Here is an 88,409-nt window from a genome sequence, read left to right on the forward strand (position 1 = left end):
TCTCAGGGCAAGAAGCCGGAAATTATAGCGTTTGTTAAGCAGATCCTCGGTCAATAAATCGAGACTGGGTATTTTAGTGGCTGGTGACCTTAGGTCGCCAGCCCTAAATCAAGTTGGCCCTAAATCAAGTTGGCCCTAAATCAAGTTGACCCTAAATCAAGTTGACCCCGGCCATTTGAATGCAGTAGGTTATCCCGTTAAAATGGTTTCATATTCTGCATGTGCGAAGGAAAGAGTATGAAGCTGATGTTCGCCTCTGATCTACATGGTTCACTCTCCGCCACTGATAAAATCCTTGAATTGTTCGAGCAAAGCCAGGCCAGCTATCTAATGCTGCTGGGAGATGTGCTCAACCACGGTCCGCGTAACCCCTTACCCGATAATTACCAACCTGCACAGGTCGCTGAATGCTTGAATCGCTATCGCCATAAAATCATCGCGGTTCGTGGCAATTGCGATAGTGAAGTTGACCAGATGTTGTTGTCATTTCCTGTTATGGCGGATTTTCAGCAGGTGTTATTGCCCGAAAGACGACTGTTTTTAACCCACGGGCACCTTTATCATCCCAACAATCTTCCCCCGCTAGCCAATGGTGATGTACTGGTGTATGGCCACACGCATTTGCCGCAGGCAGAAAGGCAAGGGGAGTTTTATTGTTTTAATCCGGGTTCACTCAGTATGCCGAAAGGCGGTTTTGCTGCCAGTTATGGTACCTTGATAGATAATGTTTTGAGCGTGAACGCACTGCATAGTGGCAAGATGGTTGCTGAGGTAGTATTAACACACTAACTTATACGCTTAGTATATTAACACACTGATGGATCAACCCAGGCGCGGCTGGCATCGTGCCCTAAATAGAAGGTTTTAAAGGATGGCGGAACAGGTTCAGGCTAAAGATATCGAGTGGGTCGATATCGTTAATGAGCAAAATGAAGTGATTGCTCAGTCCACTCGCCAACAGATGCGCGCTCAACGTTTACGTCATCGTGCGACTTATATTGTGGTGCATGATGGGATGGGCAAAGTTTTGGTGCAACGCCGCACTGACATTAAAGATTTCTACCCGGGATGGCTGGATGCCACGGCGGGTGGGGTGGTACAAAGCGGCGAAAATATCCTGGATTCTGCCCGCCGTGAGGCCGTTGAAGAACTGGGTATTGCCGGGGTGCCGTTTGCTGAGCATGGCCAGTTTTACTTTGAAGCTGAGCAATGCCGCATTTGGGGCACTTTATTCAGTTGTGTCTCTCATGGTCCTTTTGCGTTACAGGAAGAAGAAGTTGCCGAAGTGAGTTGGCTGACACCGGAAGAGATCACCGCACGTTGTGATGAATTTACGCCAGACTCGTTGAAAGCGCTATCACTGTGGTTAACGCGTAATCAGAGCCAAAGTCATGGCAAGCCATTGCAGCCAGAAGATATCGTCAGTTCTTCTGATGAAGAAAAGGCCTGATAGACTCTTGGTGTGGCTTTGCAGAGCGTGATCTTGCATGGAGCTATCTTGCTGAGTCCGACTTTGTTGCCGAGTGGGGCACGTCCCACGTGATCGTTCCCGGCCCCGCTATCAATTGAGGGGCTATCTATTAACGCCTTTATGGTTCCCGATAGGGCATCATTTGACCATCCTGTTTACCTTCTCCCCCCGCTCAGGCTGTTTTGGTTCCATCACAGTTAGCTAACAAGTTCATTTCAAACCCTTAGCGCTCACGTTACATTTAAATCAAAATAATTTATTTTAAATCAGCAGTTTAAGTTTTTTTTGTTGTCTTTTTTTGTTTTCTTATGTAGGTTTGAAAAAAAACAAAACAGCGTTTTACCTTGATCACACTTTAGCAATTCACTGCATGACGTGGGAGAAAATTGCGATATAATAATTTGAAATTGCGTTTCAGTTTGTTTGGTTTTGCGTTTTGTTTAACAGGGAGAAGCTAACATGGACCTGGTGTACCGTATCAAGATGCTCTTCACGACTCTGTCAATCAACTTATCCAACAGAATGCCTGCAGCGAAACAACCGCCGCTGGAAAGGGAATGTACAGATACGGTGTTGATATGACGAATAGTAAATAAATTTATGTGGTTATACTCAAACTTGTTCGAGTAACAGATAAACGAAGCTCACCGCAGTTCATCTCTGAACTAAGAGGGGTAGCTGGTATATCTATTTCTTGAAGGGGAAAGAGCTTTATATTGATTACATTAGGCTGTGCTTAATCACAGCAGGGCTCATGCTACCTGTTATTGGTAGGTAAAGGATATGGCCGGGTTAATTTTATTTATATCTAATGGACTATTCCTATGAATGAAAACAGAGTGTTGGGGTTGGCCTATATATCACCCTATATAATAGGCTTGATAATATTTACCGCATTTCCTTTTGTGTCATCATTTGTATTGAGTTTTACGCAATATGACTTGATGAGTCCGCCCGTATTCAACGGGATAGAAAACTACCGTTATATGTTTACCGAGGACCATCTTTTCTGGAAGTCCATGGGTGTCACCTTTGCCTATGTGTTTTTGACTATTCCATTAAAACTGGCATTTGCACTCGGCATCGCTTTTGCTCTTAATTTTAAATTGCGTGGTATCGGTTTTTTCCGAACTGCTTACTATATCCCTTCTATTCTTGGCAGTAGCGTCGCCATTGCGGTGTTATGGCGGGCGTTGTTTGCCATTGATGGTTTACTAAACAGCTTTATCGGTGTTTTTGGTCTGGATCCGGTTAACTGGTTAGGTGAACCTTCGTTGGCATTGATGTCAGTTACTTTATTGCGGGTATGGCAGTTTGGTTCCGCGATGGTGATTTTTTTGGCGGCACTGCAGAATGTTCCTCAGTCGCAATATGAAGCGGCAATGATTGATGGTGCTTCTAAGTGGCAAATGTTTATGAAGGTGACGGTACCGTTGATTACCCCGGTGATCTTCTTTAATTTCATTATGCAAACCACGCAGGCGTTTCAAGAATTTACTGCCCCGTATGTGATTACCGGCGGTGGGCCGACGCATTACACCTATCTGTTCTCACTCTATATCTATGATACCGCCTTTAAATATTTTGATATGGGCTATGGTGCGGCACTGGCGTGGATATTGTTCCTGGTCGTCGCTGTGTTTGCCTCGATTGCCTTTAAGTCTTCGAAATATTGGGTCTTTTATTCAGCAGATAAGGGAGGCAAAAATGGCTGATATTCAACCGAACACATTAACGATGACTGATGAACAGCAAATCGCTGAGCGAGAAGTGAAGCGTACCTTACGCAAGGAAAAAATCAGTGCCTCGTTGCGTTACCTTGTGCTGCTGGGGGTCGGGTTATTGATGCTTTATCCATTGGTTTGGATGTTTTCTGCATCGTTTAAACCTAACCATGAAATTTTTACTACCTTGGGGTTGTGGCCTGATAATCCGACTTCAGACGGGTTTGTTAATGGTTGGAAAACGGGTACCGAATATAATTTTGGTCACTATATGCTTAATACCTTTAAATTTGTTATCCCTAAGGTGTTATTGACCATTATCTCTTCGACGATTGTGGCGTATGGTTTTGCCCGTTTTGAGATCCCATGGAAGAAATTTTGGTTTGCGACGTTGATTACCACCATGCTGCTACCGAGCACTGTGTTGCTGATCCCGCAATACATTATGTTTCGTGAAATGGGCATGCTGGATAGTTACTTACCTCTGTATTTACCAATGGCTTTTGCCACCCAGGGATTCTTTGTTTTTATGCTGATCCAGTTTTTGCGTGGGGTTCCGCGTGATATGGAAGAAGCAGCGCAGATCGACGGTTGCAATTCTTTCCAGGTATTGTGGTATGTGGTGGTACCGATTCTAAAACCAGCCATTATTTCTGTCGCACTATTTCAGTTTATGTGGTCAATGAATGATTTTATTGGTCCACTGATTTATGTCTACAGCGTGGATAAATACCCGATTGCACTGGCGTTGAAAATGTCTATCGATGTCACCGAAGGTGCACCGTGGAATGAAATATTGGCGATGGCAAGTATCTCCATTCTGCCTTCTATCATCGTATTCTTCCTGGCTCAACGTTATTTTGTGCAGGGTGTTACCAGTAGCGGAATTAAAGGTTAATTAAGGATTGATCATGGCTGAAGTCGTATTTAATAATCTGCAGAAAGTTTATAGCAACGGTTATAAAGCCGTTCATGGCATTAACCTGACTATTGCTGACGGCGAGTTTATGGTGATTGTCGGTCCTTCTGGTTGCGCCAAATCGACGACATTACGGATGCTGGCTGGGCTTGAAACCATCAGTGGTGGCGAAGTGCGTATTGGGGACCGTGTGGTTAACAACCTCGCCCCTAAATCCCGTGGTATTGCCATGGTATTTCAAAACTATGCGCTATACCCGCATATGACAGTGAAAGAGAATCTGGCGTTTGGACTTAAGCTGAGCAAACTGCCTAAACAACAGATTGAAGAGCAGGTCAATGAAGCCGCCAAGATCCTGGAGCTGGATGAACTGCTTGATCGTCTGCCACGTCAGTTATCGGGTGGGCAGGCGCAGCGTGTGGCGGTTGGCCGGGCCATTGTCAAGAAACCAGATGTGTTTCTGTTTGATGAACCACTTTCCAATCTGGATGCCAAACTGCGGGCATCAATGCGTATTCGTATTTCCGATTTGCACAAGCAACTGAAAAAGAGCGGAAAACCGGCAACTACCGTTTATGTGACCCACGATCAGACCGAAGCGATGACCATGGGGGACCGCATCTGCGTGATGAAGCTAGGGCATATCATGCAGGTGGATACGCCAGATAATCTTTATCATTATCCGAAGAATATGTTTGTCGCCGGATTTATCGGTGCACCAGAAATGAATATCAGGCCGAGTAAGCTGGTGGAAAACGAGGGCAAAATTGGCCTGACCGTTGGTGATTATTTCTTGGCTTTAAATCAACAGCAGCAGGATAAAGTTGCCAGCTTTGTGGGTGAAGAGGTGTTCTTTGGGGTTCGCCCTGAATTTATCACTATCTCAGAATCGCCTTTTGCCGATGGACATTCGCAGGGTGAACTGGTGCGGGTGGAAAATATGGGGCATGAATTCTTTGTCTATCTGAAAGTTAATGACTTCGAATTAACTTGCCGGATTCCATCTGATGAAGTGAAACCCATTTTGGAAAAGGGATTACATCGTCCTATTTACTTTAAGTTTGATATGAACAAATGCCACATATTTGATGCAAAAACGGAAAAGAACATCTCTCTTTAACAGGAGTTTTAACCAATGAAAAAAGTAGCATTAAAAGCGCTGATTACCGCTTCTTTATCGATGTTTGCCTATCAATCAGTGGCGGCGGAACCGGTTGAACTGCGTATGTCCTGGTGGGGAGGAAATGGTCGTCATCAGGTTACGCTGAAAGCCATCGAAGAGTTTCAGAAGCAAAATCCGGATATTAAAGTTAAATCAGAATACACCGGTTGGGATGGTCATCTATCACGTTTGACCACACAGATTGCTGGCGGAACAGAACCCGATGTGATGCAGACCAACTGGAACTGGCTGCCGATCTTTTCAAAGGATGGTAATGGATTTTATGATCTGAACAAGGTGAGTGAATATCTCGATTTGACTCAGTTCGATCCGAAGAATCTGCAACCCACAACGATCAATGGCAAGTTGAATGGTATCCCGGTATCGCTCACAGCACGTATCTTCTATTATAACGATGTCACTTGGAAGAGTGCTGGGCTGGAGTATCCCAAAAATTGGGATGAACTATTAGCGGCAGGGAGAACCTTTAATGAAAAACTGGGTGAAAAATATTACCCAGTGGTCTTAGAGCACCAGGATACCTTTGCGCTGTTACGCTCTTATATGATCCAAAAATATAATGTTGATATTATCAATGAGGCGGACAAAAAGTTTGCTTATACCGAAGAGCAATGGGTAGATTTCTTCCAGATGTATAAGACATTGGTTGAGAACCATGTCATGCCTTCGTCCAAACTTTATGCTTCTTTCGGTAAGAGCAACATGTATGAGATGAAGCCATGGATTGCGGGTGAATGGGCGGGGACCTATATGTGGAACACCACCATCAGCAAATATTCCGACAATCTGAAGCCACCAGCCAAACTGGATCTCGGCCCTTATCCGATGTTACCTGATGCCAAGGATGCGGGATTGTTCTTTAAACCCGCTCAGATGTTCTCCATTGGTAAAAGCAGCAAACACCCACGCGAAGCGGCAATGTTGATTAACTTCCTGTTAAACAGCAAAGAAGGTGTTGATGCTCTGCGATTGGAACGTGGTGTCCCACTGAGCAAAACGGCGGTGACTCAATTACGTGCCAGTGGTGTGATTCAGGATCAGGATAAATCTGTGGCAGGTTTGAATTTGGCACTCTCCTTACCTCATGGCATTACCGCTTCACCGTATTTTGATGACCCACAAATTGTGGTGTTGTTCCAGGATGCCATTCAATCAATCGATTATGGCAAGAAAACGGTAAAAGAAGTGGCTGAAGATTTCCAAAGGCAGGGAGATCGTATTCTGAAACGAGCAATGAGATAACAGACATTAAATCTCAAACGGTTATGTATTAATACTCAATGACCGGGCTGTATGTAAGACTCAGGCCCATGGATGGGCCTAATAGTGAATGGATAGCGAATATCATCATCACGGAATTTTTCTAATATATGATGGCTACCTATCAATAATTTAATTATTCACTGGTAAAGCCTCATCCCGTGCGGATGACAATTTTCAGTATTTATCGTGCCCATTCTTTAGAAAGGGAACGTGACTTTATAATTTAATGGTAAGGATGTGTAATAATGAAAATAAAGTTATTAACTTTAATGGTAGCTTCTGTCGTGAGTGTCCAGGCCATGGCAATGAGTATCGACTTAAGACATGAATGGATGGATACCGGCAAAGGTGATCATAAAGATCGCATGCTAGTTTCGCACCGTTTTGCTAACGGTTTTGGTTTCTCTTTAGAAGGGAAATGGAAACAGGATTCCTCAGATACCACGCCGAATAAACCTTTCAACGAAACAGTGAGTAATGGTACTGAAGCGGTAGTAAGTTATCAGTTTAACGTAAACGATAGCTTGAGTTTGCAACCCGGGTTCTCTATGGACTCTACTAGCAGTAGCAATGGTTATCGCCCTTACTTGCGTGCACAGTATAACTTGACCAAAGAGCTGTATGTTGCAGCCAGATATCGTTATGAATATAAACGTACCCCATCAAAGGGTTCTGACTATGATGCAAAAACCAATCAAGGTGATTTTTGGATAGGTTATACTTTCCTTAATGATTGGCAGGTTGAATATAATTTTCTTTATAAAAGCAGTGACCAAGTTATCTTTGATAATGATAAAAACGATTACGAGCATAATGTAAAATTGGCGTACAAATGGGATAAAAACTGGAAGCCCTATATCGAAGTGGGTAACGTCAAGCAAGATAGCTACAATGATAATCGCCAAACACGTTACCGCGTTGGGGTCTCTTATAGCTGGTAATGTAGTGGAATCGTGACCTCGTCACCCTCCAAGCAGTGGGGGAGTGACATGGTCAATTACGAGCAAGATATGCGGAACGGCAAATTGATCACCGATCAATTTGCCGTTCCGCTATTGGCGTTCCGCATCATTAGCACTGAGCTGAAGTGTAAACTGAAGCAAGATTGAGCATCACTATTTAGCAACTACTGCGGCGGCATAACACCGAAGGAATCGACCCTTCCGGTTGCCACTCTTCTTCATTCAAGCGTGCCAAAAGTGCCTTGCCTGCCTGAATACCAATCTCTTTATGGGGGATGGTCATGGTGGTCAACGGGGGTTGGCAAACCTGGCTGAACTCCTGATTACCAAAACCGACAATGGCCAATTGCTCTGGCACCTTAATTCTACGTCGCTGGCACTCATATAACGCCCCGCAAGCCAATTCATCAGCGGCGCAGACCAAGGCATCCAATTCTGGCCAAGCCAGCAAAAATTCCGGCAATTGTTGAGCACCAGTCTGGAAGGTGGCAGGTTGGGCGGCATTAATCACCCGATGAGGGGAGATATGGTTACGCAGTAATGCCTTATGCCATCCCTGCAAATGCTGTTGGAAAATCCACTGTTCCTGATTGGCACACAGCAAACCGATATTTTGATAGCCGCTGGCAATGACCGTTTGTGTTAACTGATACATGGCAGCGACATAATCTATCCCAATGTTCATGTCGATGGGGTCGGCACGTATGGCACCGATTTCGACCACCGGAATATTGGCGCTTCTCAATGCTTGGCGGGTATTGGGCGAATGTTCAACGCTCAATAGTACCGCTGCCGCCAGATTGTAAGAGAGCAGTGTTTCCAATACTTTTTCTTCACGCTCTAGGTGATGTTGGGACTCCGCCAGCATGATCTGGTAACCCGCTGGTTGCAGCACTTGCTGCAAGCCAGCAAACATATCGGCACAACCGGATTCGGAGAAACTCGGTACCACCATGGCGATGGTATAGGAAGAGGCAGAGGCTAACGAACTGGCCGCCAGATTGGGTAAATAGCCTAACTCATTGACGGCAGCTTCAATTTTTTCTCTTAATTTATCAGAAACTTGCTCTGGAGAGCGTAACGCACGCGAGACCGTCATCGAGCCCACGCCTGCCAATTGTGCTACGTCAGCCAGAGTCACCCGGCCGGTACTACGTCGTTTTCTAACGATCGACATGCATAATCCTGACTGAAATCGGTGTATGGCACATTAATAAACTTATGGGTTGAGACGGCACAAGTCTGATGTGCACTGTTGCAACGTTGGCACACATTCTACTCGGTTCATCGCCGGAACGATAAGAAAACTGTGGCAGAGAACCGGCGTCCGCTATATTTGATAGCGCTATCACAAATTGAGAGAATAGCGCTTTGGTAGCGCTATCTTTGTGAGGAGCATCACTGTTTAACAACCTACGGTTGATTAAGGTTTCACTACTCAGAAGTTTACAGGACAGATAACAAGGAGCGAGTGTGCTTAATCAATGGCTAAATGCCGACCATATTCAATTATGTGATGAGGTTGCCGACTGGCGCGAAGCCGTCACCTTAAGTGCGCAACCGCTGTTGCAGCAAGGCACTATCACTGATGACTACCTGACAGCCATATTCCATCAGTACCAGACGCTGGGGCCCTATTTTGTACTGGCACCAGGTATTGCCATGCCTCATGCCAGACCGGAAGAGGGGGCCAGAGCACTGGGCCTTTCATTACTGAAAATTAATCAGGGTGTCCGTTTTCATTCAAAAGATAACGATCCTGTATTTATAGTGGTTATGCTTTCGGCTCCGGACAGTAGCAGTCATATTGAATTAATTTCATCGTTGGCGGAATTGTTTTCGGACAATGAAGCCATGGCGAAGTTATTTAAGGCGGAAAACAAACAGCAAATTGAGGATATTATTACCAACTATTAATATCTGTATGATGGTTCTTAATTTCAATAGTAATAGGCACATCTTAATCAAGTTGGATGTGGCGGGTTTATATTCTAACTAATTAACTGTGCATTATATCTTGCTAAATAGCTGCGAGTTACAGGTGAGTATGATGCTGGTTAGCCGACCGTGGAGCGCAGGGATGCGCGATACGAGCCCCCAAGGAAGGGTTTACGGCGTGTCGGCGTTCCGCATTATGCCCGCACCAGCCAGATGCTTTACGTGAAGCGGTGTTAGGCAAGGTTGTTTATTATTCATGCATTTTAAATTGTATTCAAATCTAAATTAAATTTAATAGGTGAAAAAATGAAAATTATGGCGATTTGTGGTTCTGGGTTGGGCAGCAGCTTTATGGTGGAAATGAATATCAAAAAGGTGCTGAAAAAGATGAATTTTGAGGCCGAAGTTGAGCACTCCGATCTTTCTTCCGCCACCCCAGGGGCGGCCGATATTTTTGTCATGGCCAAGGATATTGCTGAGAGTGCCAGCGTACCAGCTAGCCAGTTGGTGGTCATCAGCAACATTATCGACATCAATGAGCTTGAAGCCAAGTTACGTGCTTACTTCGAAGCCCATTCTCTTATTTAATTTGACCCATTGGCGAGGTGGATATGTTTATCCAAGAAGCACTTAAATTTGTGGTTGATATATTGAAAGTGCCAGCAATATTAGTGGGCCTTATTGCTCTAATCGGTCTGTTGGCACAGAAAAAATCCTTCTCCGATGTGGTAAAAGGGACGATTAAGACCATTTTGGGTTTTATTGTGCTGGGCGGTGGTGCCGGTGTATTGGTGGGTTCGCTGAACCCGTTGGGGAATATGTTTGAGCATGCCTTCAATATTCAAGGGATTATTCCGAATAATGAAGCCATTGTCTCGATAGCATTAGAAAAATATGGTGCCTCAACCGCGCTGATTATGGCGTTTGGTATGGTGGCCAACATTGTGGTGGCACGTTTTACCCGCTTGAAATATATCTTCCTGACCGGTCACCACACATTCTATATGGCCTGCATGATCGGCATTATTCTGACAGTGGCGGGTTTTGAAGGGGTGCAACTGGTCTTTACCGGGTCGTTGACGTTGGGACTGGTTATGGCGTTTTTCCCGGCGATTGCCCAACGTTATATGCGGCGCATCACCGGTAATGACGATATTGCCTTTGGTCACTTTGGCACCTTGGGCTATGTACTGTCTGGTTGGATCGGTTCACGGGTCGGCAAACACTCTCGCTCTACCGAAGAGATGGATTTGCCGAAGAACCTCAGTTTCCTGCGTGATAGCTCGATCTCTATTTCGATGACCATGATGATTATTTACATGATCCTGGCGGTCAGCGCAGGCCAAGCCTATGTAGAAGGGCAACTGAGTGGCGGGCAGAACTATCTGGTGTATTCGATTATTCAGGCAATTACCTTCGCTGCTGGGGTGTTTATTATCCTGCAAGGGGTGCGGCTGATTCTGGCTGAGATCGTTCCGGCCTTTACCGGTTTCTCTGAAAAACTGGTGCCTAATGCCCGTCCTGCACTGGATTGCCCAGTGGTCTATCCTTACGCACCCAATGCGGTACTGATTGGCTTCCTGTTCAGTTTCCTTGGTGGGTTGGTGGGTTTGTTCCTGCTTGGGCAAATGAAGATGGTACTGATCCTGCCTGGCGTTGTGCCGCACTTCTTTACCGGTGCCACAGCGGGTGTGTTTGGTAATGCGACTGGTGGACGCCGTGGTGCCATGTTAGGGGCCTTTGCAAATGGTCTGCTGATTACCTTCCTGCCAGTACTGCTGTTGCCGGTGCTCGGGGCGTTAGGGTTCGCCAATACCACTTTCTCGGATGCCGACTTTGGGGTCATCGGTATCGTGCTGGGTAATATGGCGCGTTTCTTAAGCAAAGAGATGATTATGGTGGTGATTGTGGCCATCTTTGCCGTACTGGTTGCCCACAATTTCCTGGCTAAGCCAAAAGCGGCGTCAGATACCGAGAGTGCTGATAAGTAACCGCTGACCGCTTGAGGAATAACGCAATGACAGACATTGGAGAATTGCACCGATTAGCTCGGCAGATCCGCCTGGAAACCTTGAAAACGCTTACCGGGCTGGGGTTTGGTCACTACGGTGGCTGTATGTCGATAGTGGAAACGCTGGCGGTGTTGTATGGCGCGGTGATGCGCATTAACCCTACGCAGCCGGATTGGTCTGGGCGTGACTACTTCGTTTTGTCGAAAGGTCATGCCGGTCCCACGTTATATAGCATCTTGGCAATTAAGGGTTACTTTCCGCTGGAGCAACTGAAAACGTTGAATCACAACGGTACCCACTTGCCAAGCCATCCGGATCGCTTATTGACGCACGGGGTAGATGCCACCACCGGTTCGCTCGGGCAAGGTGTTTCTATTGCCACCGGTATGGCTCTGTCGCATCAGTTGGCGGGTCGAGAGAACCGGGTGTTCACTATTCTAGGGGATGGTGAGCTGAATGAAGGGCAGTGCTGGGAAGCATTTCAATTTATTGCCCACCACAACCTGCATAATCTGACGCTATTTATCGATTACAACAAACAACAACTGGATGGCCCACTGGAGGAAGTCATCAAACCCTTTGATCTGGAGGCCAAATTCAGCGCGTTCGGTTTTGATGTCCAGACTGTTCGCGGGGATGATATTGCGGCGATCTATGATGCGGTGATGCCAGCGCGTAGCGGTGAACAGCGGCCGTTGGTGGTGATCCTCGATAGCATCAAGGGGCAGGGTGTCGCTTATCTGGAGCAGTTGAAAAACTCACACCATTTGCGTTTGACTCCCGAGGTTCAGTTGGAGATCGAAAAGGCGATAGCCATCCTGGAGGCCGCTTATGTTTAATGTCGACCCACAACAGGGCAAAGACAACATAGAAATGCGCAAAGTGTATGCGGGGGTGATGCGCGAACAAATGGCCGCGGGCAAGCCGGTGATTGCACTGGAAGCGGATCTGATGAGCTCGATGGCGATGGATGGCGTGCATAACGACTATCCACACCATGTTATCAACTGCGGGATTATGGAGGCCAATGTGATCGGCGTCGCAGCCGGTTTGTCGCTTACCGGGCGAGTGCCTTTTGTCCATACCTTTAGCGCTTTTGCCAGTCGCCGCTGTTTCGACCAGCTGTTTATGGCGCTCGATTATCAGCGCAATAACGTCAAGGTGATCGCTTCTGATGCGGGGATTGCTGCCTGCCATAACGGGGGCACCCATATGTCATTTGAGGATATGGGGACGGTGCGTGGCCTGGCTCATGCGGTGGTGTTGGAAGTGACCGATGCCACCATGTTCCAGGACATTTTACGGCAACTGGTTGAGCTGAAAGGGTTCTACTGGGTACGTACTATCCGTAAACAGGCAACGCGTATCTACCAGGAGGGCTCTCGCTTCACCATCGGCAAAGGCAATCTGCTGCGTGATGGCAATGATATTACTTTGATTGCCAATGGCATCATGGTGGCTGAGGCATTACAGGCGGCGCAGATGCTGGAACGGCAAGGTGTCAGTGCGGCGGTGATAGATATGTTCACGCTTAAACCGATCGACCGTGACATCATCCAAACCTATGCTGCGAAAACGGGTCGCGTAGTCACTTGTGAAAACCACAGTATCCATAATGGCCTGGGCTCGGCAGTCGCCGAAGTCTTGGTGGAAGAGTGCCCAGTGCCAATGCGGCGAGTAGGGGTGAAAGGGCGCTATGGGCAGGTGGGAACACAGGCATTTCTACAACAGGAGTATGGGCTGACGGCGGAGCATATTGTGGCCGCCGCCAGAGAGTTACTGTAAGCAGACCAACCAGGGGTGTCACTAGCTGTGACACCCCCTGGCTTTTTGCACTGATACTCGCCATCAATCACCCACACATTTTGTTCTACAAGGTGAATGAACTCAGCTATCCAAGGCGAAGAAGGTTTCCAACTGCTGATTAAATAGTTCAGGACAAGCCAAGTTGGAGATGTGCGAAGCAGGCAAAATAGCCAGTTGCGCATCGGCGGCGTGGCTGACTAGCCATTTGGCATCGGCTACGGTGGTGACGGGATCCTGCTCCCCGGCAATCACCAGCATAGGTACGCTCATCTGTGGCACTTCAGCACGCAGATCGGCTAATGCCAGCGCTTGGCAACAGGCGGCATAACCCACCGCATTCCCTTGCGCCAAGGCTTGCACCAAGGCAGAACACTGTTGCGGTTGCTGGCGCAGGAAATCTGGTGAAAACCATCGTTCGGCGGCGGTTGCGGCGATCGGTGCCAAACCTTCCTGACGGACTTGTTGCGCCCGTTGTTGCCAGCCTTCCGTGCTGCCGATACGCGCGGCTGTATTCGCCACCACTATTTTTTTGAAACGTAGCGGATGATAGCGGTTGAGCCACAAGCCGGTGAGCCCTCCCATGGAGATCCCGCAGAAATAAGCACGTTCCACATCCAGCTTATCCAGTAGATCAATCACATCCTGCCCGAGAATATCGAGGGTTAATGGGCTAGCAGGGAGTGGGGTGGCACCATGACCACGCTGGTTGTAACTCAGAACGCGGAATGATTGCGCCAACCGCTCGATTTGGGGTTGCCACAGTTCCAGCGTGGTGCCCAGTGAGTTGGAAAACACCAGCATAGGGGCATCCTGTGGGCCCTGCAGACGATAGTCAATATTCATGTCATACCCTCTCGATAATCAAAGCGATCCCTTGGCCGACACCGATGCACATGGCACACAGGCCATAGCGCCCGCCGGTTTTCTGCAGTTGCCGGGCGGCATTCATCACCAGCCGGCCACCGGAAGCCCCCAGAGGGTGACCGAGGGCGATTGCGCCGCCGTTCGGGTTAACGTTGGCAGCATCATCCGCTAACCCGAGGTCACGCATGACGGCCAAGGCTTGGGCAGCAAAGGCTTCATTAAGTTCGAAGACATCTATCTGATCCAGCTGCAATCCAGCGAGATGCAATACCTTACGCACTGCCTGGGCGGGGCCAAAACCCATGATGGTCGGTTCGATACCGGTGACGGCACTGGCAACGATGCGCCCCAGCGGTTGCAGACCATGCTGCCGCAGCCCCTGTTCACTGGCTAAGAGCAGGGCACAGGCCCCGTCGTTAAGGCCAGAGGCGTTACCTGCGGTGATGGTCCCTTGCGCATTGACTACCGGCTTGAGTTTTTCTAATGCCGCTAGGGTGGTAGCTCTCGGGTGTTCATCTTGTGTAAAGCACAATGGCTCCCCTTTTTTCTGCGGCACATTCACTTCGATCAACTGTGAATGGTAGAAGCCACTCTCTTGTGCAGCAGCGGTGCGTTGTTGACTGCGCAACGCAAAGGCATCCTGATCCTGGCGGTTGATGCCAAACTTTAGCGCCACGTTTTCGGCTGTTTGTGGCATAGACTCGACACCATACAAGGCTTTCATCTGTGGATTGATAAAACGCCAACCCATGGTGGTATCTTCTAACTGCATGGTGCGGCTGAAGGCACTCTCCGCTTTGCCCATGACGAAGGGGGCTCGCGACATGCTCTCAACGCCACCGGCAATCACCAGGTGGTTTTCACCGGTCTTGATGGATCGGGCAGCCATTGCCACGGCATCCAGGCTGGAACCACAGAGTCGGTTCAAGGTACAACCGGGAACCGAAGGGGGCAACCCCGCCAGCAGCAGAGCCATACGCGCCACGTTACGGTTATCCTCACCCGCCTGATTGGCGCAACCGAACAGCACATCATCCAATGCACTCCAGTCTAGCGCTGGGTGGCGCTGCATCAGTGCCTTCAGCGGTAGCGCGGCCAAGTCATCGGCACGAATGGTCGCCAAGCTACCGTTCAGCTTGCCGAATGGGGTACGGACGGCATCACACAGATAGGCTGAGTGCATGTGGTTTCTCTCCATGCTGAAGGGCAAAGGTCAGTTCGACTGGGGTAATATCTTGCAGTTGCTGTGGGGTCAAACCGCCAAAAATTTCTCTTACCACCAGCCCTTGTGGTGTGACATCAATCACCGCTAGGTCACTGTAGATACGGTCGATGCAGCCAACCCCCGTCAGCGGATAGGTGCACTGTTTAACGATTTTACATTCGCCTTTTTTAGTCAGGTGCTCGGTCATCACAAATACCTGGCGTGCTCCGATGGCCAAGTCCATCGCCCCGCCTACCGCCGGAATCGCCCCTGCAGCACCGGTACTCCAGTTGGCTAAGTCACCTCGCTCAGAGACTTGATAAGCCCCTAATACGCAGATATCCAAATGGCCGCCGCGCATCATGGCGAAGGAATCACCATGGTGGAAGAAACAGCCACCGGCTAGCAGGGTAACCGGTTGTTTACCGGCATTGATCAGCTCGGGATCTTCCTCCCCGGCTGAAGGGGCGGGCCCCATGCCGAGGATGCCGTTTTCGCTGTGCAGGAAGATCTCTTTATCGGCAGGGAGGTAGTTGGCAATTTGGGTGGGGATGCCAATGCCCAGATTCACGTAGGCCCCTTCTGGGATATCACGCGCAATCCGCTGGGCTAACTGTGGATGAGTGAGTTTTAACATAAAATGCCGCCTTAAGCCGATAGTTGCTGTGGCGTTGCCGGAGTGACAACCACACGTTGTACGAAGATCCCAGGAGTAATGACATTTTCCGGGGCCAGTTCACCCAAAGAGAGCAACTGATTGACTTCTGCGATGGTGCAGGTGGCGGCCATCGCCATGATGGGGCCGAAATTACGCCCGGTCTTGTTGTAGACCAGGTTGCCCCAGCGGTCGGCACTCTCGGCCTTGATCAGCGCAAAATCAGCTTTCAACGGCAGTTCAAACACATATTGGCGACCATTGATCTCGCGGGTTTCCTTGTTTTCCGCCAACAAGGTGCCAAACCCTGTTGGGGTATAGATCCCGCCCAGCCCCGAGCCCCCGGCCTGGATCCGTGCGGCGAGATTACCCTGTGGGATCAGCTCTAACTCCAGTTCTCCACTGCGATAGAGATCATCAAATACCCATGAATCTGATTGGCGTGGGAAGGAACAAATCACCTTGCGGACACAGCCAGCTTTCAGCAGTGCCGCCAGGCCAAAATCACCGTTACCAGCATTGTTGCTAATCAGCGTCAGGTCACGTGGACGCCGGCGGATCAGCGCATCGAGCAGGGCATAAGGCTGCCCGGCAGGGCCAAACCCGCCTACCATCAAAGTGGCTCCATCCGCGATATCGGCTACGGCGCTATCGATGGAAGCTATGCTTTTGTTGATCATCTCTTCTCCTGCATCTGCGGTTGTTTTTACTTGAGGATCTCAACTTAGGGGATTAAAATTTGAGCGACAAGTTCGATTATCGTCTGTTTGTGCGATTATCGGTTTATTTGTTATTTTGATGTTAATTTTGTGATGCAGGTAGATAATTTGATATTTGCCGCTGTACGTCCTGTACTGCTTGCCAACTATCTGCTTAATACGATGATTCATATTAAAAAAGAGAAGCAGTGATGAGTGATGAACCGAAGTTCCCTAGTGACCTGAAGTTACCTAGCGAAGAGCTACAGCGATTGCAGGAAATTGGTGAGTTAACCAACGATAAATATAAGGGCGACCCGAACTTTATGGCCTCGTTGGCCAGAGGGCTGGAGGTGTTACAGGCGTTCAAACCGAACTATTCGGAGATGTCCGTCTCGGAAATTGCACAGATCACCGCCATTCCCCGGGCAGCGGTGCGCCGTTGTCTCTATACCTTGAAAGCGTTGGGCTTTGTCCATTGCCCAGATGGCCGTCACTATCGCCTGTTACCCCGGGTGCTGACCCTGGGGCATGCTTATCTCTCGTCTTCGGAACTGGCGAAAGCGGCACAAAATTCGCTGGATTATCTGAGTAAGCTGCTCAATGAATCCTGTTCCGTGGCAACGTTGGATGGTGACCAGATCCTCTATGTCGCCCGTGCTGGGGTAAAACGCATTATGACCATTGATCTGGGCCGTGGCAGCCGCTTGCCGGCCTATGCGACCTCAATGGGGATGGTATTACTCAGCGCACTTGATACTCAACAGCTAGATAATTACTTATCACGGGTCACGCTCTCGCCACTCACTGAGTTTACCATTACCCAAGCCGAGGTATTACGTGCCGAATTAGCACAAGTTCGCCGCCAGGGATACGCCATCAACGAACAGCAACTGGAAATCGGCCTGCGTTCGATCGCCGTTCCCATGTATTCGCGTAAAGGGGGCGTGGTGGCGGCGATGAATGTGGGGGTTAATGCCTCACAGGTTTCCGCGTCGGAACTGCGGGAACGGGTATTACCCCAGCTACAGCGGGCTGCGATGGAACTGGCGTTATTGCTGTAGTTCCAGCAACGGGCTCAGGGTAATGGCGCGGGTTTAATATAGCTAATGCCTTCTTCTTCATACAGGCTGTAGATCATTTTCAACAGGGTCTTGATATCATCCGATTCATCCAGCAAGCGGGTGCTCATGATAATGGGGGAGACCAGGTATTGCTCATTTAGCGTCTTATAGACCACATCCTGGCGTTTCAAGCTGTGCAGGCACTGGGGAACCAAGGTGATACCTTCCCCGGCGGCGACCAATCCTAAAGCCACCTGCAGCTCACGTACCTCCATGATCCTGGCAGGTTCAAGTGCACGATCACGGAAGGTGGCCAACACCTGGTCGGCAAAACTGGGTCGCGGAGTTTGCGGGTAAACAATCAGGGTTTCTGCTTGCAGGTTGCGTAACGTCAATTGAGCTCTTTGGGCCAGAGGATGGTCGGCAGCCATGGCGGCCATTAAGATTTCATCCCGCAGCACTACGCGGCGCACGTTGGCATCCTCATAGCGGATACGGCCAAACCCGACATCGATCTCGCCCATTTTCAGTGCCTGGATCTGCTCCATGGTGGTCATTTCTTTCAGACTCATGGCGACTTCTGGGTATTGGGTGCGAAAACGACGGATCAGGCGCGGCAAAATGCCATATAGCGTTGAGGCAACAAAACCGATCGACAGCGATCGTTCGAGCTGACCAACACGTTGGGTCATTGACTTGAGTTCAACGCTTTGCGCCAGGAATTGTAATGCATGGCGGTAAAAAAAACGGCCAGCCTCGGTCAGCTTCAGTGGACGGAAACCCCGTTCAAACAGCGAGACCCCCAGATCCTCTTCCAACTGCTGAATCTGCCGACTTAGCGGCGGCTGGCTGATATGTAGCCGTTCTGCCGCACGACTGAAATTCAACTCTTCCGCGACGGCGACAAAATAACGTAAATGGCGCAGTTCCATAACTATCCCTTTCCTAGAATGACATCCGTCCTCGAATTACACCCGCCCTAGAATTATACCTTTAAGGTATCAAGTTGATGCTAAATCGGTGTTAGACGGCCAGCATAAGCTGGTTATATGGTCATATACAACCTGAATATATCTACTTGATACCGTAAAAATATGATTAAAACGATTGAAACCCTATTGTTGGATGTACCCGCCATCCGTCCTCACCGTCTGTCGATGGCCACGGTCAATGTGCAGACCTTGGTCCTGGTCCGGGTGTTGTGTGAAGACGGCATTGAAGGCTGGGGGGAGGCGACCACTATCGGTGGCCTGAGCTACGGCGAAGAGAGCCCGGAAAGTGTCAAGGTGAACATTGATACCTATCTGGCTCCGATGCTGGTGGGGATGGAAGCGAGCCAGGTAGCCAAGGTTATGGCCAGGCTGCGTAAGTCGATTCAAGGGAATCGCTTTGCCAAGTGCGCGTTGGAAACCGCCCTGTTGGATGCACAAGCGCGGCGGTTGAATATTCCACTCAGTGAACTGTTAGGGGGGCGGGTCCGCGATGCCTTGCCAGTCGCCTGGACATTGGCGAGTGGTGATACCCAAAAAGACATCGCTGAAGCAGAGAAAATGTTGGATTTGCGCCGCCACCGTATTTTTAAGCTCAAGATTGGCCTGCGTGCGGTAGAGGATGATGTCAAACATGTGCTGGCTATCAAGCGCGCATTGGGCGATGCGGTGAGTGTGCGTGTTGATGTTAATCAGGCCTGGAGCGAGCGGGATGCGGAACAAGGCATTGCGGCACTGGAAGCGGGGGGCATCGATTTAATAGAACAGCCAATCAAGGCTGAAAACCGTGAAGGTATGGCCCGTTTGGCCCGGCGTTTTACGGTGCCGATCATGGCTGATGAAGTGCTAAAAGGACCACAGGACGCATTTGAATTAGCCTCTCGTGCTGGTGCCGATGTGTTCTCGGTAAAAATCACCCAGTCCGGTGGGTTAACTCAGGCGAGGCAGGTTGCCGATATCGCCAGCCAGGCGGGGATCGACCTCTATGGTGGCACTATGCTGGAGGGGGCAATAGGCACCGCCGCTTCAGCTCATCTATTTGCCACTTTCAGTGAGTTGAAGCTGGGCAGCGAACTGTTTGGCCCATTATTGCTGACGGAAGATATCCTGACAGAACCCCTGGTCTACCGTGATTTCATGTTGCACGTGCCCACTGGTCCAGGCTTGGGCATTGAGATTGACCGTGACAAGCTGGCTGCTCTACGCCGCCCCCGATAGAATCTGCTACCAAGGACACCCGCTATGTTATTTCACGTGAAAATGGATGTGAACTTGCCAGCCACCATGCCGGAGGCAGAGGCCGCGGCACTGAAGGCGACGGAGAAGGCTCAATCACAAGCCCTGCAGGCCAGTGGACAGTGGCGTCACCTGTGGCGTATTGCAGGTCACTATTCCAACATTAGCCTGTTTGATGTCAGCAGTATTGATGAACTGCATCAACTGCTGTCGCAATTACCCCTATTTCCTTACATGACGATTCAGGTAATGCCTTTGTGTCGCCATCCCTCTTCGATCAGAGAGGATGACCGCTAAGCCATTCTAATAGCCATTACCCCAGTTTATGTCGCTGTTCCCTGGCAGGGAAATACTGCCGGGGAGAATAAAAAAGAAAACCGTTAAACCAAAAAAAACAGCCGCAGGAATGTACCCCCTCGGCTCAGTAATTTTTTACTGCCAATATCAATACGGAGCAATGACATGACGCACAATGAAATCGATACCTTGGTCAACAGCTTTATTGTTGACACTGCAAAAGGCGAAGTGGATCCACGTGTTCAACAGGTGACGGTACGTTTAGTCAGTGACCTGTTTAAAGCGATTGAGGATCTGGATCTTCAGCCCAGTGAGATCTGGAAAGGGTTGGAGTATATGGCACAAACCGGTGCCAGCCATGAAATGGGGTTACTGGCCGCTGGGTTGGGACTTGAACGTTTCATTGATATTCGCGCCGATGAGGCTGAAGCGAGAGTCGGCCTGACCGGCGGTACACCACGCACCATCGAAGGGCCGTTGTACGTGGCTGGTGCGCCGGTTTGCCAAGGTTTCGCACGCCTGGATGATGGTAAAGAGAGTGCCGAAGGTGAAGTGCTGTTTATGCAGGGGAAGGTATTGGATGCTAATGGCACACCGTTGCCTGGTGCCACTGTAGAGGTTTGGCATGCCAACCTGATGGGCAATTATTCATTCTTCGACAAGAGCCAATCGGCGTTCAACTTGCGTCGCACCATTATCACCGATAGCGAAGGCAATTATCAGTTCCGCAGTATTGTACCCCGTGGCTATGGCTGTCCACCGGAGGGTACCACTCAGCAGTTGCTGAACTTACTGGGCCGCCACGGTCGCCGCCCTGCGCATATCCACTTTTTCGTCTATGCCGATGGTTATCGCAAACTGACTACCCAGATCAATATCGACGGTGACGAGTATCTGTGGGATGACTTTGCCTTTGCGAGCCGTGAAGGACTGGTACCACAGGTGAAAAAGATCTCTGCAGCGGAGCAGCTAGACCGTAAGCAACTCAGCCAGCCTTTTGCCTCCATCGATTTTAACTTTACGTTGCATAAAGAGCGTGCGGCTGCACCGGAAGCTAACGTTGAGCGCAAACGCGCCAAGGCTTGATCAGGCTGTTCACTGTCTCGCGCTGAGGCAATGGAGCCAGCTTAACATTGCGTTGTTCTCAACCGGGACAACGCCTCTCCTCACCATTTTACGATACCCAGATTCAGATATGTTGCAGGACAAAACGCATGACGTTGTGAACCACGTTTGCGCTGGCTGCAAAGGAGCGAGGCCCAGATGGGCCCGAGTCATGCAGACAACACTGCGACAGCTTGAATGGCGGCGGGTAACTATCAGCTACCTGGGGTGGCAGGGGACCAGTCAGAGGCCAGGTACCCAAGGTATAACAGGAGTATTGATGTGAGCACACCACAAGAATTACAAAACTGGCAACAGGTGATTGAGAATAGCCTCGATTTTCGCCCGCAAGAGGGGGTCTATCGGATTGCTCGATCGATGTTTACCAACCAGGCGTTGTTTGAGTTGGAAATGGAGCTGATTTTTGAGAAGCAGTGGATTTTCGCCTGTCACGAAAGCCAGATCCCCAACCCCCATGATTTTATTACGGTGCAAGCGGGCCGACAGCCGATGCTGGTCACCCGAGATGGCAAAGGGGAGCTGCATGCTCTGGCGAATACCTGCCAGCATCGAGGGGCGACATTGACCCGTGTTTGCCAAGGGAATCAGAGTACATTTACCTGCCCATTTCATGCCTGGTGCTATAAATCCGATGGTGCCTTGGCGAAAGTGAAAGCACCAGCGGAATATGGCAGTGATTTTGATAAAAGCCAGCACGGTTTAAAACAGGCACGTATTGCCAGCTACCGAGGTTTTGTTTTTATCAATCTGGATAATGAGTCCGAACAGAGTTTAGACGAGTTTCTGGGGGATACCCGGCTGTTCTTCGACATGATGCTGGAACAGTCAGACACCGCCGAACTTGAGGTGTTGCCTGGCATGTCAACCTACACCTATCCCGGTAACTGGAAATTACAGAATGAGAATGGGCTGGATGGTTATCACGTCAGCACCGTTCACTATAACTATGTTTCGACGGTCGCCCATCGGCGCGAGTTGAATATCCAGCGCAATGGCGCCAGCGATAACACACTGGATTACAGCAAGTTGGGGGCCGGGGATAAAGACACTGACGATGGCTGGTTCTCGTTCAAACAAGGCCATGGCCTGTTGTTCAGTGATATGCCCAATGCCGCCGATGTGCGCCCCGGTTATCGCCGTATCATGCCGAAACTACTGGATAAATACCCGCAGGAACGTGCTCAGTGGACCATGCATCGTCTGCGTAACCTTAATATTTACCCCAGTCTGTTTTTTATGGATCAGATCAGTTCTCAACTGCGCATTATTCGCCCGGTGAGTTGGAACAAAACCGAAGTGATCAGCTTGTGTCTCGGGGTTAAAGGGGAGTCAGACAGCGATCGCGAAAGCCGTATTCGCCAGTTTGAGGATTTCTTCAACGTTTCAGGCATGGGGACGCCAGACGACCTGGTGGAGTTCCGTGAGCAGCAGCGGGGTTTTGAGGCCCGAAGCACGCTGTGGAACGATATTTCACGTGGTCACCAGCATTGGCAATATGGTCCGACGCGGCACAGTGAGATTTTGCAGATCTCGCCAGCGATCACCGGTGTCGAAATTACCCATGAAGGATTGTATGTCAACCAGCACCGCGCATGGCAGCAGATGATGCTCGCGGGATTAAAGAAAAAAATACAGGCGGCCTGCTGAATCGGCGATTAGCCCGCGATGACGGAGAGACATCATGCAGAATATGACACCTGAGCAACGGCAATATGCCGTCGAGCAATTTTTATACCAGATGGCTGAGGCTTGCGATAATCAGGATTGGGATCGCTACCTCAGTTACTTTGCAGAAAATGTTGAGTTTCATGTTCCTCAGTGGCGCAGTGAGCATGAATATACCCAGGATCCGCGACGGGAAATGTCGTTGATCTATTATGCCAACCGTGCAGGCTTGGAGGATCGGGTATTTCGTATCCGTACGGGTAAGTCCGCCGCCTGTACGCCAATGCCACGCACGTTACATTTGATTAATAACGTCCGATGCCAGCCTGAACAGCAGGGGCAACAGGTTATCCATGTCAACTGGTTGACTCATTATTACCGCTTTGGAGAAAGCCGCCATTTTTTTGGCCGAGCGACTTACCATCTGCTTTGGCAAGACCAACAACTAAAAATCACGCGGAAACACGTCCTGGTGCTGAATGACAAAATTGACTCAGTGCTGGATTTTTACCATCTCTGATTGGCTACAGCGCGGTGGCGATGACCACCGCGACGACTAGCCGTCTTGACGCCAACCGTATTAACATTAACCGTATAAACATCAACCGTATTAAAACAGGAGCAATCATGACTCACAGCGCAGCCATTATTTTTCGCGATGGGCTTACGCAATTTATCCAGGTTGAGCCGAGTGAAACCCTGCTGGATGCCGCTTTTCGTCACGGGATCCAGCTCCCCCTGGATTGCCGTGAAGGGGTGTGCGCCACCTGCCGTGGGGTATGTGAAGCGGGCAGCATCGAAATGGAGTATGTCGATGATGAAGCGCTGAGTGCTCACGAGCTTGAACAAGGGCATATGCTGGCCTGCCAGACAAGGTTGAAGTCATCTGGGACTTTCTATTTTGATATCGACTCCAGCATTTGTCATCTTGCCCAGCAGAGCTACCGTGGGCGAGTGAGCGCGTTAGCGTTGCTCTCGGATACCGTAGCAACGCTGGAAATTACTCTGGAGCCAGGGGAAGCTGAATTGCACTATCTGCCCGGGCAGTACGCACGTATTGAGGTGCCTGGCAGTGGGGAAAGCCGCGCTTACTCTTATGCCAGTGGTAGTGTCCAATCAGGCCGGGTGCGCTTTTTGATCCGCTTGTTGCCGAGCGGATTGATGAGTGACTATCTACGCTCGGGTTGTCAGGTGGGGGAGAGCATTAACTTTACCGCTCCGTTTGGTGCATTTTATCTGCGTGAGGTAACGCGCCCACTGCTGTTTATTGCAGGCGGCACCGGGTTATCCGCGTTTCTCAGCATGCTGGAGAGTCTGGCAGAGAAGGGGGGGAGTTACCCGCCGATCCGGCTTTACTATGGTGTTAATCGCGAGAGTGAAATCAGTGAGTTGCAACGACTCGATGCGCTGGTGGAACAGCTTGATCATTTTAGCTATCAGGTGGTGGTCGCCACTCCGGGCGCCGAGTGGCAAGGTAAAAAGGGCTGGGTGACGGATGCGCTAGAAGAACATCAACTGCAACAACCCTTTGATGCCTATTTATGCGGGCCTCCACCGATGATTGAAGCGGCCAGTAACTGGTTGTCGGCTCACCCCATTGCCGAGCATAAGGTCTATTTCGAGCGCTTTATTTCCAGTTAAGACCTTAGCAGTGCCATTTTTTTGCTTTTGGGCGGGGATTATTTTTGGTGATGGTGATGGTGATGATGCGGGTGCGAAAATACATGGAGCATGAGTAGAAATTAGGGGGAGAACAGCAAACAGTCAGCTCCAGGCTAGGTGTGCCTGGAGCTGACAAGGTGCTTAGGCTTTGGCTGCTTGCGCATCCGCCTGAGCAGACTGAATTGCCGTCAGTGCTACGGTATAGACAATATCGTCAACCAGCGCACCGCGGGACAAGTCGTTTACTGGTTTACGCATCCCTTGCAGCATTGGCCCGATGGACACCAGATCAGCAGAGCGCTGTACCGCTTTGTAAGTGGTGTTACCGGTGTTCAGATCAGGGAAGATAAACACCGTGGCTTGACCCGCAACCGGTGAGTTAGGTGCTTTGGACTGAGCCACATCCGCCATGATCGCCGCATCGTACTGCAGTGGGCCATCAATGATCAGGTCTGGGCGTTTTTCTTGTGCCAAACGCGTGGCTTCACGCACTTTATCCACATCGCTGCCAGCACCGGAGTTACCGGTAGAGTAAGAGATCATCGCTACACGTGGGTCGATACCAAATGCCGCCGCCGAATCAGCAGACTGAATAGCGATTTCTGACAACTGTTCAGCCGTTGGGTCTGGGTTGATGGCACAGTCGCCATAAACCAGTACTTGATCCGGTAACAGCATAAAGAATACTGAAGACACCAGTGAACTGCCCGGTGCAGTTTTGATCAACTGCAAAGGTGGGCGGATGGTATTGGCGGTGGTGTGGACTGCACCGGAAACCAGGCCATCAACCTCACCTTTCTCCAGCATCAGCGTACCCAGAACCACATTATCTTCCAGTTGCTCGCGGGCAACCACTTCGGTCATCCCTTTACTCTTACGCAGTTCAACCAGACGTGGTACGTAGAGTTCGCGCACCGCGACTGGGTCGACAATCTCGATGCCTTTACCCAATTCAACGCCTTGCGCTGCCGCAACGCGCTTAATATCTTCTGGATTACCCAGCAGCACACATTCGGCAATACCACGTTCGGCACAAATAGCAGCGGCTTTCACGGTACGTGGCTCGTCGCCTTCTGGCAGCACGATACGTTTGCCTGCATTGCGTGCCAGTTCAGTCAGTTGGTAACGGAACGCTGGTGGCGACAGGCGACGTGAACGCTCTGACGCTGCGGTCAACGAATCGATCCATTCATTGCTGATGTGGCTTGCCACATAGTTTTGCACTTTTTCGATACGTTGATGGTCATCTGCCGGCACTTCAAGGTTGAAGCTTTGCAGGCTGAGTGACGTTTGCCAGGTGTTGGTATCAACCATAAAGACCGGCAAGCCGGTTTCAAAGGCTCGTTCACACAGTTTGTTAATTGAGGCTTCGATCTGGTAGCCACCGGTGAGCAAAATAGCACCGATTTCCACCCCGTTCATGGCGGCCAGACAAGCGGCAACCAGAACATCAGGACGGTCGGCTGAGGTGACCAGCAGAGAACCCGGGCGGAAGTGCTCCAGCATATGCGGGATACTGCGCGCACAGAAGGTGACGGATTTGACCCGGCGGGTCATGATGTCGCCTTTGTTAACCACACAAGCTTTCAGGTGGTGAGCCATATCGATAGCACGGGTGGCGATCAGATCAAAGCTCCAAGGTACGCAGCCTAAAACCGGCAGGGGGCTGTTGGCAAACAACACCGCAGGGTCAATATTAGCCACACTGGCTTTGCTTGAGTCATCAAAAATTTCAGACAGGTCTGGGCGTGTACGGCCCTGATCATCCACCGGAGCGTTTAATTTGTTAATGATCACACCGGTAATGTTTTTGTTCTTGCTGCCGCCAAAACTGGTACGGGCCAGTTCAATACGCTCGGTCAGTTGTGCCGGGGAGTCATTGCCCAGTGCCAGAACAAAGACGATTTCGGCATTCAGCGTTTTGGCAATTTCATAGTTCAGCGCATTGGCGAACTGATGCTTACGGGTGGGAACCAGGCCTTCGATCAGCACCACTTCTGCATCTTTGGTGTTCGCGTGGTAACGGGCCACGATCTCTTCCATCAACACATCTTGCTGGTTGGAACTCAGTAGACCTTCCACATAACTCATGCGCAGCGGTTCTGCTGCCGGAATGGTGGAGTTACTGCGGATGATCGCCGTCGTCTGGTCAAGAGTGTCGCCGCCGCTGCGTGGCTGGGCAATCGGTTTGAATACGCTCAGACGAACGCCTTTCTGCTCCATGGCGCGGATAACACCCAGGCTGACGCTGGTCAAACCAACGCTGGTGCCGGTTGGGATCAACATAATTGTACGTGACACAGAATAGTCCTCTTCACGGTTTATAGCCTGCAACGGGGCGCAGACAAAATGTGGCTCTAAAACAATATGCGGCTCTAAAACATATTTGGGTCTAAAACCATATATGGGCTCTAAAACAACACCGTCAGCCTAAGCTGACGGTGTGAAGAACCTTAATGGGTTAGACGGAACGCATCTTGCGCGATGACCAACTCTTCGTTGGTTGGGATCACCAGCGCCAAGCGGCTGCCATCTTTAGTGATATTACCCGATTTACCGAAACGAGCAGCCAGGTTGCGATCATGGTCAATCTCAAAACCGAGCAGGCCCAGTTTGTCGAGGGCCATTTCACGGACCATGGCAGCGTTTTCACCGATACCACCAGTGAAGATAACGGCATCCAGGCGGCCATCCATCAGAGCACAATAAGCGCCGATATACTTGGCCAGACGGTGGCAGTAGACATCCATAGCACGTTTGGCATCGGCTTTGGTTTCGTAGTTATCTTCTACATAACGGCAGTCACTGGTGACTTCAGTGAGGCCCAGCAGACCTGACTCTTTGGTCAGCATCTTGTTGATCTCGTCAATGCTCATCCCCATAGCATCGTGCAGATGGAAGATGATGGCCGGGTCGATATCACCACTGCGGGTACCCATGACCAAACCTTCCAGTGGGGTCAAGCCCATAGAGGTATCGACAGATTGACCGTTGCGAACCGCAGTAACAGAACCGCCATTGCCCAGATGACAGGTAATGAGATTCACTTCTTCAACCGGTTTGTTCAGGACTTTTGCCGCTTCTTGTGTGACGTAGAAGTGGCTGGTGCCGTGTGCACCGTAACGGCGAACGCCATGCTCGCGATATAAATTGTACGGCAGGGCATACAGATAGGATTCTTCAGGCATCGTCTGATGGAAAGCGGTGTCGAAGACGGCAACGTTTTTATCCGCCAGATCAGGGAAAGATTTTAACGCTTCTGCAATACCGATCAGATGGGCAGGGTTATGCAGTGGTGCAAAAGGGACGGCATCTTTGATACCCTGTAGCACTTCGTCGTTGATAACGGCAGAGGCGGTGAACTTCTCGCCACCGTGAACAATGCGGTGACCGATGGCGACCAATTGGGCGGAAAGCTCAGGTTTTTGTGCCAGAATAGTATTAACGATGAAGTGCAGCGCTTCGCTGTGCGCAGCCCCAGCACCCAGTGCCGCTTCTTGTTTGCTGCCATCCATTTTCCATTTAATGCGGGCCTCAGGAAGATGGAAACACTCGGCCAGACCAGAGAGGTGTTCTTCACCGTTGATGGCATCAATAATGGCGAATTTCAGAGAAGAACTGCCGCAGTTAAGAACCAGTACTAGCTTACTCGACATGGAAGTACCTACTTAAATTGTTGGTGTTGGTATTAAAAAGTCCAATACACGTGGTGAATAAAATGTCAACTACTCATCAAGCGTAGCGCATAATGGCTTTGACATTTATGATTAACATCATGTCAGTGACAGAAAGGCCATGATGATGAATAAGGTGTTGATTATCCGGTGATTAAATTACCCGGCTCTGCATTCCAATCGCATGCAAGTTGCCGCCAATCAGGAGGCGCCTTGTAAAATGACAGAGAACAGAGCAAAAAGCTGGCGGATCTCATATCATCTATTATTGGCATAAGATACCGATAGCCAGCTATAAATACAAAATAAATTTAAAGCTTCAACTTTTTTGTTGGTGTTTTTATAGGATTATTTTATTTTTTGTACATAAAGTTGAGATTGGCATGACAAGCAAACCCCCCGGTTCGTTAAGCTGGTTCCAGATTTTCCAGCGTGGACAGCATTACATGAAAACCTGGCCATCAGACAAACGTTTGGCGCCGGTATTCCCTGAAAATCGCGTGGCGAAGGCAACGCGTTTTGCGGTGCGTTTTATGCCGCCATTGGCGATATTTTCGCTCACTTGGCAAATTGCCCTGGGTGGTCAACTCGGCCCGGCCATTGCGACTGCGCTGTTTGCCTGTAGCTTGCCAATGCAAGGGCTATGGTGGTTGGGTCGCCGTTCAGTTACGCCTCTGCCGCCCACTTTATTACAGTGGTTCTTTGATCTGCGTAACAAACTGGTGGAGGCCGGGCAAGCTGTGGCCCCAGTGGAGGGGACGCCAACCTATCAGGCATTGGCGGAGGTGCTCAAGCGTGCCTTCAATCAATTGGACCAAACTTTTCTCGATGATCTTTAAACCGTTCAGGGGAGTTGCTCCGGCTTTTCCCCAGGCTACCCTTCGATAACCCCGGTCAAATCAAAAAAAGGCCCGGTTGTGATTCCACACCCTAACTCAGTATGCGATGCTTTCATCAATATGCAGTGTCAATGTGTAGTAATGAGGACTATAAAATGGAAATGACTAACGCCCAACGTTTGATTTTATCAAATCAATACAAGATGATGACTATGCTTGATCCCGATAATGCAGAACGTTATCGCCGCTTGCAGACCATTATTGAGCGCGGTTTTGGCTTGCAAATGCGTGAGCTGGATCGAGACTTCGGTGAAATGAGTGAGGAAGTGTGCCGTACCATCATCAATATTATGGAAATGCACCATGCACTGCAGGTATCGTGGGAAAACCTCAAGGAGCGTCAAGGGATAGATGAACGTCGTCTGGCTTTCCTGGGTTTTGATGCGGCGACCGAAGCACGTTTTCTGAGTTATGTCCGTTTCTTGGTGAATACCGAAGGGCGATATACGCATTTTGATTGCGGCAGTCACGGCTTTAATTCTCAGACTAAAATGTGGGAAAAGTACCAGCGTATGCTGGCAATCTGGTTATCGTGCCCACGTCAGTATCATTTAAGCGCGGTTGAAATTACGCAAATTATCAATGCTTGATCAAACTTAATGGGGTTTGCCGTGGAGTGTAAGGGGTTTCTGTTCGATCTTGATGGAACGTTAGTCGATTCATTGCCAGCAGTGGAGCGGGCTTGGATCCATTGGGCCAAGCGTCATGATATTAATGAGCAACAGGTATTGGATTTTATCCACGGAAAACAAGCGATAACCTCGCTGCGCCATTTTATGCCCAATGCCACGGAAGCCGAACTGGAACATGAGTTTGTCCTGTTGGAGCAGATAGAATCACAGGATACGCAAGGGGTGGTGGCCTTGCCGGGAGCCAAAGTGCTGCTGGAAGGGCTTACCGATATGGGTATTCCTTGGGCGATAGTGACTTCTGGCTCCATTCCGGTGGCCACTGCGCGCCGTATTGCTGGCGGGTTACCGCATCCTGAGGTGTTTATAACCTGTGAACGGGTCCAGCGGGGTAAACCGCAGCCAGATGCCTATCTGTTAGGTGCGGCAAGTTTAGGTTTGGCACCTGAGTCCTGTGTGGTGGTGGAGGATGCTCCCGCAGGGATTTTATCCGGGCTGGCAGCGGGTTGCCAGGTGATAGCCGTCAATGCCCCTGCCGATACGCCCAAATTGGATCAGGTTAATCTAATCCTCTCTTCGTTGACCCAAATCCGGGTGAGCAAGACGCCAGAGGGGGGGCGCATTGAAGTTGTGGCTTAAGCACACTCTTTTTCTTTCTGATGATTAGCCGCAGGGTTACTCATCAACCACGCTTTAAACGACAACGTTTCAAACTTATATAGCGTTCCAAACTATATATCGCGATTCAAACTATATAGCGATTCAAACAATATAGCGTTTCAAACAATAGCGATTCAAACGACAGGTGCGGGCTGCATGATTGGGCCCGTACCTGAGTCTCCCACCTGTTTTTCTGGCCTGTACCACTAACTGGAGAGGTTGTTGTGAACGGCGAATTACTTTGGGTTTTGATGTTACTGCTGGCAGCCATAGTGCTGTTTACTACCAACAAGTTGCGCATGGATGTCGTGGCGTTACTGGTCATTATTGCTTTTGTGCTAAGTGGTACTTTGACCTTGCAGGAAGCAACAACCGGTTTTAGTGATCCCAATGTGATTTTGATTGCAGCCCTGTTTGTAGTGGGGGAGGGTTTGGTACGTACTGGTGTGGTTTACCAAGTGGGTGATTGGCTGGTGAAAGTCGCGGGCAGCAGTGAAACCAAAATGTTGGTTTTGCTGATGCTCTGTGTTGCCGGGCTTGGGGCCATCATGAGTTCGACGGGCGTGGTAGCGATTTTTATTCCTGTGGTGCTCAGTGTCGCTGGGCGTATGAAGATCTCTCCAGGGCGGTTGATGATGCCGTTAAGCTTTGCTGGTTTGATCAGTGGCATGATGACGTTAGTTGCTACACCGCCCAATATGGTGGTCAATAGTGAACTGGTACGTGAGGGAATAGAGGGTTTTGGTTTCTTTGCGGTGACACCGATTGGTGTACTGGTTTTGGTTTTGGGAGTGGGATACATGTTGGTGGCACGGCGCTGGTTAGTGGACAATCGCGGTATTAACGCCAACGTTGACTGGCAGCGCCGGACCTTCCGTGATTTGATCCGCGACTATAAACTGGCTGGTCGGGCACGCCGTTTGGCGATCCGCAGTGGTTCACCGTTGATTGGTTGTTCGCTGGATGAGTTGCACCTCCGTGTTCGCTACAGTGCCAATGTGATTGGCATTGAGCGTTGGCGGCGCTTTCGTCGGGTGATGGTCAGCGCTTTTGCCAACACAGAACTGCGAGAAGGGGATGTCTTGTTGATCGATATATTTGATGACGATATCGATTTACGCCAGTTCTGCCGAGAACAACTATTGGAACCGATGGTATTGCGTGGCGAATATTTCTCTGAGCAGTCACGCAACGTCGGGATGGCAGAGGTTTCCTTAATTCCCAATTCGGCGCTGCTGGGGAAAAGTTTACGTGATGTCGGCTTTCGTCGCCGTTACGACCTCAACGTGGTGGGCATTCGTCGTAACGGTGAAACGTTGAAAGGTCAGTTGGCTAATATCCCGATCGAGTTGGGGGATATTCTGTTGGTCATCGGTGATTGGAAGGCCATTCGTCAGTTACAGGCTGAAAACCATGACTTTATGGTGTTGAATCTACCGGCAGAAGTTGATGAGGTGGCACCAGCAATCAATCAAGCCCCACACGCGTTGTTCTGCCTGGCGCTGATGGTGGCGATGATGCTGACCAAAGAGATCCCGAATCCAATAGCGGCATTGATTGCCTGCCTGTTGTTGGGGGCATTTCGTTGTATCGATATGGAGAGTGCCTATAAGGCCATCCATTGGCCGAGCCTTATTTTAATTGTCGGTATGATGCCCTTTGCCCAAGCATTGCAGAAAACCGGTGGTGTTGATCTGATTGTACGCGGTCTGATGGATATTGCCGGTGATGCCGGGCCCCGCGTGATGCTGGCTTGCCTATTTGTCTTGTGCTCAGTGATTGGGTTATTTATCTCTAACACCGCGACGGCGGTATTGATGGCACCCATTGCGATAGCCGCCGCTCAAAAGATGGGCGTCTCGCCTTATCCATTTGCCTTGGTTATCGCTATTGCCGCTTCTGCCGCTTTTATGACCCCTGTGTCCTCTCCGGTCAATACGCTGGTATTAGGACCAGGGAATTACAAATTTGGTGATTTTGTCAAAATAGGCGTGCCTTTTACCGTACTGGTGATGATGGTCAGTCTGATCGTTATTCCTTGGCTATATGCGTTTTAGACAAAATAGCCCCAGACGCGTAGATGACCAGGCGGCTGGGGCACTTGAGTTGGCGTGGTGACGAAAACAGGTCGGTTATAACGGTGTATCGATGCTGATTTCATCCAGTGACAAGCTGAAACTGGGAATAAACACCGTCATAAAATAGTCCATTTCTGGGCTATGGCGTAGCTGGAGTGTTTTTTCCAGGCGCGCTTTAGCCAGCTTGAATTCATTATTACCGGCCGATAACTCTTCCAGACATTTAACGAAGGCACATAACGCATCTGCCTGCTTGACGATCAGCTTCTCATCTTCGCTGTAATAATTTTCATCAAGGATTGGACGGAAATCGCTTTGTAACTCCGCTGGGATCATCTCAAGCAATTTTTGTTGGGCCACTTTCTCTATTTTTTTGTATTCGTGGGCAATTTGCGGGTTGTAATATTTAATCGGGGTGGGCATATCCCCGGTCAACACTTCGCTGACATCGTGGTACATCGCCAGCAGTGCCACGCGTTCTGCATTCAGGTTGCCATTAAATTTCCGATTCTTGATCACTGCCAGCGCATGGGCGACAAACGCAACCTGCAGGCTGTGTTCAGAAACGTTTTCAGTACGCACGTTGCGCATTAACGGCCAGCGGCTAATCAGTTTCAAACGGGACAGGTGAGCAAAGAAATGACTCTGGTTCATGGTGCTCTCTTTCTACAGCGATATGACAACAACAGGCAGACAGTATGGGTGCACAGCGTGCACCCAACAAGCTGATTACTGACGGTAGTTTTCGAGGAAACGCCCCAATTTACCTACGGCCATTTCCAGTTCATCTACACGGGGTAGGGTGACAATACGTACGTGGTCTGGATGAGGCCAATTGAACGCACTGCCCTGAACCAGCAGGACCTTTTCTTGTAACAGCAGGTCCAGAATCATCTTCTGGTCGTCATGAATATTAAAGCGTTTGGCGTCAATCTTCGGGAACATATAGAGGGCCCCTTGCGGTTTTACGCAGGAAACGCCAGGGATGTTATTCAGCAGTTCCCAAGTGCGATTACGTTGTTCATACAAACGGCCACCAGGCTGGATAAACTCGCTGATACTCTGGTATCCCCCCAGCGCGGTCTGAATGGCATGCTGCATAGGCACGTTGGCGCACAGGCGCATGGAGGCTAGCATTTCCAGCCCTTCAATATAACCTTTGGCATGTTTTTTCGGCCCGTTGAGCACCATCCATCCCTGGCGAAAACCCGCGACACGATAGGTTTTCGACAGGCCATTAAAGGTGATGGTCAGCAGGTCTGGTGCCAGTGCGGCAATCGAGTGATGAACCGCGTCGTCATAGAGGATCTTGTCGTAAATTTCATCAGAAAAAATGATCAGGTTATGCTGGCGGGCGATTTCGACAATCTCTTCCAGCAGGGCTTTACTGTATACCGCACCGGTCGGGTTATTAGGGTTAATAATGACAATGCCACGGGTGCGCGGTGTGATCTTGCGGCGGATATCATCCAGATCCGGAAACCAGCCAGCCTCTTCGTCACAGAGATAGTGCACCGCTTTACCACTGGAAAGCGAAACGGCGGCGGTCCACAGTGGGTAGTCTGGGGCTGGCACCAGCATTTCATCACCAGAATTAAGCAATGCCTGCATGGATTGAACGATGAGCTCGGATACCCCATTGCCAATATAGATATCCTCGACGGTCACATCACGCATATCACGGGCCTGATAGTGCTGCATGATCGCTTTACGCGCAGAGAACAACCCCTTGGAGTCGCAATAACCCTGTGCGGTAGGAAGATTACGGATGACATCCACCAGAATTTCATCTGGGGCATCAAAACCAAACGGTGCCGGATTGCCGATGTTCAGCTTCAGTACTTTGTTGCCTTCTTCCTCAAGACGCTTGGCTTCTTTGAGTACTGGGCCTCGAATGTCGTAACAGACGTTGTCCAGCTTGCTGGATTTATCAATGGGGGACATAAAAAGTTGAGCCTTTTACTTAGATTGAGCTTTTAGAGAGGGGTGTTTCTGCCATGGAACACCACAGTTGGTCCAATGTACTCCTGCAAGCGCCCTTTTTGAAGAGTCTTGTAAAGCTTTGGTGCTAACATTCGACTTGAACGGCATTCTAAGTGATTAAAGGTTTTGGCTGGTTTGTTATTGGTGATAAAATCTTAAAAGATGATTATTAATAGTGTATTGATTTAAGTTTATGCTATTAAAGCAGGAGAACGGTTTTGTTGGTATGGCACACGATGAGCGTTCGGAATGTCAAAATCAGTATAAATGATAACAAAATGTAAAAAACTGTTTGCAGAGTTATTATATGGTGGATGAAAAAGGTAAATGCGGCCACAATTCAGTTATCGGAGATCACATTAAATATATTTCAGTAATTCACTGAAGTTTTTTTTGATTACAACTTTATATATTCTAACTATCTCTAGTTGCTGGATAAAATGCGGTATGGTTTGAACAGCGCAGGCGCTTGCAGTGCGAGGGCGACTAGGGTCGAGTAACACAGTAAGCTCTTGAGTATCTGGGCATTGAGCCGAAATAATTCGGATTGCTTGTCAGCCGCAAGTCTGAGATAAATCGATTCCTGACCGATTAGCTCAATGGCGTTGTTACTCAGTTGGTTGTCTTTGGGGGTTCATTGTGATGTGTGCATTCGCCACTTGGCCGCCGCTCGTATGAACTTGGTTATAGAAAAAGCGATAGAGGTAACGAAATATAAGGAATTTTTTGCCCTCTTCTAATGAGTGGGTTACTGTCATGTCCGGCGCTTGCCATTTTCGGCGGCGTCTTGGAAATACACCAGGGTAGTTTGTAAGTAATAATTTAAAAAGTGAAGAAAACACTATGATAAGTGCAAAACGTCCGTTACTTAATCTCGATCTCGATCTGCTGAGAACATTTGTTGCTGTGGCTGATTTAAAGACGTTTGCGTCGGCGGCAGTTGCCGTCCGTCGTACTCAATCAGCCGTGAGTCAACAAATGCAGCGGTTAGAGCAATTAGTTAACAAAGAGTTGTTTGCTCGCCATGGGCGCAATAAGTTATTAACCGAACATGGTATCCAACTTCTCGGTTATGCCAGGAAAATTCTGCGTTTCAATGATGAAGCCTATGCTTCTTTGGTTTATGACGATGTCGATGGCGTGCTGACTATCGGTGCTTCTGACGATACCGCAGATACTCTTCTGCCTTTTCTGCTTAATCGTGTGACCACGGTTTACCCACGGCTGACCGTCGATGTGCGGGTGAAACGTAGCGCACAAACTATCGATATGCTGGAAAAAGGGGAAGTGGATTTAGCCATTACCACCACCGCTACAGGTGATCATCCGCATGTTGTACTGCGCAACTCCCCAACGTTGTGGTATTGCGCGGCAGATTACTTTTTACAGCCAGGGGAGCCGCTGCCGTTGGTGGTGCTCGACGAACCTAGCCCGTTCCGTGACATGGCGATTAAACATCTGGATGCTGCTGATATTCCTTGGCGTATCGCCTACGTTGCTTCCTCCTTATCTGCGGTGCGTGCTGCATGTAGGGCAGGTTTAGGAATTACTGCCCGGCCTATTGAGATGATGACCCCAGACTTGCGGGTACTGGGTGTAGCAGAGGGGTTACCTCCATTGCCGGATACTCAATATTCACTATGCAAAAATGTGACGTGTGAGAACGAACTGGCCATGACGATTTTTAATGCCGTGAAAAAGGGTAATGAGACTTACCATTTCGATACGGATAGTGTCTTGGTTGCGGAAGATTTCGGCCTCTTGGAGGATGACGAGTAATATCGTCAATTCCCCCCTTGGCGACTTGAGGGGGGTAACCGATTGAAGCGGACATACGATTTGAATGGGGTATCACCGGCGCTGTTTTGCGCCATGGTGAGACTTCGTTAAGTAAAACCTCTGTCTTTTGGGCAGAGGTTTTTTTTATAGCGCGATCCGGCAGGTACGAAAGGCGAATCCTTGTTATTTGCAAGGTTATCCGGCTGATTTGTTGTGCGTTTTTTGAACGAAAGTTGACAAAAATGGTTAAGCCGCCACACTTATTTTTAGTTTTTTCCCCGAAACGTGTCCTGGATCAAAAAAATACCCCGAGCTAGTGAGTGGAACAACAGGGAATTCCTGAGAGAATGGTATAGTAAAACTGAAATGTTGCCATTGGGTTATCTCTGAGTGCAGTTATCTAACGACTAACTGACACGATTTAGCTGAGCTTCTGGTGCGATGATGTTAACAAATTGGTTTGTGTGTAAATTAATGTGTAGATTCTTTTGTTGAAATTGACAAAAGGCTATTGAAAGGAGTAAAAGCTCACAGCAAAATATTGCCTAATTCTCTGTAAAAGCAATGTGTTTGCGTGGCTCTACTCAACCTCTTTCAGGTTATAGCCAGCTGGCACGCGGGTGAATTGTCAACCAGGCAAGAGAGCCGAGTTCTGTAGTCAACTGTTTGTTACTTGAAAGATGATGGGTATATAGACCCAAGTTCATTCCAGTTGCAGGTAAAAGGCAAACGAATGAGTCTCTAGCAGCATAGTCAACTATGTGACTAGGGTGAATCAGCGCAGTCAACAACCCTGCAGTTAGAATGGCGACGGGGATATCTCCTTCCCTTGAATCGATGTGGTTCGCTCACCGCCGGTGATTAGAGCAGGCGTTCGCCACCACTTTTGATGAGTAAGCATAGAGTATGTCAACAACCACTGAAGTTATCGCTCATCACTGGGCATTCGTCGTATTTGTCATCATGGCTATTGGGCTTTGCGGCTTTATGTTGCTGGGCGCATTTTTCTTGGGTGGGAGAGCCCGGGGGCGTGCTAAAAACACACCTTATGAGTCGGGGATCGACTCTGTCGGCTCAGCGCGTATGCGCCTTTCAGCCAAATTTTATCTGGTCGCCATGTTCTTCGTTATCTTCGATGTTGAAGCCTTATATCTGTACGCTTGGTCGGTCTCGATTCGTGAGAGCGGTTGGGTAGGCTTTATCGAAGCCGCCATTTTCATTTTGGTGTTATTGGCAGGGTTGGTTTATCTGGTGCGTATCGGCGCATTGGATTGGGTCCCTGTGCGCTCTCAGCGCCTGAGCAAACCAAGCACAATCAAGAACGCCAGCAACAGTCATCCGCAGTAACAGTGAGGCATTAAGATGGACTATACGCTCACCCGCATAGACCCTAACGGTGAGAACGACCGTTATCCCCTGCAAAAACAGGAAATCGTTGGTGATCCTCTGGACCAGCAGGTTCATCGCACGGTCTACATGGGTAAACTTGAACATGCATTGCATGACATGGTGAACTGGGGGCGTAAAAACTCTCTTTGGCCCTATAACTTCGGCCTTTCATGCTGTTATGTGGAGATGGTGACATCATTTACTGCCATTAACGATGTGGCACGTTTTGGTGCAGAAGTATTGCGTGCATCCCCACGTCAGGCGGACTTTATGGTGGTAGCCGGGACTTGCTTCACTAAAATGGCCCCCGTTATTCAGCGTTTGTATGAACAGATGCTGGAGCCCAAGTGGGTGATCTCCATGGGCGCCTGCGCCAATTCCGGTGGTATGTACGATATCTACTCTGTGGTGCAGGGGGTGGATAAATTCCTGCCTGTTGATGTGTATATTCCAGGCTGCCCACCGCGTCCAGAGGCTTATATGCAGGCGTTACTGCTGCTGCAGGAGTCAATTGGTAAAGAGCGCCGCCCATTGTCGTGGGTTGTGGGCGAGCAGGGGGTTTACCGTGCCAATATGCAGTCAGAAAAAGCGCGAAAGCACGCGGAGCGTATTGCGGTAACCAATCTGCGGACGCCAGACGAGATTTAATCGAACTTGCGGCGAAATGACCCTTTAGTGTGGTGAAAAAATTATGACAGATTTAGCGACGCACGACGCCCTACCTGCCTGGGAAACCAGGGATCATCTGAATGATCCGGTGATTGGTGAACTGCGCAACCGTTTTGGGCCGGAAGCCTTCACTGTTCAGCCTACCCGTACGGGAATGCCGGTGGTATGGGTCAAACCTGATCAGTTACTGGACGTCATGACGTTCTTGAGAAAACAGCCGAAGCCTTATGTGATGCTGTTTGACTTGCATGGTATGGACGAGCGTTTGCGCACTCATCGCCAAGGCTTGCCAGCGGCAGATTTTTCTGTTTTCTACCATCTGATCTCTGTTGAGCGTAACCGCGACATCATGCTGAAAGTGGCACTGTCTGAAAAAGACCTTCATGTGCCCACAGTGACCAAGATATTTCCTAATGCCAACTGGTATGAGCGTGAAACTTGGGAGATGTTCGGTATCACTTTTGATGGTCACCCGCACCTGCGGCGCATCATGATGCCGCAAAGCTGGGAAGGTCATCCCCTACGTAAAGATTATCCGGCGCGCGCAACCGAATTCGATCCCTTTGTGTTGACCAAGCAGAAAGAAGATCTGGAAATGGAGTCGCTGAAATTCAGACCGGAAGAGTGGGGGATGAAGCGCAGTACAGACAATGAAGACTTCATGTTCCTTAACCTGGGCCCGAACCACCCCTCTTCCCATGGTGCGTTCCGTATCATTTTGCAGTTGGATGGTGAAGAAATTGTCGATTGCGTGCCGGATGTGGGTTACCACCACCGTGGCGCTGAGAAAATGGGTGAGCGGCAATCCTGGCATAGCTATATTCCTTACACCGATCGTATCGAATACCTCGGTGGCTGCGTAAACGAAATGCCTTACGTACTGGCGGTTGAAAAACTGGCCGGGATCGTGGTGCCGGATCGTGTCAACACCATTCGTGTGATGCTTTCTGAACTGTTCCGCATCAACAGCCACTTGCTGTACATCAGTACCTTTATTCAGGATGTGGGGGCGATGACCCCGGTGTTCTTCGCCTTTACCGACCGCCAGAAAGTGTATGATCTGGTGGAAGCGATTACCGGGTTCCGTATGCATCCCGCCTGGTTCCGTATTGGTGGTGTCGCCCATGATCTGCCCCGCGGTTGGGACCGTCTGCTGCGTGACTTCCTCAACTGGATGCCTAAGCGCCTCGACTCCTATGTAAAAGCAGCACTGCAAAACTCGATTCTTAAAGGGCGCTCTATTGGTGTCGCTTCCTACAATGCCAAAGAGGCATTGGAGTGGGGCGTGACGGGTGCAGGCTTGCGTGCCACCGGGGTTGAGTTTGATGTGCGCAAATGGCGCCCTTATTCCGGCTATGAGAACTTTGATTTTGAAGTACCGGTGGGTGACGGCAACAGTGACTGCTATACCCGAGTGATGCTCAAGGTAGAAGAGCTGCGCCAGAGTTTGCGTATTCTTGAACAGTGCTTGAACAACATGCCGGAAGGGCCGTTCAAGGCGGATCATCCGCTGACCACGCCGCCACCGAAAGAGCGCACGTTGCAGCATATTGAAACGATGATCACTCACTTCTTGCAGGTTTCCTGGGGCCCGGTGATGCCGGCTAACGAGTCATTCCAGATGGTGGAAGCCACCAAAGGGATCAACAGCTACTATCTGACCAGTGATGGTAGCACCATGAGTTACCGCACTCGAATTCGGACACCCAGCTATGCTCACCTGCAGCAAATTCCAGCGGTGATCCGCGGTAGCCTGGTTTCCGATTTGATCGTCTATCTGGGTAGTATCGATTTTGTAATGTCAGATGTGGACCGCTAACTATGCATGATCATGAAAACAATCACCCGGTGAACCAGGTGCTTGAGTCTGAAGCCGATGTCTTTGTGCTGAGTGCGCACGAACGTCAGGCGATCGAGCACGAGATGCACCATTACGAAGACCCGCGCGCCGCTTCCATTGAAGCCCTGAAAATAGTGCAGAAGCAGCGTGGTTGGGTTCCCGATGGGGCGATTTATGCCATCGCAGAGGTGCTGGGTATTCCTGCCAGCGACGTAGAAGGGGTGGCCACATTCTACAGCCAAATTTTCCGCCAACCCGTAGGGCGCCATGTGATCCGTTATTGTGACAGTGTGGTTTGTCACATCAATGGTTATCAGGGGATTCAAGCCGCTCTGGAGAATAAATTGGCTATCAAGCCAGGTCAAACCACGTTTGATGGCCGTTTTACATTACTGCCTACCTGCTGTTTGGGTAACTGCGACAAGGGGCCGAGTATGATGATTGATGAAGACACCCATGCTCACCTGACGCCGGAAAGCGCGGTCGAATTGTTGGAGCGGTATAAATGATGATGGATATCAAACGTACTGCTGAAATGCATCCGCTCACCTGGCGTTTGCGTGATGATCAACAACCGGTGTGGTTGGATGAGTATCGTAGCCAAAATGGTTATCAGGGGGCAGAAAAAGCCCTGAAAGGAATGGCGCCCGATGAGATAGTCAACCTGGTGAAAGAGGCCGGGTTGAAAGGCCGTGGTGGTGCTGGTTTCTCCACCGGGTTGAAGTGGAGCCTGATGCCGAAAGATGAATCCATGAACATTCGCTACCTATTGTGTAACGCGGATGAAATGGAACCAGGCACCTACAAAGACCGTTTATTGATGGAGCAATTGCCACACCTGTTGGTGGAAGGGATGTTGATTTCAGCTTTTGCGCTGAAGGCCTATCGCGGTTACATCTTCCTGCGTGGTGAATATGTTGAAGCTGCAGAACATTTGCGTCGCGCGATTAGTGAAGCGACGCAAGCGGGTTTGCTGGGCAAAAATATCCTGGGTAGTGGATTCGATTTTGAGCTGTTGGTGCATACCGGAGCTGGCCGTTACATCTGCGGTGAAGAAACGGCGCTGATCAACTCGCTGGAAGGCCGCCGTGCCAACCCACGTTCCAAACCGCCGTTCCCGGCTACCTCTGGGGCCTGGGGTAAACCCACCTGTGTCAACAACGTAGAAACCTTGTGTAACGTGCCTGCCATTCTTGAACACGGTGCGGATTGGTATAAAGGGATCTCGGCAGGTAAGAGTAACGACGCCGGTACCAAATTGATGGGCTTCTCTGGCCGGGTGAAAAACCCGGGTTTGTGGGAGTTGCCGTTTGGTATCACCGCCCGTGAAATTCTGGAAGATTACGCTGGTGGCATGCGTGATGGTTTGCGTTTTAAAGCCTGGCAGCCAGGGGGCGCGGGTACCGATTTCCTCACCGCTGACCACTTGGATCTCCCGATGGATTTTGAAAACATCGCTAAGGCGGGCAGCCGTTTGGGCACTGCGCTGGCGATGGCGGTAGACCATGAGATTGGTATGGTTCCCCTGGTGCGCAACCTGGAAGAGTTTTTTGCGCGCGAGTCCTGCGGTTGGTGTACCCCTTGCCGGGACGGCCTGCCATGGAGCGTGAAGATTCTGCGTGCTCTGGAGCGGGGCGAAGGGCAGCCGGGGGATATTGAAACCCTGGAGCAGTTGTGCCGCGCCTTGGGGCCGGGCAAAACGTTTTGTGCCCATGCACCTGGTGCCGTAGAGCCGCTACAGAGTGCGATTAAATATTTCCGCGATGAGTTTGAAGCCGGTATTGCGCCACAGTATTTGGGCAATGTTCAGGCGATTGGTGGTATTCAGCCAAACAACTTATTGAAGCAACGCTGGTAATCACATCGGTGTCAAGAGACGCAATGGCGGCTCCTGGCCTACCAGCCAAGAAATTTTTTATAATTAACGCTTGAAAAGTAACCGGCAATTTACCTGGCAGCGAGACTGCGAAGTAAAAGCTGACAGTTACCTCAGGCCATTTGGAAGCATGCTGACTATGGCTACGATTCATGTAGACGGCAAAGAATACGAGGTTGATGGAGCAGATAACCTGTTACAGGCATGTCTCTCTCTGGGCCTTGATATTCCCTATTTTTGCTGGCATCCGGCGCTTGGAAGCGTCGGCGCTTGCCGCCAATGTGCGGTAAAGCAATACCAAAATGCGGACGATACCCGTGGCCGTTTGGTGATGTCTTGTATGACACCAGCATCGGATGGAACCTTTATTTCCATTGATGATGCTGAAGCCAAACAGTTTCGTGAGAGTGTGGTCGAATGGTTGATGACCAATCACCCGCACGACTGCCCGGTGTGTGAGGAGGGCGGTAACTGTCACTTGCAGGATATGACGGTGATGACCGGACATAGTTTCCGTCGCTACCGTTTCACCAAGCGTACCCATAACAATCAGGAGTTGGGGCCATTTATCTCTCATGAGATGAACCGTTGCATTGCCTGTTACCGCTGTGTGCGTTACTACAAAGACTACGCGGATGGTACCGACTTTGGCGTCTATGGGGCACACGACAATGTCTATTTCGGCCGCCCGGAAAGTGGCACGCTGGAAAGCGAGTTTTCTGGCAACCTGGTAGAAGTCTGCCCAACTGGCGTATTTACCGACAAAACCCACTCAGAGCGCTATAACCGTAAGTGGGATATGCAGTTTGCGCCAAGCATCTGCCAACAGTGCAGTGTGGGGTGTAATACCAGCCCTGGTGAGCGCTATGGTGAATTGCGTCGCATTGAAAACCGCTATAACGGTAGCGTAAACCACTACTTCCTGTGTGATCGCGGCCGTTTTGGTTATGGTTATGTGAATCTGAAAGATCGTCCTCGGCTGCCACAACAGTTGCGCGGTAGTGACTGGATCACCTTGAATGCCGAACAGGCAATGCAAGGGGCGGCAGATATTCTGCGTCAAGCGAAGAAAACCATCGGTATCGGTTCCCCTCGCGCCAGCCTGGAAAGCAACTTTGCGTTACGTGAACTGGTTGGGGCGGAAAACTTTTATAGCGGCATTAGCCAAGCGGAACAGCAACGTTTGCACCTGATGCTCAACGTGCTGAAAAACAGTGGGGTTTATACCCCGAGCCTGCGTGAGATCGAAAGCTACGACGCGGTACTGGTATTAGGTGAAGACCTGACCCAGACAGCGGCCCGTATTGCGCTGTCGGTTCGTCAGGCGGTGAAAGGTAAAGCACGTGCCATGGCAGCCGCGCAACGGGTGGCTGATTGGCAGATCGCCGCAGTACAGAACATTGGCCAACATGCGAAACATCCGCTGTTTGTCACCAATGTTGATAGCACCCGTCTGGATGATATTGCTGCTTGGAGTTATCACGCGCCGGTTGATGAGCAAGCCCGTCTCGGTTTCGCTATCGCCCATGCACTGGACAACTTAGCGCCAGCGGTAGCCGGGTTGTCTGATGATCTCAACAAGAAGATTGATGTGATCGTGCAGGCCTTGGCGGGTGCACAGAAACCATTAATCGTCACCGGCAGCAATGTGGGCAGCGAAGCGATTATTGCGGCGGCCGCCAACATTGCCAACGCCTTGAAAGCTCGTGGTTCTAACGTGGGCATCACTTTGGTTGCTGCGGATGCCAACAGCCTCGGTTTGTCGATGATCGGTGGTGGTTCCCTTGATGAAGCGCTGCGGGAATTGGAAAGTGGCGCGGCGGATACCGCGATTGTGATGGAGAACGACCTCTATCGTCATGCGCCTGCGGCCAGAGTGGATGCCGCATTGGCACAAGTTCGCAACCTGATCGTTGCTGATCATCAGCGCACTACCCTGATGGATAAGGCTAACCTGATCCTGTCTGCCGCCAGTTTTGCCGAGAGTGATGGCACCGTGGTGAATCAGGAAGGGCGCGCACAGCGTTTCTTCCAGGTATACGATCCGTCTTATTACGATGATGCCAAGAAAGATATTCATAGCATCATATTGGAAAGCTGGCGTTGGATGCATTCATTGCACTCTGCTTATGCCAGCCGCCAGGTGGACTGGACGCAGTTGGATGATGTGATTGCCGCTTGTGTGGCAGCATTACCTCAACTGCAGGGGGTTCAGGAGGCGGCACCGGATGCAACATTCCGTATTCGTGGGCAGAAACTGGCTCGTTCACCGCACCGCTATAGTGGACGTACTGCGATGCGGGCTAACATCAGTGTGCATGAGCCCCGTCAGCCTCAGGATAAAGACAGTATGTTTGCCTTCTCGATGGAAGGGACCAACAGCCCACTGGCTGATCGCCAGCAGATCCCTTTCGCCTGGATGCCGGGTTGGAACTCACCACAGGCCTGGAACAAATTCCAGGCGGAAGTGGGCGGCAAACTGCGCCATGGGGACCCAGGGATACGCCTGATCGAAGCGGGGGAGGGCAACCTGGGTTACTTCTCTTCAATTCCACTGCCATTTATGGCGGAAGGCTGGCGTGTAGCCCCTTATTACCACCTGTTTGGCAGTGACGAAACCTCACAACGTTCAGCGGTGTTCCAACAGCGGATGTCACCCGCTTATGTGATGCTCAACGCTGCAGATGCCGAACAACTGGGTGTTAACGCCGGGGCGATGCTGGAGTTCGACTGTGTGGGTCAAACGTTACGTTTGCCGCTACGTTTGAGTGAAACCTTAAGCCAGGGCCAGATCGGTTTGCCGCTTGGCTTGCCAGGGATCCCGCCGATACTGGTGGGGGAAATGGTTGAAAATCTGCGGGAGGCAGCACGATGAGCTGGTTTACACCTGAGGTAATCGACATTCTGATCGCCATTCTAAAAGCGGTGGTGATCCTGCTCGTGGTGGTCACCTGCGGTGCCTTTATGAGTTTTGGCGAACGCCGCCTGTTGGGGCTGTTCCAGAACCGTTATGGGCCAAACCGTGTTGGTTGGGGGGGATCACTGCAGTTAGTCGCTGACATGATCAAAATGTTCTTCAAGGAAGACTGGGTACCGACCTTTGCTGACCGGGTGATCTTTACCCTGGCACCGATGATCGCCTTTACTTCCCTGTTACTGGCCTTTGCCATTGTCCCGGTCAGCCCGACTTGGGTGGTGGCGGATCTTAACATCGGCATTCTGTTCTTCCTGATGATGGCTGGGTTAGCGGTGTATGCAGTGCTGTTCGCTGGCTGGTCGAGTAACAACAAATACTCGTTGCTGGGGGCGATGCGTGCTTCTGCGCAAACGCTAAGCTATGAAGTGTTTCTCGGCCTGTCGCTGTTGGGCGTCGTCGCCCAGGCGGGCTCGTTCAACATGCAGGCGATTGTCGAGTCGCAAGCCCATGTCTGGAATGTCATCCCGCAATTTTTTGGTTTCCTGACCTTTGCCATTGCCGGGGTTGCGGTGTGTCACCGTCATCCCTTTGACCAACCCGAGGCTGAACAGGAACTGGCGGATGGTTACCATATTGAATACTCCGGCATGAAGTTCGGTCTGTTCTTTGTGGGGGAGTATATCGGCATCGTGACGGTATCAGCCTTGATTGTCACGCTGTTCTTCGGCGGTTGGCATGGGCCGTTTTTGCCACCATTTATCTGGTTCGCACTGAAAACCGCCTTCTTCATGGTGATGTTCATTCTGATCCGTGCTTCGCTGCCACGTCCGCGTTATGACCAGGTGATGTCGTTTGGTTGGCGCGTTTGTCTGCCATTGACGCTGCTGAATCTGTTGGCAACCGCTGCGGTCATTTTGTACCAAGCTGAATAAGGGGTGAATAAACCATGACATTGAAAGAGTTGGTGGTTGGTTTCGGCACCCAGGTGCGCAGTCTTTGGATGATTGGCCTGCATGCCTTCGCCAAACGCGAAACCCTAATGTATCCGGAAGAACCAGTCTATTTGCCACCACGTTACCGTGGTCGCATCGTGCTGACGCGTGATCCCAATGGTGAAGAGCGTTGTGTGGCCTGTAACCTGTGCGCCGTGGTCTGCCCGGTGGGCTGTATTTCACTGCAAAAAGCCGAGCATGAAGATGGGCGTTGGTACCCGGAGTTTTTCCGTATCAACTTCTCACGTTGCATCTTCTGCGGTTTGTGTGAAGAGGCCTGCCCAACCACCGCGATCCAATTGACCCCTGATTTTGAAATGGGTGAGTTCAAACGCCAGGATTTGGTCTACGAAAAAGAAGATCTGTTGATCTCGGGGCCGGGTAAATATCCGGAATATAACTTTTACCGCATGGCCGGTATGGCGATTGACGGCAAAGCCAAGGGCGAAGCCGAAAATGAAGCCAAACCGATCGACGTCAAAGGTCTGTTGCCGTAGGAGCAAGCATGGAAATTGCCTTTTATTTGGCAGGTTTGATTGCGATAGTCGCGACGATACGCGTTATTTCGCATACCAATCCTGTACATGCGCTGCTGTATCTGATCGTGTCTCTCTTGGCGATCTCGGCAGTCTTTTTCTCACTGGGGGCTTATTTTGCCGGGGCGTTGGAAATCATCGTTTATGCGGGTGCCATCATGGTGCTGTTCGTGTTTGTGGTGATGATGCTCAACCTGGGTGGTTCCGTACAACAGCAAGAGCGTGAGTGGTTGAAACCCTCTGTCTGGATTGGCCCCGCGTTGTTGTCACTGGTTTTATTGCTGGTGTTGATTTTTGCTATCCGCAGTGTGGCGGATCAAGGCATCAGCGGGGAAGTGATCGATGCCAAAGCGGTGGGTATCAGTCTGTTCGGCCCTTATGTGCTGGCGGTTGAACTGGCTTCAATGCTGCTGTTGGCGGGGCTGGTGGTTGCCTTCCATATTGGCCGTGAAGAAAAAGCCGGTGAAGTGCTGAGTAATACCGCCGCAAGCAGTGACATGGCGAAAAGAAAATCGGAGGAGCAAGCATGATCCCTCTTCAACATGGGCTTATCCTGGCGGCAATTCTGTTTGCACTGGGGCTGGGCGGGTTGATATCCCGGCGTAATCTGCTGTTTATGCTCATCAGCCTGGAAGTGATGATCAACGCTGCGGCATTGGCGTTTATCGTAGCGGGGAGCTATTGGCATCAGCCAGATGGGCAGATTATGTATATCTTGGCGATCAGCCTGGCAGCCGCCGAAGCCAGTGTCGGCTTGGCATTGCTGCTGCAGCTCTACCGTCGCCGTCATACCCTGAATATTGATACTGTCAGTGAGATGCGCGGATGAATCTATTATATTTAACCATTCTGCTGCCGCTGCTCGGCTTCCTGTTGCTGGCGTTTTCCCGGGGGCGCTGGTGTGAAAACCTGGCCGCAACCGTCGGCGTTGGCTCAGTTGGCCTGGCAGCACTGGTCACGGCCTATGCCGCTGTGGATTTTCTTGCTCAACAGGCTACGGGTGTTCAGCTGTTTGAACAACACCTGTGGACCTGGATGGCGGTAGGCAATTTCAACATTGGGGTTACCTTGGTGTTGGATGGCCTGTCACTCACTATGCTGTCGGTGGTCACGGGTGTCGGTTTCTTAATTCACATGTATGCCTCTTGGTATATGCGTGGTGAAGAGGGATATTCACGCTTCTTCGCTTATACCAACCTATTTATCGCCAGCATGGTGGTTCTGGTTCTGGCCGATAACCTGTTGCTGATGTACCTGGGCTGGGAAGGTGTTGGTCTGTGCAGTTACCTGTTGATCGGTTTTTACTATAAAAACCCGGCTAATGGGGCGGCGGCAATGAAAGCCTTTATCGTCACCCGTGTGGGTGATGTGTTCTTGGCTTTTGCGCTGTTTATTCTGTATCAGCAACTGGGCACGCTGAACATTCGTGAACTGATGGTGCTGGCACCACAGAAACTGGCGGTGGGCGACAGTGCGATTACCTGGGCAACCCTGATGTTACTGGGTGGTGCGGTGGGTAAATCGGCACAGTTACCGTTGCAAACCTGGCTGGCGGATGCGATGGCCGGCCCAACCCCGGTATCTGCTTTGATTCACGCGGCCACCATGGTGACTGCGGGTGTTTACCTGATTGCCCGTATGAACGGTTTGTTCCTGATGGCGCCACAAGTGTTGGAGCTGGTGGGCGTGGTCGGTGGGGTCACCTTGCTATTGGCGGGTTTTGCCGCGCTGGTGCAGACCGATATCAAACGCGTGTTAGCCTACTCAACCATGAGCCAGATTGGTTATATGTTCCTGGCGCTAGGCGTACAGGCTTGGGATGCGGCAATCTTCCATCTGATGACACACGCCTTCTTCAAAGCCTTGCTGTTCCTCTCCTCTGGCTCAGTGATTCTGGCCTGTCACCATGAACAGAACATTTTCAAAATGGGGGGCTTGCGCAAGAGCATTCCACTGATTTATGTCTGCTTCCTGGTGGGGGGCGCTGCTTTGTCGGCACTGCCTATGGTTACCGCAGGTTTCTTCAGTAAGGATGAGATCCTGGCTGGCGCGATGGCTAACGGCCATTTCAACCTGATGATGGCAGGGTTGGTGGGGGCATTTATGACTTCACTGTATACCTTCCGTATGATCTTTATCGTGTTCCATGGTGAAGAGAAAATCAAAGCCCATGCCGTGAAAGGGATTACTCACCACTTGCCACTGCTGGTGCTGTTGGTGCTGTCCACCTTTGTGGGTGCGATGATTGTTCCACCACTTTCTGGGGTACTGCCGTCAACCACCGAGTTGCCACATGGCAATGTGCTGACGTTGGAAATCACCTCTGGGGTGGTGGCTATCATCGGTATCCTGTTGGCAGCTGCGCTGTGGTTAGGTAAACGCACCCTGGTAAACAGCATCGCGCAAAGTGCGCCAGGGCGTTTCTTGTCAACCTGGTGGTTTAATGCCTGGGGCTTTGACTGGCTGTATGACAAGGTGTTTGTCAAACCCTACCTGGCGATTGCCAGATTGCTGCAAAGCGATCCACTGAATTCACTGATGAACTTGCCTGCAATCTTTGCCCGCTGGGGTAATCGTGGTTTGGCGGTGAGTGAGAACGGTTATATCCGCTGGTATATCGCCTCTATGGGGGTGGGCGCCGTGCTGGTATTGGCGCTGTTGATGATGGTTTAACAGAGCAGTTTGGACACAATTATCGGGCGTAGCGCTCGTTAATTTAGCGCTATGTACAACGTTTTTGCTTTACACCCAAGAATTTCAAATTGGAGCTAGGCGGCAAGTGCACGAATCCCCAGGAGCTTACACAAGTAAGTGACTGGGGTGAGTAAACGTAGCCAACAACGCTCCAGCTTGAAAGAGACGGGTAGAATAAGGGATACAAAACGCCATGATATTAACTTGGCTAATTCTTCTCCCCTTTATCGGTGGTCTGCTGTGTTGGCAGAGTGAGCGTTTCGGCACTAAAATGCCGCGCTGGATCGGATTGATCGCGATGGGGCTGACATTAGTTCTCACCTTGCAACTGTGGTGGCAGGGCAACTATTCACTGCTTAAGCCGTTGGGGATTCCACAGTGGCAGTCTGAGTTTTCTGTACCGTGGATCCCGAGCTTTGGTATCAGCTTCCACCTGGCACTGGATGGTTTGTCGCTACTGATGGTGGTGTTGACCAGCTTGCTAGGGGTGGTGGCAATACTCTGTTCCTGGAATGAAATCCAGCGAAATCAGGGTTTTTTCCACCTGAACCTGCTGTGGATCCTCGGTGGGGTTATCGGGGTGTTCCTCGCCATTGACTTGTTCCTGTTCTTCTTCTTCTGGGAAATGATGTTGGTGCCGATGTATTTCCTGATTGCTCTGTGGGGGCATAAGGCATCGGATGGTAAAACCCGTATTACGGCGGCTACCAAGTTCTTTATCTATACCCAGGCCAGTGGTCTGGTGATGTTGGTTGCCATCCTCGGCTTGGTGTTTGTTCATCATAATGCCACTGGTGCCTGGACCTTCAACTATGTAGAACTGTTGAACACGCCAATGTCGCACCAAGTGGAATACCTGCTGATGCTGGGCTTCTTTATCGCTTTCGCGGTGAAAATGCCAGTGGTGCCATTACACGGCTGGTTGCCGGATGCTCATAGCCAGGCACCGACTGCGGGTTCGGTGGACTTGGCAGGGATTTTGTTGAAAACGGCGGCCTATGGCCTGTTGCGTTTCAGCTTGCCGCTGTTCCCTAATGCTTCGGCTGAGTTTGCACCGATCGCCATGTGGTTGGGGGTGATTGGTATCTTCTACGGTGCCTGGATGGCATTTGCCCAAACCGATATCAAACGTCTGATTGCTTATACTTCCGTTTCCCATATGGGCTTTGTGCTGATTGCCATCTATACCGGTAGCCAATTAGCTTACCAGGGGGCGGTGATCCAGATGATTGCTCACGGCCTTTCTGCCGCCGGGTTGTTTATTATCTGTGGCCAGTTGTATGAACGCCTGCATACCCGCGATATGCGTCAGATGGGCGGCTTGTGGGGGCGGATCAAGTATATCCCTGCGCTTTCCCTGTTCTTTGCCGTGGCCACTCTGGGGATGCCGGGTACCGGTAACTTTGTCGGTGAATTTATGATCCTGTTTGGTAGCTTCCAGGTTACCCCGGTGATCACGATAATTTCAGCTTTCGGTCTGGTGTTTGCTTCGGTTTATGCCTTGATGATGATGCAACGTGCTTACTACGGTGCGCCGAAGTCAGACCAACCGTTGCCGGGCATGAGTGCTCGTGAATTGTTTATCGTTCTGCTGTTGGTGGTGCTGTTGGTGCTGTTGGGGGTCTATCCTCAACCGGTTCTGAATACCTCAAGTGCAGCGATGGACAACGTGCAACACTGGTTTGGTCCGTCAGTTTCAGCCATTTTAACTACAAGGCCGTAATTCGCCATGACAATAACTCCTCAACAACTGATCGCACTGTTACCGCTGTTGATCGTCGGATTGACGGTGGTGGTTGTGATGCTGTGCATTGCGTGGCGACGCGACCACTTTATCAATGCTACTCTGGCTGTCGTCGGCCTTAACCTGGCACTGCTTTCGCTCTATTTTGTCGGACAAGTTGGTCCGATAGACGTCACTCCGCTGGTGCGGATTGACGGTTATTCGATGTTCTATACTGGGCTGGTGCTGTTGGCCAGCTTGGCAACTTGTACCTTTGCCTACCCTTGGCTGGCGGGTTACCCGGATAACCGTGAAGAGTTCTACCTGCTGGTATTGATTGCTACCATGGGGGGGCTGTTACTCGCCAGTGCCAACCATCTGGCTTCGCTATTCCTCGGCATTGAACTGGTTTCGTTACCGCTGTTTGGCCTGATTGGTTATGCCTACCGCCAGAAGCGTTCGTTAGAAGCCGCCATCAAGTATATGGTGCTCTCTGCTGCTGCCTCCAGCTTCCTGCTGTTTGGTATGGCGCTGCTGTATGCCGAGTCGGGTGACCTGTCATTGGCGGGCCTGGGCAAGAGTTTGCAGGAACATCTGGTTCACCAGCCACTGGTGTTGGCAGGGATGGGCATGATGCTGGTTGGCCTCGGCTTTAAACTTTCGTTGGTGCCATTCCAGTTGTGGACGCCGGATGTTTATCAAGGCGCCCCAGCACCGGTTTCAACCTTTCTGGCAACTGCCAGCAAGGTTGCGATCTTTGCGGTAGTGATGCGTTTGTTCCTGTATGCGCCCGCTGCTGATCATGAAGCGCTGCGCATCGTGCTGGCGGTGATCGCCTTCTGTTCGATCCTGTTTGGTAACCTGATGGCGATTAACCAGACGAACATTAAGCGGTTGCTGGGTTACTCCTCCATCGCTCATCTGGGTTATCTGTTGGTGGCGCTGATCGCGGTACAAAGCCACGATCTGGCACTGGAAACCGCTGGTGTTTATCTGACCGGTTATCTGTTCAGCAGTTTGGGCGCCTTCGGGGTGGTGAGTTTAATGTCCAGCCCTTACCGTGGGCCGGATGCCGATTCGCTGTTCTCTTACCGCGGTCTGTTTTGGCATAAGCCTATTCTGTCGGCGGTGATGACGGTGATGATGTTGTCATTGGCCGGTATCCCGATGACGCTGGGCTTTATTGGTAAGTTCTATGTGGTTGCCATGGGCGTTAGCGCGCATCTGTGGTGGTTGACCGGTGCGGTGGTGGTCGGTAGTGCCATTGGTTTGTACTACTACTTGCGTGTGATCGTCAGCCTCTATTTAAGCGCCCCAGAAACCTTGAGACGGGATACCCCCAACAACTGGGCATTGACCGCCGGTGGGGTGGTGGTGCTGATTTCAACGGTGTTGGTACTGTTGTTGGGGCTCTACCCGCAACCACTGATTACCCTGGTGCAGATGGCAAAACCGATGTTTTGATCGTTGGCGGGTCATAACTGGACAACAAACATTAGTACAGCAGGGCAGGCCGATGTGTCTGCCCTTAATATCAATAGAGCACCCGTTGTTGGGTGCTTTTATTTTTATGCAAAACTACGATGAATGATATCACCGTCAAGCAAGACGGAGCCGCCAATATTGCCGAGCTGAAACTGGGCGTGGAAGGGCAAGTCAACAAGCAGGTGAATCTGTGGGGCAACGTTGGCCAGCAACTGGGTAACAATGGCTACAGCGATACTGCCGTGAAATACCACTTCTAATGCAGGTGCGCCTTCCCTGTCTGCGCACTTTCGCAGGCAGGGAAGGCAGTTGTTTGCCTAGGGTTTATGGAGTTGATTACCCATTCACTTTACGCTTGATGATCGCCCTCAATGCCCAATATCACTTCCACTTGATAGATTTTCCCCGTATCAAGCAAGGTAATCACTGGTTGTGGTTGCCGTTCACCGTCAACGAACACTTGCGTGTGGCCCTCGCCTTGGCGCAGTACTAAGCGATATTCGCTGCTCCCTTCACGGTAGGTTAGCGTAACTGGCGGCCAACCAACGGGTAACCGGGTGTTGATGGCCAGGGTATTGCCACGGCGTTTTAGCCCAAGTAGTGACTCTATGATTAGCCGATACATCCAGCCTGCTGAACCGGTATACCAGCTCCAACCACCACGGCCAATATGCGGGGCGACGGCATAAATATCCGCCGTAGCAACATAAGGCTCAACTTTGTAGCGATCTGCCGCCATGCTGTCTAGGCTATGGTTGATCGGGTTAATCAAGGCCATCAATTCCCAGGCACGTTCGATATTGCCCATTTCGGCGAACGCCATTACTGCCCATATGGCCGCATGAGTATATTGTCCGCCGTTTTCCCGCACACCGGGCAGATAACCACGGATATAACCTGGGTTCGGGCCCTTGCCATCAAAAGGTGGCGTCAGTAGTTTGATGATCCCGGCCTGGTTATCCACCAGGTGCTTATCCAACGATTGCATCGCCTGCGTACTGCGTGCTGAGTCGCCACCGCCGGAAAGAACTGACCAGCTCTGGGCGATGGCATCAATGCGGCACTCCGCGCTGTGCTGCGACCCCAAAGGTTCGCCATTGTCGAAGTAGCCACGGCGGTACCACTCACCATCCCAGGCGTGAGCGTGCAGGTTAACGCGCAGTTGTTCCGCTTGCTGTTGGCACCATTGCGCTAATTCTGGATCACTATGCTGGTAAGCAAGCTTGCCGTAGCGTTGCAGAATAGAGAACAGGAAGAAACCGAGCCAAACACTCTCGCCACGACCTTCCGCGCCGACTTTATCCATGCCGTCGTTCCAGTCACCACTGCCCATCAGTGGCAGCCCGTGCTCACCCAGTCTCAGGCCATGCTTCAGCGCTCTGACACCGTGCAGATACAGGCTCTCTTGTTCGGTACTGGTACCCGGTTGTTCGTAACATGACTCTTCACCCGGTGCCAATGGGCGTGCTGTCAGATAACTTACCTGCTGTTGAAGAACTGCCTGATCGTCCGTGGCATCAAGATAATGGCAAATAGCCAAAGGCAACCACAGGTAATCATCGGAACAGCGGGTGCGTACCCCATTGCCCTGTGGCGGATGCCACCAGTGCTGAACATCCCCTTCAATAAATTGCCGCGAAGCACATAACAGGATTTGTTCGCGTAGACGTTCAGGCTGGGTGTGTGTCAGTGCCAGCGTATCTTGCAGTTGATCGCGGAATCCAAACGCACCACCCGATTGATAATACCCGCTGCGGGCTTGAAGGCGGCAGGCGATGGTTTGATACAGCAGCCAGCCATTAGCCAGCAGATCGACAGCCGGATAGGGGGTGGCGATTTGTACCTTGTTCAGCAGCCGGTCCCAGTGTTGCTCCACCTGGTGTAACTCGTGATGCAGCACATCTTCTTGCAGATAATGGCGTAGCAGGGCTTCGGCTTCGTCAGTATCTTGCCCCAGGCCTAGAGCGAACACCCAACTGCGTTGGTCGCCATCAATGAGGCTAATGGCAGACTGAACGGCCCCACAAGGGTCCAGACCAGCGCCGGTCTTGCCGGATAACCGTCGTAATTTCAGAACGGCAGGGTCGGCCAGCGTACCGTTGCGGCCAATAAATTCCCGCCGATCACCGGTGATTGAACAATGTACGCCAGTCACGCCGAAGAACGCAGTGCGTGGCGAACCACTACTGGTGTAATAGTTGTTGGCGAGGATGCCGCAACCCCCAGGCACGGTTGCGCTGCGGGTCACGACATGCATTGCCGCTTTTTGGCGCGAATCACCGAGGATAAACTCCATATATCCGGTGGTAGAGAGCCTACGGGTTCGCCCAGAGGCATTAGTCAGGGTGAGCAGGAACAACTTCACCGGTGCATCTTTGGCCACCAGCACCGTCAGTTGGCTATCGATACCGCTTTCCCGGTGCTCGAACACGCTATAGCCAAAACCATGGCGTGTCAGGTAATGACCACTCCCTTTGGCGGGGAGTGGTGTCGGTGACCAAATATGCCCACTCTCTTCATCACGCAGATAGAAGGCTTCACCGCTACGGTCACTCACCGGGTCGTTATTCCACGGGGTCAAGCGGTACTCGTGGGCGTTTTCATACCAGGTATAAGCCTGGCCACTTTCTGAGACCACTGAGCCGAACATCTCATTGGCAATCACGTTTGCCCAAGGTGCTGGCGTGACCCGGCTTTCGTTAACGGCGATGACATATTCGCGGCCATTTGCCGAGAAGCCCCCATAGCCGTTGTAGAATTGCAGGTTATCGATGTCAGGTAGCTGGGGTGAATGCAGGTTGTGCGGTAAACGAGTCAGGACAGCCAGCTTAGAGGAGGCGGTTGGCGGGCCTAATGGTTGCTGTTGGGTTGGTGGCTGTTGCAAACGTTGGTTGAGTTGCTCCACCAGCCCACCGCGCCGATCATCCAGATAAATCCGCGCTACGCTCAGTAGCAGGGTACGGTCTTCCGGCGACATCAATTCGCCGGAGCGAACGAAGATCCCACCAGGCTTGTCAGTCAGGCATGACTCCATGCCAGCGGCAATCATCTCCATGATCTGATTTTGCAGATCTTGCCGATAACCCCCGAGATCCTGATTAATAATCACCAGATCAACCTGTAGCCCTTTCAAGCGCCAGTAGTTATGTGCCTGGATCAGCTTTTTCACCAGTGCGATATTCTCACTGTCGCTGACAGATAACAGCACAATAGGTAGATCACCGGAGATGGAATAGCCCCAAAGCCCGGATTGTCCACGGCGGTTATTGATGATTTCACTGCTGGCGGCACGCATCTCCTGTGCCGGGAATACCACCGCGCTGGCCAAGCGATTAAACAGATTGGCGTCTTCTTCATTGGCATTAAGCTGGCGTAGCACTACTTGGCTGTGTGACCAGGCCAGTTCGAAAATACGGTCCGCCATATAGCGGTCACGGTATTTCTCCAACATTGCCAGGCTGCTGTCACGGTCTTCACAAACGCCATAGAAGATATCTAGCGTCAACGGTTGATTGGGTTTAAGCACCACCTGCTGGCGGATAGCCATGATCGGGTCGAGCACTGCGCCGGCGCTATTGGTCAGGGGGCGGTTCTGATGCAGCGCCTGCGGGTTGGCTGGCGTGCGACCCCGGCCAATAAACTTGGCCCGATCGGTTTCAAACGAGGTCTGGTTACTGCCCCCTGGCAGGATCATCATATGCAGCAACCACGGCGATTTTTCTTGCGGTTCACGGGGGCGGCGGTGGCACAGAATGGCGTCCTGATCAGGCAGTAACTCGGTTTGTACAAACAGATTGCTGAATGCAGGATGGGCCAGGTCATTGTTGGCTGGGGCAAGCACCACTTCGGCATAGCTGGTAATTTCGATGATGCGCGTTTGTTTGCCACGGTTAACCAAGGTCAGGCGGCGCAGTTCGATATCATCCTCTGGTGAAATCACCACTTGAGTTTTCACCGAAAGCATCCCCTGCTGGCGCTGGAACTCCGCACCTGCGTCGTTGAAGGTGGCGCGGTAACCCCCTTTCTCGCTTCCTCCGGTAGGCTGCCAGGTGTTACTCCACACCTCACCGGTTTGTGGATCACGCAGGTAACAGAAAGCCCCCCAGTTGTCGCAGGTGGCATCCTCGCGCCAACGTGTCAATGCCAGATCCTGCCAGCGACTATAGCTACCACCACTTTGGCTGATCATTAGGTGATAGTTGGCATTAGACAGCAGTTGCACTTCGGGGATGAAGGAATCGACACCGGTGAATTCGCGGGCAGCAAAACTGGCCGGTGTAATGGTGCCTTCATGAGTTTCGAAGTGGCGGCGGGTACTGTAAAGCTCGATGGCATCCGGCACCCGTTCCTGCAAAACCAGCCGGGTTGACTGGAAAGCAGGGTAGCGGGAAAAACGTTTTACCATTGGCGCATCCAATAACAGATGCGATAACGCCAGGAAGCTCATCCCCTGATGGTGAGCCATATAGGAACGGACAATCACATACAGTTGCCCCCAACTGAGGCGCGACGCGGTGTAATCCAGTGCTTCGTAGAAACCATAACGCCCTTTGGCGCCGTTTTTTTCCAGCGTCAGCAAATTGTTGCAGGCACTGTCGGGGTCAACCATCAACGCCAGTAGGGTGGCGTAAGGGGCGATGACCATGTCATCCCCCAGCCCGCGTCGCAAGCCTAATCCCGGCACCCCAAAGGCGTGATATTGGTAGTTTTGCAACACATCAAAGCCAAAATAGCCGGATTCAGAAATCCCCCACGGGACACCGCACTCTTTGCCCCAGGCAATTTGCCGTTTTACGGCCGCACGGCACATTTGCACCAGAACGGTATTGGGGTAGGCCGGCATCACCAATTGCGGCATCAGGTATTCGAACATCGAACCGCTCCAGGACATCAGGGCCGGTTCTTTATTGATCAGGGTAAACAGCCGCCCCAGTGCAAACCAACTGCGCTGCGGGATTTGGTTGGTGGCAATGGCGACATAGTTGGTCAGGCGGATTTCTGAGGCCAACAGATCATATTTACTGCTGTCTGCGCGGTTTTGATCGCAGTTGAAACCGACAGTCAGCAAATGTGTGGTTTTGTCGTACAGGAAACTGAAATCCATCTGCGCCATGTTTTCTAACCGCTGTTGCAACAGCGTCAAGTGTGCCAGGCGTTCGGTAGCCAGTTGAGTCACGCTATCAAGTTGCACTTGCTGCTCTGCGGATAGCCTCAGCTGTTTGGGCGGGTTGGCTAACCAGTGCAGGCTGGGCACTTGTTCCAGTGCCGGCAGGCTGTTGTTCAACCAACCAAACCATAAGCTCCACTCGGTGCTGAGTTCGTTGAGTTGTTGCTGAAAAGCAGCGGCCCAGCGTTGAGTCGCTTCGCCCTGTTGCCGTGCGCTTTCCTGCAGGTTTTGGCTCTCACTAAGCAACGTATTCAGTTCAGTTTGCAGTGCTGCAGTAGGGGCATTGTTTGCCCGTTGCCACAGTTTGCGCAACTGCTGCAAGGCTTGGGGGGCGGTGGCTCCCCAGTGCTGCTCTAGCAACAACAGGGTGTCATCAAGCCCGCCAAGCAGGCGTGACGGGTCGACCACCGGTTGATTGGCCAACGGCGGTAGCCCGGCACTTAATGTCAGTAGATGAGCCGCGAAGTTACCACTGTCCACGCTGGAGACATAGCGCGGGCTCAGGGGTTCCAGGGTCCGGGTGTCATACCAGTTGTACAGATGACCCCGGTAACGCTCCATACGCTCCAGTGTGCCCAAGGTCAGAGTAATGCGCTGTAAGGCACCACTGAGGGTGAGATAACCGAAGTCATAGGCGGTGAGATCTGCCAGCAGCGACAGCCCGATATTGGTGGGTGAAGTACGATGCGCGATCATCGGCTCCGGGATCTCCTGGAAGTTATCCGGCGGTAACCAATTCTCTTGTTCAGTGACAAAGGTGGCAAAAAACGCCCAGGTTTCACGGCTGGTCTGGCGCAAGTAGCGGCGTTGCGTAAGGGTGAGGGCAGCTTTAACTCGCAGTGGCTCAAGGCTGAGGTGATAAAGCAGGAACGGCGACAGCACCCACAAAATGGCTAATGGCAGGGCGAGCAATATAGCGATCGCGCCAGAAAACGCCGCCAGTAGCAAGAGCAGTACACCAGCCAACGGGTTGAACCACAGCTTGCAGTAGTAATTGGCCAGCGTGACCGCCTGGTGCTGTTGGGATTGAGCGTAGCTGCTCCACTCTTGCAGACGATGTTTGCTTACCAGTAAACGCCACAGCGTGATAGCAATGGCCTTCAGGCTGTAGAGGGCTTCATGGGGTAATTCGGTTAGTCGTAGGCCAACCTGCGCCAGCCGGTGTAGTGACCCTTTGAGTTTCAACTGTAAATGCTGGCGATAAGGCTGGTGCGGCGGTTTGCGTACCCCATCTTGCAACAGTGCCAGCAGCGTGGGTAGCAGCAGAATAATGGCGAAGACAGCAAACCAGTAGCCGGTATCCGGTAACCAGCCAATGCTAAGGAACAACAGCAACAGTAAACAAGGGGAGACCAGGCTACGGCGCAGGTTATCCAGCAGTTTCCAGCGCGATAGGTGGCTCAGCGGATTGGTTGCACGGGTGCCATCCTCAGTGACCACCTGGGGGCGCAGCCAGTTGAGTAATTGCCAGTCGCCACGGATCCAGCGTGAACGGCGCGCCACGTCTACCAGATAAGTGCCGGGATATTGCTCATAAAGCAACACATCACTGAGTAAACCCGAGCGGGCATAGCAACCTTCCAACAGGTCGTGGCTCAAGACCAGATTTTCTGGGAAAGAGCCTTGCAGACTGTGGGAAAAGACATCGACGTCATAAATCCCTTTACCAATAAACGAACCTTCACCAAACAGATCCTGGTAAATATCAGAGGAGATCTGCGTGTAGGGGTCATTGCCCGGTGTGCTGCTACAGAGTGCTGCATAGTGGCTCTGACCATAAGTGGGGATCTCTTCTGCCATTCGTGGCTGCAGGACAGCATAGCCAGCCACTACCCGATTGTGTGTGGCATCGTATTGCGGTTGATTCAATGGGTGTGCCATAGCAGCAATCAACTGATGGGCGGTTTCACGCGGCAAAATGGTGTCGCTATCGAGCGTAATAACATATTTAACGGTTTTTAACTGCGTTAACCCTTGCCCTATTTGGCTGGAAAATCCATTACCTCGATTGCGTAGCCAATCATTCAAGGCATTTAGCTTGCCACGCTTACGTTCCAACCCCATCCAGGTTTGCTGCTTTTCATTCCACAGGCGTTCCCGGTGGAACAGAAAGAAGTGACTGGCACCTTCGCTGCTATAGCGGGTATTCAGCTCATTGACCTTTTGGCTGGCATAAGCCAGTAGCTCGGCATCATCCGCCTGGTGTTGCTGTGCGGCATCATTAAAGTCGGTCAGTAAGGCGAAATGCAGATGCGGCATCGAATTGCCCAGATAACAGACTTCCAACGTATTGATCAATTGGTCAATATTCGCTTTATGGCTGATCAAGGTCGGGAACACCACCAGGGTGCGGTATTTTTCCGGGATGCCGTTGGAAAAATCGAGCCTGGGTAGCGGTTTTGGTGAACAGTTACGGCTGGTGGTTTCACTGAGTAAGTTGACCATCAACTGACTGACCACGACCACTAATGGGCAGATCAGCAGCAGCAACCCCCAAGTGATGCCGGTGTGATAAGTATGGTGCAGTACTACGGCACAGGCCGCGGTAGTGAGCAGGCTGAGGCTACCGACCCAAGAGAGCAGCGGGTACTGATTGAAGAGTTGACTGATACGGCTTATGCGCCCGAAACGGACCTGGAGTTGTTGTTCCAGTTGTGGGCGGCCATCATCAATCAGGTAATAGCCGATATGGTGCGTTCGTGGGTTGCTATTGGCCTGTTCAGCGGCGGCCCGTGCCATATTCAGCGCCTGCTTTGCCACTTGGACCTCACTATGCGGGCACTGGCGCGCGAGCGTTTCGATCACATGGCGATAGTGGTCACGGGTATTGAAATGCATTAATGGGTAGATGCCTGCGGGGTCTTCACTCAAAGTATGGTCAACGTGACTCATGGCTTCGACAAATTCCGCCCAATCCATTTCGCTCAGTTGACGCAGACCCGCAATACTGTTGCTGACAGAGAGTTGATTAGAGGCCAACTGCTGGTTGAAACGATGAATCAACTCATCTGAGGTCAAGCTGACTTCCGCCAGGCGTTGTTCAACCCAGGTCAGTGGTAGCGCCAACATGGTGCCATGGCCCCGTAGGCGACGGGCCAGTTCGGCCACGAAGGCACTGGTGCGCGGCGGGTTAGAACGCGCCATATCGGCAATGACGATAATCAAGTTGGCGGGGTCGTTTTTTGCCGACTCGAGCATTTTAGTCACCCAGCTATCCGCCAGATTGCGTTCCTGTTGCACCTGGGCTACTTCTAACGCCACTCGGCGTAAGTTTTCAATCAGTGCCAGCCTGAGCATACCGGGTAACGCCCAGAGTTCCCCCAGCGTTAAATTCACTTCTGTCTGGTAGGCGGCAATATAGCGCATCAGGCTTTCGGCATCCCAACGCCCATCACCATGAGCAATCGCCTCGGTGGCGATATCGTAAATCCGTGGGCAGTTGTGTGGCACCATCAACCGGGGCAACCAGCGGCCAAAGGTTTTTGGCAGATGATGGCGGACCACGCGAATTTGTTCTTCAATCAGGTAAAAATTGTCCAGCAGCCAATCGCCTGCGGGGGTCATGATGCTTTTCTTGCCGTTGCTTAATTGGCGGCAACTTTCTGTCAAAACCTGTTCGTTATCATTAAGGCGTTTGAGTAAATGGTAGGGGGATTTACCGCTTGCCAGTTTATGTGAACGAGCCAGGCGTTGGCCGTAGCGTTCCATTTGGTCGATAGAAAATAGCTCGGCTTTGATGTTGCTGGCGGGAAGAATGTCGGCAACCGCCTGGTGATGCCGTGATAGCCACTGGGTGACTTTGGTATTGTTTCGGGTGTTTTTCAACCAACCTATAAATCTTTCTTTCATGTAAAAGCTCCTTGCATCTGACCAAAAGGGCTGGTGGCATTAGCGCGGGAAGGCTGTGAGCATCATTTTTAACCCTTAATTTGATCTGGATAGGGTTAATGGTGATGGGAACCCGGTAGCCAACGCGGATCCCGTCTTTTTCTCGAGCTTGTTTTTTAATCAAAATAATTATTTTTAATAAACAATCGTGTTGTCAGCGCATTGATAAATAGACATTATTTTTCCGCCCCTAAATGCTGATTTGCCGTATAATTCCCCCCGACGAGTCTGGTGAATGAGGTGGTAGTGAAACAACTTTCGGGATTGCTGCGGCAGCTAAGCCAGCAGTTGGAGCAGGACTTTCCCTTGGAAGCCGGATTTCGGCAGATCACCATGGCGGTTCCCGGCCACCTGACTGTGCGGTTGTTAGAGTGGCTGGCAGCACAGCGTCTGTTCCCCCAGTTTTACTGGTGCCATCGCGATGGGATGCAAGAGGCGGCGGTATGCGGCTCAGCAAGACAATTTGCCGAACCTGCACAAGCACAGGCCTTTGTTGATGCTCACCCGGGAGCCCGTCTCTGGGGGCTTAATGCTTTCGACGGTGATGCACTGTTGCTATTGCCGCGCTTGGAAATTTTCAGTTGTAAAGGCAAAGGCGAACTGACGCTTAATCTGTTCTCTGAACATGCGTTGCAAGAAGACGCCAGGGCCGCACGAGCCTGGCTGGGAAAGCTATTGGTGGCAAAACCGATCGCCGGTTTACAGGTGAAAGTGCGTTCGGTGCAACATCAACCGGTACGTTCCGGTTGGGAAATCATGCTGAGCGATGCGCTGAAAGCGATAAAAAGTCAGCAGATGGATAAGGTGGTATTGGCTCGTAGCTCGTTGTTAACGCTCGAGAGCCCGTTGTTTGCGCCAGCGTTGATGGCCGCCAGCCGTAGGGTGAATCACCAATGCTACCACTTTATGCTGCGCATTGATGCACATTCCGCTTTTCTTGGCTCCAGCCCTGAACGACTATACCGGCGTGAAGGGCATCATCTGTCCACCGAAGCATTGGCCGGAACGGTGAGTAATCACCAGGATGAACAGCAGGCTGAGGCATTGGCACAGTGGTTGCTGCAGGATAGCAAGAACCAACAAGAGAACTTGCTGGTGGTGGATGATATCTGTCAGCGTCTGCAAGGTGGTGCCAATGCGGTGGACGTCTTGCCCCCTGAGGTGGTGCGCTTGCGCAAAGTGCAACATCTAAGACGGCGTATTGAAGCACAGCTGAATGGCAGTAATGATGCCGACTGCTTGCGGCGGCTCCAGCCTACGGCGGCAGTGGCCGGCTTGCCTCGCCAGGCGGCGCGTGATTTTATTCGCCAGCACGAGCCGTTCTCGCGCCATTGGTATGCGGGGTCTGCGGGCTATCTTTGCGCCACGCAAGCCGAATTTTGTGTGGCGCTGCGCTCTTGCCAGATTGAGGGGGCCGAGGTGCAATTATACGCCGGGGCCGGGATTGTTGCCGGGTCAGATCCTGAACTGGAGTGGCAAGAGGTTGAAAGCAAAGCAGCTGGTTTGCGCACATTATTGCAACCGGAGCAAGAGAGTTAACCGGTTGAAGTGTATAATTCGCAACAACTGCTTAGGGCATATGACCTTGCCCGGTTGACCTCAAGGGCGCGTGATACGAGCCCCCAGGGAGGGGTTCACGGCGTGTCGGCGTTCTGCATCATGCCTACTTTCCTGAACTGAAAAGGGGAACGGTATTAAGCGCAGCTAGTTAGGTTACATCGCCTGTTTTATTGACTTGTGAGCGAATTATGTCGACAAGTGTTTTTAATCGCCAGTGGGCCACGTTATTGTTGGAAGCGCTCGCCCGCCATGGGGTGCAGCATGTCTGTATCGCTCCTGGGTCACGTTCGACACCACTGACACTGGCGGCGGCGGCAAATCCTGCTTTTGTCTGCCATACCCATTTTGATGAGCGGGGCTTAGGCCATTTGGCGCTGGGCCTGGCAAAAGCCTCCCGTCAACCGGTCGCGGTGATCGTCACCTCAGGGACTGCGGCGGCCAATCTCTATCCTGCGTTGATCGAAGCCGGGCTCACTGGCGAACGACTGGTGTTTCTAACCGCGGACCGACCGCCAGAACTGATTGACTGTGGTGCCAATCAAGCTATTCGTCAACATGGCCTCTATGCCAGCCATCCTACCCTCAGTATTGATTTACCCCGCCCCAGCCCGGATATTCCGGCTCGTTGGCTGGTGTCGACGCTCGATAGTGCTATGGCACGTCTATTACAGGGCGCGTTGCATATTAACTGCCCGTTTGCCGAACCGCTGTATGGCGATGATGGGCAGCAGTACCATGAATGGTCGGCGGCACTGGGTGATTGGTGGCAGGCGTCGCATCCCTGGTTGCGTGAAATGGACCATCATCAGGTATTAAAACAAGAGGATTGGCTTCTCTGGCGGCAAAAACGTGGCGTGGTGATCGCCGGGCGAATGAGTGCCGAAGAGGGGGTACGCCTGGCTGAATGGGCCGAGAGGCTGGGCTGGCCATTGATTGGTGATGTGCTGTCGCAAACCGGCCAACCGTTGCCTGGTGCCGATTTGTGGTTGGCCAAACCACAAGCCCGCCATTTACTGGCAAAGGCACAATTGGTGGTGCAGTTTGGTAGCAGCCTGACGGGTAAACGGTTATTACAATGGCAGGCGAACTGTCAGCCAGAAGAGTTCTGGTTGATTGATTATCTGCCTGGTCGTCTGGATCCTTCACATCATCGTGGTCGCCGTATTCGCTCCAGCGTGGCTGAATGGCTTGAGTTGCACCCGGCTCAAGAGTGTTCACCCTGGGCGGGTGAGTTGGCGACCTTAGCGCAGCAAGCCTTTCAGGTCAGCGCGGAATATCTGCATAACCGTTTTGGTGAAGCACAATTGGCCCAACGCCTGCCCGAGCTATTAGCCGAAAATGGCCAATTGTTTGTTGGCAATAGCCTGATTGTTCGCCTGATCGATGCATTAAGCCAATTACCCGCCGGTTACCCGGTGTTCAGTAATCGTGGTGCCAGTGGCATTGACGGTCTGCTGTCTACCGCAGCAGGGGTACAACGCGCTACCGCCAAACCTACACTGGTGTTGGTGGGGGATATCTCAGCTTTATATGATTTGAATGCGCTGGCGTTATTACGCCAAGACTCGGCACCGATGGTACTGATAGTGGTGAACAATAACGGTGGGCAGATCTTTTCATTGTTGCCAACGCCACCAGCAGAGCGCCAACGTTTTTACTGTATGCCGCAGAATGTGGAGTTCAGCCATGCGGCAGCCATGTTCCAGCTCGGTTATGCCTGCCCGCAAAATTGGCCTCAATTGCAGCAGGCGGTAGAGCAGGCCTGGTGCCACAGCGGGACGACATTAATTGAGTTGCAGGTTGCCTCCAGTGAGGGTGCCGAAACCTTGCAGCACTTGGTACAACTGATGGCGGCTGACTGATGCTGGCCGCGCGCGTGTTACAACCAGGCGAAAGCCAGCGCCCATGGCTGGTTTGGCTGCATGGCTTGCTGGGGAACAACAATGAGTGGCGGGTTATTGCTTCCCGTTGCCCGCATTGGCCCTCACTGGCCATTGACCTGCCCGGTCATGGCGACTCTGTCGGGCAATCTTGCCGCGATTTTGCCGATGTCAGCCAGCAGATCAGCGCGACATTGCAGCAGCACAACATCGAACGTTACTGTTTGGTGGGGTATTCGCTGGGGGGGCGCATTGCCATGTACCATGCTTGCCACGGTGATAGCCGGGGGCTGCAAGGTCTACTGATTGAGGGGGGCAACCCAGGGCTAAATGATGAAGGCTTGCGTGCGCAACGCCGGGTGCATGATGCCCATTGGGCCCAACGTTTTCGTATTGAGCCCATCAGCCAGGTACTGTCGGATTGGTATCAGCAGCCGGTATTTGCCGATCTGGATGTTATACACCGCCAAGCCTTGATTGAGGCACGTGCCAATAACCAGGGGCCGGCAGTGGCTGATATGCTGGAGGCCACCTCTCTTGGCTGTCAACCTTGGCTGGTCCCGCAATTACAACAACTGACCATGCCGATAAAAGTGGTATGTGGTGCGGATGATGCTAAGTTCCAAGGGTTGGCCCGAGAGGCTGGCTTGCCATTAGCCACCGTCCCGCAGGCCGGTCATAATGCTCATTTAGCCAACCCGGTGGCCTTTGCCGCCGTGTTAGATGAATTTCTTGATAATCTTGATAATAAAGGAAGCGAACATGCTTTATCCGAATGAAGAGCAACTGTATGCCGCGGTTGAGTGGCAGGATTGTTCTGGCGATTTCGAAGATATCCTGTATCACAAATCCAGTGATGGCATTGCCAAAATCACCATTAACCGCCCGCAAGTGCGTAACGCTTTCCGTCCACTGACGGTAAAAGAGATGATTGAAGCCCTGGCGAATGCCCGTTATGACGATGGGATTGGGACCATTATCCTTACCGGTGCGGGTGATAAAGCCTTCTGTGCCGGGGGCGATCAGAAAGTACGTGGTGATTACGGTGGTTATCGTGATGATAGTGGGGTGCATCACCTGAATGTGCTCGATTTCCAACGCCAGATCCGCACTTGCCCGAAACCGGTGGTAGCGATGGTGGCGGGTTACTCTATCGGCGGTGGTCATGTGCTGCATATGATATGTGACCTGACCATTGCTGCCGATAATGCCATTTTTGGTCAGACCGGGCCGAAAGTGGGCTCCTTTGACGGCGGATGGGGCGCCTCTTATATGGCACGTATTGTGGGCCAGAAGAAAGCGCGTGAGATCTGGTTCCTGTGCCGTCAGTATGATGCCGCTGCCGCACTGGATATGGGGCTGGTCAATACCGTGGTACCGTTGGCGGATTTAGAAAAAGAGACGGTACGCTGGTGTCGTGAGATGTTGCAAAACAGCCCGATGGCACTGCGTTGCCTGAAAGCCGCGCTGAATGCGGACTGTGATGGTCAGGCCGGTTTGCAGGAGCTGGCGGGTAATGCCACCATGCTGTTTTATATGACCGATGAAGGTCAAGAAGGGCGTAACGCATTTAATGAAAAGCGCCAGCCGGACTTCAGCAAATTCAAGCGTAATCCGTAATGACCAATTCAACGCGTATGGCGGCTCTCTATCGCTATAGTGTGCCGATGGAGGCAGGGGTGGTGCTGCGCAATCAGCGCTTGAAAACCCGTGATGGTTTGTTGCTCCACTTGCAGCAAGGGGAGCAACAAGGCTGGGGGGAAATTACCCCCTTGCCGGAGTTCAGTGTCGAAACCTTATATCAGGCGCAACAGGCGGCATTAGCTTGGGGGCAAGCGTGGGTGGCGGATCAGTCACCGGTACCCACACAGTGGCCTTCGGTGGCGTTTGGCACCAGTTGCGCGCTGGCTGAGTTGAGCGGGCAGTTGCCACAGCAGGCGGATTACCGCAAGGCACCGCTGTGCAGTGGCGACCCGGATGAATTGTTTGACGTGCTGGCGGCGCTGCCCGGTGAGAAAATCGCCAAGGTGAAGGTGGGGCTGTACGAGGCGGTGCGTGATGGTATGGTGGTCAATGTGTTGCTGGAGGCATTGCCGGACCTCAAATTGCGGCTGGATGCCAACCGCAGTTGGACGGCAGCCAAAGCGGACAGTTTTGCCAAATATGTCAATCCGCAGTGGCGTGATCGTATCGCATTTTTGGAAGAACCCTGTAAAACCCGTGATGAATCACGCCATTTCGCCCAATCACAGGGTATTGCCATTGCCTGGGATGAAAGTGTGCGTGAGGCAGACTTTGTGGTGCAGGCCGAACCAGGCGTCGCCGCCATTGTCATCAAACCCACCTTGGTGGGTAGCCTGGAGCGTTGCCAAGAGTTGGTAACACAAGCACATCAGGCGGGTTTGGTTGCGGTGATCAGTTCCAGCATTGAGTCCAGCCTGGGGCTCACGCAGTTGGCACGTATTGCCCACTGGTTAACACCAGACACGGTGCCGGGGTTGGATACACTAAACCTGATGCAGGCACAGTTGCTGCGTAGTTGGCCTGACAGCACCTTACCGTTATTGCAGAGCGAGGCTCTGGAGTGTGTATGGCGCAGTTGAATAACTGGCCATGGCGGTATTGGGCAGAACACCGCCCACAGGAGACAGCGCTGCTGGTGCAACAGCAACCGATCAGTTGGTTAATGTTACAACAGCAGGTTGATGCACTGGCTGCTGATTTTCAGCAGCAAGGGGTGCAGCCTGCCTGTGGTGTGGCGCTATGCGGTAAAAACAGTTATCCGTTACTGTTGGCCTATCTGGCCTTGTTGCAATGTGGCGCACGCTTGCTGCCACTTAACCCCGGGTTACCCGCTGCGATGCTGGCACGGTTACTGCCCGATCTGAATATTGCTTTTGTATTCAGCCCTGACAGTTTGCCCACCTTACCCGCTGAGCTGACTATCTTATCCTCCATGGAAGGGGATGTTGGCCAATGGCAACCTGTACCATGGCAACCCTTACCATGGCAACCACAGCGGCTGGCGACGTTAACCTTGACTTCCGGTTCCAGCGGCCTGCCGAAAGCGGCTGCGCATAGCTATGCCGGGCATTTGGCTTGTGCGCAAGGCGTTTTACAACGGATGGATTTCCAACCATCGGATAGCTGGCTGCTCTCTTTACCGTTGTTTCATGTTTCTGGTCAAGGGATTGTCTGGCGCTGGCTGACAGCCGGGGCACAGTTGGTGGTACGCGAGATGCAACCGTTGGCTGACGCCTTGGCGGGCTGTACTCATGCTTCTCTGGTACCGACGCAGTTATGGCGGTTATTGTCTGCACCTCAAACAGAGCACAGCTTGAAGGAAGTGTTACTCGGCGGGGCGATGATCCCGGTTGAGCTGACCCGGCAAGCGGAGGCGCAGGGGATCCGCTGCTGGTGTGGTTATGGCCTGACGGAATTGGCCTCGACGGTTTGTGCCAAGCGTGCTGATGAATTGCCGGGGGTAGGGTTACCGCTGCCCGGGGGCGAGATTCGGCTGGTGGAACAGGAAGTATGGATCCGTTCTGACAGCCTGGCATTGGGGTATTGGTACCAAGGGGTTTTGCTGCCAGTCAGCGATGCTGAAGGTTGGTTCCATACCCGTGATCGTGGGGTGATGGCGCAGGGTGAGTTGCGGATTATTGGCCGCTTGGATAACCAGTTTTTCAGTGGTGGGGAAGGGATACAGCCAGAAGAGGTCGAGCGAGTGTTGCTGGAACATCCGCAGATATCCCAGGTATTTATCGTGCCGCTTGATGACCCTGAGTTTGGTCAGCGGCCAGTGGCGGTGGCAGATTGGGCCGGGGAGTTGTCGTTGGATTTATTACTGAACTGGGCACAAGACCAATTGGCAAACTTTCAGCGGCCCATTGCCTTGCTCGCCTTACCCATTGAACTGAAAAATGGCGGGATTAAAATTTCACGCCATCGCTTACAACAGTGGGCTGCCGAGCAATGGCAGCCAGCCCGATAAAGCAGTCACGGACATCAGTGATCAGATACTCAGCACTTTCTGTGATCCGAACTTTGGAAATCAGTGCAAGACCTGTTGAAAATACATAGCACTTTGTCAAATAACTCGAATGATTTTGAATATAAGTCGATTCTATTAAACTTCTTTCATTCTCATTTTCAGATAACATATTGTCACTTTTGATGATTCAGAGTTAAAAAAGGAACAATCATGAATAAATTTTTAGTCGCGTATGCAGCTGCTTTGCTGTTTGTGACTGGTTCTGCTAATGCCATTGGCGTGAGAGGCGAGGTGGGGCAAGATTATACCCATCTCAGTGCTGGCATGGGGTTGCTTATTCCTGGGTTGGGCGTCAATGGCAACTGGATACGTAGCGACCATGATGGCAGTGTTGGCAGCGTGGGTTTGGATTTCACCTTGCCATTTTCCCCACTTAAGGCAACGGTAGGGGGCAAAGCGCTCTATCTTAGCCCACAAGAGGGGCGCAGTGGTGCTGCACTGGCTTTAGGCGGGGGGCTGCAATGGAGCCTCAACCGTTACTTTGCACTGTATGGCGAAGGTTATTTTGCTCCTGATGCATTAACCAGCGGTGTCAAAGCTTATAACGAATTCAATGGTGGCTTGCGTTGGAATGTCTTTCAACCGCTGAGTGTTGATGTGGGCTATCGTTATCTCAATCTGCAAGGGAAAGAGGGCAAGCGGGATAATGCGATAGCCGATGGCCCTTATCTGGGCGTGGGTTTGAACTTCTGATAGCCCGGCAGAGTGTGCGCAGTGGTTTAGGTATAAGCCAGAAATGGGGGCAGAGTCAGCCCCATCTCATTATCCCACCGCAGGGAGTAGGCCGCTGGCAATGCCGAGCTGGATAGCGATGACGGTGATGCCGCAAAAAAACACCAGCGGCGGCGGGCTAGTAACCCCTATCACGGCAACAAATTGTTTACAGTGTGTGTAACTTATTCCTCTGACTGCCACTGACATAAACTTGGGTATATAGTAGAGACACCCGTCGTCATTCAATCTAGCGGGTATTGGCTGTAACCTGAATGAATGGGCTATGGATCTGAACAGCAAGGGGAAATCAATGTTAAGAGTGGAGATGCTCAGTACCGGTGATGAGGTGCTGCACGGGCAAATTATCGATACCAATGCTGCCTGGTTGGCAGATTATCTGTTTCAACAAGGCTTGCCGATGAGTAGCCGTGAAACTGTCGGGGATAGCCTCTCTTCTCTGATTGAAACGCTACAAGAGCGTAGCCATATTGCGGATGTGTTGATAGTGAATGGTGGCTTGGGGCCCACCAGTGATGATCTCAGTGCGCTGGCAGCTGCCAAGGCGTGTGGTGTTGAATTGGTTGAACACCCTACCTGGATCACCCGTATCGAGGCCTATTTTGCTGAACGAGGCCGGGTGATGGCGGATTCCAACCGTAAGCAGGCACAATTGCCAGCGAATGCTGAAATGCTGGATAACCGTGTGGGTACCGCTTGCGGTTTTGCGCTGAGGTTGAATAAATGCCTGATGTTCTTTACTCCGGGTGTGCCATCTGAGTTTAAGGTAATGGTGAAAGAGCAGATTTTCCCGCGTTTGCAGCAGCAGTTTAGCCTGCCAGAGCCACCGTTATGTTTACGTTTAACGACGTTCGGTACTTCAGAAAGCGACTTGGCAGCAGAATTGGATCCAATATCGTTACCGCCGGATGTGGTGCTGGGGTATCGCTCTTCCAGCCCGATTATTGAGTTAAAGTTGACTGGGCCGCACTGTCAGCGCGTTGCCATGGAGCAGATATGGCAACGGGTACGGGGCGTTGTGGCGGACAATACTATTTATGAAGGAACGGCGGGGTTAGCGGCGCAGTTAGCGCAACGACTGCAGCAACAAGGGATGAAACTGGTGCTGAGTGAGCAATTTACTGCCGGGTTGATCAATCTGCAATTGCAGAGCGAAGCGGCACCTTTGGCGGGAGGAGAGTTACTCCCCGCTGATTGCCACGAGACACTGGAAACCTTGCTGGCACGTGCACAGAGGTTGTCTCAGCTTAGCCATGCACCATTGGCGTTGGCCGTCAGTGCCATGGAGGGTGAACGGGTGAGTATCGCCTTGCATACGCCCAAGGGCGGCGTGGGCCAGACCGTCAGCTACCGTGTTTCCCGTCATAGCCTGCGTTTGCGGCAGGAATCTGTAGCGATGTTGGCGTTGGATATGCTGCGTCGCTGGCTCAATGAGGACCAAGTTTGCGGTAGACATAATTGGTTGGAAACGGTGGCAATTATCGAGTAACACACTGTATAGGCGGTGTGACACCGCCTAAATTTCCAGCTCAATATCCATCAAGGGCATACAGCAGCAGGGCAGGATCTCGCCCTTATTGACAAAAGCCAGTGGCGCTTGGCGATAGGCGACTTTACCTTTCAGTAACTTCAAGCGGCAGGCACCGCAATAGCCTGATCGGCATTGGTATTCCACCGCAACATCATGTAACTCAAGTATCTCAAGCAGGCAGCTTTCCTCTGCGGCAGCTGAGAGCTGCGCACCACTGGCACGCAGCGTGATGGTTGGGCTGCTCACTTACAGCTCGAAATCACTCAAGTCGTCAGCATTGACTTCTGAGTCAATCTGACCGACCAGATAGGAGCTGACTTCCACTTCCTGCGGAGCCACTTGAACATTATCCGAAACCAGCCAGGCGTTGATCCAGGGGATAGGGTTGGAGCGGGTCTGGAATGGCAGATTTAAGCCAACGGCCTGCATACGGATATTGGTAATATATTCCACATATTGGCACAGAATATCTTTGTTCAAGCCAATCATTGAACCATCACAAAACAGATACTCCGCCCACTCTTTTTCTTGTTCAGCCGCCATGACGAACAGGTCGTAACACTCCTGCTGACACTCTTCAGCGATCTCGACCATCTCTGGGTCATCTGCACCCGAACGCATCAGATTCAATATATGCTGGGTACCGGTGAGATGCAGGGCTTCATCACGGGCAATAAGCTTGATGATCTTGGCATTGCCTTCCATCAGTTCACGCTCGGCAAAAGCAAACGAACAGGCGAAACTGACATAGAAACGGATGGCCTCAAGGGCATTGACACTCATCAGGCACAGATACAACTGTTTTTTGATGGCGCGTATATTCACCACAACGGTTTTACCATTAACCTGATGGGTGCCTTCACCCAGCAGATGGTAGTAATTGGTCATCTCAATCAGTTTGTCATAATAGCTGGAGATGTCTTTCGCCCGTTTTTTGATCTCTTCATTGGTCACGATATCGTCAAATACCACTGCCGGATCATTAACGATATTACGGATGATATGGGTGTAGGAACGTGAGTGAATGGTTTCAGAGAATGACCAGGTTTCCACCCAGGTTTCCAGTTCCGGGATTGAGATCAACGGCAGGAAGGCAATGTTCGGGCTGCGACCCTGGATGGAGTCCAACAGGGTCTGATACTTCAGGTTACTGATAAAAATGTGTTTTTCGTGTGGGGGGAGAGCCTGATAGTCGATACGGTCACGGGAAACGTCAACCTCTTCTGGGCGCCAGAAAAAGGAGAGCTGCTTTTCGATCAACTTTTCGAATATTTCATGCTTTTGCTGATCAAACCGCGCTACGTTGACGGGTTGGCCGAAGAACATTGGCTCAAGTAGCTGATTGTTTTTATTCTGTGAAAATGTGGTGTAAGCCATAAGTTTGGGTCCGTATTCAAGTTGCGGGGGAGTGACCTGGGTCATTCGCCCCCATTGGGGCTGCTACCCGCTGCATTTAAATCTCATCCTTGAGATTTCCCTTTCAGGTAGGCGCGCGCATGGTGGCAGTCAAACCAGTTTCCGGCCGGTTTGCCCCAGTAGGCAATATCAAAAATTAGATTTTGCAGGCACCGCCTTCACAGTCATCATTACTTTGCGCTGACTGCAAATCTTCCTGAATATCTTCCGCGCCGTCGCGGGTATTTTGATAATACAGTGTTTTTATACCCAGCTTGTAGGTGGTCAGCAGGTCTTTCAACAACTGCTTCATTGGCACCTTACCCGCTGGGAAACGGGTTGGATCGTAGTTGGTATTGGCCGAAATCGACTGGTCGATGAACTTCTGCATCAAGCCAACCAATTGCAGGTAGCCATCATTATTGGGCATTTCCCACAATAGCTGATAGTCATTTTTCAGACGCTCATACTCAGGAACCACCTGGCGTAAAATACCATCTTTCGACGCCTTGATACTGATATGACCCCGTGGTGGCTCAATGCCGTTGGTGGCATTGGATATTTGTGACGAGGTCTCTGACGGCATCAGTGCCGACAGGGTTGAATTACGCAGCCCAGTCTGTTTAATCTCTTTACGCAGTGTTTCCCAGTCATAATGCAAAGGTTCGCTGCAAATCGTATCCAGATCTTTCTTATAAGTATCGATTGGCAGAATACCTTTCGCATAGGTAGTTTCATTGAACCATGGGCAAGGCCCTTGCTCTTGCGCCAGGCGATTCGATGCTTTTAACAGGTAGTATTGAATCGCTTCGAAGGTTCTGTGGGTCAATGGGTTGGCACTGCCATCCGAATAACGGACCCCATTTTTTGCCAGATAATAGGCAAAGTTGATCACACCGATACCCAGGGTACGCCGCCCCATTGCACCACGGAAGGCCGCTTTGATGGGGTAGTCCTGATAGTCGAGTAGGGCATCAAGTGCGCGCACCGCCAATGTGGCCAACTCCTCCAGATCATCCAGGCTTTCAATCGCCCCAAGGTTGAAGGCTGACAGGGTACAGAGGGCGATCTCACCGTTTTCGTCGTTGATGTCATCCAGTGGTTTGGTTGGCAAGGCGATCTCCAAACAGAGATTCGACTGGCGCACCGGGGCGACCTGCGGATCGAACGGGCTGTGCGTGTTGCAATGATCAACGTTCTGGATATAGATACGGCCCGTTGAAGCACGCTCTTGCATCATCAATGAGAACAGTTCTACTGCTTTGACTCGCTGTTGGCGAATGCTGCTGTCTTTTTCATAACGGGTATAAAGCCGCTCGAATTCATCCTGATCGGCGAAGAACGCATCATATAACCCAGGGACGTCAGAAGGGCTGAACAGGGTAATATCTTCGTTTTTGATCAAACGCTGGTACATCAGGCGGTTGAGTTGTACACCATAATCCATATGACGTACCCGGTTACCCTCAACGCCACGGTTGTTCTTCAGTACCAGTAAGCTTTCCACTTCCAGATGCCACATGGGGTAGAACAGGGTGGCAGCACCGCCGCGCACTCCCCCTTGAGAGCAAGATTTCACCGCAGTCTGAAAATGTTTGTAGAACGGGATGCAACCAGTGTGAAAAGCTTCACCACCACGGATCGGGCTACCTAAGGCGCGAATACGCCCGGCATTGATGCCGATGCCGGCGCGCTGCGAAACATATTTAACGATAGCACTGGAGGTGGCGTTGATTGAATCAAGACTGTCACCGCATTCGATCAGTACACAAGAACTGAACTGGCGGGTTGGGGTGCGCACCCCAGACATGATAGGGGTAGGCAGTGAGATCTTGAAGGTGGAAATGGCGTCATAGAAACGTTTTACGTAGTCCAGACGGGTTTCACGTGGATAGCCGGAAAACAGGCAGGCCGCAACCAAAAGATACAAAAACTGCGCGCTTTCGTAAATTTCGCCGCTAACGCGGTTTTGTACCAGATATTTACCTTCCAGCTGTTTAACCGCCGCGTAGGAGAAATTCATATCGCGCCAGTGATCAATAAAGCTATCCATCTGGGCGAATTCTTCTGCGGTATAGTCCGCCAGCAGATGTTTGTCATACTTGCCCATCTCAACCATGCGGACAACGTGGTCATACAGTTTTGGTGGTTCAAACTGACCGTAGGCTTTTTTCCGTAAGTGGAAGATGGCCAGGCGGGCGGCCAGATATTGATAATCAGGGGCGTCACGGGAGATAAGATCCGCCGCCGCCTTGATGATGGTTTCATGAATATCGGCAGTCTTGATGCCATCATAAAACTGAATGTGTGAACGTAACTCTACTTGAGAAACCGAAACGTTGTTTAAACCTTCTGCAGCCCAATCAAGGACCCGGTGGATTTTGTCGAGGTTAATGCGCTCTTTACTGCCATCGCGTTTAGTTACAAGTAGGCTTTGGTTCATTTTTACCTGTCCGTTTGTTTCCCAGAAGCAGGCAGGTCTAGTGCTTTCGCTTAACCTGCAAATACTATATATAGGGGGGAGGAGTCATTAAGATAACAAGATAGTGATAAAAGCGTGGATTTGCAAGTGAACAAAATCGGCTGATTTTGTGAATAACCTGGGGGTGAAATGTGAATGAAGAGGGGGAGTCGTGTAGTGTCAAGGGGTCTAAGCTTGTCAATAGTTTTGTTCGCCTCAGCAAAATGATAACTGTTTGCCGCTTTATTAAACGTTAGAAAAAAACGGTATATTGATCTGCTTTAGTATTCTTAAAAATGATTTGCATGGCAGTTTTTGATCACAGACAGAAGATAACCCTGCATGGTGAGTCACAAACAGACCGGCGTTGGCAAGAGCAACCCCGGTCGCGTCTCTCTTGCTTAACCTTGGTGCTGCGTATGCACCATATAATTCACATCCACATTGCCGCCCAGTTTGAAATGATCAGTCAATGGGTTGTAATGCAGACCGATCATATGCTTTTCGCATAGTACGCTACCATCAAGCCAGCTAATCAGCTCAGAGGGGCGGATAAACTTGCGATGATCGTGTGTCCCCTTCGGTACCATCTTGAGCAGATACTCGGCACCAACAACGGCCAGCAGCCAAGCTTTGACATTACGGTTGATGGTAGAGAAAAAAACATGGCCCCCTGGTTTCACCAGATGCGCGCAGGCTCGCACTACCGAGGAGGGGTCAGGCACGTGTTCCAGCATTTCCATACAGGTGACGATGTCATATTGCTGGTGATGGGCTTGTGCATGGCTCTCTACGGTTTCCTGCACGTAAGTGACCTGGATACCGCTTTCCAACGCATGTAAACGGGCAACCTGCAATGGCTCGAAACCCATATCTAACCCGGTCACCACCGCACCTTCGCGGGCCATACTTTCTGACAGAATGCCCCCACCACAACCCACATCGAGCACCTTTTGGCCAAAAATACCCCCCGAGCGTTGCATGATATAATCGAGGCGTAGTGGATTGATTCGGTGCAAAGGTTTGAACTCACCTTCCAGGTCCCACCAGCGTGCGGCGACAGCTTCAAATTTAGCGATCTCTTGGTGGTCAACATTTTGGGCGTGATGCGATGAGTGGGATTTCATAAGTCTTATTGGTTCCTTATCTTTCTCTATGCGGATTATATACCCAAGTGGGGCAAGTTGCAGCCAGCAACTCTACCGCTTGAATGGCGACCAGTATTCCATAATCCTTGCTGCAGCACGGCGGTTGTTAATGGCCGTTATCGCATTTGTCCTGATATTTGCGTTAAACAATGGCGGTAATTTTCCCGTAAAGCCTGCTTTGTGGTATAATTTCACCTCTTTGGCACCATGCCAAGGCAGATGAATCATTCAGTATGAGGGATAGTAGCTCTATGAGCGATCTTGCCAGAGAAATCACACCGGTAAATATTGAGGAAGAGCTGAAAAGCTCGTATCTGGATTATGCCATGTCCGTTATTGTCGGGCGTGCGTTGCCAGATGTCCGTGATGGACTCAAACCGGTGCACCGACGCGTTCTGTTCGCGATGAATGTACTGGGTAACGACTGGAATAAACCCTATAAGAAATCGGCCCGTGTCGTTGGGGACGTAATCGGTAAATATCACCCCCATGGTGACAGTGCTGTCTATGACACCATTGTCCGTATGGCCCAACCCTTCTCTTTACGTTATATGTTGGTCGACGGGCAGGGCAACTTCGGTTCTGTTGATGGCGACTCTGCTGCCGCAATGCGTTATACCGAAGTGCGGATGGCAAAAATTGCCCATGAATTGCTGGCTGATCTGGAAAAGGAGACCGTGGATTTTGTACCTAACTATGATGGTACAGAACAGATCCCGGCAGTGATGCCAACCAAGATCCCGAACCTGCTGGTTAATGGTTCATCGGGTATTGCCGTGGGGATGGCCACCAATATTCCCCCGCATAACCTGTCTGAGGTGATCAGCGGCTGCCTGGCTTATATTGATGATGAAGACATCAGTATCGAAGGGTTGATGGAACACATTCCTGGCCCTGATTTCCCCACAGCAGCAATAATCAATGGTCGTCGTGGCATTGAAGAAGCTTATCGTACTGGCCGTGGCAAGGTGTATCTCCGCGCTCGAGCTGAAGTTGAAGCGGATGCCAAATCTGGCCGCGAAACCATCATTGTCCATGAGATTCCCTATCAGGTGAATAAAGCTCGCCTGATTGAAAAGATTGCTGAACTGGTAAAAGAAAAGCGCCTTGAAGGTATTAGCGCCTTGCGTGATGAGTCTGACAAAGACGGCATGCGTATTGTGATTGAAGTCAAACGTGATGCTGTAGGCGAAGTGGTCTTGAACAACCTTTACTCGCTGACCCAACTGCAGGTGACGTTTGGTATCAATATGGTGGCGCTACATCAAGGCCAGCCAAAACTGCTGAATCTGAAAGATATTCTGCGCGCATTTGTTCGCCATCGCCGTGAAGTGGTGACCCGCCGTACCATCTTTGAATTACGCAAAGCTCGCGACCGCGCTCATCTCTTGGAAGCGCTGGCGATCGCACTGGCAAACATCGATCCGATTATTGAATTGATTCGCCATGCGTCAACTCCCGCAGAAGCAAAAGTGGCGTTGATCGCTCAACCTTGGGCTCTGGGCAACGTTGCTGCGATGCTGGAGCGTGCTGGTGATAATGCCGCACGTCCTGAGTGGCTGGAACCTGAGTTTGGCATCCGTGATGGCAAATATTACCTGACCGAGCAACAAGCACAGGCAATCCTGGATCTGCGTTTGCAGAAACTGACGGGCCTGGAGCACGAGAAACTGCTGGATGAATATAAAGAACTGCTCACTGTGATTGCTGAGCTGATCTTTATTCTGGAAAATCCGGAACGCTTGATGGAAGTGATCCGTGAAGAGCTGGTTCTTATCCGTGATCAGTTCGGTGACGCCCGCCGCACCGAGATTACCGCTAATACTTCTGATATCAATATTGAAGATTTGATCAATCAGGAAGATGTGGTAGTGACATTGTCGCATCAGGGTTATGTGAAGTATCAGCCGTTGAGCGACTATGAAGCACAACGCCGTGGTGGCAAAGGTAAGTCGGCTGCCCGGATTAAAGAAGAAGATTTTATTGACCGTTTATTGGTGGCCAATACCCACGATACCATTCTGTGCTTCTCTAGCCGTGGGCGACTATACTGGATGAAGGTCTACCAATTACCGGAAGCGAGCCGTGGTGCCCGTGGCCGTCCGATTGTCAATTTACTGCCATTGGAAGCCAACGAACGTATCACTGCCATATTGCCAGTTCGTGAGTATGAAGAAGGCCGTCATGTGTTTATGGCGACCGCCAGTGGTACGGTGAAGAAAACGGCACTGACCGAGTTCAGCCGTCCGCGTAGTGCTGGCATCATTGCCGTTAACCTTAATGACGGTGACGAACTGATTGGTGTTGATTTAACGGATGGCAGTAACGAAGTGATGCTGTTTTCTGCCAATGGTAAAGTAGTACGTTTCCCGGAAGGGCAGGTTCGTTCTATGGGCCGTACCGCCACTGGTGTCCGCGGTATTAACCTCGGTGCGGGGGATAAGGTAGTCTCACTGATTATTCCTCGTGGTGACGGTGATATCCTGACGGTCACACAAAATGGCTACGGCAAGCGTACTGCGGTGACGGAGTATCCCACCAAATCACGTGCCACCCAAGGGGTTATCTCCATCAAGGTCAGCGACCGTAATGGCCAGGTTGTTGGGGCGGTACAAGTGGATACCACGGACCAGATCATGATGATCACCGATGCAGGTACGCTGGTGCGTACTCGTGTGGCGGAAGTCAGTGTGGTTGGTCGTAATACTCAAGGCGTCACCTTGATCCGTACCTCGGAAGAAGAGAACGTCGTGGGCTTGCAACGTGTTGCTGAACCGGTTGAAGATGAAGAGCTCGATAGCCTTGAACCGTGTGAAGAGGAAGCAGAAGAACAGGCTGAACCACTCGATGAGGATGATGTCGAAGACGGTACAGATGATGAAAACGCTTAAGTTATAACCGATGCTGCAACTTGAAGTATGACGGGTATACTCAAGTTGCAGTCCATTCTTGCCACATGAATCATGACGGGTATACCACCGACTTTGGTATGGTATCAGATTGAGATATTTGACTTCTTTTCGAACTATTTTAGAAGTTTCCCGCTATCTGTTCCGGGTTATGGCATTCATGCTATGGTCGTTAGGCGTGTTGCTTACCTTTTTTCATATTCGGGATATTCTGAATAAGAAAGAGTCTGAAGTCCTGCAGGAATATGATCTTAACTTCGAGCATGCTCAACGCTATCTACACCGTTCTGCGGACCTTATCCGTGACTTCCAATATATAGTCGAAAAACACCTTACCAACCCAACCGATACTCAGCAACTATTGACCAATCAGGAAAATAGCGGGCAGCAGCTTACGTTTAACCCGCTGTATGGTGAATTAAATTGCTTAATCGATACTGCCTCGCACGATTCGCTGCGTGTTCTAAACCAGCAGATTGAGTATTGGAAGAAGAGCTTTGTGGCGGACTATGACCTGAATAGGCTGTTTTTTATCACCGCGGATAGCTGGTGTCTCACGGAGTTTGCCAGTAATTATAGTACTGTCGATCAGCAAACCTTGTTTAATTCGTTGCGTGCACGTATTCCTAAATACCGTAATAGCAATAGTTCAGATAAAGGTCATGATCTCTATTGGGTTATCCCCAGCGCCGAACAGTCGGATGTGGGATATCTGTATGTGATGACGCCGGTTTATATCAACGATAAATTGACCGCACTGCTAGGCATTGAACGTACTGTACGGCTGGATGATTTGATCACTTCAAGTCATTTGCCACTGGTTGTCGCGGTGCTTGATGAAAATAACGAACCACAGTTGCGGTTGGTAAGCGGTGATGGTCCGCACTCTTCACTCAATGAGTATCCGCAGGAGCACAACTATTTTGGCTATGTCGATAATTACCATGACCTGACTTTGAAAAAGGGTTTGCAGCCTTCTTCATTAAGCATCGTTTATGTGTTACCAGTCAATAATGTGGTGTCGCGTTTCGATCTGTTGGTCAATGCCCTGCTGTTTAATCTGTTCACGGCTGTACTGCTATGGGGACTAGTGTGGTTGTTGGAGCGTAAGATAATCTTGCCAACTCAGGAAGATGCTCTTCGCCTAGAGGAAAATGAACAGTTTAACCGCAAAATTATCGCTTCAGCGCCGGTGGGCATCTTTATCTTGCGTATCAGTGATGGGGCCAATATTTTGAGTAATGAATTGGCCTATAACTATCTTAATTTACTGACTGGCGAGGACCGAGAGCGAATTACGCGCCTGATTCGGGAACAACAAGTCAATCTGATCGATGTGATAACCAGCAACAACAATAACCTGCAAATCAGTTTTGTCCATTCCCGTTATAGCAATGAAGATGTGGCCATTTGTGTACTGGCAGATATCAGTTCACGAGTGAAAATGGAGCAATCATTGCAAGAGATCGCTTCGGCAGAGCAGCTGGCCAACCAGTCTAAATCGATGTTTCTGGCCACGGTAAGCCATGAGCTGCGTACACCACTGTATGGCATAATTGGCAACATTGACTTGTTGCAAAAGCAGACTTTACCGCAAGGCGTGGAGCGTCTGGTTAATGCAATGAATAACTCATCAGGGATGTTGTTGAAAATTATCAGTGACATCCTGGACTTCTCCAAGATTGAATCAGAACAGTTAAAGATTGAACAACATGATTTTTCTTGTCAGGAAGTGGTCACGAATATTACGGGTAATTATTTACCGTTGGTAGTCAATAAACGTCTTGGCTTGTACTGTTATATCGAACCCGGAGTGCCAGAGCGGATAAAAGGTGACCCGCTGCGTCTACAGCAAGTCCTCTCCAATCTATTGAGTAATGCCATTAAATTTACCGATACTGGCTGTATTATTTTACAGGTGGGGATCTATGACAGTTATTTGGAATTCAGTGTGCGTGACATGGGTATTGGCATTCCGGAAAAAGAAATAGCTCATCTGTTTGACCCTTTCTTTCAGGTTGGCGGCAGTGTACAGGGCCACTTTCAGGGTACAGGTCTAGGACTGGCTATTTGTGAAAAGCTGGTTCATCTAATGGGGGGGGATATCGCAGTGGAGTCCGAACCCGGGCTCGGTAGCTTATTTACTATCCGTATTCCATTATTAGGTGCGCAGTTCCCACCAGCACAAGTCATTGATGGTTGGTTGGGTAAAACATTGTGGCTGCAGATGCGTAATCAACGCTTGGAAAGTTATCTAATGCTACTGCTTACCGAGCAAGGGGCCAGAGTGCTGCGGTATGAAGATCAAGAGATGGCAGCCGATGATGTTTTACTGAGTGATTATTCGGTACAGGTGGCGACGCCCTTGTCGATGCGGATTGAGTTTTCTATGGCGCATATTGGACCGTCATTTGAGGTATCACCAGGTTATTGGTTACACTCTACTGCGATGCCATGGGATGTTCTCCCACTGTTAAACCGCCTGTTTAGCGGTGAAATTCAACGTGGTAGCGACACAGTGATGCCTCCGCAGGTTAAAGATACTGATGTCAATAACAGAGATATTCACTTGCTGGTGGTAGAGGATCACCCGATTAGCCGGCAGTTGTTGTCTGACCAACTGACGTTATTAGGATATCAGGTAATGACCGCTAATGATGGTCTCGATGCCTTAGATGTACTGGAGCGAACCACAGTGGATATCGTGCTGACAGATGTCAATATGCCCCGTATGGATGGTTATTGTCTGGCACAGCGGTTACGTCAGTCCCATTTTACTGCGCCCGTGATTGGTATAACGGCGAATGCTCTGGCGGAAGAAAAACAACGCTGTATTGAGGCGGGAATGGACAACTGTTTATCAAAACCGGTGATACTAACTTTATTGGAACAGACACTTACCTACTATAGTCAACAAGTACGACGAAACCGGGCAGAGCATGAGCCCGGTTAAGTGCTGAGTAATGCCTGGCCTAGTCTTTCTCCAACTGAGTCATGTTGATGGAGGAGAGGTAGTTAAGTAAAGCGATATCGTTATCAACACCCAACTTCGTCATGGCTGATTTTTTCTGGCTACTGATAGTTTTAATGCTGCGATTAAGCTTTTTGGCAATTTCCGTGACCAACAGCCCCTCGGCGAACAAGCGTAACACTTCACTTTCTTTCGGCGACAAGCGTTTGTCACTATAGCCAGTGGCGTTGATTTTCTCCAGCAACCTGGTAACGCTTTCAGGAGTGAATTTTAACCCTTTCTGCAGTGCCGCCAAGGCTTGTGGCAGGTCAGTAGGCGCACCTTGTTTCAGTACGATACCTTCAATATCCAAGTCCATCACTGCACCGAGAATAGCAGGGTTATTGTTCATGGTCAGCACGATGATTGACAAGTGCGGGTAGTGGCGTTTGATGTATTTAATCAGGGTAATGCCATCACCGTATTTGTCCCCTGGCATGGAAAGATCAGTGATCAATACATTCGCATTCAGTTTGGATAGATTGTTGATTAATGATGTCGAGTCTTCAAATTCACCAACGACATTAACCCATTCAATTTGTTCAAGTGACTTGCGGATACCGAACAGCACAATAGGATGGTCATCAGCAATAATTACGTTTAGGTTATTCATGTTGTTGGCTACCTTCCTCCAACAGTCTACTGATGAAAAAATCAATTTGACTGAGGTCATGGTCAATCTTAAGTGCATCACCTTCTGCGATGTGTCGTTCTAACGATTCACACAGTTGCTTTCCGGGTAGCAGGTTTAACATCGCAAACGCACCTTTCAGACGGTGTGCGGTTTGAGATAGAGCAGCGAAGTCACTATGCTCCTTGGCAGTATATAGTTTTTTAATATCAACTGGTACTGTATCAACAAACAAATCAATATAATTACTTGTTTTTAATTGTTTTTTATAGTGCTGAATATCATCCTCAGTGAGAGATATCTCGTGATTTTCTTCTGCCAATTGCAGTTCTATTAGCTGTGTAATGGCGTCGAGCATCGCACCGGTGAAGTTATAGTTGACTCGAATGATCTGTTCGCCAAGCTGCTGGCAACCGGTTTCATCACTTGCCAGCAGGAGGGTATAACCGGAGATTAACTGTGGGTCATCAGTAATCACTATGTCATATGCTTGATTATTCTGACGTTCATCAGCGATCAAATAACTGGCTCCATAAGCCTCCAGAAGATGAGTAGTGATACTGCGGACCTCGTTAGAAGTGATATCCAGCCGCGCTTTTATCCCATCCAGTAGTTTTTCCTCTGCTTCTTCCGTCGGTTTCTCCAACTCCATGGTGACTCGAATCGTGTAGCGGGTACCGATATCAAGTTTACTGCGGATAGACAAATCGCCATTAAGCGCCTTACATAATCGATTACACAGGAAGAAAGTTAACCCAGAACCATGATTGAAGCGATCTTCGCGCATTTGACTGAGGAATGGATAAGTCAGGTTACTGAGTTCATCACTGGAGATACCTGAGCCGGTATCATTGATATGAAATAAGAGATGTTCTGGGTGATCGTTTTCATACTCGACGCTCAGAACGATCTTGCCATAAGAAGTGGTGATAATGGCGTAGCGAAGCAGCAGTGAGATAACTTTGCGTAGTATATTGGCATCACCAATATAGTGCTGACCCGCATCAAGATGGAAATGGTGGAATAGGGTCAACCCTTTTTGCTCAATCAAGGGGAGCAGGTCTAGCAGTAGTTCATCCAGGAGTACCGCGGGACTAAATAGTTGGTATGAAGGTTGGATATCCTGCGTTTCCAGGCGAGTTAGCAAGATAATATTGTCAATGAGATCTAATACTGATGTCGAAGTTTGGCTCAGTTGCTTGAGGAGGCTTTGTTGCTGCTGTGGTTCGGGCTGTGTATTCAGTCTGCCAACCAGATTGTTGATTTGATTTATCGGTTGATTGAGCTCAACAGCTAAATTTTGCAGCATCAACTGACGTGCCTGAACGGTTTTATCGTATTCATGTTGAGCTTGTTGCAGCCGTTTATTGACGACCATCTCTTTTTTCTGGTCGTCAAGCAGGAACAGATAGGTTTCTGCGGAACGTTGACTATGGCACAGACGGATCTCATAAATTTCATTGTTTACTGTGGCTTGGATCACCCCATGATGTTGCTTAGCCATATGGGCGATTTTTTTTAAATTGAGATGGGGCCGTAGATGATCAGCAATTTTATTGCTGGCAATCGCTCTATTGCTGGCAAAGTCATAGACTATCAGGCCGCAAGTGAGGTTATTGATAATTTCATCAGTCAGCGAGCGCTCTTTTTCGAGCTCGACAGCCATATTTTCACTGGGGCGGATGTATTGATGGCGGATAAAATAGAACCCTATAATCGATAGCATCAGCAGTAGCAGATTGACCACCAGTAGCCAGATATTATTGCGTAGTAGGTCAATGACCAGGTTAAAGATTGAAACACGATAAATCAGTTTAAGTGGCGCATTGGATAGCGGCAGGGTGAATTCAAGCCAGCCCCGGTGCAAGGTGGTGGTGACCTGGTGTTGCTCAGCGTCAGGTGCGGCAATATTGTCAAATTCATCATTATCGTCCAATAGCAGAAAATTGCTGCGTGCCATATTCAACGGAATGATATCGTTAATGGGCAATTCAAAGGCGAGGACAGTGGCCAGATGTCCGGGTTGGTTGAACGTGGTACGAATAGAGAATGAATAGTTGCCCTGGAAACGCTGTTTACGCAAGCCTGAGAAACTCTCGCGTTTATCGAGCATATTCGTCTGTTGCAGTATTTCAGCACGTAGTTCCGAAGCGAGGGCGGTCAGGTAATTTTCTTTTAACCGTGAGGTCAGATCCTTAATCGATTGAGTTGTCACCAGACTCAGGCTGTTATCCCGCCCGTTAAGATAGTAGAGCGTATAGTTTTCTTTTTTAGTTCCCCAGCGGCTGTCAAGAAAGTTTGAAATATTGCTAATCATGGCTAACGTGTCATTGCTGTGGTTGCCAAAAATCAACACATCGGTTTTATTTCTTTTTTTATCAAGATAATAAACATCTGCATTCAAGAGCTTCTCTTTCTGCTCAGGTTCCATGACAGGGGTCGTTGGGTTGCCAAATTTAGTGTAAATCTGCTGGGTGAGATAACGATAATTATCAATACGGCTTTGCACAGCGGCAGTGATACCGATGATGGCATTTTTTTTATCAGCCAGATAGGCGTTGGTGTAGTTGTAACCATATAAAATCAGGGCAACCACCAGCAGTACACTCTGCAACCAGAAGCTGCGGATAATATGGCGAGATCGGTGTGGTGATTGTCTATTTTGCAGCATGACAACAATTTCCTGAAGTAAACGGCGGACCGCCAGCACGATACCAAGAGTTATACACGACTAAGAGTTACACACTGGTTCCCTAACAACAATACATAATATTGGCTTATCACACTCACCCCGTGAGCACCACTTCACAAGTATAATACTTGAGTGATGACGGGTGTGAAATGGCCACTCGCATATCCAGTGGTTGGATGTTGGATTAAAATTTAATCGAATGAACCGGTTAAAGGTTTTTTTTGCATGAAAACAGTAGACAGTTTATAACGGGGTCGCTAATATTTGCGCCCATTGGAAGGATGGCCGAGTGGTTTAAGGCAACGGTCTTGAAAACCGTCGACGGGCGACTGTCCCAGAGTTCGAATCTCTGTCCTTCCGCCAAATTCTCATAAAGACTGTTTTATAACGGTTTTTATCCTAAAATCCCCTGTAGTTACACAGCAGTGTGACACAGGGGATTTTTTATGCGTACTGGTCTGGCAAAACCTGGTTCTCATGACGACTTCCGTCGTCGTGTTCCTTTAATGACTTAATGATCGCTTTGAACCACCAGGCAAAGCAGAGAAATGACGAGTGTTAGTACAATAAGCTGATTTTTTAGTCGAAGAGACAAAAAATGCGTTGATTACCCTTGCTTATCTCGGTTCGGTTGTATTATATTGCCGTCCGCGGAAATGTAATGCCGCAAAAAATTTCGCCGGCTTAGCTCAGTAGGTAGAGCAACTGACTTGTAATCAGTAGGTCACCAGTTCGATTCCGGTAGCCGGCACCATATTAAAGAACCTCAGCAGATGCTGGGGTTTTTTTATGGGCGATTGGCACCGGATAGGGTAGTGATACTTTCAGTTTTGGCACAAACGCCAGACATAAAAAAACCAACCCTAACAGGTTGTTTTTTCTATAAAAAGTTGATCGACATGAAAGGATTTGAACCTTCGACCCCCGCCCCCCATGACACCGGATAAAATTCTCTGAAAGTCTCGCCAGCTCTGGCTTTTAGTTGATTTTAATGTTTATACAAACAGTGCATTTTCTGCATAAACCGACCTCTACACATCAATAACTTAGGTAGGGGTTTTACCATGATATTTTTGACTGTCCTGTCTTATTTGGATTATTAGTTGTATTAGTCGCGACTTGATCTGACACTGGACCTTGAAAGGTTGAGAGTTACCGGTTTTGATATGGGTGTCGAATCCTTATACAAAACATGAGGTAACTCTCATGCTTCATACTAGCAATCCTATCTTCTTCTGAATATTGGCACAGCTACCGTCAATTTCAGCTTGATTCAACAATTAGTTTTAATCCTATGACGTTTAAATAGAGCGTCAAAGAAAAGTCTTACATTAGTCGAAGCATTATTGAGCTGAAGTTCATTGCCCGCAAAACGATAAACTTCATAACCTGCTAACTTTAAATTACGATCACCAGCGACCAAATTAGCATACTTGCCCCTACACGCCCTTCCCTTATCATCTGAGTAATGCTGAATCCCATCGATTTCTATCACAACTCTACCGCCATCAGGCAATAGCATGAGAAAGTCCATCCGATGGTTGAGTAACGCTTGGATTCCTCGTTCGGAAACGGTTTTAGGATCCCAGTGCAGCCAAACCTCGGGTAGCAACGCAGGTAATACATGTACCACTTGACAATATTGTTTGAAAAATTGGTAGAAAAATGTTTTCTGAGGTGGTGAAGTGCGAGGCAAGCTCTGCAACAAACGGAGGTAAAGCGTATTTTTCGCTTTCTCACTGTCCTCTTCGCGTGTTAATTCTGCCCACCATACTTGCAGCTCACGCCAGCTCAATCCCTCTGCGCTTAATGGGCGATCATAGACTAATACCTCGTCTAGGCTTGAAAGGATCTCAATTTCGTTAGCAAGCGAGTCGCCCAAGCGAATATCGGGCTTAGCGATGGAGGCGAAAATAATATTTTTGGGACGATCGCGGAATGCCCGCAACGATATCAAGCTAAAAACAGGATAACCTCCAGCATCAGAGATATGGCTTAGCTCAGCTCCACACGTTTTCAAAACAATATTAATGGCCTTGACACTGGTCAACTGTGTCTCAATATCGATCTGCACGTCCGCAGAAACTAACCCTTCTAGCCACCGACGGAAACGCGAATCGGATAGTTCAACGACCTGCAATTTCTCAAATAGCCACTCAACGTCGGCATCTTCAGAGTTTTGTTCAAAACGTCGTTGAATTTCCGCTAGAGTCCCTGTCTCGCGCATCGAGAAAACAACACATAAATCAACGGGAATGATAAAGGTATCTTGTATTAACCGCTTAAAATTCTCCCAGTGGCGAAAGCACTTTAATGATTGTAAAGCCTTCGCCAGCTCTCGACGATGCCGCTTGGGTATCTCGATGCTTGGTTCGTCCTCCCACAGCAGATCTTGAACCTGGTTACGAATTCTCGCATCCAGAACCCGTTGTGCCAATAGCGTTTTTGCAAACCTCGGTAGGTCTGTATCATTAAGCAAATCGAAGGCGGCATGCAAACGCTCGCGTTTGCTTCCTCCATCCTCTGGTATAGGTAACCCCAAATGCCGACAAAGGTCCGGAATTTTCTCGTTGGTACACTGACCCTTCAGATCTCCCACTACTGGGCGAAGCAGCTCTTTTAACGTTAAAATATCCATCGAGTTCTCGTATCCTTACTCTTGACCAGTTCCCCGTTGGTTAATACACATTTCAGCGACTGGTGTCATCACATTGAGTCTGAAAGACTGAGCTACTTAGTCCACCATATCTCGCTCATAACAGACTTGACAGCCCATCAGTATGTCCGTTGT

At 50.5% G+C, this 88,409-nt stretch carries 66 protein-coding genes, 2 tRNA genes and 1 pseudogene (1 of these 69 cut by a window edge); 51 read left to right on the top strand and 18 right to left on the bottom strand.

Going from position 1 to position 88,409, the window contains the following annotated elements; translation table 11 throughout:
- The 8 genes from AC2A06_RS05265 to AC2A06_RS05300 all read left to right on the top strand — a co-directional run.
- A protein-coding gene (locus tag AC2A06_RS05265; RefSeq protein WP_023492539.1) for an RpiB/LacA/LacB family sugar-phosphate isomerase crosses the window boundary here: on the top strand, positions 1-57 show its 3' portion. The gene continues 585 nt to the left of window position 1, outside the view; 57 of the gene's 642 nt are visible here — the last part of the coding sequence; its start codon lies off the left edge, out of view; the stop codon is at positions 55-57.
- A 180-nt stretch (positions 58-237) separates the two neighbouring features.
- Positions 238-789 (top strand): phosphodiesterase, encoded by a 552-nt coding sequence (gene yfcE / locus AC2A06_RS05270; RefSeq protein WP_473197362.1) that lies wholly within the window; start codon positions 238-240, stop codon positions 787-789.
- A gap of 82 nt (positions 790-871) precedes the next feature.
- Positions 872-1,450, top strand: coding sequence for an NUDIX hydrolase YfcD (gene yfcD / locus AC2A06_RS05275; RefSeq protein WP_484379590.1), 579 nt, complete (start codon positions 872-874; stop codon positions 1,448-1,450).
- Between the two features lie 845 nt (positions 1,451-2,295).
- The gene (locus tag AC2A06_RS05280; protein ID WP_023492536.1) at positions 2,296-3,186 is read left to right on the top strand and encodes a carbohydrate ABC transporter permease; all 891 of its coding nucleotides are present in this window, start codon (positions 2,296-2,298) and stop codon (positions 3,184-3,186) included.
- A 22-nt stretch (positions 3,187-3,208) separates the two neighbouring features.
- A complete protein-coding gene (locus AC2A06_RS05285) occupies positions 3,209-4,093 on the top strand; it encodes a carbohydrate ABC transporter permease (RefSeq protein WP_484379631.1) in 885 nt (294 codons plus the stop codon).
- 13 nt (positions 4,094-4,106) lie between these two features.
- Positions 4,107-5,234, top strand: coding sequence for an ABC transporter ATP-binding protein (locus tag AC2A06_RS05290; RefSeq protein ID WP_023492534.1), 1,128 nt, complete (start codon positions 4,107-4,109; stop codon positions 5,232-5,234).
- A gap of 15 nt (positions 5,235-5,249) precedes the next feature.
- Positions 5,250-6,539 (top strand): ABC transporter substrate-binding protein, encoded by a 1,290-nt coding sequence (locus tag AC2A06_RS05295; RefSeq protein ID WP_023492533.1) that lies wholly within the window; start codon positions 5,250-5,252, stop codon positions 6,537-6,539.
- Positions 6,540-6,805: 266 nt separating this feature from the next.
- Complete coding sequence (locus AC2A06_RS05300) at positions 6,806-7,501, top strand: oligogalacturonate-specific porin KdgM family protein (RefSeq protein ID WP_484379591.1); 696 nt, start codon at positions 6,806-6,808, stop codon at positions 7,499-7,501.
- A gap of 178 nt (positions 7,502-7,679) precedes the next feature.
- Here AC2A06_RS05300 and AC2A06_RS05305 read toward each other — a convergent pair whose 3' ends face one another.
- A complete protein-coding gene (locus AC2A06_RS05305; protein WP_473197365.1) occupies positions 7,680-8,699 on the bottom strand; it encodes a LacI family DNA-binding transcriptional regulator in 1,020 nt (339 codons plus the stop codon).
- A gap of 296 nt (positions 8,700-8,995) precedes the next feature.
- Here AC2A06_RS05305 and AC2A06_RS05310 point away from each other — a divergent pair, with 296 nt between their 5' ends.
- The 5 genes from AC2A06_RS05310 to AC2A06_RS05330 all read left to right on the top strand — a co-directional run bounded on the left by AC2A06_RS05310 (position 8,996) and on the right by AC2A06_RS05330 (position 13,257).
- Positions 8,996-9,439, top strand: a complete 444-nt coding sequence (locus AC2A06_RS05310; RefSeq protein ID WP_484379592.1) for a PTS sugar transporter subunit IIA — start codon at positions 8,996-8,998, stop codon at positions 9,437-9,439.
- Between the two features lie 327 nt (positions 9,440-9,766).
- Complete coding sequence (locus AC2A06_RS05315; protein ID WP_023491534.1) at positions 9,767-10,048, top strand: PTS sugar transporter subunit IIB; 282 nt, start codon at positions 9,767-9,769, stop codon at positions 10,046-10,048.
- Between the two features lie 23 nt (positions 10,049-10,071).
- Positions 10,072-11,451, top strand: coding sequence for a PTS ascorbate transporter subunit IIC (locus AC2A06_RS05320; RefSeq protein WP_484379593.1), 1,380 nt, complete (start codon positions 10,072-10,074; stop codon positions 11,449-11,451).
- A 26-nt stretch (positions 11,452-11,477) separates the two neighbouring features.
- Positions 11,478-12,311: a transketolase gene (locus tag AC2A06_RS05325; protein WP_484379594.1), complete on the top strand. Its 834-nt coding sequence runs from the start codon at positions 11,478-11,480 to the stop codon at positions 12,309-12,311.
- Positions 12,304-13,257, top strand: a complete 954-nt coding sequence (locus AC2A06_RS05330; protein WP_484379595.1) for a transketolase family protein — start codon at positions 12,304-12,306, stop codon at positions 13,255-13,257. The genes AC2A06_RS05325 and AC2A06_RS05330 overlap by 8 nt, the downstream gene beginning before the upstream one ends.
- A 102-nt stretch (positions 13,258-13,359) precedes the next feature.
- On the opposite strand, the gene pcaD is transcribed toward AC2A06_RS05330, so the two are convergent.
- From pcaD to AC2A06_RS05350, 4 genes are read right to left on the bottom strand one after another with little or no spacing between them, the layout of a single operon-like run.
- Positions 13,360-14,121, bottom strand: coding sequence for a 3-oxoadipate enol-lactonase (pcaD, locus tag AC2A06_RS05335; RefSeq protein ID WP_484379596.1), 762 nt, complete (start codon positions 14,119-14,121; stop codon positions 13,360-13,362).
- 1 nt (position 14,122) lies between these two features.
- Positions 14,123-15,325, bottom strand: a complete 1,203-nt coding sequence (gene pcaF, locus AC2A06_RS05340; protein ID WP_473197370.1) for a 3-oxoadipyl-CoA thiolase — start codon at positions 15,323-15,325, stop codon at positions 14,123-14,125.
- Positions 15,303-15,983 carry a 3-oxoacid CoA-transferase subunit B gene (locus AC2A06_RS05345; protein ID WP_023491540.1) on the bottom strand — a complete coding sequence of 227 codons (681 nt, stop codon included), beginning with the start codon at positions 15,981-15,983 and terminating at the stop codon, positions 15,303-15,305. Before AC2A06_RS05345 ends, pcaF begins: the two co-directional genes overlap by 23 nt.
- A gap of 11 nt (positions 15,984-15,994) precedes the next feature.
- Positions 15,995-16,681 (bottom strand): 3-oxoacid CoA-transferase subunit A, encoded by a 687-nt coding sequence (locus tag AC2A06_RS05350; RefSeq protein WP_023491542.1) that lies wholly within the window; start codon positions 16,679-16,681, stop codon positions 15,995-15,997.
- A gap of 230 nt (positions 16,682-16,911) precedes the next feature.
- Between AC2A06_RS05350 and AC2A06_RS05355 the strand changes: the two genes are divergently transcribed.
- Positions 16,912-17,763 carry an IclR family transcriptional regulator domain-containing protein gene (locus tag AC2A06_RS05355; protein WP_473197372.1) on the top strand — a complete coding sequence of 284 codons (852 nt, stop codon included), beginning with the start codon at positions 16,912-16,914 and terminating at the stop codon, positions 17,761-17,763.
- Between the two features lie 14 nt (positions 17,764-17,777).
- Here the strand turns inward: AC2A06_RS05355 and AC2A06_RS05360 are convergent, their stop codons facing one another.
- Positions 17,778-18,695 (bottom strand): LysR substrate-binding domain-containing protein, encoded by a 918-nt coding sequence (locus AC2A06_RS05360; RefSeq protein ID WP_484379597.1) that lies wholly within the window; start codon positions 18,693-18,695, stop codon positions 17,778-17,780.
- Positions 18,696-18,857: 162 nt separating this feature from the next.
- Between AC2A06_RS05360 and AC2A06_RS05365 the strand changes: the two genes are divergently transcribed.
- From AC2A06_RS05365 to antC, 6 genes are all read left to right on the top strand, one after another.
- Positions 18,858-19,970: a muconate/chloromuconate family cycloisomerase gene (locus AC2A06_RS05365; protein ID WP_484379598.1), complete on the top strand. Its 1,113-nt coding sequence runs from the start codon at positions 18,858-18,860 to the stop codon at positions 19,968-19,970.
- Between the two features lie 24 nt (positions 19,971-19,994).
- Positions 19,995-20,285, top strand: coding sequence for a muconolactone Delta-isomerase (catC, locus tag AC2A06_RS05370; protein ID WP_023491546.1), 291 nt, complete (start codon positions 19,995-19,997; stop codon positions 20,283-20,285).
- Between the two features lie 165 nt (positions 20,286-20,450).
- Positions 20,451-21,371 (top strand): catechol 1,2-dioxygenase, encoded by a 921-nt coding sequence (gene catA / locus AC2A06_RS05375; RefSeq protein WP_484379599.1) that lies wholly within the window; start codon positions 20,451-20,453, stop codon positions 21,369-21,371.
- Positions 21,372-21,671: 300 nt separating this feature from the next.
- Positions 21,672-23,057, top strand: coding sequence for an anthranilate 1,2-dioxygenase large subunit (gene antA / locus AC2A06_RS05380; protein ID WP_484379600.1), 1,386 nt, complete (start codon positions 21,672-21,674; stop codon positions 23,055-23,057).
- A gap of 34 nt (positions 23,058-23,091) precedes the next feature.
- Positions 23,092-23,595 carry an anthranilate 1,2-dioxygenase small subunit gene (gene antB / locus AC2A06_RS05385; protein ID WP_484379601.1) on the top strand — a complete coding sequence of 168 codons (504 nt, stop codon included), beginning with the start codon at positions 23,092-23,094 and terminating at the stop codon, positions 23,593-23,595.
- Positions 23,596-23,702: 107 nt separating this feature from the next.
- Complete coding sequence (gene antC, locus AC2A06_RS05390) at positions 23,703-24,716, top strand: anthranilate 1,2-dioxygenase electron transfer component AntC (RefSeq protein ID WP_023491550.1); 1,014 nt, start codon at positions 23,703-23,705, stop codon at positions 24,714-24,716.
- Between the two features lie 162 nt (positions 24,717-24,878).
- Here antC and pta read toward each other — a convergent pair whose 3' ends face one another.
- Complete coding sequence (gene pta, locus AC2A06_RS05395; RefSeq protein WP_484379602.1) at positions 24,879-27,038, bottom strand: phosphate acetyltransferase; 2,160 nt, start codon at positions 27,036-27,038, stop codon at positions 24,879-24,881.
- Between the two features lie 152 nt (positions 27,039-27,190).
- On the bottom strand, positions 27,191-28,393 hold the full coding sequence (gene ackA / locus AC2A06_RS05400) for an acetate kinase (RefSeq protein ID WP_484379603.1): 1,203 nt from the start codon (positions 28,391-28,393) through the stop codon (positions 27,191-27,193).
- A gap of 401 nt (positions 28,394-28,794) precedes the next feature.
- On the opposite strand from ackA, the gene yfbV reads away from it, so the two are divergent.
- The 4 genes from yfbV (at position 28,795) to AC2A06_RS05420 (ending at position 32,656) form a co-directional block, all read left to right on the top strand.
- Positions 28,795-29,250, top strand: coding sequence for a terminus macrodomain insulation protein YfbV (gene yfbV / locus AC2A06_RS05405; RefSeq protein WP_023491553.1), 456 nt, complete (start codon positions 28,795-28,797; stop codon positions 29,248-29,250).
- Between the two features lie 155 nt (positions 29,251-29,405).
- Complete coding sequence (locus tag AC2A06_RS05410; RefSeq protein WP_023491554.1) at positions 29,406-29,900, top strand: YfbU family protein; 495 nt, start codon at positions 29,406-29,408, stop codon at positions 29,898-29,900.
- Between the two features lie 21 nt (positions 29,901-29,921).
- Complete coding sequence (locus AC2A06_RS05415) at positions 29,922-30,578, top strand: sugar phosphatase (protein WP_484379604.1); 657 nt, start codon at positions 29,922-29,924, stop codon at positions 30,576-30,578.
- A 245-nt stretch (positions 30,579-30,823) separates the two neighbouring features.
- The gene (locus tag AC2A06_RS05420) at positions 30,824-32,656 is read left to right on the top strand and encodes an SLC13 family permease (RefSeq protein WP_484379605.1); all 1,833 of its coding nucleotides are present in this window, start codon (positions 30,824-30,826) and stop codon (positions 32,654-32,656) included.
- Between the two features lie 75 nt (positions 32,657-32,731).
- On the opposite strand, the gene yfbR is transcribed toward AC2A06_RS05420, so the two are convergent.
- Entirely contained in the window at positions 32,732-33,331 is a 600-nt protein-coding gene (gene yfbR / locus AC2A06_RS05425) for a 5'-deoxynucleotidase (RefSeq protein WP_484379606.1), read from the bottom strand.
- Positions 33,332-33,406: 75 nt separating this feature from the next.
- Positions 33,407-34,621: a pyridoxal phosphate-dependent aminotransferase gene (locus AC2A06_RS05430; protein ID WP_473197379.1), complete on the bottom strand. Its 1,215-nt coding sequence runs from the start codon at positions 34,619-34,621 to the stop codon at positions 33,407-33,409.
- A gap of 882 nt (positions 34,622-35,503) precedes the next feature.
- On the opposite strand from AC2A06_RS05430, the gene lrhA reads away from it, so the two are divergent.
- From lrhA to AC2A06_RS05505, 15 genes and pseudogenes are all read left to right on the top strand, one after another.
- Positions 35,504-36,439, top strand: coding sequence for a transcriptional regulator LrhA (lrhA, locus tag AC2A06_RS05435; protein WP_473197380.1), 936 nt, complete (start codon positions 35,504-35,506; stop codon positions 36,437-36,439).
- 906 nt (positions 36,440-37,345) lie between these two features.
- On the top strand, positions 37,346-37,786 hold the full coding sequence (locus AC2A06_RS05440; protein ID WP_023491567.1) for an NADH-quinone oxidoreductase subunit A: 441 nt from the start codon (positions 37,346-37,348) through the stop codon (positions 37,784-37,786).
- A 15-nt stretch (positions 37,787-37,801) separates the two neighbouring features.
- Complete coding sequence (locus AC2A06_RS05445; protein ID WP_023491569.1) at positions 37,802-38,476, top strand: NuoB/complex I 20 kDa subunit family protein; 675 nt, start codon at positions 37,802-37,804, stop codon at positions 38,474-38,476.
- Positions 38,477-38,519: 43 nt separating this feature from the next.
- Positions 38,520-40,316 carry an NADH-quinone oxidoreductase subunit C/D gene (gene nuoC / locus AC2A06_RS05450; RefSeq protein ID WP_473197381.1) on the top strand — a complete coding sequence of 599 codons (1,797 nt, stop codon included), beginning with the start codon at positions 38,520-38,522 and terminating at the stop codon, positions 40,314-40,316.
- Positions 40,317-40,318: 2 nt separating this feature from the next.
- A complete protein-coding gene (nuoE, locus tag AC2A06_RS05455; RefSeq protein ID WP_484379607.1) occupies positions 40,319-40,846 on the top strand; it encodes an NADH-quinone oxidoreductase subunit NuoE in 528 nt (175 codons plus the stop codon).
- Positions 40,843-42,195: an NADH-quinone oxidoreductase subunit NuoF gene (gene nuoF / locus AC2A06_RS05460; RefSeq protein ID WP_023491572.1), complete on the top strand. Its 1,353-nt coding sequence runs from the start codon at positions 40,843-40,845 to the stop codon at positions 42,193-42,195. Before nuoE ends, nuoF begins: the two co-directional genes overlap by 4 nt.
- Positions 42,196-42,352: 157 nt before the next feature.
- Positions 42,353-45,088, top strand: coding sequence for an NADH-quinone oxidoreductase subunit NuoG (nuoG, locus tag AC2A06_RS05465; RefSeq protein WP_484379608.1), 2,736 nt, complete (start codon positions 42,353-42,355; stop codon positions 45,086-45,088).
- Positions 45,085-46,062, top strand: a complete 978-nt coding sequence (gene nuoH, locus AC2A06_RS05470) for an NADH-quinone oxidoreductase subunit NuoH (RefSeq protein ID WP_023491574.1) — start codon at positions 45,085-45,087, stop codon at positions 46,060-46,062. The genes nuoG and nuoH overlap by 4 nt, the downstream gene beginning before the upstream one ends.
- Before the next feature lie 14 nt (positions 46,063-46,076).
- On the top strand, positions 46,077-46,619 hold the full coding sequence (nuoI, locus tag AC2A06_RS05475; protein ID WP_023491575.1) for an NADH-quinone oxidoreductase subunit NuoI: 543 nt from the start codon (positions 46,077-46,079) through the stop codon (positions 46,617-46,619).
- A gap of 8 nt (positions 46,620-46,627) precedes the next feature.
- Entirely contained in the window at positions 46,628-47,188 is a 561-nt protein-coding gene (gene nuoJ, locus AC2A06_RS05480) for an NADH-quinone oxidoreductase subunit J (protein ID WP_484379609.1), read from the top strand.
- Positions 47,185-47,487 (top strand): NADH-quinone oxidoreductase subunit NuoK, encoded by a 303-nt coding sequence (gene nuoK, locus AC2A06_RS05485; protein ID WP_023491577.1) that lies wholly within the window; start codon positions 47,185-47,187, stop codon positions 47,485-47,487. The genes nuoJ and nuoK overlap by 4 nt, the downstream gene beginning before the upstream one ends.
- Positions 47,484-49,331: an NADH-quinone oxidoreductase subunit L gene (gene nuoL, locus AC2A06_RS05490; RefSeq protein WP_484379610.1), complete on the top strand. Its 1,848-nt coding sequence runs from the start codon at positions 47,484-47,486 to the stop codon at positions 49,329-49,331. The genes nuoK and nuoL overlap by 4 nt, the downstream gene beginning before the upstream one ends.
- A 214-nt stretch (positions 49,332-49,545) precedes the next feature.
- Positions 49,546-51,075, top strand: coding sequence for an NADH-quinone oxidoreductase subunit M (gene nuoM / locus AC2A06_RS05495; protein WP_023491579.1), 1,530 nt, complete (start codon positions 49,546-49,548; stop codon positions 51,073-51,075).
- A gap of 6 nt (positions 51,076-51,081) precedes the next feature.
- Complete coding sequence (gene nuoN, locus AC2A06_RS05500) at positions 51,082-52,539, top strand: NADH-quinone oxidoreductase subunit NuoN (RefSeq protein WP_473197386.1); 1,458 nt, start codon at positions 51,082-51,084, stop codon at positions 52,537-52,539.
- 113 nt (positions 52,540-52,652) lie between these two features.
- A pseudogene (locus tag AC2A06_RS05505) lies at positions 52,653-52,820 on the top strand (autotransporter outer membrane beta-barrel domain-containing protein); the annotation flags it as partial.
- A gap of 89 nt (positions 52,821-52,909) precedes the next feature.
- Here the strand turns inward: AC2A06_RS05505 and AC2A06_RS05510 are convergent.
- On the bottom strand, positions 52,910-61,576 hold the full coding sequence (locus AC2A06_RS05510) for a glycoside hydrolase family 94 protein (RefSeq protein WP_484379611.1): 8,667 nt from the start codon (positions 61,574-61,576) through the stop codon (positions 52,910-52,912).
- A 285-nt stretch (positions 61,577-61,861) separates the two neighbouring features.
- Here AC2A06_RS05510 and menF point away from each other — a divergent pair, with 285 nt between their 5' ends.
- The 8 genes from menF to AC2A06_RS05550 all read left to right on the top strand — a co-directional run bounded on the left by menF (position 61,862) and on the right by AC2A06_RS05550 (position 71,330).
- Positions 61,862-63,154 (top strand): isochorismate synthase MenF, encoded by a 1,293-nt coding sequence (gene menF / locus AC2A06_RS05515; protein WP_484379612.1) that lies wholly within the window; start codon positions 61,862-61,864, stop codon positions 63,152-63,154.
- A 209-nt stretch (positions 63,155-63,363) separates the two neighbouring features.
- Positions 63,364-65,037: a 2-succinyl-5-enolpyruvyl-6-hydroxy-3-cyclohexene-1-carboxylic-acid synthase gene (menD, locus tag AC2A06_RS05520; protein ID WP_484379613.1), complete on the top strand. Its 1,674-nt coding sequence runs from the start codon at positions 63,364-63,366 to the stop codon at positions 65,035-65,037.
- Positions 65,037-65,834 carry a 2-succinyl-6-hydroxy-2,4-cyclohexadiene-1-carboxylate synthase gene (menH, locus tag AC2A06_RS05525; RefSeq protein WP_484379614.1) on the top strand — a complete coding sequence of 266 codons (798 nt, stop codon included), beginning with the start codon at positions 65,037-65,039 and terminating at the stop codon, positions 65,832-65,834. The genes menD and menH overlap by 1 nt, the downstream gene beginning before the upstream one ends.
- On the top strand, positions 65,818-66,675 hold the full coding sequence (gene menB, locus AC2A06_RS05530) for a 1,4-dihydroxy-2-naphthoyl-CoA synthase (RefSeq protein ID WP_023491361.1): 858 nt from the start codon (positions 65,818-65,820) through the stop codon (positions 66,673-66,675). The genes menH and menB overlap by 17 nt, the downstream gene beginning before the upstream one ends.
- Positions 66,675-67,658 (top strand): o-succinylbenzoate synthase, encoded by a 984-nt coding sequence (gene menC, locus AC2A06_RS05535; protein WP_484379615.1) that lies wholly within the window; start codon positions 66,675-66,677, stop codon positions 67,656-67,658. Before menB ends, menC begins: the two co-directional genes overlap by 1 nt.
- Entirely contained in the window at positions 67,646-69,049 is a 1,404-nt protein-coding gene (gene menE, locus AC2A06_RS05540; protein ID WP_484379616.1) for an o-succinylbenzoate--CoA ligase, read from the top strand. Before menC ends, menE begins: the two co-directional genes overlap by 13 nt.
- 210 nt (positions 69,050-69,259) lie before the next feature.
- Positions 69,260-69,802, top strand: coding sequence for a YfaZ family outer membrane protein (locus AC2A06_RS05545; protein WP_484379617.1), 543 nt, complete (start codon positions 69,260-69,262; stop codon positions 69,800-69,802).
- A 331-nt stretch (positions 69,803-70,133) separates the two neighbouring features.
- Entirely contained in the window at positions 70,134-71,330 is a 1,197-nt protein-coding gene (locus AC2A06_RS05550; RefSeq protein WP_484379618.1) for a nicotinamide mononucleotide deamidase-related protein YfaY, read from the top strand.
- A gap of 27 nt (positions 71,331-71,357) precedes the next feature.
- Here the strand turns inward: AC2A06_RS05550 and yfaE are convergent, their stop codons facing one another.
- From yfaE to ubiG, 4 genes are all read right to left on the bottom strand, one after another.
- Positions 71,358-71,618: a class I ribonucleotide reductase maintenance protein YfaE gene (gene yfaE, locus AC2A06_RS05555; RefSeq protein ID WP_484379619.1), complete on the bottom strand. Its 261-nt coding sequence runs from the start codon at positions 71,616-71,618 to the stop codon at positions 71,358-71,360.
- Complete coding sequence (gene nrdB / locus AC2A06_RS05560) at positions 71,619-72,749, bottom strand: class Ia ribonucleoside-diphosphate reductase subunit beta (protein WP_484379620.1); 1,131 nt, start codon at positions 72,747-72,749, stop codon at positions 71,619-71,621.
- Between the two features lie 175 nt (positions 72,750-72,924).
- Positions 72,925-75,210 carry a class 1a ribonucleoside-diphosphate reductase subunit alpha gene (nrdA, locus tag AC2A06_RS05565; protein ID WP_484379621.1) on the bottom strand — a complete coding sequence of 762 codons (2,286 nt, stop codon included), beginning with the start codon at positions 75,208-75,210 and terminating at the stop codon, positions 72,925-72,927.
- A gap of 419 nt (positions 75,211-75,629) precedes the next feature.
- Positions 75,630-76,355, bottom strand: a complete 726-nt coding sequence (ubiG, locus tag AC2A06_RS05570; protein WP_484379622.1) for a bifunctional 2-polyprenyl-6-hydroxyphenol methylase/3-demethylubiquinol 3-O-methyltransferase UbiG — start codon at positions 76,353-76,355, stop codon at positions 75,630-75,632.
- A 272-nt stretch (positions 76,356-76,627) separates the two neighbouring features.
- Here ubiG and gyrA point away from each other — a divergent pair, with 272 nt between their 5' ends.
- Together gyrA and rcsC are read left to right on the top strand one after the other, a co-directional pair.
- Entirely contained in the window at positions 76,628-79,267 is a 2,640-nt protein-coding gene (gyrA, locus tag AC2A06_RS05575; protein ID WP_484379623.1) for a DNA topoisomerase (ATP-hydrolyzing) subunit A, read from the top strand.
- A gap of 109 nt (positions 79,268-79,376) precedes the next feature.
- Positions 79,377-82,238, top strand: a complete 2,862-nt coding sequence (rcsC, locus tag AC2A06_RS05580) for a two-component system sensor histidine kinase RcsC (RefSeq protein ID WP_484379624.1) — start codon at positions 79,377-79,379, stop codon at positions 82,236-82,238.
- Positions 82,239-82,257: 19 nt separating this feature from the next.
- On the opposite strand, the gene rcsB is transcribed toward rcsC, so the two are convergent.
- Positions 82,258-82,908 (bottom strand): response regulator transcription factor RcsB, encoded by a 651-nt coding sequence (rcsB, locus tag AC2A06_RS05585; RefSeq protein ID WP_037383815.1) that lies wholly within the window; start codon positions 82,906-82,908, stop codon positions 82,258-82,260.
- Complete coding sequence (gene rcsD, locus AC2A06_RS05590) at positions 82,901-85,594, bottom strand: phosphotransferase RcsD (RefSeq protein ID WP_484379632.1); 2,694 nt, start codon at positions 85,592-85,594, stop codon at positions 82,901-82,903. The genes rcsB and rcsD overlap by 8 nt, the downstream gene beginning before the upstream one ends.
- A 299-nt stretch (positions 85,595-85,893) precedes the next feature.
- Here rcsD and AC2A06_RS05595 point away from each other — a divergent pair.
- Together AC2A06_RS05595 and AC2A06_RS05600 are read left to right on the top strand one after the other, a co-directional pair.
- A tRNA-Ser gene (locus tag AC2A06_RS05595) sits at positions 85,894-85,981 on the top strand.
- 315 nt (positions 85,982-86,296) lie between these two features.
- Positions 86,297-86,372 (top strand) — tRNA-Thr (locus tag AC2A06_RS05600).
- 519 nt (positions 86,373-86,891) lie between these two features.
- Here the strand turns inward: AC2A06_RS05600 and AC2A06_RS05605 are convergent.
- Positions 86,892-88,256, bottom strand: coding sequence for an AbiJ-related protein (locus AC2A06_RS05605; RefSeq protein WP_484379625.1), 1,365 nt, complete (start codon positions 88,254-88,256; stop codon positions 86,892-86,894).
- Between the last annotated feature and the right edge of the window lie 153 nt (positions 88,257-88,409).

The sequence above is a fragment of the Serratia sp. HNCC26DJ244 genome, assembly GCF_057180565.1.

Excerpts from the sequence above, each read along its gene's own strand:
- gyrA (WP_484379623.1), top strand. The coding sequence starts at position 76,628 with ATGAGCGATCTTGCCAGAGAAATCACACCGGTAAATATTGAGGAAGAG.
- AC2A06_RS05315 (WP_023491534.1), top strand. The coding sequence starts at position 9,767 with ATGAAAATTATGGCGATTTGTGGTTCTGGGTTGGGCAGCAGCTTTATG.
- AC2A06_RS05445 (WP_023491569.1), top strand. The coding sequence starts at position 37,802 with ATGGACTATACGCTCACCCGCATAGACCCTAACGGTGAGAACGACCGT.
- nuoJ (WP_484379609.1), top strand. The coding sequence starts at position 46,628 with ATGGAAATTGCCTTTTATTTGGCAGGTTTGATTGCGATAGTCGCGACG.
- AC2A06_RS05360 (WP_484379597.1), bottom strand. The coding sequence starts at position 18,695 with ATGGAACTGCGCCATTTACGTTATTTTGTCGCCGTCGCGGAAGAGTTG.
- nuoF (WP_023491572.1), top strand. The coding sequence starts at position 40,843 with ATGATGATGGATATCAAACGTACTGCTGAAATGCATCCGCTCACCTGG.
- nrdA (WP_484379621.1), bottom strand. The coding sequence starts at position 75,210 with ATGAACCAAAGCCTACTTGTAACTAAACGCGATGGCAGTAAAGAGCGC.
- ubiG (WP_484379622.1), bottom strand. The coding sequence starts at position 76,355 with ATGAAATCCCACTCATCGCATCACGCCCAAAATGTTGACCACCAAGAG.
- ackA (WP_484379603.1), bottom strand. The coding sequence starts at position 28,393 with ATGTCGAGTAAGCTAGTACTGGTTCTTAACTGCGGCAGTTCTTCTCTG.
- AC2A06_RS05550 (WP_484379618.1), top strand. The coding sequence starts at position 70,134 with ATGTTAAGAGTGGAGATGCTCAGTACCGGTGATGAGGTGCTGCACGGG.
- nuoM (WP_023491579.1), top strand. The coding sequence starts at position 49,546 with ATGATATTAACTTGGCTAATTCTTCTCCCCTTTATCGGTGGTCTGCTG.
- nuoI (WP_023491575.1), top strand. The coding sequence starts at position 46,077 with ATGACATTGAAAGAGTTGGTGGTTGGTTTCGGCACCCAGGTGCGCAGT.
- lrhA (WP_473197380.1), top strand. The coding sequence starts at position 35,504 with ATGATAAGTGCAAAACGTCCGTTACTTAATCTCGATCTCGATCTGCTG.
- yfbV (WP_023491553.1), top strand. The coding sequence starts at position 28,795 with ATGACAAGCAAACCCCCCGGTTCGTTAAGCTGGTTCCAGATTTTCCAG.
- AC2A06_RS05365 (WP_484379598.1), top strand. The coding sequence starts at position 18,858 with ATGATTAAAACGATTGAAACCCTATTGTTGGATGTACCCGCCATCCGT.
- nuoN (WP_473197386.1), top strand. The coding sequence starts at position 51,082 with ATGACAATAACTCCTCAACAACTGATCGCACTGTTACCGCTGTTGATC.
- AC2A06_RS05320 (WP_484379593.1), top strand. The coding sequence starts at position 10,072 with ATGTTTATCCAAGAAGCACTTAAATTTGTGGTTGATATATTGAAAGTG.
- catC (WP_023491546.1), top strand. The coding sequence starts at position 19,995 with ATGTTATTTCACGTGAAAATGGATGTGAACTTGCCAGCCACCATGCCG.
- yfcD (WP_484379590.1), top strand. The coding sequence starts at position 872 with ATGGCGGAACAGGTTCAGGCTAAAGATATCGAGTGGGTCGATATCGTT.
- menE (WP_484379616.1), top strand. The coding sequence starts at position 67,646 with ATGGCGCAGTTGAATAACTGGCCATGGCGGTATTGGGCAGAACACCGC.
- nuoH (WP_023491574.1), top strand. The coding sequence starts at position 45,085 with ATGAGCTGGTTTACACCTGAGGTAATCGACATTCTGATCGCCATTCTA.
- nuoE (WP_484379607.1), top strand. The coding sequence starts at position 40,319 with ATGCATGATCATGAAAACAATCACCCGGTGAACCAGGTGCTTGAGTCT.
- AC2A06_RS05330 (WP_484379595.1), top strand. The coding sequence starts at position 12,304 with ATGTTTAATGTCGACCCACAACAGGGCAAAGACAACATAGAAATGCGC.
- AC2A06_RS05345 (WP_023491540.1), bottom strand. The coding sequence starts at position 15,983 with ATGTTAAAACTCACTCATCCACAGTTAGCCCAGCGGATTGCGCGTGAT.
- pcaF (WP_473197370.1), bottom strand. The coding sequence starts at position 15,325 with ATGCACTCAGCCTATCTGTGTGATGCCGTCCGTACCCCATTCGGCAAG.
- pcaD (WP_484379596.1), bottom strand. The coding sequence starts at position 14,121 with ATGAATATTGACTATCGTCTGCAGGGCCCACAGGATGCCCCTATGCTG.
- AC2A06_RS05350 (WP_023491542.1), bottom strand. The coding sequence starts at position 16,681 with ATGATCAACAAAAGCATAGCTTCCATCGATAGCGCCGTAGCCGATATC.
- AC2A06_RS05440 (WP_023491567.1), top strand. The coding sequence starts at position 37,346 with ATGTCAACAACCACTGAAGTTATCGCTCATCACTGGGCATTCGTCGTA.
- AC2A06_RS05545 (WP_484379617.1), top strand. The coding sequence starts at position 69,260 with ATGAATAAATTTTTAGTCGCGTATGCAGCTGCTTTGCTGTTTGTGACT.
- AC2A06_RS05280 (WP_023492536.1), top strand. The coding sequence starts at position 2,296 with ATGAATGAAAACAGAGTGTTGGGGTTGGCCTATATATCACCCTATATA.
- AC2A06_RS05300 (WP_484379591.1), top strand. The coding sequence starts at position 6,806 with ATGAAAATAAAGTTATTAACTTTAATGGTAGCTTCTGTCGTGAGTGTC.
- AC2A06_RS05355 (WP_473197372.1), top strand. The coding sequence starts at position 16,912 with ATGAGTGATGAACCGAAGTTCCCTAGTGACCTGAAGTTACCTAGCGAA.
- menC (WP_484379615.1), top strand. The coding sequence starts at position 66,675 with ATGACCAATTCAACGCGTATGGCGGCTCTCTATCGCTATAGTGTGCCG.
- nuoC (WP_473197381.1), top strand. The coding sequence starts at position 38,520 with ATGACAGATTTAGCGACGCACGACGCCCTACCTGCCTGGGAAACCAGG.
- nuoK (WP_023491577.1), top strand. The coding sequence starts at position 47,185 with ATGATCCCTCTTCAACATGGGCTTATCCTGGCGGCAATTCTGTTTGCA.
- AC2A06_RS05325 (WP_484379594.1), top strand. The coding sequence starts at position 11,478 with ATGACAGACATTGGAGAATTGCACCGATTAGCTCGGCAGATCCGCCTG.
- AC2A06_RS05290 (WP_023492534.1), top strand. The coding sequence starts at position 4,107 with ATGGCTGAAGTCGTATTTAATAATCTGCAGAAAGTTTATAGCAACGGT.
- yfcE (WP_473197362.1), top strand. The coding sequence starts at position 238 with ATGAAGCTGATGTTCGCCTCTGATCTACATGGTTCACTCTCCGCCACT.
- rcsB (WP_037383815.1), bottom strand. The coding sequence starts at position 82,908 with ATGAATAACCTAAACGTAATTATTGCTGATGACCATCCTATTGTGCTG.
- AC2A06_RS05430 (WP_473197379.1), bottom strand. The coding sequence starts at position 34,621 with ATGTCCCCCATTGATAAATCCAGCAAGCTGGACAACGTCTGTTACGAC.
- AC2A06_RS05410 (WP_023491554.1), top strand. The coding sequence starts at position 29,406 with ATGGAAATGACTAACGCCCAACGTTTGATTTTATCAAATCAATACAAG.
- antC (WP_023491550.1), top strand. The coding sequence starts at position 23,703 with ATGACTCACAGCGCAGCCATTATTTTTCGCGATGGGCTTACGCAATTT.
- menD (WP_484379613.1), top strand. The coding sequence starts at position 63,364 with ATGTCGACAAGTGTTTTTAATCGCCAGTGGGCCACGTTATTGTTGGAA.
- AC2A06_RS05605 (WP_484379625.1), bottom strand. The coding sequence starts at position 88,256 with ATGGATATTTTAACGTTAAAAGAGCTGCTTCGCCCAGTAGTGGGAGAT.
- AC2A06_RS05305 (WP_473197365.1), bottom strand. The coding sequence starts at position 8,699 with ATGTCGATCGTTAGAAAACGACGTAGTACCGGCCGGGTGACTCTGGCT.
- nrdB (WP_484379620.1), bottom strand. The coding sequence starts at position 72,749 with ATGGCTTACACCACATTTTCACAGAATAAAAACAATCAGCTACTTGAG.
- AC2A06_RS05295 (WP_023492533.1), top strand. The coding sequence starts at position 5,250 with ATGAAAAAAGTAGCATTAAAAGCGCTGATTACCGCTTCTTTATCGATG.
- nuoG (WP_484379608.1), top strand. The coding sequence starts at position 42,353 with ATGGCTACGATTCATGTAGACGGCAAAGAATACGAGGTTGATGGAGCA.
- nuoL (WP_484379610.1), top strand. The coding sequence starts at position 47,484 with ATGAATCTATTATATTTAACCATTCTGCTGCCGCTGCTCGGCTTCCTG.
- yfbR (WP_484379606.1), bottom strand. The coding sequence starts at position 33,331 with ATGAACCAGAGTCATTTCTTTGCTCACCTGTCCCGTTTGAAACTGATT.
- antB (WP_484379601.1), top strand. The coding sequence starts at position 23,092 with ATGCAGAATATGACACCTGAGCAACGGCAATATGCCGTCGAGCAATTT.
- catA (WP_484379599.1), top strand. The coding sequence starts at position 20,451 with ATGACGCACAATGAAATCGATACCTTGGTCAACAGCTTTATTGTTGAC.
- menB (WP_023491361.1), top strand. The coding sequence starts at position 65,818 with ATGCTTTATCCGAATGAAGAGCAACTGTATGCCGCGGTTGAGTGGCAG.
- AC2A06_RS05285 (WP_484379631.1), top strand. The coding sequence starts at position 3,209 with ATGACTGATGAACAGCAAATCGCTGAGCGAGAAGTGAAGCGTACCTTA.
- menH (WP_484379614.1), top strand. The coding sequence starts at position 65,037 with ATGCTGGCCGCGCGCGTGTTACAACCAGGCGAAAGCCAGCGCCCATGG.
- AC2A06_RS05510 (WP_484379611.1), bottom strand. The coding sequence starts at position 61,576 with ATGAAAGAAAGATTTATAGGTTGGTTGAAAAACACCCGAAACAATACC.